Below are 115,343 nucleotides of genomic sequence, written 5' to 3'. Positions count from 1 at the left end.
AGTGCTTATATTTATTTATTTGAAGATAATTTTACGATTTTATGAAATGATCAAACAATTAGTTATCCATTATGAAAAATGATTTTAATCGTTTTAATTATTGGATCAAAAAACTTAATTGCCTTATTTTGAACTGCTTGTTATGAAAACTTAATGCAAGCGGATCAAAATAACCATATGCGTCGTTTAATTTTAATGATTTGTGATTTAATTTCTTATTCAGTTATTTTCTATTTAATTTCGCGCACAGTTGACCCAATTTTTGTTTTCCTAATTTTCCTAGGATATTCCATTATGAAGGGAAGTTTAATTTACGTATTCGTTAAGTTTCATTATCCCTGAATTCGGATTGGACGGCAAAAAGATAATATGCAATTAGTAAAATCAAGTAATATTGTTGTTTTAAAGAATATTGGTGAAACCTTATTAATTAATGGGGATGTTATTATTACCGCTTTATTATTAGGGTTACGGGTATCATCAACCTTATCGTTATATATGACAATCACTGTTGGGGTTCGAAGTATTATGATGATTTTAATTAATTCATTTCGTGAGTTTTTTGCCGCTTGAACCGCAAAAAATGGACGGATTGATTGAAATAGTTATCTTAAGTTTGAAACTTATGCCTTTATGATTGGCGGTTTTTTATTTGTTAACCAGTTTATTTTATCGCCATACTTTGTGACAACATTATATGCCCCACAAATTCTTGAACAAATTAACAACAGTGCAAAAACCTTAAATGCTTGAACGCCACAAGAAATTGCTATTTTTAAAAGTATTTTTTATCATCCAACATTTTCGTTATTAGTAGCTTTAAGTTCTGTTTTTATTGTCTTAGCAGAACCAGCTAATGTTTTAGTGTATGGTAAAGCAAATTATAAACAAACAGCAATTCCAACTTTTGTGATTGGGATCATTAATATTGTATTGTGTTTTTTTACAGCGTTAATTTTCCGATTTTTAGTAAATGATCTTTCCGCGGCGCTATATGGTATTGTAATTATTACGTGCTTTGTTAGTTTACTTCGCTTTTTATACTTATGATTTTATAATTGATTATTTTTAACATATAATAGTAATTTTAAAGGTGTTTTTCGTAATTGAATGATTTTATTAGTACCAATTGTAATTGCGATTTTAGTTAATTATTTATTTTTAACAAAAACATATAACCCAATGGAAATTTATAACGATCAGTTGCAACCAATATGAGGTTGACAAAAACTATTAAACATGTTCTTCGGATTAATCTTTGCTTCTTTATTTGTTATTATTGGAAATTCAATCTTATGAGCACCACGATCAGTACGAGGGATTTTCTTACGTTTACCAATTGTTCATAAGATTTGAACAAAATGGCAAGATAAAATGCGTAAAATTCGTCAACAAAAATATGAAGATGATTTTATTACTTTAACCGAACCAGAAATGCCATATCAAAAATTATGAGAGCGGGAAGAAGCTTTACATCAGAATACAAAGAAAATGAGTGAGGATGAACCACCAAAAGAAATTTATACCTTAAAAGGTTCATAAATATTTTAATCAAATAAAAAAATGTATATTTTATATACATTTTTTTATTTCAAGAAAAATAATTGTTATTTTTTAATATCACTTAAATAACCAGGGTGATATTTATTCCCATGAATAATCTTGGTAATGTTAAACAAAGCATTAATTGCTTCACCAAAGCCAGTTACCATATTATAGTACTTTCCTTCATAATAGGCATTATTTCCGGCTGCAAAAATATGTGGATGATTAGTTTGTCCACTTGGTTGAATGATAATTTTGCGCATTGGGGTTGTTTCTAAAGAAAATTGATTTAACATTGTTGGAGCTACTTTTGCCCCATATTGAACAATAAAATAATCAGCTGCTAATTCTAAAATTTCTTTACTGTTCTCATGTTCAAGGGTTAATGATTTAATTTGCTTATTTTGGACTTGAACATTTTTAACATGGTAAGGTTTTAGTTCTGTAATTTTATTTTGTTGTAGTTTTTGGACGTTGCTTTCTTTGGCACGATATAATTCGCGCCGGTGAATGATGGTGACATTGTTGGTAATCTTATCTTCAACTAGATGATTTGCTCAGTCAACAGCACTATCTCCACCACCTAAGACAATAACTTTTTTATTAGTTAAAGTCGTTAGTTTTTTAACAGCATATCACAAGTTATCATATTCTTGTGTTGCATCAAGGTGTTCTAATCGAATTGGGGTAAAAACACCATTACCACTAGTGATTAAAATTGTTTTAACACTAATAACTTCGTTATTTGTTAGAGTAACAGCAAAACCATCATTCGCTTCGTTAACTGTTAAAATGTTTGTTTTACCAAAATAGGTTATTTGTTTACTACTTTTTTCAGTTTGGCTGATTAGGTTCTCAATAAAAGTTTTTGTTTTAATTTCAGAAAAACCGGGCATATCATATAATAGTTTTTCGGGATATAACTCTCAAGGTTGTCCCCCAGGATTATCATTTCCTTCAATGATATAACCAGTTAATCCTAACATTCCCGCACAACTTCAAGCATATAACCCAACCGGACCAGCGCCAATAATTAAAATATCTTTCATTAGTTTATAACAACCTTTCTTTTTTTCTGTCCTTTAATTATTACATATTTTTGGGAAAGTATGGCACATTAATTAATTCCTAGATATAATTATTTATAGAAAGTGGGATATTATGAAAATAATGGTAAAAAATGAAGATGCAACAAAACAATTAGCTATTAAAATAGCGCCATTTTTACAACCTAATTTATGTTTATTATTAGAAGGGGAATTAGCGGCTGGTAAAACAACTTTTACAAAGTATTTATTAGCTGCGTTAGGGGTAACAGAACCGATTACTTCACCATCTTTTATTATTATGAATCAATATACAACCCCAAATAAAATTCTTGTTAATCATATGGATTGTTATCGTTTATTAGGTTTAGATCATATTGAAGAATGAGCAATGTATTTTGATTATTTTCCGAATAGTATTAATATTATTGAATGACCAAGTTTAATTAGTAAGGATATAACTGATCACTATGAAGTAATTAAAATTACTATTAATATTGAAAATAACGAAGAACGAGTTTTTACTATTAAAACTAACAATACGGCATTACGAGAGGCCTTAGGAAGAGGAGAATAAGATGTTAAATTTATTTATTGATACTAGTACTGATTTTTTAACTTTAATTTTAGCACGAGATGAGCAAGTGCTTGGTCAAGTTCATCAAAATAATGCTCGTCGTCATACTGAAGAAACATTACCAGCAATTAACAAGTTATTAGCGACATATAATTTGCAGTTAAAAGATGTCAATCATTTTTATTTAACAGTTGGACCAGGGAGTTATACTGGGATTCGAATTCCAATGACAATTGTTAAAACAATTAAAATAATTAATCCGGTTGTTAAAGTATTTGTTATTAATACTTTATTGTATCAAGCCGGACTCGATAATGTTGTTTCAATGTTAGATGCGCGTGGTGGGCAACGTTACTTTGCGGTAATTAGTAATGGTCAAGAAGTGATTCCTAGTCAAGTTATTGATTATGAAACTTGTTTAGAAATTAGTAAACAATTTCCCGGTTATCAATTTCGGTGTGATTTGCAAGACATTAATCCGGTGCAAAATTATCAACTGTTAAAAAACCATTTCGAATTGGTTGATGATATTTTTGTTCTAGAACCACGTTACATTAAGAAAGCATTAGGATAATGATAGTAATTAAACCAGTTAATAATACTGACGGGTTATTATTATTTTTATTAGAGCAAGAAAACTATCCGCAACATTATTACAAATATCGTAATTTAATTCAAATCCTTAATAATGTAAATTATCTTGTTTATAAGTTGGTTCTTAATAATAATTTAGTTGGGTATTTTATTTTAATGCATAGTGGTGATGATTTAGAAATTATTAAACTGACAGTTAAAAAAAGATATCAACACCAAGGGTGAGGTGATAAAATGCTAACTTATTTGTTAGAGCATTTTTATTTTAATAGTGTTTTTTTGGAGGTAAATGAACATAATTTAGCTGCCCAAAAGTTATATCTTAAGCATGGATTTCATATTGTGCGGACAATTCCCCAATATTATGGTAATGAAAATGGCTATTTAATGCGTTATGATAAATAACTTTTAAATATTTTATTGTATAATATATAAGGAAAAAATAAGGATTTAAGGAGAGCAAATATGGGAAGAGCATTTGAAGTTCGCAAACAATCAATGGCCGCAACAGCCGTAAAAAAAGCAGTGTTATATAACCGGATGGCCCGTGAAATCTATTTAGCAGTGCGTGAGGGTGGCGTTGATTCTAATGCTAATTTAGCATTACGTAATGCAATTGATAAAGCAAAAGCAAAACAAATTCCGCGTGATGTTATTGACCGGGCAATTAAAAAAGCAAGTGGTAATGATAATGAAAAGTACCAGGCAATTCGGTATGAAGGTTATGGTCCGGGAGGTAGTGCAATCATTATTGACACCTTAACAAATAATGTTAATCGGGCTGTTGCGGAAGTTCGTAATTGTTTTACAAAAACTGGTGGGAAGTTAGGAGTTAATGGGGCAGTAACACATTTATTTGATAATTTAGCAGTTTTTGCCTTTGAAGGAAAAACAGTTGAAGAAGTTTTTGAATTATTATTGTTAGCAAATTGTGATATTAATGATGTTGTTGCTGAAGATGGCCAAATTGTTGTGTATGCGCCAGCAACAGCATTTAATAGTGTTAAAACAACTTTAGATGACAGTGGCATTGAAACGTTTCAAATGGCAGAGATTACAATGTTACCCCATGAACGGATCACATTACAAGGCGAAGACGCTGAACGATTTGAAAAAATGTTAAATATGTTAGATGAAGTTGATGATGTTCAAGAAGTTTATCATAATGTTGTGATTGGATAAATTAAATTATTGCGAAGAAAAAAGAATTTGCCCCGGGGAAAACATTTGTAAAATCCGTGGTAATAGTGCATAATATAAATAAAGTAAAAAAGGAGTTTAGATAATAATGTCAAATTTTCTGGGTGGCAGTATGACAATGAATGTCATTTTAGTAGTAATTGTAGTTGCAGTTATTATTTTTGCAATTGTTTCGTCAATTATGGGGCGAAAAGCACAACGTCTTGAACGTGAAAAACGTAAAAAACAAGTTAAAGATAAAATTAAACAATATATTAAAGAAACTGACAACCGTAAAAACTTACGCTTAGAATATGAAAAAGTTATTGCTCGTAAGGGGAAAGAATTTAAATATCGTGATATTTTTGATGTTATTGTTGATATTTATGAAGCAAAAACTAATTCTTTTTTAGAACAAAAGGCTTTTGAAATTGAAGGGATTTCAAAAAAAATTAGTAAAAAACAATATGAAACAACTTGAACGGTTAATCAAGAAATTGATTTAGATGAAACAAAACATCGCATTGAAATTAGCGAAAAGAAAGTTAAGTTAACAAAAGAAGAAAAGAAAGCTGCTAAAATTACAGCAAAACAAGAATATGAAGCTCATCGTGCGGAAATGGTAAAAAAACGTGAAGAAGAGCGTAAACTACGAAAAGTAGGGCAACTACCTGCCGATGAACGCCCAAAACCGAAACCTGAGAAATTTGTCCCAAGAAAATAAGACCATGCTTATTTTCTTTATCTTTCAGAGGATAGGAACAAATAACAAAAGGGAAGTGCAACAAAATGGATTCAGTCGTAACATTAAAAAAAGAGGACTTTAAACGCTTTAAAAAGTGTTTAAAAATTGCGTGGACATTAGCATCACGGACTAATTTAAAAACAGTCCAACAGTGAGTAACAGAACAAAAAATTTCTGTCTTTTTTGATTTACAAGATAATATTAATAGTGCCAAAATTAATGATAGTGATTTTATTGGTAGTGATGATGAAACAACAGTTGGTTCAGGATTGTTTACCCCAAACTTATATGACTTAGCCTTAGAAACTTATTGACCAGCTGATAAAAATGAAAGTATTAGTGATGATGTGCGTTATTTTAGTGATGATGTTCAATCAACCGTTTCAGATACAATTGATTTTTATCCTGGTGAGACAATTGCTGATGGAAACGAAGTTGGGCAACGAGCACGGGAATACTTTATGCGTGATCATAACTATTTTAATTTAGAACACTATAGTAAGAAAATTGCTTTTGCTAAAACAACGGAAGTTTTAGCTAATCCAAACTATGATGTTTATTTTGAGCCTTCCTTTATTTATAATAATTGCATTACAAAGTGTGATATTTTAAAAAAACTACCTGATGGAACTTATCACTTAATTGAGGTTAAAGCTTCAACGGGTCGTAAATATGACAAAGATTTACAAATGTATGTTGATAAACCAGTGAAAGATGAATATGGTTATGATGTTGCTTACCAATATTATGTATTAACCGGGGTGGGATTAAAAATTAGTCAAGTTTCATTAATGTTATTGAATTCGGAATATTCTCGTGTTGGTGATATTAATGATGATGAATTGTTTATGTTTCAAGATTGATATAAGTTACCAACCAAAACTTTGCAACCAGTTAGCTTGTTAGAATTTTGCCAACAAATGTTAACGGGAGCTTTTGTTAAACGTGTTGCAAAAAACCGTTTAATTACCGATGATTTAGCATTAATTAAGAGTTATTTGGAAAAACCAGCTGCTGAAGTTTTGCCCTTATTTAGCCAAAAACAATGTTTTAATGCTAAAGGGGACCGCTATGGTTATTGTCAACATGCAACAACTTATTTACCAGAACACCATAGTGTTTTTGAATTAACCCGAGGGATGGAAAAGAAGACCTTATTAAAATACCAAGAACATATTGACTGTTTAAAAGATGTTATTTTACCATTTACTTTTCAACAATCATCGCGGCAAAAAAAACCAATTTGTTTTTCTATTAAACAACAGCGCCAAATTTTATCGGTACAGGATAATGCCCCGGTTATTGACCCAACGCAAATTGAACGGATTAATACCGTTTTAGCCCAATATCAATATCCGTTGTACATGTATGATTTTGAAACAATGAAAGCTGCGGTTCCCCGCTTTGATTATTCTTACTCGTATCAACAAATTCCATTTCAATATTCGGTCCATATAATTAAAGATCAGCAGTTTACCTACCATGACGAAACAACAATGGAACATTATGCCTTTTTAGCTGATGGTGAAGATGATCCACGCTTGCAACTAATTGAACATTTAGTAACTGATTTATTCCGCGCGGAAGTTGGGGTTTATGTTGCTTATTATAAAAGTTTTGAATGTAAAGTATTAGCAGAATTAATTAACTATTTAGCAATTTTAATTAGTAAAACAACCGATAAAACAATCATTGCAACTTATCAAACATGACAACAAAAATTGACCATTATTCGTAATAAAACAATTGACCTGATGAACTTTTTTCAAGATTTTATGATTTATAAAAAAGAGTTTTATGGATCAGCATCAATTAAAAAAACCCAACCAGCATTTGATAACCACTTTACTTATCAAGCGTTAAAGGTTCAAAAAGGGGATATGGCAAGTGAAATTTTTCGCCGTCGCGTTGAAAATAATATCCCAATGCCAATTTGAAAAACCTTTTTTCGAGCGGAAATGCTCAAATATTGTAATCGTGATACTTTAGCAATGGTTGTAATTTATCAACATATTGTTCATTTAATGGCAAATTTATCATTAGAAAAAGGAGGCAAACAAAATGCAAAAGTATAAAGTAATTTTTATGGGGACACCTGTTTTTGCAACAGCAGTTTTAACCGCATTAACAAAGTTAGCACCAAAAATTGAGTTAATTGGGATTGTAACCCAACCTGATCGGAAAATTGGGCGTAATCAAACGATTCAATTTTCACCAGTGAAAGAATTTGGCTTAGCGCATCAAATTCAGATTTTTCAGCCAGAAAAAATTAATGATCTTTATTCGGAATTAGAAGCATTACAACCAGATGTAATTGTTACTTGTGCTTATGGGCAGTTTATTCCTGAACGAATTTTAAAGTTGGCAAAAATTAATTGTATTAATGCCCATGGTTCATTATTACCAAAATTGCGGGGCGGCGCACCAATTCATAAAGCAATTATTTATGGTGAACAAGAAACAGGGATTACTTTAATGAAGATGATTAAGAAAATGGATGCTGGGGAAATGTATGTTCAAGAAGCTTTAACAATTACTGCTGATGAAACCGCTTCATCATTGCATGATCGGTTAATGATTTTAGCAGGAACAATGATTGAAAAACACTTATTAGATATTATTACTGGAAAGCGGTTAGGAACGCCCCAAGATGATAGTCAAGCAACATTTGCTTATAACATTACTCGTGATGAAGAAAAAATTAGTTGACATTTACCAAAACAAAATATTTATGATCAAATCCGAGGGTTATATGCGTGACCAATTGCTTATACAACTGTTGCGAATGTTATTTATAAAATTCATCAAGCTGTTATTGCAACAGAACCATTAGCAGAAAAAGATGCTGACTTAGTAGACGGGACAATTATTGCTGTCTTAAAAACCGGAATTAAAGTTAAAGTTGAAGATGGGTATTTAATAATTACTCGTTTACAACGAGAAGGCAAAAAAGTAACCGAAGCGAAAAATTATTATCATACTCCATCCCCAGAAATAATTTCAGGAAACATTTTGATTTAATAATGTATCGGTTAAAATCTCTAAAGTATTTGGTTACAACGGCGTTAACTACAGCACTGTTAGTAGCCGTTGCTGGTGTTTCACAATTTATTCGTCTTGGGTATGACAAGGGAATATTACAGTTAGCGGATGGATTATTTTTAGCTTTAATAACTTTAATTAAGGGGCCAATGTTATTAATTAGTGGTGTTTTATATGTAACAATTATTGATGTCATTACTGGTTTTCCGATTTTTATTCCAGCATCAATTGTGATTCGGGTGCTAATGTTTTTAATTACTTATTTTTTATCACGAGTATTAAGTCGTTATGGGGCAATTTTTCTTAGTAGTTTAATGTTATTTTGGTATGTTTTATACAGTTATTTAGTATCTAATTTTGATTCTGCCGTGGCTATTGGTGAATTAATTAATGATACAATTCAAGTTGCGGTATCAACAATCCTGGGAATCACGTTAACGATTGTCTTTGATCGCGTTAACCAACATAGTACTAATAAAATTTGAGATGATGAACAATTTTGACATTATAAAAAGAGTAACGAATAGGGTTACTCTTTTTTTGTTACAATGTTCGTGCTGATAAACTAATAATTTTTAAGGTTTCTTCAATTTTATCTTTTAGATAGTTTAAATAATAATAGTTAATAACAGAGTCGCGTAACACTTGCAAGCTGTCGCCGTAGTTTGTTTCTAGTTGTTTTTCACAGTAGGCGAAGATTCGATTATTTTCGTTCCGCATATCTAAGTTGACTTTAAAATGTTGACGGTATAGCTTGCGATATTCATTTAAAGCATTACTAATGCGGTTATGGATGAATTCAGTACTTTGATCAATTACTTTCATAATTTGATAAATTAACCCTTCATGTTGTTGTAACTTAACTTGTTTAGTGTTGAATGTTTTTAATTTTTTTAGTAAGGTATAAAGTCAGTCTTTTTTTGTATCAGAAATCTTTTCAACATTACTAACTAAATTTACTTCATTCATTAATTGATTGTAATATTTTGTAAAATCACTATCCATTAGTTTTCCTCTTTTCATCGTTATAAAAAATATTGATAATAATCGATTTATTTACCTTTTAATTTCTAACTTGCATATTATATAATATTTTCTTGGAAAATTCAAGAAAACAATTTGTCCCTTAGGGATTAGAAAATTCAGATTTATGATGAGAATTAATTGTGAAACAACTATCTTTTTTAAAATTATGTATAATATATATCAGAGAGATAACTTATCTTGGTGTAGGAAGGGTTCGACTTTAGAATGGATAAAAAATTAATTCGTAATTTTTCAATTATTGCCCATATTAATCATGGTAAATCAACCTTAGCTGATCGAATTTTGGAACTAACGGGAACTGTTGATAAACGAGAAATGCAAGAACAATTATTAGATTCAATGGATTTGGAACGTGAACGCGGGATTACCATTAAATTAAATTCCGTGCAATTAAAATACCATGCTCAAGATAAGCAAGAATATGTTTTTCATTTAATTGATACCCCGGGGCATGTTGATTTTACCTACGAGGTATCACGGAGTTTAGCTGCATGTGAGGGAGCGATTTTAGTCGTTGATGCTGCTCAAGGGATTGAAGCACAGACCCTAGCAAATGTTTATTTAGCAATTGATAATAATTTGGAAATTATTCCTGTCATTAATAAAATTGATTTACCATCAGCTGATCCGGAACGAGTAAAAGAAGAAATTGAAAAGTTAATTGGGATTCCAACCACTAATGCCCCATTAATTAGTGCTAAAACTGGTCTGAACATTGATCAAGTCTTAGAGGCAATTGTGCAATATATTCCAGCACCGTTAGATGCTGATGATAATAAACCTTTACAAGCGCTAATTTTTGATTCGCATTATGATAAATACCGCGGGGTAATGGTTTCGATTCGGATTAAACAAGGAACAGTCCATGTTGGTGATAAGATTAAATTAATGAATACAAAGGCCATTTATGAAGTAACAGAATTAGGGGTTAAAACTCCAAAAGAAGTTAAAAAGGATTTCTTAGTTGCTGGTGAGGTTGGTTGATTAGCAGCAAGTATTAAAATGGTCCGTGATGTCCGGGTAGGAGATACGATTACAACCGTGACAAACCCAGCAACTGAACCATTACCGGGGTATAAGAAAATGAATCCAATGGTTTTTTGTGGGTTATATCCAATTGATTTAGCAAAGTATAAAGATTTAAAAGAAGCATTAGAAAAGATTCAATTATCCGATGCATCATTAGTGTATGAACCAGAAACTTTGCAGGCATTAGGATTTGGTTTTCGGTGTGGGTTTTTAGGATTATTACATATGGATGTAATTCAAGAACGCCTAGAACGGGAATATAACTTAGAATTAATTGCAACAGCGCCATCAGTAATTTACCATGTTTATTTAACAAACAAAGAAATGATTACAATTGATAATCCAAGTGATTTACCATCAGTACAAAAAATTGACCGTATTGAAGAACCTTTTGTTAAAGCAACAATAATGACGCCTGACCAATATATTGGTCCATTAATGGAATTATGTCAACATAAATGGGGAACATATGTTAATCTAGAATATATTGATGATACGCGACGAATTCTCACATATGAAATGCCATTAAATGAAATTGTTTTTGATTTTTTTGATCGTTTAAAATCAATTAGTAAGGGTTATGCTTCCTTAGATTATGAGTTTATTGGTTATCGTCCGAATAAACTAGTAAAAATGGATATTTTATTAAATGGTGATATTATTGATGCTTTATCGATTATTGTTCACCGTGATTTTGCCTATGGTCGTGGAAAAGCGTTATGTGCTAAGTTAAAAGAAATTATTCCGCGACAAAACTTTGAAGTTCCCATTCAAGCGGCCATTAATCATAAGGTCATTGCTCGTGAAGATATTAAGGCAATGCGCAAAAATGTTTTAGCAAAATGTTATGGGGGCGATATTACCCGGAAAAAGAAATTATTAGAAAAACAAAAAGAAGGAAAAAAACGAATGAAAGCAATTGGGTCGGTTGAAGTACCGCAAGAAGCTTTTATGGCTGTTTTAAAATTAGATGATTAATTGCTGCTAACAGCAATTTTTGTTATAAATTATTCTTTTATTTTTTTTCTGTTATACTAATTAGTGATATAATAATGGATATAAAATAAGATAAATTCTTAAAGTAGCAGGTGATGATAATGACCAAAAAATATAATAACTTTTATCATAAGTTTCTTAGTTCATTTTTGTTAATGTTATTTTTTTATATTTTCTTCTTCTGAGGAGTTGGTATTATTTATCCTGTTAATCATTTTCTTTTTGATAATTTTATTTTTAACTTGGGATATATTGTTTTAATTTCGTTTATTTCTGTTTTTGTTGTGGGAATATTAACTCTGATTTCTAAATTCAACTGGAGTTAAGTAATTCAAACTACCATGAATTCGAATATTGTTGTATCAATTAATGAAATTAAATAGTTCCAACTTTAATTGTTCTAAATTTTTAAATTTTCGACCATTAATAAATTCAGTTTTAAAAGCTTTATAGGTTGTTTCAGCTACTGCGTTATCGTAAGGGCAACCTTTTGCACTTAATAATCTTTTAATATTAAATGTTAATAAAATTTCTTCAATAATTTTATTTTTAAATTCATTACCACGATCTGTATGAAACAACCTAATTTGATTTAGTGGTCATGTTATTTTATAAAATGCCTGCTGAACTAGTTCAGCAGTTTTATTTGTTCCAGCGCTATAGCCAATTACTTCACGGTTAAATAAATCAATTAGTAAGCAAATATAATGTCATTTTGAACCAACTTGAACATAGGTTAAATCGCTCACAATAACTTCATTTTGTCTTTTATTACTAAACTCACGATTTAGAATATTACTAATTTGATCATTATTTACAGGAGATTTATGATTGCGATATTTTAATTTAGTATATTTTGATACTAAATTATTTATTGCCATAATTCTTCTAATTTTTTGTCGAGATAAAATAATGTTCTTTCGTGCTAAAATAATTTTAATTTTTCTAGCACCATAAACTTTATAGCTTTCTTTAAATGCACTGATAACTTCATTTTCATAAATATTAATTTCAGTTTTAGTGTTCTTATTAATTTGATAATAATACTTTGATTTTGCTATTTTTAATATTTGACACATTTTCCTCACTGAATATTTGTCTTTATTGTTAGTAATTAATATTACTTTTTGCCGATTATCAGTGCTGCTTGCTTTAAAATATCATTTTCCATTCGTAATTGTTTGTTTTCTTTTCGCAACTGAATAAGTTCATTTTCTTCAACAGAGCGATTGTCTTTAGCTTTAAAAGAACCAGAATTCTCAATTTTTTTACTCATTGATAAAGAACTGCCTTTGAAATTTTATATTCGTTAACAATTTCAATATTACTTTTACCATTTTTATATAACATTACGATTTGTTTCTTGAATTCATCGGTGTACTGGTTTTTTGCCATTTTTATATTCCTGCTTTCCTAATAATTTTAGCTTATTTTTTACAGTCTACATAAATATGGTCCAAGTTATTGTAACCTATCCACATTTCAAAAAGCATAATTATTGAAAATAATGTTTGATTAGGAGCAAATGTAACAATAACTCCTGGTGTAACAATCGGGGAAAAAGGGGCAGGAAGTGTTGTTACTAAAAATGTCCCCAAAATGTTATTGTTGGTGGGATACCAGCTAGGATAATAAAAAAACTTTAAATATTTTTATATTTAAGTTTTTTTATTATTAGATTACAATATCTATATAATATCGTTGACATAATTTAAAATATTATAATTAATATTATTAGTTTTAAAATAAATAAGGTATAATTACTGTTAGAAGATAAATAATATATGTATGGTTGTGTTAAGCTTAAAAGATAGGTGAAAAAAATGAAGAAATTACGTGGAGCGTCATTAATTTTTCTAACAGTTGGAGGACTTTTTAGTGCGCTATTTTTTGGGTTATTACTTATTTTTAAAATTAAAATTAGTCCTAATCATTTTCTTTATGAACCAGCACAAATGTTGCTAGAAGATATTGCACGAGTTGTATTACAATTTTCAAATCAAACAGTGTATAATAATGTCCTTGCGAAGTCTGAAATGGTTGGTGGAATTTTAATAGGAATTTCTAGTTTTTTAGTATTAATGTATTTAATCCCAAATTATTTAACAAAAAATGGTCGTTATAAAGGGTTTGGTGTTATTCTTGCGTTAATTCTTGGTTTTGCAACATCTTTCTTTTTGATTCTTGCCGTTGTATTTGGTGTTCAGACACCTGATGGAAAAACAGGGTTAAATATTTTTAAATTAGGACTTAAAATTAATCCTGGTTTTGCATTATTGTTTATTGGTCCAGTATTTACTTTTATTGGTGGTATTTTAACAGCAGTTTATTATTCAAAAGCACGCAAAGCAAAACCATTAACAACAGATCAACAAAATCGTTTATCAGCAATTAATTTAACAACAGGCAAAATTGGGGCAAAAGGATTAACTCCACAAAAAGAAATGGTTAGTCAAGCCGAACTTAATCCGCGCGAGGATACAACGCCTAGTTTATCTAACAAGAATCCCGCTGCTACTGATTTAAAATCAAAGATGGCATTATTAAAAGCGAAAATGGCCCGTAATGCAATGTTAAATGAACAAGGAAAAGCTCATTTAGCAGAACCAACAGCAGAATATGATAATAGTCTTTGAAAAGATGAAAGTAAAACCTCTGATTCAACCCCAACAATTCGCGTTGGAAAAGAAGGCCAATATTTACGTACAATCAAAGAAGGGGTTGGGATTGTTGATGAATCACCAACAGGTGTTATGATTGAACAAGAAGGCAATTTTGTTAAAAAAGGAGACATTATTAAACACCACGATTATTCGGCTCCTATTTTCAGTGAAACAACTTCACCACCATCACAACAAAAGGGAACTGGACCAGGTTCAATAATTATTCCAAAATCAAAACAACATATGCCGTTAGATACACGAGAGTTAGAAGAACGAATTGGTTCAGTACCAAAAATTAGTGGTAAACAACGAGTTAATCCTAATGCACGTGTTGATAACTCATATGATGGCAAAGTTTTCCTTGGTGATATTGATAAAATTTGAAATGCTGGAAAAAAATATCGCGAAGATATTACAAAACAAACAGAAAAAGCAAAGCCAAAATCCGATACCAATCCAACTAATAACTTTGATGATTATGTTGATAATAATGATAATTCTGACGAACATGAAAATCATCATTAATTAAAGAACTAGTTTTATTATTTTATTAAGGGGAGGAACATTATGGCATTTCAGAAAGTGCTACCATATCAGGGTAATTTAATTAAATATGATTTAATTATTAAAGAGCAAAAAAATATTGTTTTAAATGTTAATAATGGCAAAATTAAAGTTTCAGCTCCTAGTCATGCTCATGACTGAGAAATTGAAGCTTTAATTTATAAAAATATTAAAAAAATTATTACTGTAATGGATGTCCATGATAATTATCGTAAAATTGTGATTAATCCTGATGGAACTGGTTATGTTTTTGTCTTTAATGAAAAGTATCCGTTACAGTTAACAACAGAAAATGTTCATACGAAAATTATTAATCGCCAATTATTTTTAATGAAAGATGCGGGCAGTTATGATGAAAATGTTAAAAAGTTACATCAATTTTTAAAACAAAAATTTGGTTATAAGTTTGAACAATTATTGGATAAATGAGCAACAACAATGGGTTTAACTTATAAAAACTTATCAGTGAAGGTAATGACTCGAAAATGAGGTGTTTGTTATCCCCAAACTGAAAAAATTGTTTTGAACACAAAACTAATTCATTTTGATCCAACAGTCTTAGAATATGTTATTGTGCATGAATTATCCCATTTAGTTCATCATAATCATTCGAAGCCATTTTGATATTATATTGAACGATATATGCCAAATTATCAGGAAAAAGTTGAAATTTTAAAAAAACCAGGAATTTAAAACTGGTTTTTCCTTTCTTAACTTACTATAATTGAATAAGGAGATGAAGAAATTATGCTTTATATTACGAACCAAAAAGATAATAAAAATATTAATGATTTTATTTTTAAACAATTAGAAATTACCCCAATTAAATTAATGGCAAAAGCAGCCGAGGGATTATTTAATCATGTTAATTTAACGGTTAATAACTTTTTAATTTTCAGTAATGGGGGCGATGGCCTTGCCTTGGCAAAATTAATTAGTGATTATGATGCTAGTAAAAAAGTCCACGTTTATATTTGTGCTTCTAAAGCGACTTTTGATGCTACAAAAACACCAGAAGTAGCACATTACTATGAGCAATTAAAGACTTTATCTAATGTAACAATTAGTTTTTTAAGTGATGATCTTGATAAGATATTGTTATGATCTGAATTTATTATTGATTGTATTTTTGGGATGGGTTATCATGGCAAAATGGCGCCAGAAATTAGTGAAATTATTAAGAAAATAAATCAAGTTCAAAAGTATGTTCTTGCTTGTGATATTCCTAGCGGGATTGATAATGATCGTGGTACAATTCCAACGATTGCAATTAAAGCAAATAAAACGGTTACTTTTTTTACTTATAAAACAGCATTTATTAATTATGATATTATTCCTTATTTGGGAGAAGTTGTGGTATGACAATTAGGTTTTCATCCGCAAGCTGTAAATGATATTTGTTCGCAATTAGTTAATAATAATTTGTTTTATAGTAATAGTGTGCAGTTACACTCACGACCACTAATTTCCCACAAGGGAACTTATGGCAATTTAATGATTTTTGCTTCAAGTTTAGAGTATTTAAATGCCGGAACATTAGTCGCAAATATGGCGTTAAATGCTGGGATTGGTTTAGTAATTTGAGCGGTTTCACCAGAAATATTAGGAAAAACCAATAATACGGCTCCGGAAATTACTTTTTGTGATTCTTCTGATCGTGGTCGGATTTTAGATTTATTAACAAATAAAGTTAATATTATTGCTTATGGAATGGGAAGAGGTAAAACAGAACGAACATATAATACTTTAAACTATATTTTAGATAATTATAAGGGATCGATTGTTGTTGATGCGGATGGAATTAATGTTCTAGATTTACCATTATTGCGTAAGTTACGTGGCCGTGGGGTTTTAACCCCCCATGTTTTAGAATTATCACGCTTAATTGACAAAAGTGCTGAAGAGATTTTACAAGACCGGGTAAATATTGCAAAAGAATTTGCTAATAAATATAAGATCATTGTTGTTTTAAAAGGTTATCAATCAATTATTACCGATGGTAATATTGTTTATATTAATGGAACTGGCAATCCTTATATGGCGGTTGCTGGGATGGGTGATACGTTAACCGGCTTAATTGCTAGTTTAATTGGGCAAAGTTATGAGTTATTTGAAGCCGCTATTATTGGAACTTATCTTCATGGTTTTGCGGGTGATGAAATTTCACAATATAAAAAACCAGTGTTACCAACAGATATTATTGAACAAATAGGTTATGTTTTAGCAGAATTAATTGATTCTAAAAATGATTATTATAATTCAGCAAAATAAAATGGGGTCTTTTTTCTTGGTGGTTAATTAAAATAATGGTATTATTACCTGATATAATTAATAAAACAAATTAGGGCAAAAATAAAATTCAATGGGGAGACATTATGCGTCAAATTTTAAAGAGTTATTTAAAATCATATTTTAAAAACTGAATTGAAGCCGCAGGCTTAATTCTTTTTGTAATTATTATTATTGCTACGATTGTGGGAATTTTATCAGGCGCATTACAATATAAACTAAAATATAATGATTTAACTCGAACTTCGCAAAAATGAGATTATTTTTTTGTTGGCGCTCCTAATGAGTATAATGATAACTTTATTGAAAATTATTATTTGCATAATGAATTTATTGATAAAAATAATCATAAAATTAAAGTAACGGGACCAAACGAAGAAGCAATTTTAGATGAAAATAGTATTTGATGAAAAACAATTGAAGCAACTTGTCAGGCAGTACCTAATCCGGCATTTGCAAAGACTTGTCGTCTTGTTCAGATTATGAATAAACTAGATGAAATTGAAACAAGTCGTGGCACGAAGACAAACATTGATGGTGTTAATCCCATTGCCTGATTATATTTTAAAAATTATAATTATAATTACAATAAAGAATTAGCGACAAGGTTATTAACTCAGACTATACCAGCAGCATATTCAGCGGGGGTTTTTGAAACAATATCAATTACGCAACAAACTTCCCCAAATTATAATTTTGCAATTACGGCTGCTGTTGTTCCAAATTTAACCAACACCGGGAAGGTTAATTTTAATCAATTAAAGTTATACCACGGACGCTTACCAACGGCGGATAATGAAGTTGTTATTAGTAGCTTATTTGCAGAACAAAATAAATTTAAAATCGGTGATATTATTAACATTATTCCAACCAAACCAGAATTTAGTTTAAAAATTGTTGGCATTGGGAATAAATTAGATAATTTTATTACAGTAACAAGTGGGGGTTTACGTCCGGCAAATAATAATGACATTCGCCAGTACGGAGTTTTATTTACAACTCCAGCAATGCTTAGCGCCTTAGCAGATGCTAATGCTAAAGGTGAATTAGGAATTAATAAATTTAGAACATGACAAAAAGTTTTAATCAAGTTAAATGATGCTAGTGCAATTTTGACTTTAAAAAATGATTTGCACCAAGCTTATATTAATCCAACAACAACATTAATTGCCTATGATGATGGTTATATTGCAACTCAAACACAAAACATTAATATTCAAATTATTCTATATAGTGCTGTTGGTAGCGTTTTATTATTTTTAGGTTTTATTTTTATTAACTATACTATGAAAAAGGAAATGAATAAGACTAGGCGTCAAATTGGAATTTTTAAATCATTTGGTTATCGCACAACAGAATTATCATGAGTCTTTTTAACAAAATTCTTTTTAACAATGTCCTTGGGGGTTGCATTAGGTTATTGTTTTAGTATCCCAATTCAGTTGTATGTTAATACCTTATATACTTCGGGGTTATTAATTCCGTTTGCCTTAATTTATGCACCATGACAATTTATGTTGATTTTGTTTTTGCTAATTCCAATCTTTTTTACCGGACTATTATTTTTATTTATTTATAGTTATCTTCGTAAACCAAGTTTAGTGTTAATTAACGGTGCTGGGAAGTTACATTTTAATTTTTTAGTAACGGGGATTAAACATATCTTTCGAAAAACTAGTTTTTTATTTCGAATTCAATTAGCATTTACTTTAAAAGGATTTTTTAAATGAATAGTAGTAATGTTTATTTTCTTTATTTTATCCTTATTATTTATTATTCAGTTTAATGCTTCTGATATTTTTAGTGATATTGTGCAATTATTCAGTAATGTTTATCAAAAAAATGTTGATCATCGTTTTCAATTTCCTAGTACATTAATGATGGCGAGTCAATATCAAACCCCAAGTGGGGAAGAAAAATTACAATTAGTTAATAATAACCATTTTCGGATGTTGCCAACCACAAATGTTGAAGTTGAGCAAGAAAAATCACTGGCAGCTTTTAGAACGCTTGCTGCTGAAATTCACAAAAATCCGCATGATGCTGCTAATTTAATGAAATTACTTGCTTATCAACCGATTTATAAGTCAGTTTATTTGGCTGATTTAACGCAAATTATTAATGATTTATCAACTAGTGGTGGGTTGCCACTACCAGATTGATTAAAAAACATTGTTAATTGAACGGGGATCATTGATCAAAGCCATGTTAAAACTGTTCTTACTTTTAATACGTTATATTATAACCCGCAAACTGAACTACCATTAGTTAATTTACCAGTAACACCAAGTATTAATGAAGCAGCAGTCATAAATGATGTTGTTTTAAAAGGAATTGAACCGCAAACTTGAGCTAAATTTTATCAAATGCAAGGAATTGATCAGCAAGTTGTTGCAAATTTATTAGCAACCCCTTTAAGACGGGTAGCAATTCCAGCTATAATTTCTGAAAAAATGGCACGGTTGAATAATTTACAAGTTGGTTCTTCATATGAATTTACCGTTAAAAATACTTCAACACCATATAATATTTCGATTGTAGTAAAAGGGATTATTAAAAATGATACAACTCGTCGTAATATTTTTGTTAATGCTGATGTTATTCGTTATTTTTTCCGTGATTTTCATGGACAACCAGTTCCAGACTTATATAATGGGGTAATTTCAAAAGAAATTATGGTGCATGATAAAATTAACCCAAAAGATTTATTAACGGGAAAACAAAATTATAAGATTACATTGCAAAACCTTACAATTAATATTTTTAACTATGATGTTACTGATAGTTTACAAAAGATTATGCAAACTGTAACTAGTGATGGCAGTGATATTAGTATTTTTACTGGTCCGAATAATGTTGAAATGATTGCGTTGCAAAAATTGTTAGCACAAGCGGGACTGGGACTCTTAAATGATTCCTTGTTAATTTTACAAATTTTAAATGGAATGATTATTTTTATTATTTTAGCAGTAATTACATCATCAGTCATTGACGAAGCAAGTCAAATTATTTTAACAATGCGAGCATTAGGATATAAACCACGGCAAGTAAACTTTATTATTATTGGTAATTATGTCCTTGGAGTTTTATTGATGTTGTTATTAGCATATGTTATTTCATTACTGGTGTGATACTTTGCAATCGATATTATTCTTCACCAATTTAAGTTTGTTATTAATTTACCATTAAATTGACAAACTCCAGTCAAGGTTGGAACTATTATTGGTGCCATTTTAGTACTATCGTGATCATTATCAATGTATTTGGTAAAAAAACGTAAACTAAATGAACTTACAGAATAAAATAGGTTATAATATAATTATAAAATTTCAGATTAAATCGTTGAATTAGGAGTAGTACTTTCTGACTTAAGACACAGAGAAGTTATGGTTGGTGAAAATAACTGCTTAGTTGATTAGGAATTCACCTAAGGAGAGCTGCTAATCCCAGCCGGATTATTATTTTGATAATAATTTCGTTAACTGTAATTAAGACTAATTTATTAGTAAAAAAGGATGGTACCGTAAGTTAATTACTCCTTGTTTATATTTTTTGATATAAGCAAGGTTTTTTCTTACTCAATAAATCATTCGGCAAGAAAGGAAAAGGCCATGGAGAAAGAATTAGAATTATTATTTACTCAAGCAACTAACAAAATTGCGGCAGCAACAACTATTGCTGAACTTGCGGCTTTACAATTGGAATATTTAGGAAAGAAATCAACTTTAAATGATCTTTTAAAAAAAATGAAAGATATTAGTCATGAAGAACGCTTAACTGTTGGAAAGCGAGCAAATGTTATTAAAACAACGTTAACGGAATTATGCCAAACAAAGAAAAGTGAATTAGAGAGCACAATGGCAATGGCAATGTTAGAACAAGAAAAAATTGATTTATCATTACCAGGGTATAATTTAACGTTAGCAACAAAACATCCGTTAAACCAAGTTATTGATGAAATTTCACAATTATTTCAAGAGTTAGGTTATGATATTGTTTTTGGAACAGAAGTTGAAGATGATGAATATAACTTTCAACGGTTAAATTTACCAATTGGCCATCCAGCGCGTGATATGCAAGATACCTTTTATATTACTAAAAATACGTTATTACGGACACATTGTACAAATATGACAGCGCGGGCAATTTCACAAATGAAAAGCAAAGATGAAATCATCGCGATTATTTCAACGGGGAACACTTATCGCCGTGATGATGATGATGCAACACATTCGCACCAATTTATGCAAGTGGATGGTTTTTTAATTGCTCCGCAAACTAGTTTTGCTAATTTGAAATGAACAATTCAGTATTTTTGTCAAAGAATGTTTGGTGAAGATACCAAAATTCGTTTACGGCCAAGTTTCTTTCCGTTTACGGAACCTTCAGTTGAAGTGGATGTTACTTGTGTTAATTGTCATGGCCAAGGTTGTTCAATTTGTAAACAAATAGGATGAATTGAAATTATGGGAGCTGGAATGATTAACCCACTTGTGTATCAGGCTTGTGGCCAAGATCCAGAATTAGCAGGATTTGCCTTTGGAATTGGAATTGAACGAATTGCAATGATTAAATATGGGATTGATGATATTCGCCGTTTTTACACGAATGATGTTTGCTTTTTAGAACAGTTTAAGAAATTTGATTAGGAGGTCCATGATGATTATTACAAGAAAATGATTAAATAAATATATTGATTTTGAAGATATTAGTAATGATGAGATTGTTGCAGCATTAAATAGTTTAGGGTTTGAGGTTGAACGTACCCATAATTTTGATCGTAATAGTAATGTTGTTTGTGGCCGAATTCAAGTTGTAAATGAAATTTCTGATACACATCTAAAATTTTGCTTAGTTGATACGGGTCAAGAATTAGTGGACCCAATTGTTTGTGGTGCTAAAAATCCAACTGAAAATGGTTATACTGTTGTGGCAAAATCAGGTGCTGTTTTAGCAAATGGTCTGAAAATTGAACCCCGCCAAATTAAAGGATATGCTTCTGAGGGAATGTTATGTTCCTTAAGTGAATTAGGAATTGCTGAGAAGTATTTAACAGTTCAAGAAAAAGATGAGATTATTTTAAGTTTTAATGAGAAAGAAGTTTCTTATGATATGATTGGCGCTGATGATGTCTTAGCAAAAATTGGTTTAACAGATTATTTGTTTGAAATTGATTTAACATTAAATCGTAGTGATTGCTTAAGCGCTTATGAATTAGCGCGGGAATTAGCTCGTTATTTTAAGTGGGAATTATATCCTTTAGAACTTGAGTCAACAGAAAATTTAAAAGAATATCAGAATCCGTTAAAAGTGGTGTTAGATTCAGTTGCTGTTCAATCAGCAATTAGTGTTAATGTCAAGTTAACAGCAGAGCAAACTCCATTAAAATTATCCGAACGAGTATGATTAAAAATTAATGAATATCAATCAAATAGCGCTGATCCATTAGGAGATCTAGCAATTAAAACAACGTTAGAAACAGGACAGCCATTATTAATTTATGATTTTGATAAAATTAAAGCAACATTAAAAATTACTGATAATTATGAAAATAAAACTTTTGCAATTAATAAAGGTGATTTAGTTGTTGTTGATGGTGATGAATTTGTGGAATTAATTGGGGTGCGGGTAAATCCAATGTATGCTGTAAGTGCTAAGACAAAAGAGATTACTGTTTTAGCACTACACTTGAATCATATTGTAATGCGTCAACAACAACGGAAAGTTGGGATTAGTAATATTAACTTACAACGTTATATTAAACCGCTTAGTTATGCAACAGTTGGTTTAGGATTGTCACGTTATTTATACTTATTAAAAATTAATGGTTTTTTAGAAGAATTATCTGTTTTAAATTTTATTAAAGAATATAAAAAAGCCGTTGAACCAATTAGCATTAGTTTAACTGAAATTAACCAGTTGATTGGTCATAATTTTCAGCTAGCAGATATTAAAATCTTATTAGAACCATTAGCATTTCGTTTACAAGAAACAGGGGGAAAATTGTTAGTAACGCCACCAGTAACAAGAACAGATATTTTTCAAAAAGCAGATTTAATTGAGGAAATTGCCCGCTTGTTTGGTTATGATCAAATTATCCCACAACCACCAATGCTTCCTAATTTAGCAAAAGCAAAGCGTCCAGATGAAAAAACAATGCGAAATTTTGAAACATTTTTATTAAATAATGGTTTTTATCAAGCAAAAACTTATGCCTTAGTTAGTGCGAAAGAAATTGAAAATTTTAACTTTTTTAATTATCAAAAACCGTATCATTTATTATCGTCATTATCACAAGAACATGAAGTAATGCGCTTAAGTTTAACAAACAGTTTATTAGAGAGTGTTGTTTATAATAATGCACGGAATAATAAAAATGTAAAATTATTTACCGTGGAAAAGATTTACGCAAATGATGGGGAAAGTTATTATCATGGGGCGTTTGTTAGCCAAACTGAAATTGTCCAAAATAAAGTAACTGGGGAAAAACTAACAAATTCATATTACTATATGAAAAGTTTATTAGAAGCTTATTTCGAAAGTGAACAAATTGATCTTAATGCGTTAACTTATCAAAAAGCACCAGCAAATAATGTTTATCATCCATATCAAACCAGTGAAATTTGATTAGGAAAACAATTGTTAGCAGTAATTGGGGTAATTCATCCAGTCTATAGTAAAGAACATGATTTAAAAGCACCAGTTTATTTTGGTGAAATTAACTTTGAAGTAATCTTTAATTATCCTGCTAAAAAAAGAACTTTTTTTACTAATCTTTATAAGTTTACGCCAAGTAGTCGTGATATCTCAATTTGAGTACCAAACGAATTAAGTTATCAAGATATTAAAAAAACAATTTTAACAGAAGTTAAAGATGTTGTCACAACAGAAGTGATTGATCAATATTTTGATGAAAAAGCAATGCCAAAACATCATGCTTTAACAATTAGTTTCACTTTTAATAATATGGCAAAACAATTAACAGAAGCAGATGTTAATCAACAATTTGATAAAATTAAGGCTAATTTAGCAAAACTAAAATTACAAATTCGTTAAAAAAATGAAATAGGTAAACCTATTTCATTTTTTTAACATATTCATGTCATTCATCAATTGCCAAGTAATAATCTTGATATTCTTCATTATGGGTAGGATGGTATTTAGCAATTAACATCCCAAATATTATATTAATTAACATTAAACGTGAAACATAACGAGGGTTATCAATATAAAAATTTAAAATTTCCGTATTTTCTAAAGTTAATTTTTGTAAATTAGCGGGTCCTTTATATTCTTTGTTGATTGTTAGTAAAATAATTTGAACATTTCGTTTTGATGCAATTTCGATTAAGAAATGATATTCAGCGTCTTGTAAACTTTTAGAAACTAAGATTAAGAGATCTTCTGATCCAAGCGTTTCAATGATTTGAATTGTTGCATAATAGTTTGATAAATAAGTTGAATTATATTTTAAAACATTTAAGTGGAGATTTAAGCTATCACAAATTAAACTATGACGGCTAATGCCCCAAATAATAATGCGGTTACTATTATGAATTGTATCAATAATTCGTTCTAACTGGTTCATTTTTAAATTGCGATAAGTTTCATCCAGAGCATAGGTGTGTAATTTATAAATATTATCAATAACATTATGTAAGGTTGTGTCATCTTTTTGAATATCAAATTCTTTAATATTATTATATTTTCCGGCAACTCACACTTTAAATTTACTATAATTTTCAAAACCTAATTTTTTAATTAATCGACTTAACGTTGATGTATTAATAAAAAGACTGTCCGCTAATTCGTTGATAGTTAACTCTAAAACACTTTTAATATCGTTATTTAACTTTTCAATTAATTGAATTTGCAATTCAGTTAACTGGTTCTCTTTGTCATATGTTATTATTTTCATTTTGGCTCCTCATTTTTACACATTTAGTATTTAAAAATAAATGTATAGTTATATTATAACAATAATTTTCCAAAAAAATTTTATTCATCAAATTAATTGTAGTAAAAAATCTGTTAAAATTAATAGTAAATGGGGGAAAATAATGATTTATACAGAAGCAGATTTGATCAAGCAACCAATAATTTCAATTGAAACACCGCTAATTATTGCTGATGAGGTACTAGCTTATTCACCAAATATTAAAGCGCTTAATGGTGTTGTTATTAAAGGAACACTTACTTATCATTCAAATTTAAATGCAATTAATGTTGTGGCAACAATTCAGGGTGAAATTATTGTGGAAGATGCACGAAGCTTAGAACATTTTAAGGTGCCAATTAATTTAAAATGAAACGATGAATATAGTTTTAAATTTTATAAAAAAAGTGATATTAATTATTTAAATGAACAAAACTTTGATATAATAAAATATGCGTGAGATGAAATAATTATGAATATTCCTATTAATTTATCAAAAAATAGTGATAAAATAATTAGTGGTGATTCAACTTGGCAAGTTTTTTCTGAAGAAGAATTTGCAGCATATCAGGCCACACAAGTGGATTCACGATGAGAACAATTACACGAAAAATTGGTTAAAACGACAAAGGAGGGGAAATAATGGCAGTACCATTTCGCAAAACATCCAAACAGGCAAAAAGAAAACGCCGTACTCATTTTAAATTAGTTGGGGCAACTTTAATAGCATGTAAAAACTGTGGGGCAACAATTAAGCCACACAGAGTTTGTCGTGAATGTGGATATTATAAGAATAAAGAAGTTGTTAGAGTTGATTAATTTAATATTTCATTAATCTGAGAATCTTGTTAAAGATTTTTTTTTTTTTTTTTAGTCAAACCAGGGGGATGAATTGGGGAACCTTAATAAAACTTGGCAGAAAATTAAAAGTTTTGATATTTAAAAAATGTTCTTTTTTGTAAAAAAATTACTAAAAGTGTTGCAAAGTGGGAAATAGTATCATATAATATGTAGGAAAGTGGGGGAGAATGGGATAAAATGGCATTATTAGGAACTTACAACCATACTTTAGATGATAAAGGAAGATTAACAATTCCTTCTAAAATGCGAGAGCAATTTAAAGATGAAAAAGTCTTTATATCTCTTGGTTTTGATGGTTGTATTGATGTTCGTAATGAAGAAGAATGATTGAAGTGAACCGAAAAAGTTGCTTCAACAGGACAGGCCACACCCGAAGGACGGGCATTGACGCGGAAAATTATGTCAATGTCTGATGAAACTACTTTCGATAATGCTGGACGAATTAAGATTTCGTCTATTTTACAAAATAAAGCAAGTATTACTAAAGATGTTGTTGTTATTGGAAATAACGATCACCTTGAGTTATGAGATCCGCAAGTTTGAGAAAATTATATTGACCAAGCACCAGGAATGGAAGAAGCGGCGAAGAACTTTGAGGAAAAAATTTAAGTTATGGAATTTAAACATCAAAGTGTTTTATTACAAGAAGCAATTATAGGGTTAAATATTATTCCCAACGGGATTTATGTTGATTGTACCCTAGGGCGAGCTGGCCATAGTCTTGAAATTTTAAAACATTTGGCCGCTGGAAAATTATATTGTTTTGAACAAGATGATGATGCAATTGTTGCTTCGCAACAAGTGCTACAACAAAGTAATTACCATAATTATGAAATTATTAAAAATAACTTTGTTAATTTAGCTGCTGAATTACAATTACGCCAAATTAAAATGATCAATGGAATTTTATATGACCTTGGTGTTTCATCCCCCCAGTTAGATGATGACAAACGGGGATTTAGTTATCGTTATGATAGTGTGTTAGATATGCGAATGAATCAACAACAAGCATTAACAGCTAAAACGGTTATTAATACTTATTCTGTTGCTGCGTTAGCAAAAGTTTTTCAAGAGTATGGTGAAGAACCATTTGCAAAAGTTATTGTTAAAAATATTGTTGTTGCTCGTGATGAACAACCAATTGAAACAACATTTCAATTAGTAGCAATTATTAAAAAAAGTTTACCGCAAAAAGTTCTAAAAAAAGCAAAACATCCAGCAAAACGTGTTTTTCAAGCGTTACGGATTGAAGTAAATCAAGAATTATCAGTTTTACAAGCATCGTTAGAACAAGCAGTTACAATGTTAGCGGTTAAAGGACGGTTAGTTGTTATTTCGTTTCATTCCTTAGAAGACCGGATTGTTAAAAAGTATTTTCAAACTCTAACACAAGATCCAAACTATGAAATTAATCAACAATTACCAACGGTATCACATTTTGAAAGTAATTACCGCATTATTACCAAAAAAGCAATTGTACCAGCGTTGGATGAACAAACACTTAATCCTCGCAGTACTAGTGCAAAGTTACGAATATTAGAACGGGTGAAATAATATTCGACTAAAAAAGATATTAAAAGGAGGTGAACGAAATGGACTATAAGTTAAAAGAAGTCTATGCTGTGTTAGAAATTAAAAATTATAGTTTTAGTTTTATGGTTGGTGTTTATAGTGAATCACAAATTAAAGTGCTTTATAAAAGACATCTTGAATATCGCTTTTCAGACAATGGCATCATTATTGATGAAAAAAATGTTGCAAAAGAATTAGCGAGTTTAATTAAAGATGCTAATCGCCAATTAGGAATTGAAATTGAACGGGTGGCAATTACTGTTCCGGCTAATAATATGACAATTAAAACTTCAACCAAAATGCTAAATTTAACACATGATCGTCTGATTACGAAAAATGATATTGATTCATTAATTACATTAGCAAAAGAAGTACCGTTATTAGATGATGAAACAGCGTTCTTTATTAGACCATATCGTTACATTCTTAATGAACAAAAAGCATTATCAGCGCCACCAATAGGGCAGGCGGCGTATAAAGTAAGTATTAAGGCAATTGTTTATGTAACAAAAAAACAAATTATTCAAAGTATTTTTGCTACTTTAAAATATGCCAAAGTAGAAATTATGGGTATCCTTCCAGAAGGGTTTAGTCTTGCGTGGAATCTTGCTTCGCCAGTTGATTTACAGAACGGGATTACAATTATTGATTGAGATTATGACAGTATTAAAGCTTACGTCTTTGTTCGTGAGACTTTATGTGACCAGATTATTATTCCGGGTGGAGTTAAAAAAATTATTAATCGGTTACGTCATATCTTAAATTGTGATAATAAGCAAGCACTAAAGTATTTATATAAAATCATTAATTTAAATAATAATAGTAAAGATAATTTAATTATTTATAGCAAATATGATCATCAACAACAAAAACAATTAAATTTTACCCATTATGATTTAAAACAAATTGTTAATCATGTTTTAAACGAAGAAATGGAAACATTAAATGAAAAATTGGCACATAGCTTAGGGCGCTATAATTATTCAATGGTTGTTATTGGTGAAATTTTACGAATTAGTGGGTTTAAAGAAACCTTATTAGCTTTAAATAAAGACCGCAACATTTCGGTTTATACTTCTCCAACTTTAGGAGCAAAAGAAACATGAACAACAGGATTATTAGGAAATATTTATTATCAACATTTAGCAAACAAAGTTAGTGCAACAAATGTTCAGTCAGTTGATCATCGCTATATTCGCTATTTAAATAATAATCCTGATAAAAAAGGACGAATGCTGCCACCTGATGGTAGTGGCCAACCAGCAATTCCTGGCGGGGCATCACAAGGGTTAGTGAATCTTAATCAACAACATTTTAATGGTTCACAACAATATCATCAAAAATATTACCAAAACATTAAATAAATAGTACAATATATATATAAAAAAATGGAGGAGTTAAGGTTATGGACAATTTTGATAATTATGAACAAGTTGCGTCAATAAAGGTCATTGGAATTGGTGGAGCTGGTAATAATGCTGTTAATAGGATGATTGAAGCTGGAGTCCAAGGAGTGGAATTTATTGTTGCGAATACTGATGCCCAAATTATTAGTGTTTCAAAATCAAAAAATAAAATCGTATTAGGAAAAGAAACATCAAAAGGACTTGGTGCTGGTGCAAATCCTGATGTTGGACGTCAAGCAGCGATTGAATCAGCAGAGGAAATCAAGGAAGCTCTAAAAGGAGCTGATATGGTTTTTGTTGCCGCTGGAATGGGTGGTGGAACCGGAACTGGAGCAGCTCCAATTATTGCAAAAATTGCAAAAGAGCAAGGCGCATTAACAGTCGGAATTATTACGACCCCATTTTCTTTTGAAGGACGTGCTCGTAACAGTTATGCGATTCAAGGAACGGAAGAATTACGCAAACATGTTGATTCATTAATTATTATTTCAAATGACCGTTTATTAGAAGTCATTGGGGGAGTGCCATTGAAAGATTCCTTCAAAGAGGCGGATAATATTTTGCGGCAAGGAGTACAAACAATTACTGATTTAATTGCGGTACCATCATTAATTAACTTAGACTTTGCCGATATTAAAACGGTAATGAAAAGCAAAGGTAATGCTTTATTCGGGATTGGAATTGGTTCTGGGAAAGACAAAGCAATTGAAGCTGCTAACAAGGCGATTATTTCACCATTATTAGAAGCTTCAATTCGTGGGGCAAAAGATGCAATTATTAATGTTACTGGTGGAAACACATTAACGTTAAACGATGCGAATGATGCTGTTGATATTGTTAAACAAGCAATTGGTGGGGAAGTTAATATTATTTTTGGAACAGCTGTTAATGAGCATTTAGATGATGAAATGATTGTAACAGTTATTGCAACAGGGTTTGATGAAGATGAAAATTTTCTAAACCCCGAAAATAATTATCGTGCTTCAATGGAAGAGTATGAAGAACTTGCACCAAAAGCAACCCCGCGTGGAGATGCTGATGAAGGCGAAGCGGATCAAGAAGTTGTGCGTAAGCGCCCAAGTTATTTTAATAGTTTACAAGAAAATGTTGGTCGTGAAACGGCAAATGCAAACCGTCGAATCAATGCGTGGAAAGAACATGTCAATGAAAATAATCGCTCAGCTGATAATGATAGTGATGATGACGATGATGATTTACCACCATTTGTTCGTCGTAGTTGATAATAATGAGTATTTTTAAGAAAAAACCCAAAAGTATTTACGATTCTCAGTCCCGCATTGATTTTAATGACACTGCTGTTGAATCAATTGTCCAAACTGACCACAAAGAAGAACAAACCGCTCCAGCATCAACTGTTCCTTTCCGAAAGGTTACTTTTGATGCGCCAGAACCAGCGCGAAACGTGACTAGTAGTGAAACTAGTTCAACGATGAGCACTGGTTTTGTTGCGGATAGTTATAATGACGCTCCAAAAATGGCGGACTTATTATTGAACAAAGGACAGTTAGTTGTTCATTTGGAAAAGTTATCAAAAGAAGAGCGTGTTCGTTTGTTAGATTTTATGACCGGGGTAATGTATGCATTTGATGGTGCTGTTCAAAAGTTAGAACATAAAACTTATCAATTTACGATTACAAAAGATGCTTAATAAGAACCAATTATTACAACATTACCAGCAAGATTATGATTTAGTTAATAAGATTAAAGGATGGTGTGTTCAAGCACAGCAAGGAAAAATTGTTGCAACGGATTTTTTGGATTTACGCCAGTTAGCGATTTTAACCGCTATTTTGCGCCAAGAAAAAATAACGGATTATACCATTCATGCGCCATTTGTTAATGGTTTTCGCAAGACGGTTAGTTTTAATAGCACCGAAGATAATACGATTGTGTTAGCAGCACCGCAGCCAACCCCCATGATTTTGCAACACCATGTTTTGCTGGGTTTTATTTTAAACCAGCTACAGTTAGATTTACGGGTAATTGGTGATTTATATGTCACGCCAACAATGATTTACTTGAGCGTTTTAACCAAAATTGCTCCTGTTTTTACCGATACTTCAATTGTAATTCAAAAGCACGTTTTAACGTGGCAAGAAGTAGCAGCTCCTGTTGTGCTTGATCATCAATTTACGATTTTTACGAAAACAGTTAAAAGTTTACGGTTAGATGCTGTTGTTAGTGCGATTTGTAATTTATCTCGTCAAAAAGCACAAGCTTATGTTCAAGCAGATAATGTTTATGTCAATTTTTCAGTGGTAAATAATAAGACTTTTCAAGTTGCTTGTGATATTATAATATCAATAAGGCGGTATGGTCGTTTTAAAATTAATGAAATTATTCCTAGCAAAAATCAACATTATCGAATTACAATTGCAAAATTTGCATAAAAAGTAGGGGAAATTATGGCAGAACAAGATAGAGACTTACGAACAGTTATTCGTGAACAGAATGAAATTATTGAAAAGTTAACATATGATAATCGCCAATTAGTACAACGGTTGCAAGAACTTCAACATTTAGAACATATTTCGTGATATAATATTGAAAAATCACGGGAAGCTTTTGAAGTTGCTAGTCATAATGCCGGTCGTATTATTATGAAAGCGGTTGATTTTTCATATGCGTTTAAAGATGAAATTGCTGTTTTATTAGAAGAAATTGACCGTCAACGACATAATCCACAAAATGTCTTAAAAGTAATTGATGAGTTTTTAGAACGAAATAAACGAATTTATGCCTTTTCGATTAATGATGGTGAACGGATTACCGAAATGATTAAGAAAGAAATTATTAACAAAATTAGATAAATAGTGTAAGATTTATTTATAAGAAAACAAACCACAATTATTTGGCCCTTTTATCGCAGCAAGATTAGGATGATGAGAGCTAATTATAAAACCCAAATAATTATCCCTTGTTTTTACAACTAAAAAAGCATTGTAAAAAAAGGTAAATATTGAACAAATATTTATAAAGTAAGATGGTACCGCGCCATATCGGCGCTCTTATAGTCTTACTTTTTTTATGACAGAAAGGAACGATTTTGATGAACTATAAAGATACCTTATTGACCCCAAATACTTTATTTGAAATGAAAGCAAATTTAACAGAAAAAGAACCAAAAATCCAATTGGAATGATTACGCAACAATGTTGTTGCCGCACGTTATCAACACAACCACGACCAACCACCGTTTATTTTACATGATGGCCCTCCTTATGCTAATGGCGACTTGCATGTTGGTCATGCGTTAAATAAAATTTTAAAAGATTTTATTGTTCGTTATTATAACCAAAAAGGTTGATACAGTCCGTGAATTTGTGGGTGAGATACTCATGGCTTGCCAATTGAAACAGCGGTTGTAAAAAGTGGGGTTGATCGAAAAACAACACCACCAGTTGTATTTCGCCAAATTTGTCGAAAATACGCCTTAGAACAAATTAATAAACAAATTGAACAATTTAGTCGTTTGGGGTTATTTAGTGACTTTACAAATCGTTATGTAACTTTAGATTTGAAATATGAATTAGAACAATTACGGTTGTTTGAAACAATGGTCCAAAAACAGTTGATTTATCGTCAGTTAAAACCAATTTATTGGTCGCCATCAAGTGAATCAGCTTTAGCAGAAGCTGAAATTGAATATGAAGAATTACCTGCTCCCTCAATTTATGTTGCTTTTGATGTTACAATAGGGAATAAACTAATTAGTCCGGGGACAAAAATTGTGATTTGAACAACAACGCCATGAACAATTCCAATGAACCAACTGTTAGCTGTTGGCGCAGAAATTGTTTATGTTGAAGTGTTAGTCCAGGGGGAAAAATATTTAGTTGCCAAAGCATTATTAGAAGACCTTCAAACAGTTATTGGGTGAGAAGATGTTCAAGTTCTCCAAGAAGTGCTGGGAACAGCCTTAGTGGGAATTATTACAAAACATCCGTTATATAATCGGGATAGTATCGTTGTGCTTGGTCATCATGTTACAACTGATGCTGGAGCCGGAATTGTTCATACGGCATCAGGGTTTGGTGAAGATGACTATCATATTGCGCGTGCTAATAATATTCCGATTTTTGCCCCATTAGATGATGAGGGAAAATACACCAAGGAAGTTGGTGATGAAACATTAATTGGTGTTTTTTATGAAAACGCCAATAAAATGATTGGGCAACGATTGGAACAAACTGGGGCGTTATTAAAATTAAAATTTATTAAGCATAAACATTTAATTGATTGACGAACAAAAAAACCGGTTATTTATCGGGCAACAGCACAATGATTTGTTTCAATTGAAAAAATGAAACCAGCATTGTTAGCGGAAATTAAAAAAGTGCAATGAAATCCCCAATGAGCAGTAAAGCGAATGGAAACAATGATTGAAAATCGCCAAGATTGATGTATTTCACGTCAACGGTTATGAGGAGTACCAATTATTGCTTTTTATGATGAGAATAATGTTCCCCAATTTAATTCGGAATTAATTGACCATGTTATTAAGCTCTTTCAAGAAGCAAAGACGACTGATATTTGGTTTGAATGGACAGCTGACCAATTGTTACCACCAGCTTATCAAAATCGCCACTGACGAAAAGAACAAGATATTATGGATGTATGGTTTGATAGTGGGGTTAGTAATTTAGCGGTGACAAAAGCGCACCAGTTACCGCATCCGGTGCATGTGTATTTAGAAGGAATTGACCAATTTCGGGGATGATTTAATTCTTCGTTAATTACTTCAGTTGTGGCAACGGGACAAGCACCATATCAAGTTGTTTTATCCCATGGTTTTGCTAATGATGAAAAGGGTCAAAAAATGAGTAAGTCGTTAGGAAATGTTATTTCGCCATTAGCAATTACTGATCAATATGGGGCTGATATTTTACGAATGTGAGTTGCCGCGGTGGATTATCGTGATGATGTTAAAATTGGACCAGATATTTTAAAACAAGTTGCCGAAGCGTATCGAAAAATCCGGAATACATTGAGATTTTTATTAGCTAATTTAATTGATTTTAACGCAGCAACTGACTTGCAAGATGATTTAGCTGAAGTTGATTGATATGTTTTACATTTAGCTCGTGAATTTCAACAAAAAGTTAATCGTGGTTATGAAGAGTTTAACTTTAATAATGTTTATATGTTAATTAATAATTTTGTCACAACAACATTATCGAAGTTTTACTTAGATTTTATTAAAGATATTTTATATATTGAAACAATGACCTCACCACGACGTCGAGCAGTTCAAACAACGTTATATTATTTATATCGTATTTTAAGTGATGCTTTAAAACCACTTATTCCGCATACAATTGAAGAAAGTCACAAATTTATTAAGTATCCACAGCAACAAAGTTCGGTTCATTTAGAAGAAAACTTTGTCTTTACGAAATCAATTAGTTTAGAGTTAGTGGCAAAATGAGAACAAGTTTTAAAATTACGTGATGATGTTAATAAAGAATTAGAATATCGTCGTGAACGCAAGGAAATTAAAAAATCGTTGGAATGTCAATTAACAATTGCTTTAAAGCCACCTTATGCTAAATTAGCAGCAATTGCTGATTTGCATCAAATCTTTATTGTTAGTGAAATTATTTTTACTACTAACCACAATAATTTAACAGAGTATGAAACAAGTTATATCACAGCGCAAGAAAAAGATGGTTTTAAATGCCAACGTTGTTGAATGATTTATGAACATTTAAATACTGAAAATAATGACATTTGTGATCGTTGTTTTAATGTTTTATTAGCAAAAAATGTGCGATAATAATAACAAATAAAAAGGAGTTAGAAAAAATGAGAGAACGTACAAAGCAATTTTGACGTGATGTCCATGAACATTTTAAAAGTCGAAATTATATTTGAAAATTTAAGCTCCAAGTTTGCTTACCAATTTTTATTGGTTTATTAATTTTAGATATTATTACGAAGCAATTGGCCTTTCATTTATTATCCCATGATCCTTATGCACCAGAAGTTAAGTTTCTTGATGGCTTTATTAATTTTAAGTTTGTTGTTAACAAAGGAATTGCTTTCGGAGCGAATGCTGATAATTTAGTGGCGACAATTATTGGGGCGGTCTTAATTACGATGTTAGCTTTTACTGTTTTTTTATATATTAATAATAAAACAGCAGCGATTGGTTTAATTATGATTACATGTGGTGGTGTTGGAAACTTAATCGATCGAATGTGAAACCAGGGGGGAGTTGTTGACTTTTTAGCGTGAATTCTCTTTCCACCGTATAGTATTTTTAATTTATCAGATACTTGAGTAACGTTTGGGGTTGTTGTTCTAGTGTTAGCAATTATCGTTGAAATTGTGCGTTTTTATCATAATCGTGCGCGAAGTAACCGGGAAGAAAGTAATACTATTAATGACTAAAATTACTTTTGTTTCAGCAGCAAGTGGTCGTATTGATAAGATTTTAGTTGCTCATTTTGCCACAACAGCAACGCCCTTATCACGAACAAAAATTCAGGAATTAATAACCCAAGACCAAGTGCAAGTTAATGACCAACTTGTTCACCAAAATTATACTGTCCAAATTGGTGATATAATGATGGTTACTTTACCAGAACCAGCAACAACAAAGTTAACACCAATGGCAATGCCATTAACGGTGTTGTATGAAGATGATGTAATATTGGTGATTGATAAACCAAATAATTTAGTTGTTCATCCAGCGCCAGGTCATTTGAATGATACGTTAGTTAATGCTTTAATGGCACGAAGTAAAGATTGATCAACTGTTAGTGGTGAACTACGACCAGGAATCGTTCACCGAATTGATCGACAAACGACGGGAACGTTAATTATTGCTAAAAATGATTTTATTCATCAACAATTACAAGAACAAATTCAAACAAAACAATTACAACGGCGTTATTTAGCATTAGTACATGGTAATATTGTTGAGAATCGAGCAAAGATTGATGCTCCAATTGGTCGTGATCCACAAGAACGAAAGAAAATGGTTGTTACGGCAAAAAATTCTAAAAAAGCAGTGACTAATATTCTTGTAATTGAGCGCTTTAATGATTATACTTATATAGAGTGTGAGTTAGAAACTGGTCGCACGCATCAAATTCGAGCGCATTTAAAGTATATTAATCATCCGGTTGTTAGTGACCCGTTATATGGAACGGTTGCTGATAAAAAGGAATCATTTGGACAATATTTGCATGCGTATCAGTTAACTTTTATGCATCCAATTACAAAACTTCCAATTACGGTATCAGCAGCATTACCATTGGAGTTTGAAAATAAATTAGCAGCATTACGCGCGAAAGGATAGGAAACAATGAGTTTTGATAAAGACAAGTTATCATTGGTTGATTATTTTCTTAAACAAGAAAAATACAATGTTTATAAAAATAAACCCCAAGGTAATAACAATGTTTATTTATATAAAGTTGATAGTAAAGAATTTCAAATCATTAAAATTATTGATGATTTTAGTGGTGAATTTAAAGATTATGTTATTGTTGATGAAGTTGTAAAAGATTTAAGAACTTTTTTAAATAAAAAATTTCAACGAGTAAAACTTTCTATTTTATCAATTATTTTAATTGAAAATCGCTCGCAGGTTTATAAAGAAGATAATGGTGATGTTGTTTTATTTGTTGATAGTCATAATTATCTTGATCGATTAAGCAATTATTATCCAAAAATTTCAATGTTAGAAGATAACAATGATGGTAATTCAATGGCGGAGATGTCACCAGAAGAAATCTTAGATGGGATGAAAGATCCAAATAGTAAATTAACAAAAAACTTAAAACAGTTAAGTGAAAAGTTAAGTGTTAATAATTTAGGTGTGACATGAGTTTTAGTTGCGTTATTATTAATTATTCCAATCGTTGGAATCTTTTTTGGGGCGCAAATTTTTAATACCAAAGATTTAAGTGAAAATGCAACTTCGCTTGTTTACGGAGGAATTACGCGTGATTTATTAATTTGAAATAATCAATGGTGAAGATTATGAACTTATATTTTATTTTCTTCTAATCCATTATTAGTTGTTTTAAACTTATTTATGATTTTTAGTGTTGCGCGTTATGCTGAAGCGTTATTAGGACGATGGCGGTTAATTATTATTTTAATCTTTGGTGTTCCGTTAGTGGGCTTATTTTTAGCAGCGGTGTTACCAAATTGAATCTTTGGGGGATCAACCATTTTATTAGCAATTTTATGGGGTAGTTTATTTAGTTATAATTATGGAAAAGATGATTTGGGAGCTTTAATTGCAAACCAACGGACATTAATTATTATTGTTTGATTGTTATTAATGCCATTATTTTTAGGTTATTCATATTATTTAATCAACCTAGTTGGTTTTTTTGCCGGTAGTGCCATTGGTTATTGTTTAGAATTTAATCGGACAAACCGGATAAATTGAACAATGTTATATCCTGTTTTGGTTGTTACAGCCATGATCACTGTTGTTGCTGTTACTTTAGCATGACAACGTTATGTTCCACCATATAATGGTGATGTCATTGATGCTTTAATGAGTTATTGACGAGCCGGGTTAGTAAGTAAGGGCAGCATAGAAGATATGCTGGGAAGTTATTATTTTTATCCAAAAAATCATTGACCAAACTTCTTGTTATCAAATCAACAACCAATGAAGGATGCCATTAACTTGTTTGGAATGGTTTTATGGCACCGTTAACAAGGAAGAAACGCTCTGATTACTTATCATGAGATGACTTTTTCTTGAGTGTGGCGCATGTTTGTGCGATGCGTAGTAAAGACCCGCATACGCAAGTTGGTAGTTGTGTTGTTAATCAAATTGGTCAAATTATTGCCACGGGTTATAATGGTTTACCCCGCGGTTTAAATGATGATGAATTTCCCTGAGCACGAGACGGAGAATATTTGGATACAAAATATCCTTATGTTGCGCATGCCGAATTAAATGCGATTTTAAGTGCTCGTACGAACTTAGAAAATTGTCGAATTTATACAACCTTATTTCCTTGTGCCGAATGTGCTAAAATTATCATTCAAGCAGGAATTAAGGAAATCATTTATGATGATGATAAATACGTTGGTAGTGATGATAACAAAGCAGCAAAACGAATGTTTGACCAAGCGCACGTTAGTTATCGTTCGTTACCAGTTATTAATGTCATTGTAACTCGGCAAACACAATAAATATCAAACCATTTTCTTATTAAATGTTAATTAGGAAGGTTGTTCATAATGAAAAAATATTTTACCGATTAAAAGTTATTTATTTATCGAATTATTGGCATTATGCTAATTTTTATTTTTTTAGTGTGTGATTTTATTTTAGTTTTAAAAACAAACAGTGGTATTTATGGCCAGTTACCATCATATGGGGAACGGTTAAGTCACTATTATGCTTATTTTACAACTCAATCAAATTATCTTGTTTTTGTTTATTTTGTTTTTTATTTATTTCAAAAGAAATTTAAAAACACCAAGCCTGATTTTATTATTCGCTTAATGGTGACAGTTTATATTACAATGACAATGCTAGTCTTTTGGTTTGGATTATTTGTGCAAGGTAATCTTGTTAAAAATATGAGTGTTTATGAATGAATTTCAACTTTTATTTTACACACAATTATTCCGGTGGCAATGCTTTTAAGTTATATTGTTACTGCTGGTGATACTTTTTTACAAATTTGAAACGCATCATGAAGCTAATTACTGATTAATTTGTTTATATCCGTTATTATACTTAATTTGTGTTTTAATTCGTGGTTATATTCGCCATGTTGACCAGCAACCAGATAATACCTTATTTCCATATTTCTTTTTAAATTTCTATGCTACAAATGGTTTTCCAATGTTGGCGGTTGGTACGGTGCTTATTTTTACGTTATGTACTTCGTTTCAATATTTTTTTTATTTGGATTAATAACTTATTTTATTTTCGTAAACAAATTAAAGAAAATAATATTACTAAAGTTGATGAAATTAAAATTATGTTGAACATTAAACAATATCGCCAATTAGATCATAAGGGAAAAATTGCGATGATTTTAGCAATTGTCGTTGGAATATTTAACATTATTTTTTCAATTCTATATTATGTTTTACGAAATGTTTGGTCAAAAATTTTAAATTATACTGATTGTGGTTGGGTTTTGTTCCATCGCCTTAGTCTGTTTTAATTGGATTTGAATTGCCGGGCCAATCTTTGATATTGTAATTGCGACCTTGTGTTTGAATAATCACAAGTATTCAAAAAGTGATTTAGATACTTATTTAGCAACCCATCATAAACCGCTGAAATTAAAAAGTAAAAGTATTCCTGATGAAATGCTTCGTTTAGCTGAAGATGAAAAATAATCCTTGGCAAGGATTATTTTGCTGTTAAGTTAAAATGGATTTTTAAAAAATGTTGATAATCACTAAGAGGTTTGGTTGCTTTGTATTTTTGTGCTAAAGCTTTAACTTTTTCATTTGCTCCCAACGGAAAAGCAAGATGATATTTTGTTTCAAGATTCTTAATGGCTGTTAAGAAGGCAGCACGGCTAAGAATAGCACTACAAGCAATTGCTAAAGTTTTTTCTTCTCCTTTGGTAATAAAAATGACATTATCTTTAATAACGGGGGTTATTTTTGACAAATATTCAAAATATTTAACAGCATTAACAAATTGATCAATAAAAATGGTTTTATTTGTTAATTGATAAGTTGCTAATAATTGGACTAAGGCTTGATTATGAGCTAAAGCTTTAATCACATGGGCATTTTGATATTGGGTATATCATTGATTATATTGGTTATTATCAATAACAATTGTAACAGCATGGACCAGTTTTTTAATAATTGGGGCTAATGTCATAATTTGCTCGGTTGTCATTTTCTTGCTATCTTTAATTGGCAAAGCTCTTAATTTATCAAAAGTTGCGGGCGGTAAATAACTAGCCGTAACAACGAGCGGACCAAAAACATCGCCAACACCAACCTCATCATTTCCAATAACATCTGTTTTAAAGTAAGATGTTGGTTGACAAGGGTTAATAATGCGGGTTGCTGGGATGATAAAAAATTTTGCGGCTTCTTTATCGGCATGATAACCTTGAAATAATACACTATTTGTTTTATAAATGGTAATTGTAATGCCATTTTTATTAAAAACATTAACCTTATTGGGGTCAGTATTATTGATTTTATAAATTTGATAAGTATTAATAATTTCTGTAATAATTTTTGGATCAACTTTTTTAAAACTAACATTGTTCATATGATTGTCCCCGTTATTTCTTTCTTTAATATTATATCGTTTTTTTGTTGAATTTGTTAAAATATTACTAAGTTAAGAAGAGGAGAGCATTAAGGATGATAAAGAATGTTGGGATTGATATTATTCAAAATAAACGAATTAAACCATCAGCAGAACTAAGCCAAAAATTATTGAGTGCAATTGAATTAAAAGAATATGAAACATTGTTTGATAAAGAACGTCAGCGTCAGTTTTTAGCTGGTCGTTGAGCAGCGAAAGAAGCATTAATTAAAGCCTTGGAAATAAAGTTAATTTTAAATGAAGTAACAATTAAGTTAAAAGATGATAATAAATTACATGTTGAAGGAATTACCTTAGAAGAAAATGACATTGTTCATGTTTCACTTAGTCATGAACGTGATTATAGTGTTGGAATTGCGATTTGGTCAACATATTAACAGTTTTTATAAAAACTTTTTTTTTTTTTTTTTGTAAACTGTAATATGAAGCGCAACAAATCAACTCAGAAAGGAGTTGATTTTTTAATGGAAAGAAAACATTATTTTATTTTGCGGTCCTTAGTAACTAAGTATGGAAAAGATAATGTTATTAATACTGTTAATAAGCTAGTAACTAATAATGTAAAAGAAAATGAATAAATTATCCGCGTAATTTATTAGCGGTAATTTATTCAATATTGTTTATTTTGAGCGTAGCGAACACGCGAAGCGTGCCGCGCAAGCTAAATTTCTAGGAGGAATTAAGTTATGACAGTCTGGTTAACATGAATATTTAGTATTGTTATTATTTTAGGAATTCTTGCTTGAATTAGTTTATCGATTTATCAAAAAATTCGTCAAATTCAAGGAAAGAAAAAAGATAAAAAACAAATTAAAAATAAGGAGGATAAAGAATAATGTTAGGTATGTATTTAACAACAGCTATTAATTTTCTAGCTGCAGATACTTCTACTATTTCAGGTGGAATGGATTCTATTTGAACTGGATTGGGTAATGCAATGATGAAAGTTAAAGATGCTGTTTATGCTGTATTACCACAATTAATGACTTTTTTAGGTGATGCATGAATTATTTTGATTCCATTTGGAATTTGAGTAATTATTAAAATATTAAATTTTTTTCGTGTTATGGTTAAAGGATTTTAATATTTATTATAATCGATCATATATCTTAGCTGTTTCTATGGCACACTAGCTTTGTTATTTGATTTATTAATTTTAATTTTATATTTTCTATTAACGTTGTTAATAGTTATTTTCAGTGTGCCAATTTTGTATTTTTGTTTTTTTATTACATTGTTTATTTAACAATACTAAGTTACATTAATACAACATTGGTTATTACAGTAACATAAATGTTTTAAAAAGGAGAATTATTGAAATATTTATAAAAAGAATTACAATATTTTAAAATGCCCGGGTTAGCGCCATATAAACCAAAATATGTTAAAGATATTTTATTAAAAATTAAAGCATTTTACGAAAAAGACCAAAATTATATACTATTGTGTCAAAAAGAAATTAACAGTATTGTTAAACAAATATCACAAATAAAGCAAATATGCGGAAATGATTTTACAAAGTGACCTAAATAATAGCGCACATGATATTTTAAAAATTGTATATGAACAATTAAAAAAAATCCAAAATAACGAATTAGAAAGTAAAATTACTAAATAGATTATGAAATTTATTAGTCCGTTATCTTGACTTGGTGGAAAAGCTAAACATTTTGATAAAATTAAAGTATTATTACCGGGTAAATTTTATAAATTTATAGATTTATTTTGTGGTGGTGCTTCAGTAGGTTTAAATATTTTAGATCAAAAATTATGTAGTAAAGTAGTTTTTAATGATTTGCATACTGGTTTAATTGAATTTTGACAATATGGCATTCATTCAATTCAATTAGATTATTTGGAAAAATTAGCATATCCTAATTCAAAAAGTATTAATGAATTGAAAGAAAAAATGTTTGATGATTATTGTTTAAATTTTGGTGAAGAATTTTTAATTAAGAACGCATTAACATTTAATGGTAAAGAATGAGGAACTTGAACAGATAAAAGATTACAACAAAATTTTAATGTTAATAAATTATTGAGAATTCAAAATGTTAGAAAACTATTAGTTGATCCTAAAAATAATATTGAGTTTTATAATTTGGACTATAAAAATATTATTAATAAATATTATATGGATAAAAATATTGTTTGATATTTAGATCCACCATATTTTTACAATAAAGGAAAAGTTTATAAACATTCAAAAATGAACTTTTATGAACTAAAAGATAATATTTTAAAGATTAAAGGTAAATGAATTTTAAGTATTGATAATTCTGAATTTATTAAAGACTTGTTTAAAGAATTTAATATTAATGAATTTCAATGAGTATATAGTTCTACTAATTGTCATAATAGAAAACCAAAACTTGGTCAAGAACTAATTATTACAAATTTTAAGGAGTGTGATTAATTATGACAGTTGTTAAAACATATTTTTATAATCATATTTCGAGTCCAAAAGGAATTGCTTTATGCACTTTATGTAACAAAATTTTAATTGATGAAGATATTGAAATATGTTTTTTAAATAATTGTGGTGATACTGATTTAAAATATCAAAAAGAATATTGTGATAATTGTCATTGAATTTTTCATCAAAAATTAAGAGAAAGGAAAAAAATAATGTTAGGAATTTGAATATTTTTTATTAAACGTAAATGTCAAATTTGTCATTCTATTTTGAATAAAAAATTTGTTGGTAGTTTATATTTTAAGTTAAATGTTTGTTCAATGAAATGTAATAGAAAGCGAGTTGATTTGAGTAATGTATCAGAAGCCAATCTATAAAAGTGGTTCTAATCCGGCATTGTGTAAATATAATATTATAAAAGTTATTGTTATACAATGATTTATTGGTTATAACGGTTTTCAATCTTTTCGCAGAATAATTGAAAGTAAATGGTTTGCCGGTATTGATACTAGTAAAAACGAGTTATATGTATGAAAGTAAGGTGTTTTTATGAGTTTTTATAAGAAGAATATTAACGTAGAAAATTATTTTATTCGAAGAGAATTTATAGTTTTTAGAACAGATAAAGCAAGTTTTATAAATTTACCTAATCATAATCGTCATATTGGTTTTTGACTAAGTAATAAGTTTATTTATCCGAGTGAAAAACATTCTGATCAAGCTGCTATTGGTTTGATTTATGATAATTCTTATCCTATTCTGAAATATAATGAAAATTTAAGACGTTATGTGTGAAAATATTTAACTGAAAGAGAATTAATTGATTTGTATAATCAATATAAACAAAATTATTTTACACAAATGAAAAAAGCATTATTCCCTTGGTTAACCCCAAAAAGTAAAAACAACTAAAAATAATTTAACAAATTGAACTGTTGAAAAAGAACAAGAATTGATTAATGATTTGAAAGATTTAAATTAAATTGTAAGTTATATTATTGGTTCTAATGCTCCTGAATTTTTATATGTTGTATCTTTTGTATTATTTATAGTTTTATTTTTTGGTATGTTTTTTAAAATCATTCAAAAAATGTGAAGTTTTTAAATTATGGCAAAATATTGAGAAAAATTAAAAGAGTTTTTTATTCATGTATTTTTATTTATTGATAAATCTAATGTTGAAAGTATTACAACTTGAACTTTGACTCAAAATGAATATTTAACTCTTATGATTGGCATTTGAATTGTTATTTTATTTTTAACTTGGTTTTTATTGTGAATGATTTTTAAAATAGTTGGGTATTTTAAGTAATGAAAAAGTTTATATTTTTCTTAAAAAATTATTGTTATATTAGCGGTTCAATGATTTTGTTTAGTTTAATTGATTTGTTATTTTGAATAATTTCATTAAATTATACTGGTTTAGTATTCTGATTATTGTTTGTTTTGCAATGTGTTTATTTTGTTTGGTGATTATGAAAAAATATTTTTTATCAGTTAAATGCGTTTAGGTTAGTTAATTTTGTTTGAGATAACCCTTTGTCAGTTATTATTGGTAAATTAGGAACAGGTAAAACATTACTTTTGACTTATTTGTCAGAAACAATGAAATTATTAACAGATAAAATTTATAGTAATTATCCATTAGAAGATGATAAAGTTAAAGTTTTAACATTTAAAAATTTAGACTTTACAGATAGAACAAAACCAGTTCCCCCAGATGATAGTTTAATTTTGTTTGATGAAAGTTTTTTATATATCGATGGTACAAGCCCTCATGATGAAAAAGTAACTCACCGTGGCAAAATTCCTTGAATTGTGTTAGCTAGACATTTTGGACACCGTGCTTTATTTCCAGCTTAACGTGAAGGTATGCTTTGGAATAATATTCGTCAATTAGCAAGTGGTATTATTATTCCTATTTCATTGAAAAAACCGATTGCTAAAAAAGGATTTAATTTTTTTAATCGTTTCTTTATTATGCGAATTGGCATTTTTCAAGATATTACTGATTATGAAATTTGAAAAACAAAATCAGTAGAACGAACAGCAGAAGGTAAACGAGCAAAACATAGATCTGATGTTGGATTAGGAATTCGGTTTTTCAAAATAATTATTCCATTAGAAATAGCCCAAAAATATGAAAGTAAATGATTATCATTTGTTCGTGATTTAAAAAATGATGATGTTCCTGTTACTAAAGAGTATTATTGAACCCAACTTAAAGATTTAACAATAAAAGAACGTTTAGAGTTATTAGACATTGATATTTTAAAGAAAAATTTAAAACCTAAAAAAGAAAAAAGGAAGTGATAAAAATGATTAATTTATTAGCTGAAAATAATAGTAATTGAGACAAGATTTTTAGTTTTATTTTTGATAGATTTTTGTTTATTTTTGATGTAATTTGAAATACTAAATTGCCAATGACGAATACAACGATTGTTTATTTTATAATCTTTTTTATGGTTATTAAATTATCAATTTATGCAATACATGGTACATCGACACAATATAATGAATTAGGTTCAACTGTTAAAAATAGTACATCAAAATTATATTCTGCAACAGCTCGTGGAGTTTCAGATACTAAACAAGGTATACAAAAACATGTTAAAAAACGTAAACAATTTAAAATTAATCGTAATAAACAACAATTATCAAGTTTAGCTAAACAAGCAAAAACGAGAGAACAAGGATACCGGAGAGTGAATAAATAATGATTAGATTAGTTTTATTAGTTGCAGCAATCGCTATTTTTGGTACAGGTTTTATAACAGTTATTATTAATCAATTAACATCAGCAAAAAATATTATTATGGATTTATACAATTCAGATACCTGGTTACTTTCGTTGTTTGGCAAAATGGCAATCTTATTTTCTCACCCGTTAATGCTTGCAATATCAAGTTTATATATTCTTGCTTTTATTGTTTCAAAAACATTGTATAGTTAGGAGTCATTAAATATGAAAAAGACAATATCTTTATTTTCAATATTTATTTTAGTTATTTTAAGTTTAGTGATTCCTTTTATCACTTTAACGGCTTTTAAACCATTAAATCAGCAAAATTATACTGTTAATCAACAAACAACGGGAATGAATGAAACTGATTTAATTAATACAATGTTTTTACGCAGTAGTTTTTTTGAAAATTGGTCAGAAACAAATTATTTTATTAATCCAACATTAAAAACATCACAATCATTAATTTATAATGATAAATGATATTTAGATTTTTTAAAAGATAGTTATTCTACTGGAATTTCATTCGATAAGCCTAGTGATGAGTTTATAGATTTATATAAAAATTGAGATACTTATGCTAAATAATATAACATTGATAAGTTTTATGATGTTGATAAAAAACAATTTTTAAAAGAATTAACTAATTTTTCTTATTTTTTTTCTAAGTATTTTAATACTGTTGAAGTTATTAATAAATTAGAAAAAAGTGTTGATAATTTACAAATTGTTAAGTTAATGTTTCAAAATTGAAGTTTAATTAATCAAGAAGAATTTTTAAATTTAGATCAAAAATGAGCTGTTGTTATTTTAGATGATGGTGAAGAAAATATTTGAAGAATTATTAAAATTGATATTATATGAGAAGGATATGCAACTAGATTAAAAGTTTTAAATAATTTAATATTGGCCAATCATTCTAAATATAAACCTAAATTTTATATGTGAAATCAAAATAATGAACCTGAGACACCAACAGCTGATAAAGATACTGGTAAAGTAATCTTTTATATTGACAATCAGTATCAAAATACGCGCTCTTTTTTATTAAAATATATTAATGCTATTGTGCAAGAAAATATTCGAGTTCAACAAGGGGGTAATCCAGATTATGATGATCCAAATTTAGGTAGTCAAAGAATAATTTTTGATTTTGAAATTATTAATAATTTAGATAAAACTAGTACTGGTATTATTTTAACTAAAAAATCAATTTATCGGATGATTTTAACGATTGATGAAAAGAAAAATATTATATATAGTTTTTTTAATCAAACATTTGAGGTGTGAAAATTTAGTCCAGCATTATATAGTACAATAACAAATATATTTTGGATGGGTTAAGATAAATTGGACAACAATAATGTAGAGTAAAAGATTATAATTAAGTTACAATGGAGGTGTAATTATATGGCAAAGAATCATTATACCGATGAATTTAAACAACAAATTGTTGGTCTTTATAAATCAGGCAAAACATCTGGCCAATTATCTAATGACTATCAAATTGGTAAATCCACTGTTTGAAAATGAGTGCATGAATTTAACAATTCAGGATCATTTAAAGCTAAAGACAATCGCTTTGTTGAAGAAAATGAACTTATTCAGTTGCGAAAAGAAAACAAACAATTACGAATGGAAAATGATATTTTAAAGCAAGCAGCACTGATAATCGGCAAAAAATAGTAATTATAAAAAATAACAAAGAAAAGTATAAAATTACTAATTTATGTAAAACACTAAAAGTTGCTAGATCAACATTTTATTATCAATTAAAATCAAATAAACTTAGTCAAGCCCAACATATTGATAATACTATTATCAGTATTTTCTTAAAAAGTAGAAAAAACTATGGTACAAGAAAAATTAAAGTTATGTTAGCACAACAAAATATTATATTGTCACGAATAAAAATTAGTCAAATAATGCAAAAATATAATTTAATTTCAAATTATACAAAAATTAAATATAAACATCATAATAACAAAGATATCACTTACAAATATAATAATTTGTTAAATCAAGATTTTGATAATTATAAATTACATGAAGTTGTTGTCAGTGATTTAACTTATGTTTGAATTAATAATCAATGATATTATGTATGTTTATTGATTGATTTGTTTAATCGTGAAATTATTAGCTATGATGTTAGTTCTCATAAAGATGCAAAATTAGTTGAAAGTACTTTTAACAAACTTAATTTTTCTTTAGAAAATATTAAAATATTTCATACTGACCAAGGAAGTGAATTTAACAATAGTACTATTTATAAACTTTTGACTAAGAACAATGTACAAAAATCTTATAGTAAACCTGGATATCCTTATGACAATGCAGTAGCTGAATCTACTTATAAAATTTTAAAAACTGAATTAGTCAAAAATAAAAAATTTAAAAGTATTGAAGAATTTAAATTAGAATTATTTGATTATGTTAATTGATATAATAATACTCGTATTCATAGCAAATTAAATTATTTATCACCAATCCAATATAAAAATCTTTACTCTATATAAAATTTGTCCAAAAAACCCTTGCCATTCCAATTGAAAAAATATTTAACATATGTTTTTTGTTATCTATTATTCATTAAAATTAATTAATTCAGTATTATATTTTTTGATTGATTTTGCCAGTTGTTCTAAAAAACCATCATATATTGGATACTTTTTTAATTTAATTGAATCATTAAAACAGCATCTTAATGCTGCTTCTAGAAAATCATTTGCATTCTCTATTAATGTATTATATTTAGTTAAATTGAATATCATTTTTATTGTCTCCTCTTTAAAAGCAAAAATTTATTAAATATATTTAATTTTTTTATGCTATTATTTAATTAATAGATTTGTTGCACTTGCATTTACAATTTACATTTTAATAAAAGGAGTGTATAATAAAAATGGATAAGTTTGTTTTGCAAAGGAGGGACCAGAAATGTATTATTCATTTGATGATATTATATTTAAAGATTATTTAGATAATTCGCTTCTACGAGAATGAATTCTTAATAATAGATATGCTGATGATGGTGTTTTTAAATTTTTCTTATGAATGTTTATTTTTGCGGCCTTTTTCTTGTTTACAATTCTTTCATCATGAACATTTCTTCATTATAAGAGTAAAAAGATTAGGGCCTCGCATGGGTTATTAAATTTTGGGGTAATAATTGGGGGAATTAGTGTTTTTTTCTTTAGCAGTATTATTTGAAATTTAGTGTTAGTTCCCGATTATTCAATTGATCCAAGTTATTATCGAACTTTGCTAACAGGGTATTCATACGTGCAGTTGACGATTGCGTTAGCAATGATTTTTAACAACCGGCGTTTAGTATCGATTCTATTATATGTTGTTTACGCTTCGCCGTTTATTATTATTGGTCCGGTTATTGTTAATAATTTAAATAATATCAATGTTCGTTATGATAAAGAGTTATTTGTTTTATTCACTTTCTTAGTAATTTTACTTTTTGTTGTTATTTTACAATTATGTGGTTTTTTAACACGTCAGGATGAAAAAAGTAATATTATTCGGTTTGTAACAATTTTAGTTTTATTTAGTTTACTTAATAATTCAACAAAAATATCGTTACCGTTTGTCTTTGATGATAATATTAAGATTCGTCAATTATTACAACAAATTTGATCAGTGGCAACCTTAATTGTTGATTTATTTGTTTGATTTGTTTTAATGCTTTATATTTGTCAGTTTTTTGCTAATAACAATGACGAAAGTTACCAAGAACGGGACTTAGATTTGATTGAAGTTTTAATGTTACAGCAACTTAATCGTAATTTAACCTTAAATAACCCTTCGAAAGAAGAGATTAATCCCAATAATTGGAAATTAAAAATGTTGAATTAAGAAATGATTGTTATTTTTGAATTACTTATTTACTACTGAAAAAATTATTAAATTTGAAAAACAAACAATTTTTAATTTAAATGATAATTTTATAAAATGAACAGCTAAAAAGGCTTTTTATCTTGGATAAAAAGCCTTTTTTATTTGCTTGATTAAAATAAAGTATGTTATAATTTTAGTGTTTGTATTCAATAAAAATTAATGGTATACAACACACATTTATGGATTCATTTGCCCAGTGCTATTTATTTTAATAAGATAGTGGTAAATGTTAGAAATAAATGGAAGTCTTAACGAAAAGGAGAATTTAATAGAAATATGGCAAAAGAATTAACAAGAGAAATGTTATGAGAATCTGGTGCGCAATTTGGGCACCAAACAAAAAGATGAAATCCGAAAATGAAACCATATATTTATGGGGAAAAAAATAAGATTCATATTATTGATTTGCAACAAACATTATGACGATTAGAAGATGTTAAAAAATTAATGACAACAATTGCAGCGCGTAAAGGAAAGATTTTATTTGTTGGAACAAAAAAACAAGCAAAATGAATTGTAAAAGACGCCGCAGAATGTTGTGAATGTTTTTATGTTAATCAACGTTGATTAGGCGGAACATTAACTAATTTAAAAACAATTCATTTACGAGTAAAACGTTTATGAAACATTGAACGTCAAGAAAAAAATGGTGAATTAAAATTATTACCAAAAAAAGAACAAATGTTAATTAAAAAAGAAAAAGAAAAATTGGGAAAATTCTTAGGTGGAATTAAAGGAATGAAAGAATTACCACAAGCATTATTTGTGGTGGATCCCAAAGAAGAACATATTGCTGTGCGTGAAGCACGAAAATTACGAATTCCAGTCATTGCAATTTGTGATACAAATGTTGACCCCGATCCAATTGATTATGTTATTCCAGCTAACGATGATACTTCGCGTTCAATCGCAATTATTACTCATCATATTGCTGATTTATATGGGGATGCAATGGGACTTAAAATGCCAGAACCACAATTTAAACCAAATGAATTTGTTCGTCGTGAAGGGGATGACAATCGTGGACCACGTGGTTGTCAATATGATAACCGTCGTTCATTTAACCGTAATAGTCCTGCGCGCGATCAACGTCCAGAAGGAACAGCTAGTGCAACGCGAGTTACCGCTGATCAAACAACTGAGAAAGTTGTTCCAGCAGTAATGGCAAATGAACAACCAGCACCAAAAGTAAAAGCTGAAAAAGTTACCCCCGTTGCTGCAACACCAAGTTTTGATTTAAATACAATTAAAGTTGTTGATAACGATTTGGAAAAAACATTAACAAAATTAAAAGTTGATGAATTAGAAACTTTAGGAAATCTATTTGGATTACCAAAAGGAAAAAAAGCCGAAATGGTTAGTGCCTTAGGTAAACATTTAACAATTATTGATAGCAAAATAGCAAAAAAATAACAAAAATTGAATTGTATTAACTGATTAGTTTCAATACAAGCAGCATTAAATTTGAAAGGAGAATCAGTATGGCAGTTACTGCACAATTAGTGAAAGAATTAAGAGAAAAAACTGGGGCCGGAATGTTAGACTGTAAAAAAGCATTAGAAGCCACAGATGGGAACATTGAGAAAGCAATTACTTGATTGCGCGAAAAAGGAATTACGAAGGCTGCAAAAAAATCAGACCGTGTTGCTGCGGAAGGATTAGTTGGTTTAGTAACAAAAGGAGATAAAACAGTTGTTTTTGAAGTTAATTCAGAAACCGATTTTGTTGGAATAAATAAACAATTTTTAGCCTTAATGGCAACTGTTGGAGAAACATTACTAAATAATGATCCAAAAACAGTTGGAGAAGCATTACAATTATCAGTTAATGGTGAATCATTAGAGACAGTTATTGTTCATGCAATTGCAACAATTGGTGAAAAAATTACGCTTCGTCGTTTTAAAACATTACATTTACAACAAGATCAATCGTTAGGAATTTATTTACATTCTAATCAACGAATTGTAACGGTGTTAGTTTTTACGGGGCAAATTGATGAAACAATTGGGAAACAATTGGCAATGCATGTGTCAGCAATGCGTCCCCAATTTATTTCACGAAATGATATTTCAGCCGATTTTTTAGTAAGTGAAAAAGCAATTTTAACAACTGAAGCAAAGAATGATCCTAAAAATGCTGGGAAACCAGATAATATTTTAGAAAAAATGGTTGAAGGGCGTTTAAATAAACAATTAGCCGAAATATCATTCCTTGATCAAACTTTTGTTGTTAATCCAGACCAAAAAGTTAGCGATGTTATTAAAGCAAATAATGTTAGCGTCGTTGATATGATTCGTTACGAAGTTGGTGAAGGAATTCAAAAAGAAGAAGTTGATTTTGCAACAGAAGTAATGGCACAGGTTCGTAAATAGAACTGTTTTGCCAGAAGGGAGGGCATAAAATGGATGCTCAAAAAGGAACAATAATTGCAATCGCAATGGCAGCATTTTTATTTGTTGCTGTTAGTTTGTCAGTTATTGGTTATTTAATTAGTTTTACAAAACGAGAATTTAAAGAACGTTTTGTAAATAAAAAGATTTTAATTATTTTATTTACTGTGTTAGGAATTAATTTACCAGTTGTTATTGTTGGCTTTTTATTAGAATTTGTGATTAAACCATCATTAAATGCACCAGTAATTGCTGTAATTGTAATTGCTTTTGTTTTAACAGTTGCGGTTGGAGTTTACATTTTCTTATTTTTACAAACAATTGCAATTGGGATTGATGAAAAAGAAATTGCTTTCTTAGGAGAACGGATTTTAATTCGTAAAATCAGTCGTGTTGAACGCAATGATAAAACAAATCAGTTAATTATTCATTATACTGAAGGAAGTCGCAGTAAGAAAAAAACTCGTTTTTCATTGGCAAGTCAAGCTGGACAATTTATGGTTAATAATGTTAGCTTATTAAACCAAGAAATTATGATGTTTGTGTCAGATAGTGAACAAGCAGCAGCTTCAAAACCAGCTGATGAGTCAACACCAAAAGAAGTAAAAGAAATAAAAAAAGATTAGTCAAGTTAATTGGAAATCTTTTTTTTTTTTTTTTTGCAAAATATTTATTGCTTTTTTAAAAAAATATGATATTCTTATCGGTATAAGGGAAAGAAATTAAGAAAGACATAAATGAAGTCAGTAGGATAAGAAAGCAGTTAAAGTATTATTAAAATTATTTAATAGTAAATTAACGTTCCTTTCCTCTTATGTATTACAATTTTTAATTGTAATAATTACTTTTGCTTTTATATAACCTACTTGAACAGAAAGGAAACAAAAAGAATGAAGACACTTCTAGCAATTTTAGGAGCATTCGGGTTAACAGCAACCGGAGCAACGACAGTAGTTGCATGTAACAAAGGAGATAGCAAAAAAGATACTTTAGGAGGATTAAAAGCATCAGATTTTGCTAAAGCCTTATTAGGAACTGCAGATAAAACTGCTTTAAATACTAAAGTAATCACAATTGTTGGTAATAAAGCATCAGATGGCGCTAAAAAGAAAGAAATCACTGACAATCTTAAATTATTTGGACACGCTTTTGTTGTTACTGATAAAGATGCTGCTTTTCCATTAGACAAAGGTAAGAAATTTACTTTAACAATTGAAAAAGCAACTGATGCGCAAATCAAAGAATTTTACAAAGCAGCAGAAAGCAAAGACATTAGTAATGACGATTTAGCATTAGCTAAAAAATTACAAGGATATATTTCAGGAACTAAATTTTCAAGTGAAATTACAATTGAAGATCAAGCAACAACAGTTGATATTTCAGGAGCAACACCACCATCAATTGGAGAACAGACAATTACAGTAACAGATCCAGCTGATGTTCAAGAAGCTGATTTATCTGCCCTTAACACTAATGCAGCGATTACAGGACCTGTTGCAACTGCAATTAAAGCAGTAGCAGGGGTACCTGTCGATGTTACAATAGGAACAGATTATGACATCACAAATGATGGAGTAGCAGGTAATTTTGCAACTGCAAAACCAGTTAAGTTTACAGTAACTGCTAAAGGTGATAAAATCTCAGGAACATTTGAATTTACAGTAGAAGTTGAAGCTACTACATCTTAGTAAATTTTAAACATCTTTTAATTAAACTAAAATAAAAAAACACTAATTAATTAGTGTTTTTTTATTTTTTTTGCGACCGAATATCAAATTAGGTACCTCCTAAACCGCTTAACGGGCGGTTTTTTATTTGCAATCGTACGATAAAATAAGGATTTTTTCAGGTATTTTAAAAGTTAGATACTATTTTTCATTGTTGTCAAATTTTAATCAGTTTGTTATCTTTATATTATTTATTTAATAAGATGACTGAATAAGATGACATTTTATTTAATTATTAATTTCCTTATTTTACGTAGCATATTTAAGGAGGTAAAAATGAAAATAAAATTATTTAAAAAAGTATATAAATCGTATTGGAATGGCAACACTTTTTAGGACACTTTTTATGTAGACTTCTGATTTCTAAATTCAACTGGAGTTAAGTAATTCAAACTACCATAAATTTGAATATTGTTGTATCAATTAATGAAATTAAATAGTTCCAACTTTAATTGTTCTAAATTTTTAAATTTTCGACCATTAATAAATTCAGTTTTAAAAGCTTTATAGGTTGTTTCAGCTACTGCGTTATCGTAAGGGCAACCTTTTGCACTTAATGATCTTTTAATATTAAATGTTAATAAAATTTCTTCAATAATTTTATTTTTAAATTCATTACCACGATCTGTATGAAACAACCTAATTTGATTTAGTGGTCGTGTTATTTTATAAAATGCCTGCTGAACTAGTTCAGCAGTTTTATTTGTTCCAGCGCTATAGCCAATTACTTCACGGTTAAATAAATCAATTAGTAAGCAAATATAATGTCATTTTGAACCAACTTGAACATAGGTTAAATCGCTCACAATAACTTCATTTTGTCTTTTATTACTAAACTCACGATTTAGAATATTACTAATTTGATCATTATTTACAGGAGATTTATGATTGCGATATTTTAATTTAGTATATTTTGATACTAAATTATTTATTGCCATAATTCTTCTAATTTTTTGTCGAGATAAAATAATGTTCTTTCTTGCTAAAATAATTTTAATTTTTCTAGCACCATAAACTTTATAGCTTTCTTTAAATGCACTGATAACTTCATTTTCATAAATATTAATTTCAGTTTTAGTGTTCTTATTAATTTGATAATAATACTTTGATTTTGCTATTTTTAATATTTGACACATTTTCCTCACTGAATATTTGTCTTTATTGTTAGTAATTAATATTACTTTTTGCCTATTATCAGTGCTGCTTGCTTTAAAATATCATTTTCCATTTCTAGTTGCTTATTTCGTTTTCTTAGTTCAATTAACTCATTTTCTTCTGGTGTTCTGTTATCTTTTGCTTTAAAAGAACCAGAATTCTCAAATTTTTTTACTCATTGATAAAGAACTGCCTTTGAAATTTTATATTCGTTAACAATTTCAATATTACTTTTACCATTTTTATATAACATTACGATTTGTTTCTTGAATTCATCGGTGTACTGGTTTTTTGCCATTTTTATATTCCTGCTTTCCTAATAATTTTAGCTTATTTTTTTACAGTCTACATAAATATGGTCCAAGTTATTGTAACCTATCCAATGACATTATATTTGCTTACTAATTGATTTATTTAACCGTGAAGTAATTGGCTATAGCGCTGGAACAAATAAAACTGCTGAACTAGTTCAGCAGGCATTTTATAAAATAACATGACCACTAAATCAAATTAGGTTGTTTCATACAGATTGTGGTAATGAATTTAAAAATAAAATTATTGAAGAAATTTTATTAACATTTAATATTAAAAGATCATTAAGTGCAAAAGGTTGCCCTTACGATAACGCAGTAGCTGAAACAACCTAAAAGCTTTTAAAACTGAATTTATTAATGGTCGAAAATTTAAAAATTTAGAACAATTAAAGTTGGAACTATTTAATTTCATTAATTGATACAACAATATTCGAATTCATGGTAGTTTGAATTACTTAACTCCAGTTGAATTTAGAAATCAGAAGTCTACATAAAAAGTGTCCTAAAAGTGTTGCCATTCCAAATTGATTTGTATAATCAATATAAACAAAATTATTTTAATCTTATGTATAAAGCATTATTCTGAAATAAACCTAAAAAAGTAAAAACAACTAAAAATAATTTAACAAATTGAACTGTTGAAGAAGAACAAGAATTGCTTAATGATTTGAAGGATTTAAATTAATGAGTTTATATGATTATTGAGTTCAATTTGTCAGTTACATAGTTGGTTCAAATGCCCCTGAATTTTTATATGTTATATCTTTTGTATTATTTATTACTTTATTTTTTGGTATGTTTTTTAAAATCATTCAAAAAATGTGAAGCTTTTAAATTATGACAAAAGATTGAGAAAAATTAAAAGAGTTTTTTATTCATGTATTTTTATTTATTGATAAATCTAACGTTGAAACTATTACAACTTGGACTTTGACACAGAATGAATATTTAACTTTGATGGTTGGTGTTTGAATTGTGATTTTGTTTTTAACTTGGTTTTTGTTATGAATGATTTTTAAAATAGTTGGGTATTTTAAGTAATGAAAAAGTTTATATTTTTCTTAAAAAATTATTGTTATATTAGTGGTTCAATGATTTTGTTTAGTTTAATTGATTTGTTATTTTGAATAATTTCATTAAATTATACTGGTTTAGTATTCTGATTATTGTTTGCTTTGCAATGTGTTTATTTTGTATGATGAGTTTGAAAAAACATATTTTATCAGTTAAATGCTTTTCGGTTAGTAAGTTTTGTTTGAGATAATCCGTTATCAGTTATTATTGGTAAATTAGGAACCGGAAAAACTTTACTTTTAACTTATTTATCACAAACTATGAAATTATTAACAGATAAAATTTATAGTAATTATCCGTTAGAAGATGATAAAGTTAAAGTTTTAACATTTAAAAATTTAGATTTTACCGATAGAACAAAACCAGTTCCCCCTGATGATAGTGTTATTTTATTTGATGAAAGTTATTTATATATTGATGGAACTAGTCCGCACGATGAGAAAAAAGTTCATAGTGGTAAAATTCCGTGAATTGTTTTAGCAAGACATTTTGGTAATCGTGCTTTGTTTACAGCTCAACGTGAGGGTATGATTTGAAATAATATCCGACAATTAGCAAGTAGTATTATTATTCCTATTTCATTGAAAAAACCAATTGCTAAAAAAGGATTTAATTTTTTTAATCGTTTCTTTATTATGCGAATTGGTATTTTTCAAGATATTACTGATTATGAAATTTGAAAAACAAAATCAGTAGAACGAACAGCAGAAGGTAAACGAGCAAAACATAAGTCGGATGTTGGGTTAGGAATTCGGTTTTTTAAGATAATTATTCCGTTAGAATTTGCACAGAAATATGATAGTCAATGATTAAAGTTTGTTCGTGATTTAAAAAATGATGAAATAGTTAATTATAAAGAATATTATTGGTCGGAAATTACTAAATTGAGTGTTAAAGAGCGCTTAGAATTGTTTGATATTGATATTTTGAAAAAGAATTTAAAACCTAAAAAAGAAAAAGGAAGTGGTAAAAATGATTAATTTATTATCAGAAAGTAGTAATTGAGATAAGATTTTTAGTTTTATTTTTGATGTATTTTTGTTTATTTTTGATGTATTTTTGTTTATTTTTGATGTAATTTGAAATACAAAATTACCAATGACAAATACAACGATTGCTTATTTTATTATCTTTTTTATGGTTGTTAAGTTATCTATTTATGCAATTCACGGCACAAGAACACAATATAACGAATTAGGGTCAACAGTACAAACGGGTGTATCAAGTATTTATTCTGCGACTGCTCGTGGAGTTTCAGATACTAAACAAGGTATGCAAAAACATATTAAAGATCGTAAACAGTTTAAAATTAATCGTAATAAACAACAATTATCAAATTTAGTAAAACAAGCAAAAACAAGAGAACAAGGATATCGGAGAGTGAATAAATAATGATTAGATTAGTTTTATTAGTTGCAGCAATCGCTATTTTTGGTACAGGTTTTATAACAGTTATTATAAATCAACTTACATCAGCAAAAAATATCATTATGGATTTATATAACTCAGATACTTTTTTACTTTCTTTGTTTGGCAAAATGGCAATTTTGTTTTCTCATCCTTTAATGTTAACTATATCAAGTTTATATATAGTTGGGTTTATTGTTTCAAAAACATTGTATAGTTAGGAGTTGAATTTATGAAAAATAAAATTTTAAAGTTTTTAAAAGAAAAATGATGAAAAATATTATTATATTTTTTGATAATTAGTTTAGGAATGTTTGTACCTTTTCTTTATATTGATATTAAAGAATTTAAATTGTTTTTGAGTAAATTTGGTTCAGTTTCTTCAATTATGTGTATTGGATATATAATTTTTTGAATTTTAACTGCTGCGGGAATTATTGATTTAATATTATGAATTAAGAAAAAAATTAATAAAGATGTAATTAAAGGTGGTAAAGAATAATGCGTAAGTCATTATCTTTATTTGCTATATCTATTTTAGGTATTTTAGGTTTAATTATTCCTTTTATTACTTTAACAGCATTTAAACCATTATATCAGCAAAATTATATTGTTAAGCAACAAACAACGGGAATGAATGAAACTGATTTTATTAATACAATGTTTTTACGCAGTAGTTTTTTTGAAAATTGGTCAGAAACAAATTACTTTATTAATCCAACTTTAAAAACATCACAATCATTAACTTATAATGATAAATGATATTTAGATTTTTTAAAGGATAGTTATTCAACGGGGATTTCATTTGATAAACCTAGTGATGAGTTTATGGATTTATATAAAAATTGAGATAGTTATGCTAAACAGTATAATATTGATAAATTTTATGATATTGATAAAAAACAATTTTTAAAAGAGCTAATTAATTTTTCTTATTCTTTTGCAAAGTATTTTAATACTGTGGAAGTTATTAATAAATTAGAAAAAGGTGTTGATAATTTACAACAAGTTAATTTAAAATTTAAAAATTGAAAGTTAATTAATAAAGAAGATATTAATATAAACCATGATAATAAAAATTATTTTGCAGTTGTTAGAATTATGAATGGTTGAAAAATTATAAAATGAAAAGGTGAATTAAGTTATGAAGACCGATTTTATTATTTTAAAAATATTTATCGTTGAGATGGTTTAAATGAACCTCAAATACCCGAAATTAATACAAATACAGGTGAAATATTAGATTGAAATGTTGAAAATCAAAATAAAGTTAAAGATTTTTTTAATAAGTATTTAGATACTATTGTCCAAGAAAATATGCGAGTTCAGCAAGGAGGAAATCCAAATTATGATGACCCAAATTTGGGTAGTCAAAGAATAATTTTTGATTTTGAAATTATTAATAATATGGAAAAATTAGATTGAAAACCTAGTATTATTTTAACTAGAAAATCAATTTACAGAATGATTTTAACGATTGATGAATATAAAAATATTGTTGCTGGTAGTTTAGAATTAACACATCTTAAACAATATTGGGATGGTAATAATACAAATAGTTATCGGTATACTGATGATTTAGGGTTTTTATTTTCTTTTATGAAAGAAAAAGATAATATCTTTAATTTTAGTGCTGAAACTTATAACTATAATCAAAGTAGTTCGCCCAATACTAACAAATATGTTTTTGAGCAGATGAAAGGTCAAATTAATATTAATAAGTTTTTAAAAGCATTTTTTGCACATGCTTTGGTGCCTGTATTTCAAAATCGTAGTAATTTTATTGAAAGTGGTTATATTGATAATTTACAATATGATACTGTTCTAATTAACTTTTTTGGTTTAAAATTAGTTAATTTTAGAGATGTTTTAATTGATGAAAAAAATACTAATAAAAATCAATTTGAAAAAATATTAAATAGTATGTTTACTGTTTCGCAAAACTTTTATAAAGATTATTTACGAACCATTTTTGATTTAGAAAATAATACTTATGTACAAGGATATAATAAGAAATATGGTTTGTTAGCTAATAATGGTTTTAAAATTTATCCTCGTTATTTTTATTTTTCTGATAAATATAATCAGTTAGATATTAAATTGTATTCAGCATTTAAAAATCGTTTTTATAACACTAACTATGGTAATGTATTTAATTATGATTTTTCAGTTGCAAATGATTATAATATTAATCAAAATGAGGGTTATATTTTTGAAGGTGTTTTAAAAGATAAATATGGTTTAAAATACAAGAAAATAGAAGAACAAAAAATTGGTTATAATGTCTTTGAATTACAAGCTCAAAAAGAAAATGATATGTATCGTTATTATGATTTTAATTTTGGTATTTATAACTGACAAGAAATAAATAATGGTGGATTGTTTCCTGATGGCCAATGATGACAAGCGCAATATGAAAGTTGTAGTTGATATAATTTAGCGTGTCATATTAGAAATGCAGCAATTTGAATTGTTAATAATATTCCTGGTGTAAAACAAGTTAATGAATTAGCAAGTGGAGTTGGTAAAATATTTCAAACAATATATAGTTTTTTTAATCAAACTGGATAGGTTACAATAACTTGGACCATATTTATGTAGACTGTAAAAAATAAGCTAAAATTATTAGGAAAGCAGGAATATAAAAATGGCAAAAAACCAGTACACCGATGAATTCAAGAAACAAATCGTAATGTTATATAAAAATGGTAAAAGTAATATTGAAATTGTTAACGAATATAAAATTTCAAAGGCAGTTCTTTATCAATGAGTAAAAAAATTTGAGAATTCTGGTTCTTTTAAAGCTAAAGACAATCGCTTTGTTGAAGAAAATGAACTTATTCAGTTGCGAAAAGAAAACAAACAATTACGAATGGAAAATGATATTTTAAAGCAAGCAGCACTGATAATCGGCAAAAAGTAATATTAATTACTAACAATAAAGACAAATATTCAGTGAGGAAAATGTGTCAAATATTAAAGATAGCAAAATCAAAGTATTATTATCAAATTAATAAGATCACTAAAACTGAAATTAATATTTATGAAAATGAAGTTATCAGTGCATTTAAAGAAAGCTATAAAGTTTATGGTGCTAGAAAAATTAAAATTATTTTAGCACGAAAGAACATTATTTTATCTCGACAAAAAATTAGAAGAATTATGGCAATAAATAATTTAGTATCAAAATATACTAAATTAAAATATCGCAATCATAAATCTCCTGTAAATAATGATCAAATTAGTAATATTCTAAATCGTGAGTTTAGTAATAAAAGACAAAATGAAGTTATTGTGAGCGATTTAACCTATGTTCAAGTTGGTTCAAAATGACATTATATTTGCTTACTAATTGATTTATTTAACCGTGAAGTAATTGGCTATAGCGCTGGAACAAATAAAACTGCTGAACTAGTTCAGCAGGCATTTTATAAAATAACATGACCACTAAATCAAATTAGGTTGTTTCATACAGATCGTGGTAATGAATTTAAAAATAAAATTATTGAAGAAATTTTATTAACATTTAAGATTAAAAGATCATTAAGTGCAAAAGGTTGCCCTTACGATAACGCAGTAGCTGAAACAACCTATAAAGCTTTTAAAACTGAATTTATTAATGGTCGAAAATTTAAAAATTTAGAACAATTAAAGTTGGAACTATTTAATTTCATTAATTGATACAACAATATTCGAATTCATGGTAGTTTGAATTACTTAACTCCAGTTGAATTTAGAAATCAGAAGTCTACATAAAAAGTGTCCTAAAAAGTGTTGCCATTCCAAACGTTTGAGGTATGAAAATTTAGTCCAGCATTATATAATACAATAACAAATATATTCCTATTAATTATATTTATGAAATTTGTACGGTTAATTTAAAAAGGAACTATATAGTTCCTTTTATTCTTTTCAATCTAATATTTCACCTGTATTTGTATTAATTTCGGGTATTTGAGGTTCATTTAAACCATCTCAACGATAAATATTTTTAAAATAATAAAATCGGTCTTCATAACTTAATTCACCTTTTCATTTTATAATTTTTCAACCATTCATAATTCTAACAACTGCAAAATAATTTTTATTATCATGGTTTATATTAATATCTTCTTTATTAATTAATTTTCAATTACTTCCAATTGGCGGTTGTTGTGGATTTCAAGGTTTTGGTTTATTACCCCCGTTTTCATTGTTATTTGGTTTTTCACAACTAATTAATGTTGTTGTACTTGTTGCTGTTAATCCGATTGTTCCTAAAATGCTAAGTCATTTTTTCATATTTTACTTCTCCTTTATATATTTTACTTCTCCTTTATTAAAATTACTTGAATGCTATAGTTGATTTTATCATATATCAATAATGTATTAAATAATTTTAATATTAAATTTATAAATTAATGAAAGGTATATAAATGTTATGTATAGTCATTTAAGTTTTATTGATAAGGTTAAATTGGAAAAATTATTATTATCCAAATTATTTTTAAAAAAGAATGGTGAAATAAATATTTCACAAATTGCTAAATGTTTGAACAGACATCGTAGTACTATTTTACGAGAAATTAAGCGTTTTAAAACTATTGATGAATATAGTGCTTATAAGTCAGATAAAATGTATTATGAGAAAAGAAAAAAGAATAATAAAAGATATAAGTTTACAGAAAAACAATTAAATTTTATTAATATAAGATTTAATGTTTATCGTGATTCTCCATCACAACTTATCCATCGTTATTTTTTAAAGTTTGGTATTAAATTTCCTGTTTGTGTTAAAACATTGTATAAATGAATTTATTTAGGTTTTTATGGTTTTTTAAAACAGAATTTACGTCATCATGGTAAAAAATATAAAACAAAAGGAAAATTTGATAATCGTGGTAAATTAACTAATTTTAAATCAATATGAGATATTGAAAATAAAAAAATTAATGCTGGTTGATTTGCAATGGATACAGTAGTTGGTAAAGACCATCAATCTAGTAATTTAGTTTTAGTAGAACAATTAAGTAAAAATTACTTTGTAATGAAATTAAAAAATCATACTGCTAATGAAGTTGTAGAAAAGTTTAAAGATATTGTTATAAGTAATAATTTAATTGGGAAAATTAAAGGAATAATAACCGATAGAGGAAAAGAATTTAGTAAATGAAGAGAATTAGAAATATTTGCTGAAACACAAGTTTATTTTTGCGATCCGGGTTCACCACAGCAAAAACCACTAATTGAATATATGAATTCTGAACTTAGAGAATGATATCCTAAGGGAACTGATTTTAATAATGTTAGTCAACAAAAAATAAATTGAGTAGTTAATGTTATAAATGATAAATTAAGGCCTATTTTAAATTGAAGAACATCAAAAGAGGTATTTTTAGAGAATTTTTAAATAAATTTATTACTTAACTTAATAAATTATTTTTTAGTATGGCTAAGTGTGCTTAAAATAAAGTAAAAATTATAAATATTTTAATTTTTGAAAATTTATAATTGATTTTTTATGATTTTTATTATATTATTTGATTAATAAGATTTGTTGCATTTCATTTTACATGATTCCTCAGTTAAAAGAAAAGATAGAAGGAACTGATGATATAATTTTTAAAAAACGAGATAAAACAAAATATTTTGTAAAAGAAATAAAAACTAGAAAAATTAAAACAGAATTTGGAATATTAATTTATAAGAGAAGAATTTATAAATATCTTTATAAGGGTAAGTGAAAATATGTTCCTCTTGTTGATAAACAATTTGGAGTTAAAAAATGGCAAAGAATAATTAATGATTTAAAACTAAAAATAACTGCTAAAATAGTAAAAAATAAAAGATATAGTGATATATTAGATATGTTTAATTGCAAATTACATTGTTCATCTGTTTCGCGTATTTTACGAAAAGCATTAATAAAAATAAAAGATAAAAAAATAGATTTGAAAAATTGTAAAAATTTATATATTAATTTAGATGATGCCTATGTAACTTTAAAAAATAAAAATAATAAATCTTATTTGCAAACTGTTAGAATAATTTCATTTAATACTGGAAAAGAAAATAATAAATTTTTAAATAAAAAATATTGTTATTTTTTTCTTAATAAGAAAACTCGGGGTGCAGAATTTAATGCGTTCTTTATTAAAAAACAAATTCAGAAATTTTTTAAAAATTATGAAAATATTAAATTAATTATTGGTGGGGATAGCGCTAAGTGAATTAAAAAAACTGCTAAAATTTTAGATGGTATGTTTATATTTGATAGATTTCATGCAATAAGAGAATTAAAGAATAATATATATTGTGGTAATCGTAGTAAAGAATCCTTTAAAAATTATTTATACGCAAAAGAATTATTTTTACAAGGAAAATACGACGAATTTATAACTTTTTTAAAATCATTACAGAATGAAAGAATTAAATTAAGATATTTTATTAATTTAAAAAATGGTATTTTAAATCAAAATAAAGAGTGAAATATTGGCGTATCTGCTGAAAGTGATGTTTCAAGAGTTGTAAAATCTTGTTTGGGATATGGGAATAAAACATTTTCATTTTCAACATTTAAAAATATTTTGGATTTAAAAATTATGAGATTTAATTTTAGTTAATTTAAAATAATTTAATTTTAGTTTTTAAACTATTTTTTAGTATGTTAAAATATGAAATTATTTTTTGTATTTTTATTTTTTTGTGTTATTATATTTTTATAAAAGAAAAAAGTTTCTTGTTTTTAAATAAATTAAATAATACCCGTTTATATGCAACACTCCCAATATTTATTTACTATAATATAAATGTAGTCAAACTACATTTTTCTTTTTTATGTGCTTTTTATTATCTTTCGGATAGGATACCTTTGCGAAAGGAGAAAAAGTAATATGTCAGAAAATAAAAATTATAAATCATTTGAAATTATGACAAGTTCATTAATACTTTCTAAACCAGTTTTAGATAAAAAGGGTAACCAGTGAATTGTGTTAAAAGTAGATAACTTAATTCATCCTTATGGAACTATTACAATTAATAAAAAATATATTACTTTGCAGTACAATAAAGACTATGCCTTTATTAATATTTTTTTAAATCAAATCTTTGTATATAAGGATAAAGATGGTCGAGCAAAAGGAACTATTGACTACAACAAATTAGCAATATATTTATCACAAATGGATAATAAAGTTAAGCTAATAAAAGCAGAGCGAAAACAAATTAGTAATGAAAATAAACAATTTTATGCTAAGCATAATAGTTTTAAAAATGATATAAGTTAATGAAGATATCTAGAAGATATCTTTTTATGTGCTTTTTCTTTGTTTTCGGATAGGATATTTCTATGAAAGTGAGGATTAAATATGAAATGATTATTATTGTTTATATCAAGCAGCACATTATTAACAACACCAACTTTGCCACTATCAACAACCAATTTAATTACTTTATATAGTACTATACGTGGTGCACCATTTTACCCAAATGTAAATATTAATCCCGGTGTAAACTTGGAAGTTTATAAGGGAACAAACTCATGATGAAAAACTTTAAGTGATAATAAAAACAAAGAATATATATTTGATTATTTATCTTATACTAAAGATAAACAGACATTTTTAAAATATTATAAATCAATTACTCTTGATTTTGATGCTCTTTCTAGTTCATCTGGCTTTAAACGAAGTCAAGATTATAATGGTCCTGTTACAATAAACCTTCAAAGTAGTGATTTTACTTACACATTTTTTAATTGGTCACAAAAAGGTGCTCAAAATCAGGCATCTAATAATGCTACTGTAGATATTACTTGATTATATAATAAATTATATTTTAATTTCAAAGTTAATTGTTGGATGTATCAGGGAGGCAATTCGTCATGAACTGATACTACTAGTAAATTACAAGTTTCTAAAATAATTTTAAATTCTAACCAGAATTTAAATGCAATAAAAAATAATTTAACTAATGCATTATCTAATACAATTAACTTAGTTAGTGATTATTCAGAAAGTTTAATTGATAAACGAAACATAATTGATCCAACTGGAAAAGGGAATGACGAAACTACATTGCTGAATTCTGCAATTTCAAAAGTATTGGGTAATGAATATAATGATTGAAAACAATACATTCAGCCATTTTCTTTTAGTGATGATACTAGAAAAGCAACAACGACTATAAAGTTTAATGATCCAGTTACTAGTCAGCAACAAGTTTGAACTTTTAATACCCCTATTAATATTACTTTATCACAGAATTATTGAGGTAAAAGTTTAAATGAACGAATGCATTTATTACCTGGACAAATTGTAAATCCTGATGATTCTACAAAAGGAATGATTATTGATACACCAGATATATTAGATCCTCCAGATCCAAGTAAAAACTATGGTGGAACTTTAAGATATCATACAACTGCAAGTATTGAATTTGATAGTTTATTAAATAATACGGAATGATTAGAAATTAATGGAACTAAAATTGATGTTTTAGATAACAAATTTAGTGCGACATTATTAGACAATCGTGTGTCAGGAGAAAAGAACAATACATATGATACTATTGCATATCACGATGATGGAAAATATAAAGCACAATATGAAATAAAAGTAGTTATTGAAACATTAGTTCCAGATTTAAAGTTAAAATGATATGCATGAGATCCTAACAAAAATCCAGAACAAAATATTTTAATAACACCTAACTTACCAGACGGCAAACCAAATCCAAAATATGACAAAGAAATTAATGTTGATACTGGAACAAAAACACAAATTATTTGAGTAAAAAATAAATCATCAGTTCCATTTGCATTAGATCCTTTAGACAAAAATGGAAATGTTATTGATCCAAATAAAAATCCTGAAGAATATGATTTAGGTTTTATTGCTGAGGGTGCTGTTGCTGGTAAAGGAGTAAATCAAACTTTTAATGATTTAAATATTTTATCAGTTTATCGTCAAGGAGTTCAAAATAATCTAGAGCCTTTTAATAATCCAAATGATAGACAAAAAAACGTCCAAATCACTTCTGACAGTGATACAAAATATTGATCTGATAGTGGAATTTGACATTATGTTGAAAATTTATCTGATAAATCTTCAGCTCAAAAATTTATGATTATTGGTGCTGATTATTCAAATCAATATCCACGATTCTTAGATATTTTGAATTGGAATGGCAACACTTTTTAGGACACTTTTTATGTAGACTTCTGATTTCTAAATTCAACTGGAGTTAAGTAATTCAAACTACCATGAATTCGAATATTGTTGTATCAATTAATGAAATTAAATAGTTCCAACTTTAATTGTTCTAAATTTTTAAATTTTCGACCATTAATAAATTCAGTTTTAAAAGCTTTATAGGTTGTTTCAGCTACTGCGTTATCGTAAGGGCAACCTTTTGCACTTAATGATCTTTTAATATTAAATGTTAATAAAATTTCTTCAATAATTTTATTTTTAAATTCATTACCACGATCTGTATGAAACAACCTAATTTGATTTAGTGGTCGTGTTATTTTATAAAATGCCTGCTGAACTAGTTCAGCAGTTTTATTTGTTCCAGCGCTATAGCCAATTACTTCACGGTTAAATAAATCAATTAGTAAGCAAATATAATGTCATTTTGAACCAACTTGAACATAGGTTAAATCGCTCACAATAACTTCATTTTGTCTTTTATTACTAAACTCACGATTTAGAATATTACTAATTTGATCATTATTTACAGGAGATTTATGATTGCGATATTTTAATTTAGTATATTTTGATACTAAATTATTTATTGCCATAATTCTTCTAATTTTTCGTCGAGATAAAATAATGTTCTTTCTTGCTAAAATAATTTTAATTTTTCTAGCACCATAAACTTTATAGCTTTCTTTAAATGCACTGATAACTTCATTTTCATAAATATTAATTTCAGTTTTAGTGTTCTTATTAATTTGATAATAATACTTTGATTTTGCTATCTTTAATATTTGACACATTTTCCTCACTGAATATTTGTCTTTATTGTTAGTAATTAATATTACTTTTTGCCGATTATCAGTGCTGCTTGCTTTAAAATATCATTTTCCATTCGTAATTGTTTGTTTTCTTTTCGCAACTGAATAAGTTCATTTTCTTCAACAGAGCGATTGTCTTTAGCTTTAAAAGAACCAGAATTCTCAAATTTTTTTACTCATTGATAAAGAACTGCCTTTGAAATTTTATATTCGTTAACAATTTCAATATTACTTTTACCATTTTTATATAACATTACGATTTGTTTCTTGAATTCATCGGTGTACTGGTTTTTTGCCATTTTTATATTCCTGCTTTCCTAATAATTTTAGCTTATTTTTTTACAGTCTACATAAATATGGTCCAAGTTATTGTAACCTATCCAATTTTTTGATTAAACTAAAAATAGAAAAACATTCACTAATGAGTGTTTTTTATGCTTTTGGTCAAAAAAATCTTTACAATCGTAGAATATCCACTAAAATTAATATAACAAGATGAAAAAAAGAAAAGGAGTATCAATATGTTGAAAAAAATTGGAATTCTAACATCTGGGGGCGATTCACAAGGAATGAATGCCGCAATTGCAGGAGTAATTAAAACGGCACACGCAAAAGGCTTAGAAACTTATATTATTCGGGATGGTTATTTAGGATTAGTCAATAATTGAATTGAACTTGTTGATAATAATTTTGCGGATAGTATTATGCGGTTAGGTGGAACTGTTATTGGTAGTGCGCGATTACCAGAGTTTAAAGAACCAGCGGTCCGAGAAAAAGCTGTTGCTAATTTAAAACAACAGGGGATTGAAGCATTAGTTGTTATTGGTGGGGATGGTAGTTATCAAGGTGCACAACGTTTAACAGAAATGGGAATTAACTGTATTGCTTTACCAGGTACGATTGATAATGATATTACTTCGTCAGATTACACAATTGGGTTTGATACGGCAATTAATATTGTCGTTGAAGCAATTGATCGTTTACGCGATACAATGCAATCACACAATCGTTGCGCAATTGTTGAAGTAATGGGTCATGCTTGTGGTGATATTGCATTATATGCTGGAATTGCCGGAGGCGCTGATTTAATTTCAATTAATGAAGCAGCTTTAACTGCTGATGAAATTGCCAATCGTGTTGTGGCATTACACCAAACACAAAAACGAAGTGTTGTAGTTGTTGTTAGTGAGATGATTTATCCTGATGTTCATGAATTAGCAAAATTAGTTGAAAAGAAAAGTGGTTATGTAACACGTGCCACAGTGTTAGGACATACCCAACGTGGTGGAATTCCAACGGCAATGGAACGTTATCGTGCTTTTCAAATGGCTCAATTTGCTGTTGAACAAATTATTGCTGGTCATGGGGGATTAGCAATTGGAAATCAAGGTGATCAAATTGTTGCTCGACCAATTATGGAAGCATTAAGTATCCCTCGTGCTTCGCGCAAAAAAATTTGAGCACAATTTGATGAATTAAATCAGAATATTTATCAAAAATCATAATTTTGCGATAAAATAAGGTGGTAAGATATTTTAGAAGGAGATTGTCAAAAGAATGGATAACTTTAATATTAATGAAAAAATGAAACGAACAAAGATTATAACAACAATCGGGCCAAGTACGCATTCAGCGGGGGCGATTGAAGAATTGTTCAAAGTGGGAATGAATACGATTCGGTTAAACTTTTCACATGGAGATCATGAAGAACAAGGGGCACGAATTGTTTGAGTAAAAGAAGTTAGTGCAAAAATTGGAAAACCAATTTCAGTTTTATTAGATACAAAGGGACCAGAAATTCGGGTTGGAATAATGAAAGATGGGAAGCAAGAAATTATTGCTGGTGCAACAGTAACAATTTATTCGTTGCCAAATGAATATCAAACTCGTGAGGGAACGGGAACTGAAATGACAGTTTCTTATGATATGTCCCAAGATTTAAAAGTTGGGGATGTTGTGTTAGTTGATGATGGGAAATTACAACTAAATGTGACAGCGGTAAAACCAGGATTAATTGAAACAAAAGCATTTAATCATCACATTGTTAAAACAAACAAAAGAATTAATTTACCGGGGGTTGATTTTACTTTACCGTTTTTAGCTGAAAAAGATATTAATGATATTAAATTTGGGGTTGAACAAGGGATTGATTATATTGCTGCTTCATTTGTTAATACAGCGGCAAATATCAACGAAATTCGAAAATTATTAAAAGAGTGTGATGCTGAGCATATTCAAATTATTGCTAAAATTGAATCACAAATTGGAATTAATAATATTGATGAAATTATTGCTGCAGCAGACGGAATTATGGTGGCACGGGGAGACTTAGGATTAGAGATTCCTTATTATGATGTTCCATATTGAGAAAAAATCATTATTCGTAAATGTCGAGAAGCAGGAAAAATTGTGATTGTGGCAACGCAAATGTTAGAAACAATGACGGAAAATCCTTCACCAACAAGAGCAGAAGTAACTGATGTTTACTTTGCAACAGAATTAGGGTCTGACGCAACAATGTTATCAGGCGAATCAGCAAATGGTGATTATCCCTTTATTACTGTTGGGACAATGGCGTTAATTAACAAACGTGCCGAACATGAATTTTATTCAAAATTATACTATGGTAAACAATTAGAAGATGCAACCCGCTCAACATCAGGACCACGGGCTGAAATTGCAAAAAAATTAGCAAATAAAGCTAAAGATGGTAAATATGAATATGCGGTGGTTGTTTCAAATACGGGGGAATTATTGAAAACAATTTCAAAATTCCGTCCTAATATTATAATTTTAGGGGTTACGCCAATTCCGGAGTTATATACGGCCTTTGGAGCCTGACATTCAATTTTTATGAACAAAGTTGATAATTATGATGATTTTAAAACTAACGATAAGGCAATTTGTGAAGTTGCAAAAAAATGAGGAGCAAAAATTGGTTCAACAATCTTATTTGCTCGTAATGAAGAAATTAAAGAAATTACAATTAAATAAATTAAACAAGTTGATCATGGTTTAACCACTCTTCTTTTCCCAGCAAGTTAAGGATGATGGAAGCTTAATAAAAGAACGGTTAAATTACTAGCAACAAATAAGTTTACGTTTAAGCACTTTTCGTTATTAAGTGTGAAAGGTAAATTAGGTTCTTGCCTAATTTAATTAGGATGGTACCGCGAAAAACTCGCTCCTAGTATTATTAATAAATAATATTGGAAGCGAGTTTTTCTTTTAGAAAGGAAGATATAAAATGATTAAAATTACTTTACCTGATGGTCAAGTTCGTGAACTATCAGCACCACAAACAATTCAAGCAGTCGCAACTAGTATTGCTCCGAGCTTAGGGAAAGCAGCATTAGGAGGAGTCTTTGCAAACAAAGTTTGTAGCTTAGATTATCTTATAACAACAGATGGAACATTAGAAATTATTACTGATAAATCACCATTAACATTATCAATTATTAATTATACAGCAAGCTTAATAACTGCAAAAGCAATTACTAATTTATACCCAACTGCCCAAATTGCTCAAATTGCTTACCAAGATGATACTTTTTTTGTGGATATTGATGTTAAACCACATCTAAAAGAAACTAATATTAGTGCTGTTGAAGCAGAAATGACAAAATTAATTAATGCTAATATCCCAATTAACCCTGTTTGTGGGTCAACAGCGGAAGCAAAAAAATGATATCAAAATAATGAATATTTATTAGCAACTATGGCTGAACAACCTGTCGATAACCAATCTGCTTATTTTGTTGCAGAACAATTATATCTTCCCAATAATTATCCAGTTATTTCTGCTAAAAATATTAAAGTTTTTAAATTATGAACATTAGCTGGAGCATATTGACAAGATGATGCAAAGAATAAGATGTTACAACGAATTACTGGTGGTGCACATTTTTCTCGTGAATTATTTGAACAATTAATGCTAACTTATCAAGAACGAAAAGAACGTGACCATCGGAAAATTGGGAAAGACCTTGAAATTTTTACATTTGACCAGTTAGTTGGACCAGGGTTACCAATTTGATTGCCAAATGGAATGGCCTTAAAAAAAGTGTTACAAGAATATATCCGTGATAAAGAATGAGAATATGATTTTATTGAAGTTGATACGCCGGTTATTGGGACAAGTGAAATGTATAAAATTTCTGGCCATTGAGATCATTATCAAGAAAATATGTTTGCGCCAATGGCACAAGATAATGAAATTAGTGTTTTACGACCAATGGCTTGCCCCCATCATATTGATGTTTATAATTACAAGCAACGCAGTTATCGTGACTTGCCACTTCGAATTGCCGAACATGCAATTTTACACCGTTATGAAACATCAGGAAGTTTAACAGGACTAGAACGGGTTCGCATGATGCAATTAACTGATTCTCATATTTTTCTTCGTCATGACCAGTTAAAAGAAGAATTTAAGCGTTGTTTTAAGTTAATTAGTGAAGTTTTAACAACTTTAAATATTACTGTTGATTATTACTCCTTATCATTACGCGACCCAGTTAATAAGAAAAAATATTATGATGATGATCAAATGTGAAATCATGCTGAACAAATGCTGCAAGAAGCGCTGGATGATTTAAAAATTCCATATGTGTCAATGGTTGGTGAAGCTGCTTTTTATGGACCAAAATTAGATGTTCAAATTAAAACTGCTTTAAACCATGAAATTACGGTTTCAACACTCCAATTTGATTTTTTATTACCGCAAAAATTTAAGTTAAGTTATATTGACTCAAATGGTGTAAAAGCAATGCCAGTAATGTTACATCGTGGTTTGATTGGAACTTATGAACGATTTATTGCAATTTTATTAGAACAAACAAAAGGGGTATTACCATTTTGATTAGCTCCAAAACAAATTGTTTTAATGCCAGTTAATAATGAACACCACTTAGGATATGCTGAAGAACTACATCAGCAATTTAAAAAACTAAAATTACGAACAAACATTGATGATCGTGATGAACGATTAAGTTATAAAATTCGAGAAGCACAAGTGGCAAAAATCCCATATCAAATTGTGATTGGGGATCAAGAACGTGATCAAAAATTAATTACATATCGTGCTTCTGGTCAAGAAGAACAAACAACGGTTAGTTTTGATGAGTTTATTGTTTTAGTTAACGACCAAATCATTAATAAAAAATAAGGAAAATATTTTTTAGGAACGAATTTTATTATTCGTTTTTTTTTTTTTTTTTGGGTTTAACTAGAAACTGTGATAAACTAAAAGTAGAAAAGCTTGGAATTAGCAACTATTTATTCAACAATAATATTGAAAATTTAATTTACAACAATAATTTTTACAGAGAGGAAACCAAATATAATGGATGTAAAACCAGTTATTATGTTGGCTTGTTCTGCCGGGATGAGTACATCAATTTTGGTGCAACGAATGGAAGAAACTGCAAAAAAGTTAAATTGTGATGTAACTGTTTTAGCAATTCCAACAATTGAAGCAATTCATCGTTGACAAGAAGCCAGCATCATATTGTTAGGACCGCAAGTTCGTTATGAATTAGATTGTTTTAAAAAAACAATTAAAGATCAAATTCCAGTTTTTATAATTGACCAAATGGATTATGGCATGGGTGATGGTGAAAAAGTTTTATCTTTTGCATTACAAAAATTGAATTTATAATTTGAGAAAGAAGGTGATTTAATCATGGAAGAATCAGTGACACCAAAACCGAATAAATTTACAACATGATTAAATAATAAATTTATTCCAACTGTTGGAAAAATTGGGAATCAAACGCACTTATCAATTATTCGGGATAGTTTTGCTTTAATTACTCCGTTATTAATTGTGGGAGCTTTGGCTGTATTTATTAATCAAATTATCTTAGGTTCAAGTGTTATTTCATTATCATATTGAATTGCTTACTGAAGTAAAATGTATGTCGGTTTTGATGGTGATAGCATTGTTTTCTTACCTAATGCGGTAAAAGCTCTTGATGCTTTAAAATCGGTTAATAGGGTAATTTGAAATGCTTCATTAATGGTTATGATCCTATATATTGTTTTTCTAATTGGTTATTTATTAGGAAAACGTCGTGGTCAAGATTCGGCAATAATGGCTGGAATTGTCTCATTTGCAACCTTTATTGTGGCAGGGGCCGGGATTGCTGGTTGAGAATTTACTCATAAATTTATGGGGGCAGAAGGATTGTTTTTTGGAATTATTATTGCATTCTTGAGCGCGGAATTATTTATTTTTTTTACAACGCAATAATCGTTTAACAATTAGAATGCCAAAAAACGTTCCCTCAGCGGTTGGTCATGCTTTTGCAAAATTATTACCAATGATTATTACGACTTTTTTGTTTGGGATTGTGTCGCAATTGTTAATTTGAGCACCAATTAATTACACTGTAGTTGACCAATTTAATGAATCATTTATTAAACAAGATAATTTTGTGGGGATTTATCGTAATACTGAGGGTGATATGTTTCAATTATTGAATAGAACCTTACAACCATTAACTGATGCTCAAATTGCATTAGTTAAAAAAATTGAATATTTAACAATGACTTTTGATCCAATGTGAGGACAATTTGGGCCGTTAAAAAACATTACAGCAAACCCAGATTATAGTGCTTTTAATTTAAATTTTAAAGCATTAACATTAGTTACTTTAATTTATAAATTTTTCACATATCCTTTTATGAACGCTGCTTCTAATCCTAATATTGGGTTAGGGTTCGCCTTATTATATGTTTTATTTGTTTCAATTTTTTGGTTCTTTGGTCTACATGGAACAAACATTATGAATGGGATTTTTGCTCCAGTTTGATTATATGCAGCAGCACAAAATTCAATTGCCTTTAAAGCAGGTCAAAACCTACCATTTATTTTTTCACAAGGATTTTTTGATGGATTTATCTTTTTAGGGGGATGAGGAATGTCCTTAGGGTTATTGCTTATTACTTTAATTATGGGCCGTAATAAACAAGCACGTACTATTTCAAAAAGTTCAATTGCCCTGGGAATCTTTAACATTAATGAACCAGTAACTTTTGCATATCCTTTAATTTTAAACCCTGTGATGGCAATTCCAGCAATTATTGGGCCATGTTTATTAGTAATTTGAACATGATTTTGAATTTCAACCGGCGTTGTACCTGGAGCAGCATTATTAATTCCATGAGTAGCACCAGCAGGAGTTGGAGCTTTCATTACAACGGGAAGTTGGAAAGGAATTATTTTAGCCCTCTCAAATTTAGTTTTAATGGCTGTGCTTTACATTCCGTTTATTTTAATTGCTAATAAAATTGCAAAAAATAATGATATTGCTGTGTTTCTTAATTATTTAGGTCGTCTTCAATTCTTGTTTACTGGTCGTAATTATGCAGAACCAAAAGCAAAAGAATTACGTCTTCGTCAACGTGATGAATTAAAACATAGTCCAAATCCACAAGATCGTCGTGTTTTAAAAGAACGTTATCACAATGAATGAAAAGCTTTAGATAATGAATTAGTAGTAAAATATCGTCAAGCACGAAGTGATAAAAAAAGCGAAAAACAATTAGCGAAAAAGAATCGCAAAATAAAAAAAGAATAACTGGAGGTGTCAACTAACGAATGGGAATTTGAAAAACAGCGGCAAATACAAATAATGCCGATCGAAAATATTATAATAATTTTGATGAAGTTCACCGTTTTTGTGAAGGACATTATACTTTTGATGTTTTTGAACCAATTGAACCGTTATTTCAAAAAATTGTGACATTATCGTTATTAACGATGAGTGAAAAACTGTCCTTAGATAACTTAAAACCAGATGTTGTTTTACATGATAAAGTTAGCGGGCAAAGTTATTTATGTAATGAATATGTTCTAAACGAAGTTTATAGTTTAAAAACAAAACTTAACGAAGATAATTATTGAACAATTTTTTGGTTTGAAAAAATCAAACCAAACCGAACTCGAATTACATATTTACAACGCGTTCAAAAAGACCAAACGATTGGGGGGCGGTTTGATTTTTAGGAAAACGAACTTTTTTAAAAAATATTCTGCAAAAAGGAGCACAAATTGCGCTTTATCTATCACAACAAAAATAAGACTATTAAAAAAAGATAATTGCGCTGATTTACTTTTTATGATAAGGTTAAAATAATATGAAAAAGGAACAATGGTGAAATGATGCAAGTTAATCTTTTTGAAATTGATTATTTACAATTATGTTTTTCGGATTTAGGTTCCGAATATCTTTTGGATTCTAACATTGCAGATATTATTTTATATCAACCTGAAATTCAAGTTGATAAATTAAGAGTTAATTATCATCACGTCAATTTGGATAAAGAATGAGATTCTTTTAAATTAAAAATTATTAATGTATCTGTTGCTGAGAATGTTAATAAAGCTTGTCAAAATTTAAATTTTAACGTAACAAATAAAATTAAAGTTCTTTGTAAGTTAAAACCACAAGGCAAAATGATTATCCGTTGTGTGGCAAGCATTAGTCAAGTTTTAGCATCAGCGCCAATTTCTTTTGACATTAATATTTTAAATCAACCTTATTAAAACTAATAATTATTACAAAATTTTCTAATTAATAAATCTGATGAAAATCACAAATATTATTTGTTTTTCAGAAACAAATAATATTTTTTAATTATGAAATCTGGTTGTAAAAACAACAATTATGATTCATATTTTTGAAATGAAGGGACTTATAAAATGAGTAAATTATTAACAACAACACCGAAACAAGATGGTTTTTATTGACCAGCTGAGACAAATAACCATTTGTGCACTTGAATGATGTGACCCCATATGAAAGATAGTTGACAAAAGGATGCTTTTCCGGCTCAAAAAATTTTCACTTTAATTGCAAAAATAATTAGTACTTATGAGCCAGTTGAAATGATTGTTAACGAGGAAAACTATTCTCGTGCTAAGAAAATGATGGGAAACGCAAATGTTAATTTATTAAAATTAAAATACTACGATAGTTGAGCACGAGATTTGGAGGCACTTTATTTAGTAAATGAAACTGGTGATCGTCGAGCGGTTAGTTTTCAGTTTAATGGCTGAGGAATGCAAAATAGCTTAGTATTAAAAGAACAGCAGTTTGTTTGAGATTATAAAGTGGACAATCAAGTTGCAATTGCAATGGCCCGAGCTAGTGGTCTTGATTACTATACTTGTCCGTTAGTATTAGAGGGTGGGAGTGTTCATACCGATGGTGAAGGAACATTATATACAACCGAAGAATGCTTGTTAAATTTAAATCGAAACCCTAAATTAACAAAAGAAGAAATTGAGGAATACTTAAAACAATATTTAAATGTTGAAAAAATTATTTGAATTCCGCGCGGGATGTATAGTGATGAGACAAGTGGTCATATTAATAATTTATTGCATGTTGTTGAACCAGGACATCTTTTATTAAATTGAACAGATAATAAAATTGATCCTCAATATGAACGTAGTTTAGAAGCGTTATTATTGTTAGAAAAAACAATTGATGCAAAAGGGCGCCCGCTAAAAATTACTAAGTTGCATCAACCAACACCGCTTTTTTAACAAAACGAGAAGCAAGTGAACGTGAAAATAGCATTCGTTTAAGACATCGAATTGCTGGTTTTCGTATGCCAGCGAGTTATCTTAACTTTCATCTTGTTAATAAGGCGTTAATTTTACCAATTTTTGGTGATCCGATTTGAGATTAAAATGCAATTACTGTTTTACAAAAATGTTTTCCATCCCGTGAAGTGATTCCGGTTTATGCCCGTGAAGTTCTTCTGGGCGGGGGAGGAATCCACTGTATTACCCAAACAGAATTTTTGTTTTAGGAAGATACTAATCAAAACAATTAATTATAAAAATTAACTTTATAATTCGAGAAAGGAGATAAGTTAATTATGGGGGCAGCAGTGGTAACAAAACCAAACAAATTTACAACATGATTAAATAGCAAATTCATTCCTAGTGTCGAAAAAATTGGGAATCAAACTCACTTATCGACAATTCGGGATAGTTTTGCTTTAATTACCCCGTTATTTATTGCGGGGGCTTTAGCAATCTTTATTGATCAAATTATCTTAGGGTCAAGTGCTATTTCATTATCTTATTGAATTGCTTATTGAAGTAAAATGTATGATGGTTTTGATGGTGATCATATTATTTTTTTACCAAGTGCTATGAAGACACTTGATGCTTTAAAATCTGTTAGTGGGGTTGTTTGAAATGCTTCATTAATGGTTATGACCTTGTATATTGTTTTTCTAATTGGTTATTTATTAGGAAAACGTCGTGGCCAAAATCCAGCAATAATGGCTGGAATTGTTTCGTTTGCAACTTTTATTGTGGCGGGAGCCGGGATTGCTGGTTGAGAATTTGCCCAAAAGTTTATGGGAGTAGATGGTTTGTTTTCTGGAATTATTATTGCTTTTTTGAGTGCGGAATTATTTATTTTGTTACAACGTAATAATCGCTTAGCAATTAGAATGCCAAAAAATGTTTCCCAGCGGTTGGCCATGCTTTTGCAAAATTATTGCCAATGATTATTACGACTTTTTTTGTTTGGAATTGTGTCGCAGTTATTAGTTTTTTCATCAATTGAATTTACTGTGGTTGACCAATTTAATCAACAATTTACTAAACAAGATAATTTTGTGGGAATTTATCGCAATACTGCGGGTGATATGTTTCAATTATTGAATGGAATTTTACAACCATTAACTGCGGTTCAAAGTACATTAGTTAAAAAAATTGAATATTTAACAATGACTTCTGATCCAATGTGAGGCGATTTTACTCTGTTGAATAAAACAACTGAACCAGAGTATAGTGCCTTTAATTTAAAATTTAAAGCATTAACATTAGTTACTTTAATTTATAAATTTTTTACATATCCTTTTATGAAAGCTGCTTCTAATCCCAATGTTGGGTTAGGATTTGCCTTAATTTATATTTTCTTTGCTTCAATTTTTTGGTTTTTTGGTTTACATGGAACAAACATTATGAATGGAATTTTCGGACCAATTTGATTATATGCAACTGTTCAAAATTCAATTGCTTTTAAAGCCGGTCAAGACCTTCCATTTATTTTTTCGCTAGGATTTTTTGATGCCTTCATCTTTTTAGGGGGATGAGGAATGTCCTTGGGGTTAATACTTATGACTTTAATTATGGGGCGTGATAAACAGACCCGAATTATTTCAAAAAATTTAATTGCTCCGGGAATTTTTAATATTGATGAACCAGTAACTTTTGCATATCCGTTATTTTTAAACCCTGTGATGGCAATTCCCGCCATTATTGGGTTATGTTTACTAGTAGTTTGAACATGGTTTTGAATGCAAATTGGTGTTGTGCCAGGAGCGGCATTATTAATTCCTTGAATGGCGTCGGTGGGAATTGGTGGTTTTCTGACAACGGGAAGTTGGAAGGGAATTATTTTAGCTCTCTCAAATTTAATTTTAATGGCTGTGCTTTACATTCCCTTTATTTTAATTGCTAATAAAATTGCAAAAAATAAGGGGACCGCTGTTCCGCTTAATTATTTGGGTCGGATTCAGTTCTTTTTTACTGGTCGGAATTATGCGGAACCAAAGACAAAAGAACTGCGTCTTCGTCAACGTGTTGAATTGAAAAATAGCTCAAATTTACAAGAGCGTCGCGGTTTAAAAGTTTACTATCGCAATGAATGAAAAACTTTACATAATGAATTAGTGACAAAGTATCGTCAAGCACGAAATGATAAAAAGAGGGCAAGACAAATAAAAAAGAAGAGTCAAAAAACAAAAAAACATAATTGGAAGAACCCAGGAACAAATGAAAATAGAGTTCTTTATAAGTTAAAATCACAAGATAGCAGCATTATCGACTGGATGATATAGTAACTGGCTTTTAAAATTTAGAGGAAAAAACATTATTTTTGCTTTACAATTTTTTTTTTTTTTTTGGTATTATATAATATTAAGGTGATAGTAAATGCAAATGCGAAAATTGAACAATTGTGTTAAAAATAAGAGTAAACATCTTCTGCAAAGAATTCTTACTTTTCTTTCTCATTTGTTCTTAAGTTTATTTTCTCCCCATCATTTTAAAACTTACTTAATTAATTGGATTTATCTTATTAATTAAGTAAGTTTTTTTATGTTTAAAAAAGGTAACAGAAAGTGAGAGTATTAGAATGAAAAGTAAAAGTCTTTTTAATTTAGATGATTGAAATGAGCAAGAAGTTAATGCTGTTTTAATGGAAGCTTTGCAATTTAAAAATAATATTAAAAAAGTAGATTATCAGCAAAGAAAAATTGTGGCAAACTTATTTTTTGAACCTTCAACGCGAACACATTATTCGTTTGATGTTGCTGCTCATAAATTAGGGTGCAAAACCTTAAATTTTAATGAGCAATTTAGTGCTACAAAAAAGGTGAAACATTATATGATACCATCAGAACTTTTGAAGCATTAGGGGTTGATGCCTTAGTAATCCGCCACCCAGAAAATAATTATTATGATGCTTTAATTGATAAAATTAAGATTCCAATTTTAAATGGCGGGGATGGCTCGGGAAATCATCCAACACAAAGCTTATTAGATTTGTTAACAATTAAAGAACAATTTGGTAATTTTGCTGGGTTAAATATTATTATTGTTGGTGATATTAAGTATTCTCGTGTTGCAAAAACTAATATTCAGATTATGCAAAAGTTAGGAATGAATGTTTATACGACAGGAATTAATGAATTGCAAATGCCAGGGGTTGTTAGTGTTGATTTTAAAGAGAATTTACCAAAAATGGATGCTGTAATGTTATTGCGTTATCAATTTGAACGTTTTGCTAATAATGAACAATACCATTTAGATTATTTACATAATTATAAATTAACGCCAGTTTTAGTTACAATAATGAAACTAACTGCAATTATTATGCATCCAGCGCCATTTAACCGTGGGATTGAAATTGATGATGATGTTGTTGAATGTAAACAGGCAAAAATATTTGATCAGATGGCAAATGGAGTTTTTGTGCGAATGGCCTTGTTGAATAATATTTTAAGTGCGAACTAAAATGATTTATACTTTTACTAATGCTAAGGTTTATTTACCAACTGGTTTTCAACAAACAAATATTACCATCCAAGATAATGCCATTATTCAAATTGGATCAGCAGTGCTAGGAACAGAAATTAAATTATCATCAACTTGTATTATTGTGCCAAGTTTTATTGATTTACATGCACATTTTCGTGAGTCTGGTCAAACAGAGAAGGAAGATTTAGTAAGTGGTGCCTTAAGCGGATTATATGGTGGTTATCAAACAGTTTGTGTAATGGCCAATACAAGTCCTGTTATTGATCATCCAACCGTTTTAGCACCATTATTAATGAAAGCAAAAAAATTGCAAATTAATATCCAATTCTTTAGCGCTATTACTAATAATTTAGCGGGGCAGAAAGCAGTTGATTTTGCTAGTTTCGGTGAAGATGTTATTGGTTTTAGTGATGATGGTATTTATCTGGCTAATCAAGTTTTACTACTAACAGCTTTAAAATATGGACAAACTAATAATAAATTAGTTTCGTTACATGTTGATAACTGTCAGGAATTATCAGCATCAACAACCGTTTTAAATCAAGCGGCGGCTGCAAGATTTAATTTAACTGGAGTTGATGAAAATTATGAGACCGGACCATTAAGGCGTGATTTAGCAATTGTTAATCAGTTGCAGTTACGATATCATTTATGTCATCTTTCAACCGCAAAAAGTGTCGCTTTAGTTCGCAAGAGTAAAGTAATTAATCCATTTTTAACTTGTGAAGTAACACCACATCATTTAACGTTATCAACAGATGATATCTTAATAAATGATGGTAATTATCTTATGAATCCACCTTTAAATCTAAAAAGTGATCAATTAAGTTTAATTGCCGCTTTAAATGATGGCACAATTGATGTGATTGCAACAGACCATGCTCCGCACCAAGCAAAAGAAAAAGAATTGTTTGTAACTAGTGCAATGGGGATTATTGGTTTACAATTAACTTTTCCGTTGTTATACACAAAATTAGTTTAACCGCAAAAAGTACCATTAGCAACAATTATTAATGCTTTAACAGTTAATCCCCAAAAGTTAATTCAACATCATGATGTCCAATTAAAGGTTAATAATCAAGCTAACTTTACAGTAATTGATTTGGCATTAACCCAAACGGTGACTAGCAAATTATTAAAATCAAAAGCAACAAATACGCCCTTTTTGGGGACGGCTTTAACCAGTTGACCAATTATGAATATTCATAATGGGATAATTCATCATTTAAATGAGGAAGGAGCATAATTTATGGGAAAACAAATAATTGAAACAACAACATTATTAGCCAATGAGCAGTTGGGACCTGATTTATGACTAGCAACTTTTAAAGCTCCACAACTTAGTAGAATTGCCCAGCCAGGCCAATTTATGTTAATCGAACCATCACGGCAGTTCTTTTTAAAGCGACCATTTAGTTTCTTTGATATTAATGTTAAAGCAGAAACCATTGCTGTTTATTATCAATACAAGGGGTTGGGAACCTGGTATATGGCAAATAAATGAACGGTTGGTTAAACAGTTCAAATTCAGGGTCCCCATGGACAGGGGTTTCAAATTCCAGAGCAAAGCAATAATTTGTTAATTATTGCGGGAGGAATTGGTATTGCGCCAATGAAAGCGTTAATTGATGATTTAATTAAAAAAGGTATTAAGTATACAGCAATTTTTGGGGGACGAACTAAAAATGCCTTAAATGTTTTATCTTTATTTCAAGATAATATTTCCTTTTTATTAAACACAGATGATAGGTCAATTGGATGCCAGCAAAACATTGTTATAGCATTAGAACAGTATTTACAAGAACACCAACCAGAAATGATTGTTGCGTGTGGGCCAGATGTTGTTTTAACAAAAATTAATCAAATTGCAAAACAAAAGCAAATTGCAACACAAATCTCTTATGAAAGTCATATGGCTTGTGGTGTTGGAGCTTGTATGGGTTGTTCAAAAACAATTGATGGGATTAATAAGAAAATTTGCACGGATGGGCCAATTATTATTGTTGAATATGAGAAGCAAGAAGGAGAAAGATAAAGATGTTAAAAACAGAGTTTTTAGGATATACCTTAAATGCCCCGTTAACAACTGCCAGTGGAACCTTTGGTTATGGTGAATGTTATCAAGATTTCTTTGCTGTTAATGAATTAGGAATGTTAACAACAAAGGGGATTACCTTAGAACCGCGATCAGGGAATGCGTCGCCACAGTTGGCAGAAGTGACGGGGGGAATTATTAATTCCATTGGTTTAGAAAATCCGGGGTTAAAGGAATTTCAGGCAAAAATTGTTCCAACTTTTCAAGCTTTTCAAATTCCAATTGTTGTTAATTTAAATGGAAAAACAATTGAAGAATATGAAACTTTGGCAAAAGCAATTAACAATATTTCTACCATTACTTTTGTTGAATTAAATATTTCTTGTTCAAATGTAAAAGAAGGGGGAATTTTATTTGGAACCGATCCAGTTATTACGCGAGAAATTGTCAAGCGGGTACGACGTGTCTTAACAAAAAAGAAATTGATTGTTAAATTATCACCATCGGTGACTGATATTAAGCAGTTTGCTCTGATTTGTCAAGAAGAGCACGCTGATGCAATTAGCTTAATTAATACAATTCCAGCAATGCAAATTGATCTTAAAACCAAAAAACCAACCTTAGGGAATATTATTGGTGGATTGAGTGGTCCTTGTATTAAACCAATTGCTGTTCGGATGGTTTATGAAGTTGCTAGTGTTGTTAATATTCCAATTATTGGGATGGGTGGTGTTAGTTCAACAAATGATGTCTTAGAATTTTTAATGGCTGGAGCTAGGGTGGTTGCGGTTGGAACTAGTTTGTTTACAAATCCTAATTTAGTAAGAGAGATTAAAACGGGATTATTAGAATATTGTCAGCACCATCAACTAAATAATATTAGTGAAATTATTGGAATTGCTCATCAAAAGGAGGAAAAAAATGAATAAGGTTTTTATTGCATGTGATTTTAATTCACGGGAACAATTAGAAGGTTTTTTAGCAAAATTTCCGCAACAACCATTAGCACTGAAGATCGGAATGGAATTAATTTATGCGGTTGGTTTTGAAATTATTTCTGATTTAAAAGAACAAGGGCATACGATTTTTTTAGATTTAAAATTGAATGATATTCCTGTGACAGTTGAAAAGGCGTTAACTGCTTTAAAACAATACCAAGTTGATTTTGTGACAATTCATTTAACAAGTGGGCAAAAAAACCTTGGAATTAGCGTATAACATTGTACAAGATACGAATATTAAATTATTGGGAGTAACAGTTTTAACTAGTTTAGATAACGTGGATATACAAGAAATGTTTTTATCTTCAACATTGACAACAAATAAGTTGGTTAAAAATTTAGCTAGAATGGCTGTTGATAATCATTTTTATGGTGTTATTTGTGCTCCATCAGAAGTAACCTTGATTAAACAATACTTTCCGAATTTAAAAACAGTAACTTCTAGTATTCAATTAACATTAAATCAAACTAATCAAAAACGGATTGCAACACCATTAGCAGCAAAGAGATTAGGGGTAGATTATTTAGTAGTTGGTCGTGCAATTAGAATGGCGTCTGACCCATTTGCAGTTTATCAAGAAATTTTAGCAATTTTTACAGAAGGAGCAGAAGGATAAAATGAAAAAAATTATTACTGAATTAGTTAATATTAAAGCAATTAATATTGATACAATTAAATTATATACATGAGCATCAGGCATTAAATCACCAGTTTATATTGATAATCGTTTAATTATGGGATATCCATAATTACGGTGAGCAATTATTCAAGAATTTGCCCATATTGTTCATTCCAAATTAGCAGGAATTAAAATTGAAAATATTTTTGGGACAGCAACGGCCGGGATTCCGCATGCTGCCTTATTAGGACATTTATTACAATTACCATTTGAATATGTTCGAGGTAGTAAAAAAGAGCATGGTAAACAAAATCAAATTGAGGGAGTTTATCAATCAGGACAACGCGTGATTGTGATTGAAGATTTAATTTCTACCGGTGGCTCTGTGATTGAAGTTGTCAAGACGTTACAACAAGCGGGATTGGAAGTTGTAGCTGTTATAGCAATTTTTAATTATCAATTAAAAATTGCTATAACAGCTTTTAACGAATTACAAATTCCATTATATACTTTAACCACTTTTGATGCTTTAGTAGCTAATACTGATATTTTAACAAGTGACCAACAAATAATGTTAAAACAGTTTCATGAACAATTAAATCAATAATAAAATCAGATTTAAATTCGTTTTTATTTAAAAAACAAATCCTTTTGTAATTTAATTATAATTTTTTTAAAAATATGTAATTAAAATCCTTTTTTGTTTTATCAAAAAGTACAATTTTAAAATAAATCCTTAAGGATAAAAAAGGCTTTATTATGGCAAAATTAATAAGGTACATATTAGTATATTTAATAACGAGGAAAAAAGTATCCTTGATTTACTCTTTTACTTATAGTAAAATTAAACTAATTATGAACACATTATTTACTTAAATAACTATAATTTAAAAGGCTCTAAAATTAGAATATTGAGGAGCAGTTCATATGGATTCTAAAATTACTTTTAACTATAATAAATTATGTGATAAGTGTAAGACTAACTTTCAAAAGATTATGTTATCGATTAAAGAAAAAACCTGAGCTTATTAAAACAATGCAATTCTATCAAATTATTGTTAATGATGAAGTAACTACTTATCAAAATATGATTCCGTTTGCTTTGATTAAACATAATAGAGAATTATATGGTTTTTTTTCTGCAAAATAATATTCGATATTTATCTTCAGAAGCAAAGGAATTACTAAAACAAGGACAAATTATTTTACCATTATATATTTTAGAAACACAACTTCAATATAACACAGTTAATGTTTATCGGGATGCACCTTCCCGAGATATTGTCCAACAACCAAACAGATTAATTGTTGATAATAGTCATGCCTCCAGTGAAGAACAATTAACTTCTACAATTGAAAATTTAAAAGACAATCAACATCAAATTGTACAAGGATTAAGAAAAACATTTGTAATGTTGGATCACCGCAATAAAAAACTAATAAAAATTTTTGTAATATTAGGTGTTGTTTTATTACTGTTTTTTGTTGCTGTTGGTATTGGGGGATGACAATTATATTTATATTTGCATCAAAGAACACAAGTAGTTCTTTATGATTTAGGCGCAATTACAAGAATTAAAAGTCCTGAGATGATTAATGTAAAAAATATTTACAAAGTTGAAGAAAACGAGATTAAAGATAGTTTAATCAGATAATAAGGGTGCTGTTTTTTCACCGGTTAATTTAGTAACAAGTGCAGTTAAAATTTGAGTAATGATTAAAGCAAGGCCTAATAGTAAGTTTTTAATTAATAACACTAATTATTTAGCAGTAACATTACCAATGTTAGGTGAAAAAAAATCAAGTATTGTTGAAATTAAAACTCTGGTTGGACCAGAATTATTGTCTGTCCCAAATCCTGAGAGAGTATCAATAGATGATATTCATAATGTTTATAATTCCGTTATTGAACAAGTAGTTAAAACAATTAGTAATAAAGCACAATTAAATGTTGATTATTATTATCATATTTATGGTGATGAAAATAAGGGCTCATATCAACAGGTTAATTTGACTAAAGGTAGTGTCAATATTTGGATTGTTATTACAGCACAAGCAACAAGCAAATTAATTATGGGGTATACTAATTTAATTAAGGTTACTTTACAAAATCATAAAGAATTTAAAATGTTTAATGATTTGAAAAAATTGCTTTTTGCTGGGGATGGTTTTTTGTATGTTCTTGGTGAGGTTGATGGAGGGAGTGTTATTTATCAGGTGGATTTGAGGAATGGTTATAGGTCTTTGTGAGTAAATGTTATAGGAGGAACAATGAGAAGCAAAGAGCTATTTTTGGTGAACGATATCTTGTACTATCTATTTATTTTGGATGATGACAGTATTATTTACCCGATATATTTGCATAATGCTAGAAAAGGTACACAGTTTATCTTTAGTGGGTAAATAAGGAATATAGTGTCTGTTGCTGCTTGGAATGGTTTTTATGCTGTTGTTAACAAAGATAGTAATAGGGGAGTTTATCGGGTGGATTTGAAGAATCATAGAATAAAAGAACAAGACTTACTACTTTTAGTTAAGTTGAAAAGAGGGCTATCTGAATTGATGTTTGCTGGGGATGGTTTTTTGTATGGCTGTTATGATGTGTCAGATGTTTTAAAAATAGTAATTTAATTGAGTAAAAAATAAGTAAATTTAGATACTTTTACAACAAAAATAATAATTATCTTGACTAAATTATAAAAAAAACATATAATAATCCTTGGAAAATGTTAAAGTAGCTAATGCTCACCTATGCCCTTTAGTGTGGTTAATAGGTTTTACAAGATTAAATTAGATTTATAACGATTAATAATTAATTGTTTAAGATATAATTCTTGTTAATTAAAGCGCTACTTTTGAGCGTTTTTTTAATTAATTACAATGGAGGGATTGGATGAATCAACCTACTAAAAACAATAAAAATATTGATCAAGTGAATTATGATATTAGAGCACGAGAAGTTTTAATTATTATGGATGATGGTAGCAGAATTGGACCATTAGGACGTAATGAAGCAATTCGTTTTGCGGAAGAAAGAGGCTTTGATTTATTACTAGTATCAGCGGTTTCAAATCCACCAGTAGCAAAGCTAGTTGATTATGGAAAATATAAATATGAACAAAAAAAGAAAGAAAAAGAAAACAAGAAAAATCAACATGTAACTGAAAATAAAGAAATGCGGTTACGTACTGGAATTGGCGATCATGATTTAGAATTTAAAGCAAAAAAAGTTCGTGAATTTTTAATGGATGGTAATCGTGTTAAAATTTCATTAAAGTTTCGTGGTCGTGAAGTTGCTCGCCCTGAATTTGGGAAAGAAACATTAGATAAATTCTTTAGTTATATTGAAGATTTAGCAAAAGTGGAAAAAGAACCCCAATTAAATGGTTTGTTTTTAGATATGTATGTCGTACCGAAAAAATAATTAATTAAATTAACTATTAAGATAAAAGAAGGAGGGAAAATTATGCCAAAAATGAAAACAAAAAAATCGTTAACAAAACGAGTAAAAGTGACTGGAACGGGAAAATGAAAAATTGCTCATGCTTATACTTCACACTTAGCTCAAAATAAATCAACAAAGCAAAAACGCCACCTACGTAAAGCGGGAGTAATGGATTATACAGATCAAAGTAGACTAAAACAATTACTACAAGATTAATTTAGACAAGAAGGGAGTATTGAAACATGGCAAGAGTTAAAGGCGGACCAACAACAAGAAAACGTCGTAAAAAAATTATTAAACAAGCAAAAGGATATTTTGGAACAAAATCAACCCATTACAAAAAAGCAAAAGAACAAGTAATGAAATCATTGGCATATGCTTTTCGTGATCGGAAACAACGTAAAAGAGATTTTCGCTCATTATGAATTCAAAGAATTAATGCCGCTGTGCGTGAACATGATATGTCATATTCGCAATTTATGAATGGATTAAATAAAGCTAATATTGAAGTGAATCGTAAGATGTTATCAGAATTAGCAATTCATAATCCAAGTGAATTTAAAATGTTAGTGGATGAATCAAAAAAAGCGTTAAAAAATTAACAAAACTATTTTATTAAAAGTAGTTTTTTTATTTTTAGAATTTAGACCGAATATCAAATTAGGTACCTCCTAAACCGCCTGTTAAGCGGTTTAGGAGGTACCTAAATAATATTCGAACGAAATTTAATCTTAGTTGCTAATTAAGGCAATTAAGCATAAAATATTAATATAATCTAAGGGGAAAAACAAGAAATGGCAACAAAGTTATCATTAAAAGAACAAGTTGAAATTTTACCATCAAAACCAGGATGTTATTTATTTTTTAATAATTATAACCAAGTGTTATATGTTGGAAAAGCAAAAAATTTACGAAGTCGGGTTAGTTCGTACTTTAATAAAGTTTATAATTATAAAACAACTCGTTTGGTCCAAGAAATTACGCGACTAGAAACAATTATTACAAAAACAGAAAAAGAAGCTTTAATTTTAGAACATAATTTAATAAAACAATATAAACCAAAATATAATATTTTATTAAATGATGATAAGCATTATCCATATATTGTTATTACTAAAGAAGAAGATCCCCAATATTTATATGTTCGTAATATTCATAAAAAATATGCCCGTTATTATGGCCCGTTTCCCGAAGGAAGCCATGCTCGTGAAATTATTAAAGTTTTAGAACGATTATATCCATTACGACGTTGTAAAGGAAATCTTGGTAAACCGTGTTTATATTATCATATTAACCAATGCTCTGGTGCTTGTTTTAAGCCAGTTCCAAAAGAATACTATGCAGCAATGATTAAAAAAGTTTATGCTTTTTTTAAAGGAAATTTTAATGAAACAAAAGAACTTTTAGAAAAACGAATGTTACAAGCAGCAAATAATTTGCAATTTGAAGAGGCTCAAAAGTTAAAATTATTAATTCGTAATTTAGATTGAACTTTATCGTCACAAACAGTTGAAATGTTAAATCAAAATGAAAATTTAGATGTAATTAGTTTATATCAAACTGATCATAATTTAGTGTTAACAACTTTGTTTTATCGTGCTGGAAAACTAAGTTATAAGGATTATGAATATTATCAAGTAACAGTTGAAGATGATTATCAAGAGTTATATCGGTTGTATTTGCAAAATATTTATCAGAAAAATATTTTGCCGACTAAGATTATTGTTAATGAAGCAATTGCTTTACCAGAATTAAATTTATTATTTGATAATCGTGTTTTTCATTCCCAAACCCGAGCGGAAAAAACAATTATGCGGCTAGCAACCGACAACAGTTATGAGTCTTACCTGCAATCACAATCAACAGCTCAGCGCCAACTAAATAATGTTGAAGTTTTACAAGAATTACAAAATCTTTTACATTTAAATGAATTACCCTATTTAATTGAAATGATTGATATTGCAAATATTAATGATGAATTTGTCACTGGTGGGGTGATTGTTTATAAAAATGGTCGCCCATCACGGAATGATTATCGCAAATATAATCTTGTTATTATTGAACAAGATGATGCTCATCGGATTGCTGCGGTTGTTGCACGACGTTATCAAAAAGCTATTGAAACTGACCAGCCATTACCAAATTTAATTATCATGGATGGGGGAATTCAACAGGTTAATGCTTGTTTAAATGAATTAACAAAATTAAATTTAACAATTCCTGTTATTGGATTAGTTAAAAATGATCAACATAAAACTGATCATCTTCTTAATTTAACAAAAGAAAAGGTTTACCTTAATAAAAGTAGTCGCTTATTTTTATTTTTAACAAAAATCCAAGATGATGTTCATCATTTTGCAATTAGTAGTTTTCGTCGTCGACAAACAAAAGCATTAACAACAAGCATTTTAGAGACAGTTCCAGGATTGGGATCACAACGAATTAAAGCTTTAAATCTTCATTTTGATAGTATTGGGGCAATGCAAAAAGCAAATCCTGATGAATTACATCAAGTTTTACGTAGTTGAAAACTTGCCGAAAATCTACGAAAGTTTTTGGAAAATTTTGATAAATAATATTTTTTGTTATAATTAAAATGGACAAAGTTAAATAGTAAAAAGGAGTAAAGAATATTATGCATAGAGTTCAACGAAAAGACTTATTATTGGAATATCTCTGCCAAAAACCTTTCCACGAAATGAATCATGTTCTTGAATATGTTTCAAAATTTAATATTTCTGCCACAACAGCCCGTCGTGATTTAAAAGAACTTGAAAATGAAGGTATCATCACAATGTCTTATGGTGGAATTAACTTTTTAGGGGTTCATAATAAGTCGTGTAGTATTGATCGTGCAAGTAGTATTAATTTTGATAAAAAAATGATTATTGTTGCCAAAAAGATTTTAATTTCTCAGCAAATACAATTGATGAAACAGGGGCAGTTTATAAAAGTAATGAAGAAGAAGCCCAGGTTGAATTAGCAGCATTAGCACGAGTACAAACAAAAATTCTGTTAGCAGATAGTACTAAATTTGATAAGGTGGGATTTTTTAAGTTTTATGAAACAAAAGATGTTTCATATTTAGTAACAGATAAACCAGAAGTTGCTAAACAATATAATTTAAATGTTAGTATTATTTAGAACTTTGCCTTCGGGCAAAGTTTTTTCTTTGCAATGAAAAAGGCGTTACAACTGGTAATTTTGTGCTTGAAAGGAGGTTAAAATGGAATTAAATAATGTCCAACATGTATGTAACCAAATTGAAAAGTTTGAATTTGAAGAATTATTCACCGTTCTAGCAAAAATTGAAGCAGTTGTAAAGGATCGAACAGACGGCGTCGACTAGGAAAATATTTTTCATAAACTCTCAAATTTTTTTCATTCCAAGTTTATTATAATCACAATTGAAAGTTGAGGAATTAAAACATGGAATGATCAGGTGGGGAACATGCAATTGAGAACTAATATTCTTGAGAAGTTAGAAGAAATTATTAATCGTAATGATGATACTGTTAATGGTATCATTGCACAAACTATTTTAAATTTTGCTAAATTACCAAACGAAACTTTTATTATTAATGACGTTGCAGAAACATCATATACAAGTGTCTTATCGGTAATAAAGTTTTGTAAAATGCTAGGTTTTACTGGTTGAAAAGAATTTTATATTTTCTTTCGTTATGAATTAGATAATTTTAAAAAACTTAATCAATAAAACACAATTAAGGATTTAGTGGCAAATCACACTGTTATGATGACAAAACTATTAAATGAAAATTTAGCATCAATTCTAGAATTAAAAACAATGCTAAAAACAACTAATAAAATTTATTTAATTGGTGAGCACACAGATTTAGACTTATTAATTAATTTTTATCATCAATTATTAGGACTTGGGTTTGATACAAGTATGACGACCCATGATTTTATTGCAAAAAGGTTTTTAGAGAAACTAACAAAAGATGATCTTGTTATTTGGATCATTGTTGATACTAACCAAACTTATTTATTTAATGTTTTAAAACATAGTGATAAACCATTACCTTGTGATAATATTAAATTTATCTTAAAAGAGAACTCACCGATTTTAGAGACAAATTTGACAACAAGAGCGCCAATCATTATTATTTATTTATTATCTTTAATGCAATATTAACAATGCTTAATTAAAAAAATACCCAGACTATTAATCTGAGTATTTTTTATTATTTTTTATTATGATCAGTATCTCAATCTTCTAAAACCATGTGTTTGATAAAACGTTGCATTCATAGGTTAGGATTTGCTCCAGTTTCTAAATTACCAATTTCACCAGTTTCAAAACCGACATAATTACCATTTTTAACATAAACATAAGTTGGTGTTCCGTTTAATCCTAATGATTCAGCGGTAATACTTTTATCAATTTCACCATTAATTTTATGGGCATTACGTTCTTGCGTTACGATTCAGTTCGCATTTTTTTTTGCTCATTTTTGTTGCCAAATACCGTTAAAATCTTTGATATCACTAGTAACAATTAAACGTGTTTTTTTAATTTTTGCTTGTTCTTCAGCGCTAACGGGGTAACTATTTAAGGCATATTGGGCACCATATTTTCCTGCTAAATAATCATTAAATTTTTGATTCCCGTGCCCATTAGTATATAAATCAGCGATTGTCGTGTCATTGGTATTTTCACAGTGACTACAATTTTGTGCTGATACCATAAAAATAAAATTTTCCTTGTTATTGACTTCATCCATGAATTGGGTGTAATATGCCATATTTTTATCAGAACAAGCAATTACAGTCGTTGCTGTGGTTGATACAATTGTTAGGGCTGCCATTGTGCTTAGCAGTTTTCTCATTTTTATTCCTCCTAAGAATTACTTATAATTAATGTTGTCTATTTATAACTATACATTTTTTTTTTGATTTTAACAGAAAATATTAAATATTTTGTTGGATTACTGGTAGAAAATTAAAGGAAAAGGATATAATATATATAATGTATAAAATAACAGAACAAGTTATAAAAGGGGTGTAAAACTGATGATGGATACGGCTACCGCTCTTGCTGTATTGTTACCAATAATGATTATTTTGTTAATTTTTTCCAGTTTCTTTTCTGCATCAGAAACAGCGATTACTTCAATTAATGTAATTCGCTTGAAACAAATGGCGAAAAATAAGGTTAGCAAACGCAAGAACAAAACCACGAATAAAAATATTCGTAAAGCAAAACGCGTTTATAAATTAGTGAAAGATTATGATCGAACTTTAGCAACCATCTTAATTGCAAACACATTAATTAATACTGCTTTAGCAACGATTGGAACCCTGTTTTTTGCAACCTTAATTAGCAATACCGAAACAGCAACTTGAGTTTCTACGATTGTGATTGGTTTTACGGTATTAATTTTTGGTGAATTAGTACCAAAAACAATTGCGAAAACCTTTCCTGAAAAGTTTTCGATTTTTTCAGCTTACATTTTATGAATTTGAAAAATTTTATTTTATCCATTTACATGGGTGTTAATCTTACGAAAACAAAAAGATGGTGTTTCAACAACAGAGAATGAATTATTAGAGTTAATTTCAACAATTGAATCAGAAGGGGTTTTAGAAAAAAATGAAAAGGAGTTAATTGAATCAGCAATTACCTTTGATGAAAAGACGATTGGTTCAATTATGCGACCAAAAGAAAAAGTTAAAGCAATTTATAGTAATACAACATGACGAGAACTACAACGTTTCTATAAAGAAGAACGTTTTACAAGAATGCCAGTTTTAACTCCAGACACAGAAAAAGTAATTGGAATCTTAAACATTAAAGATGTTTTTATTGCTGTAATTGATCATCAAGAAGTTGAAATTAAAGAGTTAGTTTCAGAACCAATCTTTTTCTCCCGTTATTTAAAATTAGACGATGCTTTAGAATTATTTCAACAAGAACAGTTACATATGGCAATTGTCAGTACTAATGATGATAGTAATGATTTTCTTGGCGTTGTTACAATGGAAGATATTTTAGAAGAACTTGTTGGCGAAATATATGATGAAGATGATGAAACTGGGCAAGTAAAAGAAATTGGTCATCATATGTTTTGAATTCATGGGAGTACCGCAGTTAAGAAGGTTTTTCAAAAATACTTGCATTTAGCAGCGCCACCAGCAAGCGTTGGACAAACACTATACCAATGATTTACTCAGCAAACGGGGTATGATTTAACAAAACCAAAGAACGATATTAAAGAATTTGTTTATAATAATTATGCTTTTCGGGTAAATGATGAGAAAAAAGGAAAATTAACAGCAAAAAATATTGTTTTTGAAATTGAAATTTTAACCAACAATAATCCAATTCATGATTTAGAAAATTAAATGTTCTGTGCTATTAATAGCACAGAACATTTTTTAATATTTGTTAAATGTTTAACATTATTTTAATCTATGTTAAGATAATAAAAAGGAACAAATTTAGGACAAAAATGATAAGGAGAAGAAACTTATGTCAAACAAAATAGGCTTAGAAGGAGAATTGTGTCGGGGAAGGTTGTTTCGGTACCTTGGTTATATTAATAAAGCTTTTTCACAACAAATTGAAAATGAGTTACAAAAACATGGTTTTGATGATTTTCAAATCTCAAATATTTGATTATTAATTTTAATTGAACGATTTCCAAACTATACGATGAATGAATTAGCACAAGTTGTTAATCAATCACGTGCTAATATTAGTATTATTTCAAAAAAATTAGTGCATAAGGGTTATGTTATTAAAGTGCATCCAGAAAATAATAAGAAAGTAATTTATTTAGCACCAACAGAAAAGTGGTTCACATTAAAACCAATTGTTTTTATGCTGGTTGATGAATTAGATCAAAAAATTGAGCAAACATTATCTGAACTAAATTATGAAAAGTTATTAGCTGATTTAGAAAAAATTGTAACGTTTTTTAAAAATGAAATAAAACCATTTAGTAAATAAATGTTAAATATTTAACAAATTTGTAAAAATATCTTGTAATTTTTTTTTAAAATTCGTATAATAATTTTGTTAAGTGTTTAACAATCATTAAACAAAAGGAGTAAATTATGAGTAAAAATAGTGATAATACAAATTTATCCAATATTCAAGGGAAACAAGAATTGGTTAAGGGGAACAAGAAAAAAACAAATCCAATGGGGTTTTTTAAATTATTATCAATTTATTATAAACAATTTTGATTACGGTGATTATGTTTAATTATTTTTGTTATTATCACCTGTGGGATTACAGTGGCGTTACCAAAGTTAACAAATATTGTTATGACACAATTAACAAGTGGAATGTTAGCACGATCAAGCATTAATGATCCTTCAATGCCATGGGGAACATTATTATATTGAGCAATTGGGTTTGCAGCAACATTTATTGTTTCTGGCTTTTTCTTGTATTTGCAAAGTTTAGTTGGGGGTTCAATTTCTCGAAAAATTGAAATTGATATTCGAATTAAGGTTCTAAATAAATTAGTTGATTTAGATATGAATTATTATCATGATAAAAAAATGGGAGATATTTTGACAAAGTTGATTTCTGATACCCAAATTTTAGGTGATCAAGCGTTTCAAGTACCACAAAACTTTTTAAATGCCTTCTTTACTTTTATTGGAAGTATTGCAATTATGTTTACTTTGGATAACCGGGTATTACAATATCAAGATGGTCCAAATGGTATTGTCCCAGTTGTTGATGCTAATGGAAACCTTGTTTATATGGATGGAACAGCAACGGTTGCTGAGTTAGCAGGAATTATTTTAGGTGTTTCGTTTGGGATTTTATTATTAACTTCGTTTGGTTTTACCTTTATTCGTCGTTTAATGTATAAACAACGAAAAGTTGTTTCTGATGTGAATGGTGATGTTAATGATCGGATTAATGCCATTCGTTTAATTAAAGCAACAGGAACTAATGAATATGAAAAAGATCGTTTTAATGATATTCATAAAGAATATTATAAAGTAAGTATGCGTGCGATTAAGGTTCAATCACTTATTATTGCTTTTGTTGTAACAACATTAACTAGTATGAATACGATTGCCTTAATTGTTGGAATTGTTTTTGTTAATGATAATCGATTAGATCCAACGGTAATGTTATCAATTACAATGAGTATTAATTCGTTAATTTTTCCAATTATTCAAGTGGTTCGTTTATTAGCTAATTTAGCGACAGCTTCAACTTCAGCAACACGGGTGGCAGAAATCTTTGACCAAGTTCCGAAGATTAATATTAATCCAACAACAGCACCATTAACAGACATTAATGGTGATATTGTCTTTGATAAAGTTTGGTTTAAATATGATGTTGAAGGTGAAGATGAACCATATATTTTAGAAAACTTTAGTTTTCATTTTAAACAAGGAAAAAGTTATGCTTTTGTTGGTGAAACTGGGGTTGGAAAATCAACAATTTCAAAATTATTATTACGTTATTATGACCCATCAAAAGGGGAAATTTATGTTAATAATAATCAAAATTTAAAAACAATTAATTTAAAATCATATTTAGATCATGTCGGTTATGTTGAACAAGAACCACAAATTCTTTATGGAACATTTTATGATAATATTCGCTATGGAACTTTTGCTGCCACTGATGCTGAATGTGAATCCGCAGCAAAAAAAGCGGAATTATATGATTTTATTACTGAACTACCAGAAGGATTTGCAACAGTCTTAGGAGAACGGGGATTTATTTTGTCTGGTGGACAAAAACAACGGTTAGTAATTGCCCGCATGTTCTTACGTAATCCAGAAATTTTAATCTTAGATGAAGCAACAAGTGCGTTAGATAATATTGTTGAAAAAGAAATTCAAGGTGAATTAGATAAACTAATGGCTGGGCGAACAACAATTATTATTGCCCATCGTTTGAGTACAATTAAGAATGTTGATCAAATTTTAGTATTAGAAAAAGGGAGCGGAGTTGTTCAAAGTGGAACCTTTGATGAATTAAAAAAAGTTGAAGGCCGTTTCAAACGATTATATGAAGCTGGTTTAATGACATAAAATTAATAAATAATATTTGAACAGGATAAGAATCCTGTTCAAATATTATTAAAAAGGTTTTTTAAAAATATGATATGATTAAGAGGACAAATGGGGGCTATGCTAGATGAAAAAAGCAAGACAGCAATTTGATGAAATGAAAATCTTTATTGAATATAAAACTTTGGCACAAAATAATTTACCAACAATAATGGCAGACCTTCCCGCACAAAAAATTGGATATTATAATAATGAAGTTAATGAATATCATCGAAATATTAATCCAACGGAAATTAAACCACAACAATTTAAATGGTTAAAAAATATTGTTTTGACCCTTGTCAATCCTTTTAATTTATTATTAATTTTTATTTTTGGATTTCAATTAGGTACTTTTTTTGTAAAAAATATGAATGATAGTTTAGCATTAGCTAGTGCTATTATTATTGCAATTATGATGACTTTAAGTGCAACAATTTCTTTAGCTTAAGATTATAAAGCTTTTCGTACAACAAAAGAACTACAGCAGTTAGTGAAAAAAACTTCAATGGTAATTCGAGAAGGGGAATTAAACTTAACAACAGTAAATGAAACAATGTTACCAAGTTTAGTTGCAAAGGCGCAAAAAGTTGAATCAAAAGCATTGATTCCAGGTGATTTAATTTATCTTTCAACGGGAGATATTGTTCCTAGTGATGTGCGAATTATTTATACTAAAAATTTATCCGTTAACCAAGCTGTGTTAAATGGTGAGGGAGAACCAATTTATAAAACAATTATTGCTAATGCTGGTTCACAACAAATTTTTGATTTATCAAATTTATGTTTCATGGGTATCAACATTGTTGCTGGAAGCGCAATTGCAGTTGTGCTAAAGACAGGTGCTAATACTTATTTAGGAATGCTTAATGCCCAATTAGAAAATGTTGAATCAGAAAATAGTTTTAACTTTGGAATTAAGAAAATTACTAAATTAATTATTTTAATTATGGTACCAATTGTTTTAGTCTTAAATGGAATTCGAACAGGGCAATGATTAGAAGCTTTAATTTTAGCTTTTTCAGTTGCGGTCGGGTTAACCCCTGAATCATTACCAGTGATTGTTGCGGCAAATTTAACACGGGGAAATAAAAATTTAGCAAAAGAAAAAGTTGTTATTAAACAGCTTGATGCTGTTCAAAATTTAGGTGCAATTGATGTTTTATGTACCGATAAGACGGGAACTTTAACTGAAGATAAAATTGAATTACAAAATTATTATAATATTAACAAAATCAATGATCTAAAGGTTTTATCGTATGGTTATTTAAATAGTTATTTCCAATTAGGAATGAAAAATCAAATTGATGAAGCTATTATTGGGTATCGAAAAGTTAATTATACCAAGGAATTAGCATCAAATTATCAGTTGTTGGATGAATTGCCATTTGATTTTATCCGTCGTCGTGTTTCGGTTTTATTAGCAACAGCATCAAAAGCAGAACAAATAATTGTTACGAAAGGTGCCGCCGAAGAAATGTTAGATCTTTGCCGCCAATATGAAGTTAATCAAAAAATTTTGCCACTTGATAAAACAGCAAAATTAAAAATTATTGAAAACTTGTTACTATTAAATCAACAAGGGGTTCGTTTAATTGCTGTGGCTTATAAACCAATTAACAAGAATCAGATAAGTTTGGAAGATGAAAATAACTTAATTTTTCTTGGTTTTTTATCATTTACTGATGTTATTAAAAAAGATGTGCAAGGAACCTTAAAATTAATTAATAAATATGGTGTTACAATGAAAATTTTAACAGGGGATGCATCACAAACCACATTAGCTGTTTGTGATAAAATTAATTTAAAATCACGCGGTGTTTTAGTTGGTGAAGAAGTTGAAAATATGACGCGTGACCAATTGATAATTGCTGTTGAAAACTATGATATTTTTGCAAAATTAACGCCATTACAAAAAGCACGGATTATTGAAGCGTTACAAAGTAATAATCATAAAGTTGGATATATGGGTGATGGTATTAATGATGCTTTGGCATTACGGAAAAGTGATGTTGCAATTTCTGTTAATAATGCCACTGATATTGCCAAAGAAGCATCAGATATCATTTTATTAGAAAAGTCATTATTAGTATTAGAACAAGGAATTATTGAAGGTCGTAGCATTTTTGCTAATATTATTAAATATTTAAAAGTAACAGTTGCTGCTAATTTTGGATTAATGTTAAGTCTATTAATTGCGTCAGCATGATTATCATTTGCACCAATGGAACCAATTCAGATTTTATTTCAAAATTTATTGTTTGATTTTTCACAAGTTGCTGTTGTTTTTGATAATGTCAATGCTGAATATATTAAAAAACCACGAAGTTGAGATACAAAAGGAATTTTATCTTTTACCTTGTGAAATGGTCCGTCAGTTACCTTAATGAGTGTTTTAAACTTTATTGTGATGGGAATTATCTTAACATCAGTAGCTCTAATATGAAGTGTTGATCCAAACCAAGGGAATAATGCCCAATTAATTTCGCAGTTTCAAACAACAATGTTTACTGAAGGAGCTTTATTACAAATGCTAATGATTTTCTTTATGCGTACTGATAAATTAGCATTTTGAAAAGACCGCCCACCATTGCAGTTAGTCTTACCAATTTTATTTATTTTAATGGTTGTTTTTGCTTTACCATACATTCCTCATGTGCACATGTGATTACAATTATCACCGCCACCACCAATATGATATGCCTTTTTAGGGGGTGGAGTTCTCTTGTTTGGACTCTTAAGTGTTGTTTTAAAAGCGGGCTATCGTAAAGTTTATTATTGTTGATTATAATTTTAAACAGGAAAACACCACTTTTTTGGTTAAAAATAACTAGAAAAAGAGGTGTTTTTTATGTGGTATCCATTTGTAAAACAAGAATAAAGTGATGACTGTGGTTATGCTTGTTTAGCAATGTTAATTGAGTACTATCATCAACAAAAATTAACGATTGGGGAAGTAAAACATCATTTTCAAAATTATCAAGGAGCTTTAAGTGTTTATAGTTTAAGTCAAATTGCAAATGAATATAATTTGGTGTTAACTGCTTTTGAAATTAGTAAACAAAAATTATCAACATTAACCTTTGAACAACCTTTAATTGCCTATGTTTTAAATGAAACTGGTTATTATCATTATGTTGTTATTTATCAACGGCGTGGAAATCGTTTTTTTGTTGCTGATCCCAGTGCTGAGAAGGGGCATTGAGTTTTAATTGATGATTTTATGATAAAATTTCAAGCAGTAATTATTTTTACTAAAAAAAGAAAAAAGTTTACTTATAAAACAAAAACTTTTTATTTAACTTTTCTTTTTTTTAAAAGAGCAAATTAGTTTTTTGTTGTGAACTATTTTTCTTAGTGTTATAGTAAATTTTTTAATATTATTTGGGAAAAGTTTTATTAAAGTTTATTTTGATCGGTTAACAACAACTTTTCATCAAGAAGTTTTAATTTTCTTTGCAATTTTCCTAATCATTTATTGTTTTTGAGTTCTTTTCAGTTATTTTTTTCAAAAAATTCTTGTGTATTTTCAACAAAAAATAACAAAAAGAATGCTAACAACATTTGTTAATAATTTAGCACACCTTTCTATTGTTGAATTTGAACGATTTATTACTAGTGAATGGTTAAAACGGCAAGCAGATGTTATTATTTTAGAAACTTTTTTAGGAACAACTTTTCCGCAACTTTTATTTAGTTTTTTAATGTTAATTATTGGAGTTATTTTCCTCCTTAATTTAAATGGCTTAATTTTGGCAATTGTTTTATTAGAAAATGTCATTATTTTTTTCCTATCTTTTTTGTTTTTACAAATTAACAAGTTTTGATACCAACGTTGATATCAACAAGGATTGGAATTTGAAAATACTACATTAGAATTGTATCAAAGTCTTAAATTTCAAAAAAGCCGGCATTTGGAAGGTTATTTGAATTACCAATGGACCAAAAAACTTACTACTTTTTTGATGGAAACTTATGGTTTTGAAAAAAATAATATTATTCAAAAGTTAATTTTAAATTTTATTTCACAGCTTGCTACTTTTTTAATTTTCTATTTGGCAGTTAATTTTATCACAAAACAGACTTTAACAATTGGTAATTTAATGTTTTATAGTGTTTTAACTAGTTTTATTAATGATTTTACAACACAATTATCAGGATTAATTGTTGAGAAAGGGAAATTAGAAAAAGCTTTTCAACAAACAGTATTTTTATTGTTTCTAGAACAACACGAACAAAGGCAGTCAGATTTGCCATCTATCAAATCTTTTACCGTTACAAATTTAAGTTATCTTCTTAATGATAATTTTATTTTAAAAAAGATAACAATAGTCTTACCAAAACATTGTTTTATTAAAGGGCGTAGTGGTTCGGGTAAAACAACTTTGCTAGAAATCTTAGCAAAATTATGACCGATTTCAAGTGGGGAAGTAATCCTTAATGATCAATTTGATTTAGCAATGCTTAGTGAAGAAGTAATTCGAACAAAAATATTATTGTTTCATCAAGATGATTTTTTATTTGCTGGTAGTGTCTATGATAATATTATTAATTTTAAACAGGATTGTGACTATCAAGTTCTAACATTACCAGCTGTAAAGCAATTATTAACTCACAATCGCTTAAGTCTTGAGCAACTAGTTTGCAACAATGGTGAAAACTTATCAAAAGGACAACGCCAAATTATTTTATTTTTAAATCTTTTGTTGCAATCTTGTGATGTTTATCTCATTGATGAAGTTTTAAGTAATGTTGATTATGAAAGCAAAATGCTTTTATTAAACTTACTATTTACTTTGAAATCTGAGCAAATGATTATTTATGCTGGGCATGATCCTCTTGTTGAACAATTTTTTGTAAATGTCATTGATTTAACCAAACTTAATTTAATGGCGGTTAAAAATGAATAAGAAAGGTATTATTTTAATGTTAACTTGTTGTTGTTTCTTAATTTCTTTTTTTGTTTTGCTTGCTTATTATCCCCTTCAATTATATTATGAGGGTTATTTAACAATTTTAAAAAATAGTACGGAAGAATTAAATTATGTTTTTGTTCCAAAAGAGATATCACGTGTTGGGAAGAAAATTAGGGAAGTTAAATTAGAATATTTTGTCCAAAATTATTGACAAGCACTGGTTGTACAGATTAAATGAGAGAATAACTATTATTTAATTTTAAATCAAACTGATCTTACTGTTGATTTTTGATATTTACCGGCTAAAATTTATTTTGGTCAGCAAACAACATTAGATTATTTACTGAAGATAATCATTTAATTTGTTATAATAAAACAAGAAAGTGTTAGGTGTCAAGGTGTGGTAATGAAAGATGATTTTGCGATTTATAATGAAACAAAATTTGATATTAAACCATATCAAGTTGATTTTATGGCAATTTTTCAGAAAATTAAAGCAATATTAAATATTATTGATCCATTGGAATTATCATTGCTTATTGTTGATGCAAAAGAACAATTAACATTAAATCAAAAATATCGTCAAAAGAATTATGTGGCAGATGTTATTACATTTGCTCTAGAAGAAGAAAACAGTGTTGATTTACTGCAATTAACAGGATTACGCAGTTTGGGGGATATTTTTATTTGTTATGAAAAAGCGTTGGAACAAGCACAAACATATAATCATTCAGTGCGGCGTGAATTTGCTTTTTTATTTACCCACGGGATGTTACATATTTTGGGTTATGATCATCGAACACCAACGGAAGAAGAAATAATGTTTAATTTACAACGAAAAGTCCTAAATGATTTACAAATTCATCGAATTCCAATAGAATAAGAAGAGAAGAGGAAAGGGATAGACACAATGGCAAAAGGATCACCAACAAAGAAAAAGATTTTTTTTAAACTACGAAACAAGTTTTCAAATGCTTTTCGTGGAATTTATACAGCAATTAAAGAAGAATCAAGTTTAATTATTCATATTATTGTATCATTAGTTGTAATTGGACTAGGAATTTGACTACAAAAAATGGTTCCGCATGAGTTTGGCTATGTACAATGAGCAATTTTGTTATTAACAATTGGAATTGTGATTGGGTTTGAATTAATTAATACGATGGTTGAAAACTTTGTTGATTTATTATCATTTGAATATAATATTAAAGCTAAAAAAATTAAAGATATTTGTGCCGCGGCAACCTTAATTAATTCAATTTTGGCAATTGCAATTGGACTATTAATTATGTTACCGCCACTAGTTGATGTTATTAAATTATATTTAAAGATTAATTAAAAGGAGTTAGAAGAATGGCAAATTATTTTGAAAAATTAAAATTATTAAGTGCAAACGCATATGCTCCATATTCTAATTTTCATGTTAGTGCAATTTGTGTCTTAAAAGATGGAACAGAAGTGAGTGGTGTTAATATTGAAAATGCCGCTTATTCGGTGACAATGTGTGCGGAACGAACATGTTTGGCACAAGTTTATACTTTAGGTTATCAAAAAGCAGACATTATTAAACTGTTTTTATATACTGATAGTAATCAAAAAGGGTCACCATGTGGGATGTGCCGACAATTCTTATGAGAATTAGTTGGTCATGATGTGCCACTTGAAATTTATAATCAAAAGGGTGAATCATATGTTGTAACAATTGCTGATTTATTACCATATGGGTTTACGAAAGTGGATTTACAATAAGATTATGGCGAAAAAACATAATGAAGAATTAGATTTATATGATTTAGCCCACGGCCATGAATTAATTACTGACCATAGTTATCGCATTGTTGATAATGAACATTTAAAAGATTATATGAGTAATAATGCCCTTTATATTAAATTATTTTATACTTTTCATGATAAGCGGATTTTATTAATGCATCATACGTGGTGAAAGAAAACTAATAATGATTTAGAAGCATATTGTAAAAAATATATTACTGATTTAACGAAACGATTACGAATTGAGGAAATGGTATTAACACCAGCTGAACTAGAACAAAAATGAGATTTACAAGAATATGACATTCCTGGCTATGAAGATGTTCTTTTAAAAGCAGTTGCAATTCGGCCGTGAGTAAAAAATGATAATAATAAAAAATGAGTAGTGGTAGTGCATGGTCTTAATTCGCATAAGTTTCGTGCTATCTTTTTTGGTTTAATTTATTTGCGACTGGGTTATAATGTTCTTGTTTTTGACCAACGAAATCATGGAGAATCCACAGCGAAAATAACAACAATGGGATATTATGAAAAATATGATTTAGCAGCAGTTGTTAATTTTTTACAAACAATAATTGATCCAAAACTTAAAGAACTTAACTTTCATGGGTGATCAATGGGAACCTTTGTAATTATGGAATATTTAAAGTTAGCATTTGCTAAAAACAAATTAATTAATAGTGCGATTTTAGATTCAACAATTAGTAATTTAAATGCCTTGTATCGTTATTATATGTTAAAGATTAAAGTAAATTATTATGAGCACTATTACGCTATTCGGTGCTATACGATTGATACCCGCGGTTATGATCCTGAACAAATTAATCCTGGTGAAAATTTAGATCAGTTGGCAAAATTACCGGTTTTATATTTGTTAAATAGAAAAGATCATGCAACTCCTTATGTAATGGGACGCGAAGCTTATCAAAATAAACGAAGATATGAACGTAAAAAAATTAGTAATCGAGTTGTTTTTAACTGTGATCATGTGCGGGGAATTTATTATAATCCGCCACAATATTTAGCAGCGATAACAGCATTTATTACTAATGCAAAACGAAAATAGTGATAAATAACTAATATGTTATTTATCACTATTTTCGTTTTTTGTTTGCTTTTTTATTTCTCATTTTTTGTTTAATGTTTTGATAAATTGTTTTATATCATAAGGTGCGATTTTGATGCTTATTAAATACCCGATACATTCCATTGTTGAAACTTTGCAAGAGAACATGGAAAGTAGTAAAGACAACTGTAAAAACAAAGATAATAAAGAAAGTGGCTTGAACTTTTGTTAACCCAGCAATGAGGGGATTATCAATATTCAAAAAAGGATAGGGATAAGCTCAAAATGTATCACCATCACGGTTTCAAGCGGCAGCACGAATTAAAACATACATTAAATAAAAGATTGGATAGCTTAAACTAATTCATCAATCTTTTGTTAAAAATTCTTTTTTTCAGCTAAGACGACGATCACCAAATGATAATAAGGTATAAACAAAAAACAAGATGGGCATAATAAAGTGGGTGACAACCGTACAACTAATTTGGGCTTTAGTGTACTCAGCAATAGTTACTTGCCCATTCTTATACCCAATAATAATTCCAATTCAAAAAATAAAGAATATTAATAAGTTTCAATTTAAAATGCTTAATTTAAAGTTTGTTGAAAAAAATCAACTTTTTTGTTCACGATGATGGTTAAAAATTGCTAACATTAATCAAACAATCGTAATGATATTAACCTGAACTGAATAAAAACTTAATAATATATCATAATTTTGTAAACTAGAGCGATAAGAATTTTTATCGACATATCAGAACTCTTTGAAAATATCAGCATAAAAACCATAAGCTAAAAAAGTAAAGGCTAAAATGGCAATTATTAATTTATAATATCAAAGATAATCTTTATATCAAATTCGATAAGTTCAACGTTTCATAGTTCCTCCTTGATAATCTTTTAAATATTATCATAAGAATACTTTGATAAAAAGATAATTTTTATGATTTTATATTCTTTGTTAAACTAAAATAAAAAAAATTTCCAAATTATGGCGGTGTTATTTTATTTTTTATTGTTAATTATGCCTTATTAAATATGCGAGTTGGCCAAATTAAAGATATTTTGTTTCGAGAAGAGACAGGTTGGAGCGAAGATGGCATCCGTTTTTCAGAAAAAAATAAAATTACACAGTTTAATAATGGTGATATTGTTTTGCCAAGTGAGAATGGTATTTTATCTCAAATAGATTTAAATTCAAAAATATTGAAACGAAAAAGCGATAGTTTTTTTAACAGCAATTATTAAATTACAAAATGACGTTTTTTGAGGACAAAGGTACGATACAGTTTATCAATATAAATATGTCTGAGATGACTGGAAGGAGAGAGGTACTATTTTTAAAGATTCAGACTATGATTATGGTAATTATTCAACATTAACATTTTTACAAGATGGAACAGTGTTAGCAACTTGGGGTAAAAATATTTATCATTTATCTTCGACAGGGACAAAAGTTGGATTTATTAATGGCAAATATTTTGCTAATGATATCCAAAATGTTATTCAATTATCAAACGGAAAAATTTGAGTACAAACTGATGAAATTATTTATGAGCTTGATTTAAGAGATTTTTAATATTAAAAGTAATCCGTGAATTAAACCTAGTACAATTAGTGCAATAACACCACTACAAGATGGAACTGTTTTTAATTGCGGGGGTTCCTTTAACGGGGAGTAGCAGAGCAAAATATGATATGTATGTGCTGAACGCCCAAGGAAGTATTCAAAATTATTTTACAGATTATGATAAACCCTTTATTGAAGATAGTACGATAACTTCGTTAATTCAAGTGCAAGATGGCACACTATTAGCGTTAGCAACCGGTGAAAAATGAAGAATATATCAATTAAATACGGAATAGTTTAAAAATATTCGCTTTATTGAAATGCTTTGTTATAATTTTAGTAAAGTTAGGAATAAGGTGAATATATATGGCAAATAAAATTAAAATTGAAAAAATGCAATCATTGATTGCTCGTGATTTAACACTTATTATGCAACGTGAAATTCGTGATGAAATTTTAAATACTTTGTCAGTTAATGCGGTTAAATTATCAAATGATTTAGGGCATGCCAAAGTTTACTATTCTTCATTATTGACAAAACCAGAATTAGAACTTACTAATGTCGTACAAGAATATAAAAATGAGATTCGTAGTAAATTAGCACATAAATTGGAAATTTATCGTTGTCCAGATTTAGAATTTATTTATGATCATTCATTAGATAATGCAAATAATATTGAAACAATTTTGCAGAAACTAAAATAAAGCAAAAAATTATAAGGTTTTTTATATTAAAAATTATTATTTTGATAATAAAGATATAAAATATTTTCTAATAAGGCGGCAATTGTCATTGGTCCAACTCCACCCGGGACAGGGGTTATCATTTTAACTTTTGGAAGAACATTTTCAAAATCAACATCGCCACATAGTTTATTGTCTTGGTCTCGATTAATACCAACGTCAATAATAATGGCATTTTCTTTTATTATTTCAGAAGTTATTATTTTTGGTTGTCCAACAGCAACAATTAAAATATCAGCTTGTTTTGTAAAAAAACTTAGATTTTTTGTTTGCGAGTGACAAACCGTAACAGTGGCTGAAGCGTTTATTAATAAGTTAGCAAGTGGTTTACCAACAATATTACTGCGGCCAATAACAACAACATGTTGTCCCGCCAATTCAATTTGATAATGTTTTAATAGTAACATAATTCCTTTTGGTGTCCCGGGTAATAATTGATAATGACCAAGCATTAGATTACCCAATATTTTGGGGGTAAAACCATCAACATCTTTTTTTATTGTAATACTATTAATAATTTTTTCACTATTGATATGGCGGGGCAAAGGAAGTTGTACAATAATAGCGTCAATGGTTGAATCATGATTTAATTGATTAATAATATTAAGAAGTTCTGCTTCTGTTATTGTTTCTGGATGTGTTAGGACATTACAAATAATTCCTACTTTTTCACAGGTAATTTTTTTATTTTTAATGTAAGTACTACTTGCTTTATTATCACCAATTTGAATAATTGTTAAATTAGGAACACGATGGTTCTTTTTTTTAATTTCGTTAACTTCTGTTGTAACTTTTGCTTTAATTAAGTCACTAACCATTTTTCCATCAATTATTTTGGTCTTATCCATTAAGGTTTCCCTCTTTTCTATGCTAAAATGTTTTTATATAAGTATTGTATCTGAAAGGACCATAAAAATAAATGCAAAATACAATCATTTTTTAAAGTGCACTAGGGAATAATAATTCAATTTATGCTGATGCTATTATGATTAGAAAAATTGTCTTTGTGGATGAACAACAAGTTCCTTTAGTAGAAGAAGTTGATCAGTATGATCAAACTGCTGATCATCTTGTTGGATATCATAACAACGAGCCAGTGTGTTGTGCGCCTATTTTGCAACAAAACGGGAAGTGGTTTTTAGGACGGATTGCTGTTCTTAAAAGTTATCGTCATCAGCAGGTGGGAATTTTATTATTACAAACCTTATTAAAATATGTTAAAACCAAGCATCAACCTGTTGCTGTCTATTTATTTGCGCAAAAGCAAGTTGTTGGGTTTTATGCAAAATTAGGTTTTATTAAAAATGGGGAAAGCTTTATTGATGCAAATATTGTGCACTTTCCAATGGTTTATTATTATAATAACAATTAAAAGGAGTTGAAAAAATGGAAAAAATCATAACAATTGGGGCGAAAATTAATTTAACAGCCGATAATTTAATTAAATATGGGGATTACATTGCGAAAGTAAAAGCTTTTAATTTTAACCATTTACCAAAAAAGGCAAAGTTTATTTTAGTAACGGCAATTAATCCAACCAAAGCAGGAGAAGGAAAAACAACTTGTTCAATTGGGATTGCAGATATGTTAAATCATTTAGGCTATCAAACAACCTTAGCACTACGAGAACCATCATTGGGTCCAGTTTTTGGGTTAAAAGGATCAGCGACTGGTGGTGGAGAATGTGTGATGCAACCAGAGAACGAAATTAATTTACATTATACTGGTGATTTTCATGCGATTACAACAGCAAATAATATGGTTAGTGCCATTATTGATAATATCCTTTATTGGGGTAATGCTTTACAAATTGATCCTGCAAGAGTGGTTTGACAACGTTGTTTAGATGTTAATGATCGTGCGTTACGAAGTGTTGAAATTAAAATTAACGATAAAATTCAACGAAATGAGCATTTTCAAATTACAGCTGCTAGTGAAATTATGGCTATTTTAGGATTGAGTAAGGATTTTAATGATTTACGTCGTCGTTTAGATCAAGCAATCGTTGCTTATAATTATGAAAATAAACCAGTTTATTTACACCAGTTACAAATTACAGGTTCATTATTAGCGCTGTTAAAAGATGCTTTATTGCCAAATTTAGTTCAAACAAAATATGGAACACCATTGTTGGTTCATTGCGGTCCTTTCGCAAATATTTCCCATGGTGCAAATTCTTTAATTGCAACTGATTTAGCCTTAAAATTAAGTGATTATGTTGTTAGTGAAGTTGGGTTTGGCAGTGATTTAGGGTTTGAAAAATTTAATGATATTATTAACTTAAAAGAAGAATATACTCCTGATTGTACAGTATTAGTGGCAACAATTCGAGCTTTAAAATTACACGGTGGTGCTGATGAAACAAAATTGGCATCAGTTGATTTTGCTAGTTTGCAAAAGGGGTTAGCTCATTTAGAACATCATATTAAAATTATTCAAAATTATCATTTAAACTTTGTTGTTTGTTTAAACCAATTTGCAACAGATAGTCCAGAAGAAATTACATTAGTAACAAATTGATTAGCAGAACAAAAAATCCCGTTTGGAATTAATAACACTTATCATCTTGGAATTAAAGATAATCCAATGTTAGTTGAAACAATTATTAAACAAACAACACAACCACAGCAATATCAATTATTATTTAATCCGCTCACAACTTCATTATCAGACAAAATTAAAATTATTTGTGAAAAAATCTATCAAACAACGAAAGTTACTTTTAGTTCTGCTGCAAAAGAAAAAATTGCTTTTTATGAACAAGATAATAAATATAAAGATTGGCCAGTTTGTATGGCTAAAAATCATCAAACAATTTTTGGTAATAAAGATCCTAATGATAATCACATTACTATTCGTGATCTTAAAATTAATTCTGGAGCAGAATATTTTATTGCCTATTTAGCTGATATTATTACAATGCCGGGATTAAATAAAAATCCCAATGCCCTTGGGATTGATGTTGTTGATGATCAGATTATAAATATTAAATAATTTTTGTTATAATTATATTGAATTAAAAATAGGGGCGAATTTAATGCAGAAAAAAGCAAAATTTTTAGAATTAAATAGTATTGTTAGCAAGCAACTTAATTTAGCAAGTAATATTCGTAAAAAAATGCATGAAATTTTTACTACTTATAAAAAAAGTTTTCAAAAAATAGGTTATCAAGTCATTGCCCTTGGTGAATACGGTTTTAAAACTTTAACCAAATACGATAAACTTGAATTGGAATTAGCGGTTGTAAAATATGCTCCTAAAAGTAGTAATGGATTACGAGAACGGATGTTCCAAGCTGTTCTTGGTGAAATACGAAAAAACGTTAAAAAGGGGACAGTTATTAAAGATACCCAAAATGAGGGGTACTTAGAATATCAAATAAATGATGAAGTAAATCTTATTGTTCGTATTATTCCTTTTTGTTATAAAAAGAATGCTGAAGGCGAATTAACATATATTTTTTGACGGAATGGAATTGAAAAAAGTGATAATGTAATTCAAGTAGTACAAGGTTTTAATAAAGCTAACAAAATTTCAAATAATTTATTGCGAATATTAATGAAAATGATTAAGTATGTTCTCAAAACTGATTTTACTTATTATTATATTTTATATACGTTAACATTACGATGATTTTATGAGTATTTTGTAAAAAAATATGATAATTATTTACAAAAAATTGATGCAAGTAAAAGAATTGAAAAAGAAGACTTACTAAAGTATCGGAATATTAATTTTCAAAAAAATTGATTTTTAAATAATATTGATGGTGAAGAATTAATTTTTTATATTTTAGAACGTTATTGGAAAACAGAAACCTACTATTTCCGTGAATTTGAATTTATTGAAGAAGAAATTTTTGAATCAATTTCACGTTATAGTTGGTATACCAATAATTGTTTTTTAACACCATATGATTATTATGTGGACTTTAAAATTTATAATATTAAAGAATTTAATGATTTGAATTATGTTCAAGGAGAATTAAAACACGCTGATTTTTCGCGAATTCAATATGATTATTGTCGTAATCATGATTTAGGAATTTATGTAACACCAGTTAAAATTAGTGGTGTTGTTGGTTTTATTGCTTATGCAATTAATTTCAAGAAAAAAGCAACAACATTATTTAAAAAATTAGATCCAGCAAAACGGAAAGATGCAATGAGTGTTAATCAACGTGAAATTATGGAAGAGTTAAATTTAATTGCTCATAAGTGGTTAACAACATATCGCAAAAAATTAACTTATGTTAAAGTTTATTTTGATAAAAAATATCCAATTATTTCTTCATCAAACTATTATATGCGGTTACAAGCAATTATGACTTCGGTTGATAGTTTAAAAAATGATGATTATATTGCTGGAAATGATAATTAAACCCGTTGTTTTCCTTACCTAATTAATCGGTTTTTATGGATATTTTTTTCGTAAAAAGGAGTAAAAATAATGTATAATATATAAGTATAATAGTATACAACAGTCACTTAGAGATTGTTTCTTATAAGGATTGGAATGGCAACACTTTTTAGGACACTTTTTATGTAGACTTCTGATTTCTAAATTCAACTGGAGTTAAGTAATTCAAACTACCATGAATTCGAATATTGTTGTATCAATTAATGAAATTAAATAGTTCCAACTTTAATTGTTCTAAATTTTTAAATTTTCGACCATTAATAAATTCAGTTTTAAAAGCTTTATAGGTTGTTTCAGCTACTGCGTTATCGTAAGGGCAACCTTTTGCACTTAATGATCTTTTAATATTAAATGTTAATAAAATTTCTTCAATAATTTTATTTTTAAATTCATTACCACGATCTGTATGAAACAACCTAATTTGATTTAGTGGTCATGTTATTTTATAAAATGCCTGCTGAACTAGTTCAGCAGTTTTATTTGTTCCAGCGCTATAGCCAATTACTTCACGGTTAAATAAATCAATTAGTAAGCAAATATAATGTCATTTTGAACCAACTTGAACATAGGTTAAATCGCTCACAATAACTTCATTTTGTCTTTTATTACTAATTTGATCATTATTTACAGGAGATTTATGATTGCGATATTTTAATTTAGTATATTTTGATACTAAATTATTTATTGCCATAATTCTTCTAATTTTTTGTCGAGATAAAATAATGTTCTTTTTTGCTAAAATAATTTTAATTTTTCTAGCATCATAAACTTTATAGTTTTCTTTAAATGCATTGATAACTTCATTTTCATAAATATTAATTTCAGTTTTAGTGATCTTATTAATTTGATAATAATACTTTGATTTTGCTATTTTTAATATTTGACACATTTTCCTCACTGAATATTTGTCTTTATTGTTAGTAATTAATATTACTTTTTGCCGATTATCAGTGCTGCTTGCTTTAAAATATCATTTTCCATTTCTAGTTGCTTATTTCGTTTTCTTAGTTCAATTAACTCATTTTCTTCTGGTGTTCTGTTATCTTTTGCTTTAAAAGAACCATAATTCTCAAATTTTTTTACTCATTGATAAAGAACTGCCTTTGAAATTTTATATTCGTTAACAATTTCAATATTACTTTTACCATTTTTATATAACATTACGATTTGTTTCTTGAATTCATCGGTGTACTGGTTTTTTGCCATTTTTATATTCCTGCTTTCCTAATAATTTTAGCTTATTTTTTTACAGTCTACATAAATATGGTCCAAGTTATTGTAACCTATCCAGATTAAAAAAATATATTTATACGGGGTGAAAAAAGTGTCAGTTTTAGGAAGCAATAATTGCAGTCAGTTCTATGATAATGTAATCCGGGAATTATCATTGATTGTAAATAATGAAAAAATTATTTCACATGATAATCCTGTTTTAGCATTAGATATTATATTATATTATGAAAAGTGCAAAGTATAGTGCAGGGCAAAAAGATGAAATTTTGAAACAAATGATTCTTGAACGAACAAAAACATTAGAATTTAAAGTTACTGCGTTAATTAAAGAATATGCGCAAGTTTATCAAAAAATTTATCAAAAACCATTAGATTTACAATATGCTTATATTTCAATTTTGAAAAAAGTAAAATATTTTGTGCAAGAACGTTATGGTGAACGTTTATTCATTATTCGCATTTTTTATTGTCGATACTTAGAACAAGGACAATGACTTGAATTGGTTGATGGAATTATTGCAGAATCACAACGAAGAATGCAAGCTGTTTTTTTACTAAAAAGGAGCAGTAAGGTAATAATAACTAAAATCGATATATTAATATTTTAATATATCGATTTTTATTTGTATAATTAACATAATTAACAAGAAGATAAGAAAGCAAGGTGAATTTGATGGCAAAAATTATATTAGTTATTACAGGAAGTGTTGCCGCTTATAAAGGACTTGCTTTATATGAGACATTAAGAAAAGACCATCATGTTGAATTAATTTTAACTCAGGGAGCCTTAAAGTTTTTAAAAGTAGTTCCTCCGATGGTTAAAACAGATATTTTTACGCAACACTATTATGATAAAAAAGATCCATCAGAGCACATTACAATTGCGGCTGAAACTGATTTATTTATTGCCTATCCGGCGACCCAAAATTTTATTGCTCAAATAACTCATGGTTTTACCGATAGTTTGGGAAGTCTAGTTTATAGTGTTGTACAAAGTCATAAAATGGTTTTTCCAGCAATGAATAGTGGGATGTATTTTTCTGCAGCTAATTTACGTAATTTAATACAATTAACAAATGATGGTGTTCAGGTTTATGAACCGCGGTCGGGAATGTTAGCATGTAATACAACAGGAATTGGCCGGGCTTGAGAATGAGAAGATGTTTTAACTGAAATCAACCATTTTTTACATTGAAAAGAACTACGACAAGATAAAAAAGTGATGCTTAATTTTGGCCGCACAAGAACATTCCTTGATGATATTCGTTATCTTACTAATAATTCAAGTGGTAAAATGGGTGATGCTTTACATACTGTTTTAACTTGAACAAAGTGTGCTCTAACAACAGTTGTTGGTGATTGTGATGTCCCAATTTATTAGGATCATCAGAAGGTAAATACCAATCAGGAGATGTTAACAACAATGTTAGAACAGTATTCACAACAAGATGTTGTTATTGCTTGTGCCGTTTTAAATGATTATCAAGTTGTTAAACCGATTATTGGAAAAATTAGTAAGTGAGAACATCCCCAACTTGATGTAACATTAACTTCAAACATTGATGTTTTATCTGAATTAGGGAAATTAAAACAACACCAAATTTTAGTTGGTTTTAGTGTTCAAAATGATTTTGATTTAGCTTATGGCCAGCAAAAACTAGTTGAAAAAATTTAGATTTAATTGTTATTAATCAAATTAAAGCGATGGGATCTAATCAAAATGAAGTTATTTTATTAACCGAGAATATGCATTGGCAAATTCCTAACCAAAGTAAAATTATTGTTGCTCAAGCAATTTTAACAGCAATTAATGAAATTATAGAAGAGAGAGATAAATAACAATGAAATTATTAGTAGATATTGGTAACACAGCAATTAAATTTGCAATTCTTAATCCCGCCCAAGAAATTACATCTTTTTTAGCAATTTCTAGTCGGGAATTAATTGTAGAAAATAATTTTCGCCAAAAAATAATAACAGCCTTAGATAAAATAAAGTTAACTTTAGCAAATTTAACATTATTATGTTTATCATCAGTTCGACCAATGTGAGATGATTTATTTTATCAATTAGCCCTTGATTTACAAATTCCGTTTTACCAAGTTAAAAAAAATTTAACAATTGAACGATTAGCAATTGACATTCTTAATCCACGGAATCTTGGGGCTGATTTAATTGTTGGGTCATATGCAACATTAGAATTATATTCAGCACAAGATGTTATTTTAGTTAATATGGGAACAGCTACCACAATTTCATTATTGAAACAAGGAACCTTATTGGGAACAATTATTATGCCTGGATTAGAAGCTGCTGCTGAAGCACTATTTAATCGAGCACAGTTATTACAAACATTTGATTATTCTTATGAAAATGCAACTTTAGGAAAAAATACTAAACAAGCAATCAATATTGGATTAGTTAATGGTCACTTATTAACTGTAAAGGCTTTTGTTGACAAACTTACAACTCAAGCAACTGCTCCACAAGTGGTGCTAACAGGGGGCAATGCAAGTTATATTAAAGATTTAGTTCCTTATCAATATGATAAAAGTCTTCTTTTTAAAGGGTTAGTAGCGATTTTACAAGATAATAAATTAATATAAAAAAATAGGACATCTGTCCTATTTTTTTATATTTTTGAGATATTTTAATAATTTAAAGTCCATTTAGGTATTTATACATTTTATTGCTCGTTCCTTTATTTTAAATAAAATAAAGATTACCTAACATGTCCAATTTTTTATTTGATTTACTTATTTGTCTACTTAAGACAAATTAATAATAGCATAGATTTCAAAAATTACAATAATTTTGGATAAAATTTCTTGCTTTTTTTCTT

The 115,343-nt window shown here is 28.8% G+C and carries 122 protein-coding genes and 12 pseudogenes (1 of these 134 cut by a window edge); 121 read left to right on the top strand and 13 right to left on the bottom strand.

Annotation, left to right across the window (positions count from 1 at the left end; all coding sequences use genetic code 4):
• Positions 1 to 1,542: the 3' portion of a transporter gene (locus tag ACOBWH_RS06135; protein WP_424526099.1), read on the top strand. The gene continues 327 nt to the left of window position 1, outside the view; only the last 1,542 of its 1,869 coding nucleotides appear in the window; the start codon falls outside the window, past its left edge; it ends in the stop codon at positions 1,540 to 1,542.
• Positions 1,543 to 1,607: 65 nt separating this feature from the next.
• Here the strand turns inward: ACOBWH_RS06135 and ACOBWH_RS06130 are convergent, their stop codons facing one another.
• On the bottom strand, positions 1,608 to 2,594 hold the full coding sequence (locus tag ACOBWH_RS06130) for an NAD(P)/FAD-dependent oxidoreductase (protein WP_424526097.1): 987 nt from the start codon (positions 2,592 to 2,594) through the stop codon (positions 1,608 to 1,610).
• Positions 2,595 to 2,706: 112 nt separating this feature from the next.
• Here ACOBWH_RS06130 and tsaE point away from each other — a divergent pair, with 112 nt between their 5' ends.
• From tsaE to ACOBWH_RS06090, 8 genes are all read left to right on the top strand, one after another.
• Complete coding sequence (tsaE, locus tag ACOBWH_RS06125; RefSeq protein ID WP_424526095.1) at positions 2,707 to 3,168, top strand: tRNA (adenosine(37)-N6)-threonylcarbamoyltransferase complex ATPase subunit type 1 TsaE; 462 nt, start codon at positions 2,707 to 2,709, stop codon at positions 3,166 to 3,168.
• A 1-nt stretch (position 3,169) separates the two neighbouring features.
• Positions 3,170 to 3,742, top strand: a complete 573-nt coding sequence (tsaB, locus tag ACOBWH_RS06120; RefSeq protein WP_424526093.1) for a tRNA (adenosine(37)-N6)-threonylcarbamoyltransferase complex dimerization subunit type 1 TsaB — start codon at positions 3,170 to 3,172, stop codon at positions 3,740 to 3,742.
• The gene (locus ACOBWH_RS06115; protein WP_424526091.1) at positions 3,742 to 4,167 is read left to right on the top strand and encodes a GNAT family N-acetyltransferase; all 426 of its coding nucleotides are present in this window, start codon (positions 3,742 to 3,744) and stop codon (positions 4,165 to 4,167) included. Before tsaB ends, ACOBWH_RS06115 begins: the two co-directional genes overlap by 1 nt.
• A gap of 60 nt (positions 4,168 to 4,227) precedes the next feature.
• Positions 4,228 to 4,944 (top strand): YebC/PmpR family DNA-binding transcriptional regulator, encoded by a 717-nt coding sequence (locus ACOBWH_RS06110; RefSeq protein WP_424526089.1) that lies wholly within the window; start codon positions 4,228 to 4,230, stop codon positions 4,942 to 4,944.
• A 106-nt stretch (positions 4,945 to 5,050) separates the two neighbouring features.
• Positions 5,051 to 5,665, top strand: a complete 615-nt coding sequence (locus ACOBWH_RS06105) for a hypothetical protein (RefSeq protein WP_070406951.1) — start codon at positions 5,051 to 5,053, stop codon at positions 5,663 to 5,665.
• A gap of 65 nt (positions 5,666 to 5,730) precedes the next feature.
• The gene (locus ACOBWH_RS06100; protein ID WP_424526087.1) at positions 5,731 to 7,761 is read left to right on the top strand and encodes a DUF2779 domain-containing protein; all 2,031 of its coding nucleotides are present in this window, start codon (positions 5,731 to 5,733) and stop codon (positions 7,759 to 7,761) included.
• The gene (gene fmt / locus ACOBWH_RS06095) at positions 7,748 to 8,707 is read left to right on the top strand and encodes a methionyl-tRNA formyltransferase (protein ID WP_424526085.1); all 960 of its coding nucleotides are present in this window, start codon (positions 7,748 to 7,750) and stop codon (positions 8,705 to 8,707) included. Before ACOBWH_RS06100 ends, fmt begins: the two co-directional genes overlap by 14 nt.
• Positions 8,708 to 8,709: 2 nt before the next feature.
• Positions 8,710 to 9,255, top strand: a complete 546-nt coding sequence (locus ACOBWH_RS06090) for a hypothetical protein (protein ID WP_424526083.1) — start codon at positions 8,710 to 8,712, stop codon at positions 9,253 to 9,255.
• Positions 9,256 to 9,271: 16 nt separating this feature from the next.
• Here ACOBWH_RS06090 and ACOBWH_RS06085 read toward each other — a convergent pair whose 3' ends face one another.
• Entirely contained in the window at positions 9,272 to 9,733 is a 462-nt protein-coding gene (locus tag ACOBWH_RS06085) for a hypothetical protein (RefSeq protein WP_424526081.1), read from the bottom strand.
• A gap of 246 nt (positions 9,734 to 9,979) precedes the next feature.
• Here ACOBWH_RS06085 and lepA point away from each other — a divergent pair, with 246 nt between their 5' ends.
• Positions 9,980 to 11,782, top strand: a complete 1,803-nt coding sequence (gene lepA, locus ACOBWH_RS06080) for a translation elongation factor 4 (RefSeq protein WP_424526079.1) — start codon at positions 9,980 to 9,982, stop codon at positions 11,780 to 11,782.
• A gap of 311 nt (positions 11,783 to 12,093) precedes the next feature.
• Here lepA and ACOBWH_RS06075 read toward each other — a convergent pair.
• Positions 12,094 to 13,195 (bottom strand): annotated as a pseudogene (locus ACOBWH_RS06075) (IS3 family transposase).
• Between the two features lie 428 nt (positions 13,196 to 13,623).
• On the opposite strand from ACOBWH_RS06075, the gene ACOBWH_RS06070 reads away from it, so the two are divergent.
• From ACOBWH_RS06070 to pheT, 6 genes are all read left to right on the top strand, one after another.
• Positions 13,624 to 14,988, top strand: a complete 1,365-nt coding sequence (locus tag ACOBWH_RS06070; RefSeq protein WP_424526077.1) for an MFS transporter — start codon at positions 13,624 to 13,626, stop codon at positions 14,986 to 14,988.
• A 42-nt stretch (positions 14,989 to 15,030) separates the two neighbouring features.
• Complete coding sequence (locus tag ACOBWH_RS06065; RefSeq protein ID WP_424526075.1) at positions 15,031 to 15,720, top strand: M48 family metallopeptidase; 690 nt, start codon at positions 15,031 to 15,033, stop codon at positions 15,718 to 15,720.
• A 54-nt stretch (positions 15,721 to 15,774) separates the two neighbouring features.
• On the top strand, positions 15,775 to 17,298 hold the full coding sequence (locus tag ACOBWH_RS06060; protein WP_424526073.1) for an NAD(P)H-hydrate dehydratase: 1,524 nt from the start codon (positions 15,775 to 15,777) through the stop codon (positions 17,296 to 17,298).
• A 104-nt stretch (positions 17,299 to 17,402) separates the two neighbouring features.
• Positions 17,403 to 20,618 carry an FtsX-like permease family protein gene (locus ACOBWH_RS06055; protein WP_424526071.1) on the top strand — a complete coding sequence of 1,072 codons (3,216 nt, stop codon included), beginning with the start codon at positions 17,403 to 17,405 and terminating at the stop codon, positions 20,616 to 20,618.
• A gap of 309 nt (positions 20,619 to 20,927) precedes the next feature.
• Entirely contained in the window at positions 20,928 to 21,965 is a 1,038-nt protein-coding gene (pheS, locus tag ACOBWH_RS06050) for a phenylalanine--tRNA ligase subunit alpha (RefSeq protein ID WP_424526069.1), read from the top strand.
• 7 nt (positions 21,966 to 21,972) lie between these two features.
• On the top strand, positions 21,973 to 24,372 hold the full coding sequence (gene pheT / locus ACOBWH_RS06045; RefSeq protein WP_424526067.1) for a phenylalanine--tRNA ligase subunit beta: 2,400 nt from the start codon (positions 21,973 to 21,975) through the stop codon (positions 24,370 to 24,372).
• A 19-nt stretch (positions 24,373 to 24,391) separates the two neighbouring features.
• On the opposite strand, the gene ACOBWH_RS06040 is transcribed toward pheT, so the two are convergent.
• Positions 24,392 to 25,234 carry a MurR/RpiR family transcriptional regulator gene (locus ACOBWH_RS06040; RefSeq protein WP_424526065.1) on the bottom strand — a complete coding sequence of 281 codons (843 nt, stop codon included), beginning with the start codon at positions 25,232 to 25,234 and terminating at the stop codon, positions 24,392 to 24,394.
• A gap of 142 nt (positions 25,235 to 25,376) precedes the next feature.
• Between ACOBWH_RS06040 and ACOBWH_RS06035 the strand changes: the two genes are divergently transcribed.
• The 17 genes from ACOBWH_RS06035 to ACOBWH_RS05955 all read left to right on the top strand — a co-directional run bounded on the left by ACOBWH_RS06035 (position 25,377) and on the right by ACOBWH_RS05955 (position 39,450).
• Complete coding sequence (locus tag ACOBWH_RS06035) at positions 25,377 to 25,895, top strand: YceD family protein (protein ID WP_424526063.1); 519 nt, start codon at positions 25,377 to 25,379, stop codon at positions 25,893 to 25,895.
• On the top strand, positions 25,895 to 26,071 hold the full coding sequence (rpmF, locus tag ACOBWH_RS06030) for a 50S ribosomal protein L32 (RefSeq protein ID WP_040093245.1): 177 nt from the start codon (positions 25,895 to 25,897) through the stop codon (positions 26,069 to 26,071). The genes ACOBWH_RS06035 and rpmF overlap by 1 nt, the downstream gene beginning before the upstream one ends.
• A gap of 219 nt (positions 26,072 to 26,290) precedes the next feature.
• Positions 26,291 to 26,722, top strand: a complete 432-nt coding sequence (gene mraZ, locus ACOBWH_RS06025; RefSeq protein ID WP_070406927.1) for a division/cell wall cluster transcriptional repressor MraZ — start codon at positions 26,291 to 26,293, stop codon at positions 26,720 to 26,722.
• A 3-nt stretch (positions 26,723 to 26,725) separates the two neighbouring features.
• Positions 26,726 to 27,667 carry a 16S rRNA (cytosine(1402)-N(4))-methyltransferase RsmH gene (gene rsmH / locus ACOBWH_RS06020; RefSeq protein WP_424526061.1) on the top strand — a complete coding sequence of 314 codons (942 nt, stop codon included), beginning with the start codon at positions 26,726 to 26,728 and terminating at the stop codon, positions 27,665 to 27,667.
• A gap of 38 nt (positions 27,668 to 27,705) precedes the next feature.
• Positions 27,706 to 29,049, top strand: coding sequence for a cell division protein FtsA (locus ACOBWH_RS06015; protein WP_424526059.1), 1,344 nt, complete (start codon positions 27,706 to 27,708; stop codon positions 29,047 to 29,049).
• A gap of 41 nt (positions 29,050 to 29,090) precedes the next feature.
• Positions 29,091 to 30,335: a cell division protein FtsZ gene (gene ftsZ / locus ACOBWH_RS06010; protein WP_424526057.1), complete on the top strand. Its 1,245-nt coding sequence runs from the start codon at positions 29,091 to 29,093 to the stop codon at positions 30,333 to 30,335.
• Positions 30,336 to 30,337: 2 nt separating this feature from the next.
• A complete protein-coding gene (locus ACOBWH_RS06005) occupies positions 30,338 to 30,760 on the top strand; it encodes a cell division protein SepF (RefSeq protein WP_424526055.1) in 423 nt (140 codons plus the stop codon).
• Positions 30,753 to 31,502 carry a hypothetical protein gene (locus ACOBWH_RS06000; RefSeq protein ID WP_424526053.1) on the top strand — a complete coding sequence of 250 codons (750 nt, stop codon included), beginning with the start codon at positions 30,753 to 30,755 and terminating at the stop codon, positions 31,500 to 31,502. Before ACOBWH_RS06005 ends, ACOBWH_RS06000 begins: the two co-directional genes overlap by 8 nt.
• A gap of 15 nt (positions 31,503 to 31,517) precedes the next feature.
• Positions 31,518 to 31,922, top strand: a complete 405-nt coding sequence (locus ACOBWH_RS05995; RefSeq protein WP_424526051.1) for a hypothetical protein — start codon at positions 31,518 to 31,520, stop codon at positions 31,920 to 31,922.
• A 239-nt stretch (positions 31,923 to 32,161) separates the two neighbouring features.
• The gene (ileS, locus tag ACOBWH_RS05990) at positions 32,162 to 34,888 is read left to right on the top strand and encodes an isoleucine--tRNA ligase (RefSeq protein ID WP_424526049.1); all 2,727 of its coding nucleotides are present in this window, start codon (positions 32,162 to 32,164) and stop codon (positions 34,886 to 34,888) included.
• 29 nt (positions 34,889 to 34,917) lie between these two features.
• Positions 34,918 to 35,505 (top strand): signal peptidase II, encoded by a 588-nt coding sequence (lspA, locus tag ACOBWH_RS05985; protein WP_424526047.1) that lies wholly within the window; start codon positions 34,918 to 34,920, stop codon positions 35,503 to 35,505.
• Complete coding sequence (locus tag ACOBWH_RS05980) at positions 35,498 to 36,418, top strand: RluA family pseudouridine synthase (protein WP_424526045.1); 921 nt, start codon at positions 35,498 to 35,500, stop codon at positions 36,416 to 36,418. The genes lspA and ACOBWH_RS05980 overlap by 8 nt, the downstream gene beginning before the upstream one ends.
• 6 nt (positions 36,419 to 36,424) lie before the next feature.
• Positions 36,425 to 37,798 carry a rhomboid family intramembrane serine protease gene (locus ACOBWH_RS05975; RefSeq protein WP_424526043.1) on the top strand — a complete coding sequence of 458 codons (1,374 nt, stop codon included), beginning with the start codon at positions 36,425 to 36,427 and terminating at the stop codon, positions 37,796 to 37,798.
• Complete coding sequence (locus tag ACOBWH_RS05970) at positions 37,786 to 38,283, top strand: deoxycytidylate deaminase (protein ID WP_424526041.1); 498 nt, start codon at positions 37,786 to 37,788, stop codon at positions 38,281 to 38,283. Before ACOBWH_RS05975 ends, ACOBWH_RS05970 begins: the two co-directional genes overlap by 13 nt.
• A 123-nt stretch (positions 38,284 to 38,406) precedes the next feature.
• Entirely contained in the window at positions 38,407 to 38,802 is a 396-nt protein-coding gene (locus ACOBWH_RS05965) for a hypothetical protein (RefSeq protein WP_424526039.1), read from the top strand.
• A 122-nt stretch (positions 38,803 to 38,924) separates the two neighbouring features.
• Complete coding sequence (locus tag ACOBWH_RS05960; RefSeq protein ID WP_424526037.1) at positions 38,925 to 39,272, top strand: hypothetical protein; 348 nt, start codon at positions 38,925 to 38,927, stop codon at positions 39,270 to 39,272.
• Between the two features lie 52 nt (positions 39,273 to 39,324).
• The gene (locus ACOBWH_RS05955) at positions 39,325 to 39,450 is read left to right on the top strand and encodes a hypothetical protein (protein ID WP_424526035.1); all 126 of its coding nucleotides are present in this window, start codon (positions 39,325 to 39,327) and stop codon (positions 39,448 to 39,450) included.
• Positions 39,451 to 39,463: 13 nt separating this feature from the next.
• On the opposite strand, the gene rnhC is transcribed toward ACOBWH_RS05955, so the two are convergent.
• Positions 39,464 to 40,351, bottom strand: a complete 888-nt coding sequence (rnhC, locus tag ACOBWH_RS05950) for a ribonuclease HIII (RefSeq protein WP_424526033.1) — start codon at positions 40,349 to 40,351, stop codon at positions 39,464 to 39,466.
• A 95-nt stretch (positions 40,352 to 40,446) separates the two neighbouring features.
• Here rnhC and ACOBWH_RS05945 point away from each other — a divergent pair, with 95 nt between their 5' ends.
• The 14 genes and pseudogenes from ACOBWH_RS05945 (at position 40,447) to ACOBWH_RS05880 (ending at position 48,092) form a co-directional block, all read left to right on the top strand.
• The gene (locus ACOBWH_RS05945) at positions 40,447 to 40,788 is read left to right on the top strand and encodes a holo-ACP synthase (RefSeq protein WP_070406913.1); all 342 of its coding nucleotides are present in this window, start codon (positions 40,447 to 40,449) and stop codon (positions 40,786 to 40,788) included.
• 309 nt (positions 40,789 to 41,097) lie between these two features.
• Positions 41,098 to 41,247 (top strand): hypothetical protein, encoded by a 150-nt coding sequence (locus ACOBWH_RS05940; RefSeq protein ID WP_424526031.1) that lies wholly within the window; start codon positions 41,098 to 41,100, stop codon positions 41,245 to 41,247.
• Positions 41,247 to 41,495, top strand: a complete 249-nt coding sequence (locus tag ACOBWH_RS05935) for a hypothetical protein (protein WP_424526029.1) — start codon at positions 41,247 to 41,249, stop codon at positions 41,493 to 41,495. Before ACOBWH_RS05940 ends, ACOBWH_RS05935 begins: the two co-directional genes overlap by 1 nt.
• A gap of 537 nt (positions 41,496 to 42,032) precedes the next feature.
• Entirely contained in the window at positions 42,033 to 42,827 is a 795-nt protein-coding gene (locus tag ACOBWH_RS05930) for a DNA adenine methylase (RefSeq protein ID WP_424526027.1), read from the top strand.
• 2 nt (positions 42,828 to 42,829) lie between these two features.
• Positions 42,830 to 43,204 carry a hypothetical protein gene (locus tag ACOBWH_RS05925; RefSeq protein ID WP_424526025.1) on the top strand — a complete coding sequence of 125 codons (375 nt, stop codon included), beginning with the start codon at positions 42,830 to 42,832 and terminating at the stop codon, positions 43,202 to 43,204.
• Positions 43,205 to 43,376: 172 nt separating this feature from the next.
• A pseudogene (locus ACOBWH_RS05920) lies at positions 43,377 to 43,809 on the top strand (DUF3627 domain-containing protein).
• A 126-nt stretch (positions 43,810 to 43,935) separates the two neighbouring features.
• Positions 43,936 to 44,139, top strand: coding sequence for a DUF2649 family protein (locus ACOBWH_RS05915; protein WP_424526023.1), 204 nt, complete (start codon positions 43,936 to 43,938; stop codon positions 44,137 to 44,139).
• Entirely contained in the window at positions 44,139 to 44,690 is a 552-nt protein-coding gene (locus ACOBWH_RS05910) for a hypothetical protein (RefSeq protein WP_424526021.1), read from the top strand. Before ACOBWH_RS05915 ends, ACOBWH_RS05910 begins: the two co-directional genes overlap by 1 nt.
• Before the next feature lie 9 nt (positions 44,691 to 44,699).
• Positions 44,700 to 45,143: a hypothetical protein gene (locus ACOBWH_RS05905; protein WP_424526019.1), complete on the top strand. Its 444-nt coding sequence runs from the start codon at positions 44,700 to 44,702 to the stop codon at positions 45,141 to 45,143.
• Positions 45,144 to 45,145: 2 nt separating this feature from the next.
• Positions 45,146 to 45,547 (top strand): hypothetical protein, encoded by a 402-nt coding sequence (locus ACOBWH_RS05900; protein WP_424526017.1) that lies wholly within the window; start codon positions 45,146 to 45,148, stop codon positions 45,545 to 45,547.
• The gene (locus ACOBWH_RS05895) at positions 45,547 to 45,783 is read left to right on the top strand and encodes a hypothetical protein (protein WP_424526015.1); all 237 of its coding nucleotides are present in this window, start codon (positions 45,547 to 45,549) and stop codon (positions 45,781 to 45,783) included. The genes ACOBWH_RS05900 and ACOBWH_RS05895 overlap by 1 nt, the downstream gene beginning before the upstream one ends.
• 12 nt (positions 45,784 to 45,795) lie before the next feature.
• Positions 45,796 to 46,830, top strand: a pseudogene (locus ACOBWH_RS05890) (spiroplasma phage ORF1-like family protein); the annotation flags it as partial.
• Between the two features lie 153 nt (positions 46,831 to 46,983).
• A complete protein-coding gene (locus ACOBWH_RS05885; RefSeq protein WP_424526013.1) occupies positions 46,984 to 47,259 on the top strand; it encodes a transposase in 276 nt (91 codons plus the stop codon).
• Entirely contained in the window at positions 47,202 to 48,092 is an 891-nt protein-coding gene (locus ACOBWH_RS05880; protein WP_424527427.1) for an IS3 family transposase, read from the top strand. The genes ACOBWH_RS05885 and ACOBWH_RS05880 overlap by 58 nt, the downstream gene beginning before the upstream one ends.
• 66 nt (positions 48,093 to 48,158) lie before the next feature.
• Here ACOBWH_RS05880 and ACOBWH_RS05875 read toward each other — a convergent pair whose 3' ends face one another.
• Positions 48,159 to 48,347 carry a hypothetical protein gene (locus ACOBWH_RS05875; RefSeq protein ID WP_424526011.1) on the bottom strand — a complete coding sequence of 63 codons (189 nt, stop codon included), beginning with the start codon at positions 48,345 to 48,347 and terminating at the stop codon, positions 48,159 to 48,161.
• 166 nt (positions 48,348 to 48,513) lie between these two features.
• Here ACOBWH_RS05875 and ACOBWH_RS05870 point away from each other — a divergent pair, with 166 nt between their 5' ends.
• From ACOBWH_RS05870 to ACOBWH_RS05850, 5 genes are all read left to right on the top strand, one after another.
• Positions 48,514 to 49,440 (top strand): hypothetical protein, encoded by a 927-nt coding sequence (locus tag ACOBWH_RS05870; RefSeq protein WP_424526009.1) that lies wholly within the window; start codon positions 48,514 to 48,516, stop codon positions 49,438 to 49,440.
• 318 nt (positions 49,441 to 49,758) lie between these two features.
• Complete coding sequence (gene rpsB, locus ACOBWH_RS05865; RefSeq protein WP_424526007.1) at positions 49,759 to 50,895, top strand: 30S ribosomal protein S2; 1,137 nt, start codon at positions 49,759 to 49,761, stop codon at positions 50,893 to 50,895.
• 68 nt (positions 50,896 to 50,963) lie between these two features.
• A complete protein-coding gene (gene tsf, locus ACOBWH_RS05860) occupies positions 50,964 to 51,854 on the top strand; it encodes a translation elongation factor Ts (protein WP_424526005.1) in 891 nt (296 codons plus the stop codon).
• A gap of 29 nt (positions 51,855 to 51,883) precedes the next feature.
• On the top strand, positions 51,884 to 52,498 hold the full coding sequence (locus tag ACOBWH_RS05855; RefSeq protein WP_424526003.1) for a hypothetical protein: 615 nt from the start codon (positions 51,884 to 51,886) through the stop codon (positions 52,496 to 52,498).
• Positions 52,499 to 52,762: 264 nt separating this feature from the next.
• On the top strand, positions 52,763 to 53,560 hold the full coding sequence (locus ACOBWH_RS05850; protein WP_424526001.1) for a spiralin lipoprotein: 798 nt from the start codon (positions 52,763 to 52,765) through the stop codon (positions 53,558 to 53,560).
• Between the two features lie 383 nt (positions 53,561 to 53,943).
• Here ACOBWH_RS05850 and ACOBWH_RS05845 read toward each other — a convergent pair.
• Positions 53,944 to 55,052, bottom strand: a protein-coding gene (locus tag ACOBWH_RS05845; protein WP_424525999.1) for an IS3 family transposase whose coding sequence is annotated in 2 segments (ribosomal slippage) — positions 53,944 to 54,812 and positions 54,812 to 55,052 — 1,110 coding nt in all. Because the reading frame shifts where the segments join, the coding sequence is not laid out codon by codon here.
• Between the two features lie 82 nt (positions 55,053 to 55,134).
• Between ACOBWH_RS05845 and ACOBWH_RS05840 the strand changes: the two are divergent.
• The 10 genes and pseudogenes from ACOBWH_RS05840 to ACOBWH_RS05795 form a co-directional block, all read left to right on the top strand.
• Positions 55,135 to 55,562: pseudogene (locus ACOBWH_RS05840) on the top strand (transposase); the annotation flags it as partial.
• A gap of 29 nt (positions 55,563 to 55,591) precedes the next feature.
• Positions 55,592 to 55,753 (top strand): annotated as a pseudogene (locus tag ACOBWH_RS05835) (DUF3627 domain-containing protein); the annotation flags it as partial.
• Positions 55,754 to 55,905: 152 nt separating this feature from the next.
• Complete coding sequence (locus ACOBWH_RS05830; protein WP_424525997.1) at positions 55,906 to 56,109, top strand: DUF2649 family protein; 204 nt, start codon at positions 55,906 to 55,908, stop codon at positions 56,107 to 56,109.
• Positions 56,109 to 57,122, top strand: coding sequence for a hypothetical protein (locus ACOBWH_RS05825; protein ID WP_424525995.1), 1,014 nt, complete (start codon positions 56,109 to 56,111; stop codon positions 57,120 to 57,122). Before ACOBWH_RS05830 ends, ACOBWH_RS05825 begins: the two co-directional genes overlap by 1 nt.
• Positions 57,115 to 57,534: a hypothetical protein gene (locus tag ACOBWH_RS05820; RefSeq protein WP_424525993.1), complete on the top strand. Its 420-nt coding sequence runs from the start codon at positions 57,115 to 57,117 to the stop codon at positions 57,532 to 57,534. The genes ACOBWH_RS05825 and ACOBWH_RS05820 overlap by 8 nt, the downstream gene beginning before the upstream one ends.
• Positions 57,534 to 57,770, top strand: a complete 237-nt coding sequence (locus ACOBWH_RS05815) for a hypothetical protein (protein ID WP_004027616.1) — start codon at positions 57,534 to 57,536, stop codon at positions 57,768 to 57,770. Before ACOBWH_RS05820 ends, ACOBWH_RS05815 begins: the two co-directional genes overlap by 1 nt.
• 11 nt (positions 57,771 to 57,781) lie before the next feature.
• On the top strand, positions 57,782 to 58,051 hold the full coding sequence (locus ACOBWH_RS05810; protein ID WP_424525991.1) for a hypothetical protein: 270 nt from the start codon (positions 57,782 to 57,784) through the stop codon (positions 58,049 to 58,051).
• Positions 58,051 to 60,120: a spiroplasma phage ORF1-like family protein gene (locus ACOBWH_RS05805; protein ID WP_424525989.1), complete on the top strand. Its 2,070-nt coding sequence runs from the start codon at positions 58,051 to 58,053 to the stop codon at positions 60,118 to 60,120. Before ACOBWH_RS05810 ends, ACOBWH_RS05805 begins: the two co-directional genes overlap by 1 nt.
• A 76-nt stretch (positions 60,121 to 60,196) precedes the next feature.
• Positions 60,197 to 61,305, top strand: a protein-coding gene (locus ACOBWH_RS05800; protein ID WP_424525987.1) for an IS3 family transposase whose coding sequence is annotated in 2 segments (ribosomal slippage) — positions 60,197 to 60,437 and positions 60,437 to 61,305 — 1,110 coding nt in all. Because the reading frame shifts where the segments join, the coding sequence is not laid out codon by codon here.
• Between the two features lie 27 nt (positions 61,306 to 61,332).
• Positions 61,333 to 61,431 (top strand): annotated as a pseudogene (locus tag ACOBWH_RS05795) (spiroplasma phage ORF1-like family protein); the annotation flags it as partial.
• A gap of 21 nt (positions 61,432 to 61,452) precedes the next feature.
• Here the strand turns inward: ACOBWH_RS05795 and ACOBWH_RS05790 are convergent.
• Positions 61,453 to 61,830, bottom strand: a complete 378-nt coding sequence (locus ACOBWH_RS05790; RefSeq protein ID WP_424525985.1) for a lipoprotein — start codon at positions 61,828 to 61,830, stop codon at positions 61,453 to 61,455.
• A gap of 139 nt (positions 61,831 to 61,969) precedes the next feature.
• Between ACOBWH_RS05790 and ACOBWH_RS05785 the strand changes: the two genes are divergently transcribed.
• The 4 genes and pseudogenes from ACOBWH_RS05785 to ACOBWH_RS05770 form a co-directional block, all read left to right on the top strand.
• Positions 61,970 to 62,938 carry an IS30 family transposase gene (locus ACOBWH_RS05785; RefSeq protein ID WP_424525983.1) on the top strand — a complete coding sequence of 323 codons (969 nt, stop codon included), beginning with the start codon at positions 61,970 to 61,972 and terminating at the stop codon, positions 62,936 to 62,938.
• Positions 62,939 to 63,101: 163 nt separating this feature from the next.
• On the top strand, positions 63,102 to 64,151 hold the full coding sequence (locus tag ACOBWH_RS05780; RefSeq protein WP_424525981.1) for an Mbov_0401 family ICE element transposase-like protein: 1,050 nt from the start codon (positions 63,102 to 63,104) through the stop codon (positions 64,149 to 64,151).
• Between the two features lie 270 nt (positions 64,152 to 64,421).
• On the top strand, positions 64,422 to 64,814 hold the full coding sequence (locus ACOBWH_RS05775) for a hypothetical protein (RefSeq protein ID WP_424525979.1): 393 nt from the start codon (positions 64,422 to 64,424) through the stop codon (positions 64,812 to 64,814).
• Between the two features lie 81 nt (positions 64,815 to 64,895).
• Positions 64,896 to 66,707, top strand: a pseudogene (locus tag ACOBWH_RS05770) (Mbov_0399 family ICE element protein); the annotation flags it as partial.
• 29 nt (positions 66,708 to 66,736) lie between these two features.
• Here ACOBWH_RS05770 and ACOBWH_RS05765 read toward each other — a convergent pair.
• Positions 66,737 to 67,845 (bottom strand): IS3 family transposase gene (locus ACOBWH_RS05765; protein WP_424525977.1). Its coding sequence is split into 2 segments (ribosomal slippage): positions 66,737 to 67,605 and positions 67,605 to 67,845, totalling 1,110 coding nucleotides; the frame shifts between segments, so codons are not numbered across the junction.
• Between the two features lie 222 nt (positions 67,846 to 68,067).
• Here ACOBWH_RS05765 and pfkA point away from each other — a divergent pair.
• From pfkA to ACOBWH_RS05600, 33 genes and pseudogenes are all read left to right on the top strand, one after another.
• On the top strand, positions 68,068 to 69,051 hold the full coding sequence (gene pfkA, locus ACOBWH_RS05760) for a 6-phosphofructokinase (RefSeq protein WP_424525975.1): 984 nt from the start codon (positions 68,068 to 68,070) through the stop codon (positions 69,049 to 69,051).
• Positions 69,052 to 69,103: 52 nt separating this feature from the next.
• On the top strand, positions 69,104 to 70,540 hold the full coding sequence (gene pyk / locus ACOBWH_RS05755; RefSeq protein ID WP_424525973.1) for a pyruvate kinase: 1,437 nt from the start codon (positions 69,104 to 69,106) through the stop codon (positions 70,538 to 70,540).
• Between the two features lie 253 nt (positions 70,541 to 70,793).
• Positions 70,794 to 72,713, top strand: a complete 1,920-nt coding sequence (gene thrS / locus ACOBWH_RS05750) for a threonine--tRNA ligase (protein ID WP_424525971.1) — start codon at positions 70,794 to 70,796, stop codon at positions 72,711 to 72,713.
• 177 nt (positions 72,714 to 72,890) lie between these two features.
• Positions 72,891 to 73,205, top strand: coding sequence for a PTS sugar transporter subunit IIB (locus ACOBWH_RS05745; protein WP_424525969.1), 315 nt, complete (start codon positions 72,891 to 72,893; stop codon positions 73,203 to 73,205).
• 24 nt (positions 73,206 to 73,229) lie between these two features.
• A complete protein-coding gene (locus ACOBWH_RS05740) occupies positions 73,230 to 73,799 on the top strand; it encodes a hypothetical protein (RefSeq protein ID WP_424525967.1) in 570 nt (189 codons plus the stop codon).
• 16 nt (positions 73,800 to 73,815) lie between these two features.
• Positions 73,816 to 75,129 carry a PTS transporter subunit EIIC gene (locus ACOBWH_RS05735; protein WP_424525965.1) on the top strand — a complete coding sequence of 438 codons (1,314 nt, stop codon included), beginning with the start codon at positions 73,816 to 73,818 and terminating at the stop codon, positions 75,127 to 75,129.
• Between the two features lie 20 nt (positions 75,130 to 75,149).
• Positions 75,150 to 75,557, top strand: coding sequence for a hypothetical protein (locus ACOBWH_RS05730; RefSeq protein WP_424525963.1), 408 nt, complete (start codon positions 75,150 to 75,152; stop codon positions 75,555 to 75,557).
• Between the two features lie 153 nt (positions 75,558 to 75,710).
• Positions 75,711 to 76,097, top strand: a complete 387-nt coding sequence (locus ACOBWH_RS05725; protein WP_424525962.1) for a hypothetical protein — start codon at positions 75,711 to 75,713, stop codon at positions 76,095 to 76,097.
• A 156-nt stretch (positions 76,098 to 76,253) separates the two neighbouring features.
• Positions 76,254 to 77,371, top strand: a pseudogene (aguA, locus tag ACOBWH_RS05720) (agmatine deiminase).
• A gap of 69 nt (positions 77,372 to 77,440) precedes the next feature.
• Positions 77,441 to 79,420: a PTS sugar transporter subunit IIC gene (locus ACOBWH_RS05715; protein ID WP_424525960.1), complete on the top strand. Its 1,980-nt coding sequence runs from the start codon at positions 77,441 to 77,443 to the stop codon at positions 79,418 to 79,420.
• 296 nt (positions 79,421 to 79,716) lie between these two features.
• Positions 79,717 to 80,084: pseudogene (locus ACOBWH_RS05710) on the top strand (aspartate carbamoyltransferase); the annotation flags it as partial.
• Positions 80,085 to 80,126: 42 nt separating this feature from the next.
• A complete protein-coding gene (locus ACOBWH_RS05705) occupies positions 80,127 to 80,597 on the top strand; it encodes a hypothetical protein (protein ID WP_424527425.1) in 471 nt (156 codons plus the stop codon).
• Positions 80,587 to 81,603 carry an amidohydrolase family protein gene (locus ACOBWH_RS05700; RefSeq protein ID WP_424525958.1) on the top strand — a complete coding sequence of 339 codons (1,017 nt, stop codon included), beginning with the start codon at positions 80,587 to 80,589 and terminating at the stop codon, positions 81,601 to 81,603. Before ACOBWH_RS05705 ends, ACOBWH_RS05700 begins: the two co-directional genes overlap by 11 nt.
• A 120-nt stretch (positions 81,604 to 81,723) precedes the next feature.
• Positions 81,724 to 81,867: a hypothetical protein gene (locus ACOBWH_RS05695; protein ID WP_424525956.1), complete on the top strand. Its 144-nt coding sequence runs from the start codon at positions 81,724 to 81,726 to the stop codon at positions 81,865 to 81,867.
• Between the two features lie 3 nt (positions 81,868 to 81,870).
• Positions 81,871 to 82,137 (top strand): hypothetical protein, encoded by a 267-nt coding sequence (locus ACOBWH_RS05690; RefSeq protein ID WP_424525954.1) that lies wholly within the window; start codon positions 81,871 to 81,873, stop codon positions 82,135 to 82,137.
• A gap of 96 nt (positions 82,138 to 82,233) precedes the next feature.
• On the top strand, positions 82,234 to 82,656 hold the full coding sequence (locus ACOBWH_RS05685; RefSeq protein ID WP_424525952.1) for a hypothetical protein: 423 nt from the start codon (positions 82,234 to 82,236) through the stop codon (positions 82,654 to 82,656).
• Between the two features lie 2 nt (positions 82,657 to 82,658).
• The gene (locus tag ACOBWH_RS05680; protein ID WP_424525950.1) at positions 82,659 to 83,585 is read left to right on the top strand and encodes a dihydroorotate dehydrogenase; all 927 of its coding nucleotides are present in this window, start codon (positions 82,659 to 82,661) and stop codon (positions 83,583 to 83,585) included.
• Complete coding sequence (locus ACOBWH_RS05675) at positions 83,578 to 83,874, top strand: orotidine 5'-phosphate decarboxylase / HUMPS family protein (protein ID WP_424525948.1); 297 nt, start codon at positions 83,578 to 83,580, stop codon at positions 83,872 to 83,874. The genes ACOBWH_RS05680 and ACOBWH_RS05675 overlap by 8 nt, the downstream gene beginning before the upstream one ends.
• Positions 83,858 to 84,274 carry an orotidine 5'-phosphate decarboxylase / HUMPS family protein gene (locus ACOBWH_RS05670; protein ID WP_424525946.1) on the top strand — a complete coding sequence of 139 codons (417 nt, stop codon included), beginning with the start codon at positions 83,858 to 83,860 and terminating at the stop codon, positions 84,272 to 84,274. Before ACOBWH_RS05675 ends, ACOBWH_RS05670 begins: the two co-directional genes overlap by 17 nt.
• A gap of 1 nt (position 84,275) precedes the next feature.
• Positions 84,276 to 84,407 carry a hypothetical protein gene (locus ACOBWH_RS05665; RefSeq protein WP_424525944.1) on the top strand — a complete coding sequence of 44 codons (132 nt, stop codon included), beginning with the start codon at positions 84,276 to 84,278 and terminating at the stop codon, positions 84,405 to 84,407.
• Entirely contained in the window at positions 84,408 to 84,884 is a 477-nt protein-coding gene (locus tag ACOBWH_RS05660) for an orotate phosphoribosyltransferase (RefSeq protein ID WP_424527423.1), read from the top strand. It begins immediately after the preceding gene.
• A 520-nt stretch (positions 84,885 to 85,404) separates the two neighbouring features.
• Positions 85,405 to 85,932, top strand: coding sequence for a hypothetical protein (locus tag ACOBWH_RS05655; protein ID WP_424525942.1), 528 nt, complete (start codon positions 85,405 to 85,407; stop codon positions 85,930 to 85,932).
• 58 nt (positions 85,933 to 85,990) lie between these two features.
• A complete protein-coding gene (locus ACOBWH_RS05650) occupies positions 85,991 to 86,680 on the top strand; it encodes a hypothetical protein (protein WP_424525940.1) in 690 nt (229 codons plus the stop codon).
• Positions 86,681 to 86,692: 12 nt separating this feature from the next.
• Positions 86,693 to 86,908, top strand: a complete 216-nt coding sequence (locus ACOBWH_RS05645; protein WP_424525938.1) for a hypothetical protein — start codon at positions 86,693 to 86,695, stop codon at positions 86,906 to 86,908.
• Between the two features lie 262 nt (positions 86,909 to 87,170).
• Positions 87,171 to 87,701 carry a translation initiation factor IF-3 gene (infC, locus tag ACOBWH_RS05640; RefSeq protein WP_070406892.1) on the top strand — a complete coding sequence of 177 codons (531 nt, stop codon included), beginning with the start codon at positions 87,171 to 87,173 and terminating at the stop codon, positions 87,699 to 87,701.
• A 42-nt stretch (positions 87,702 to 87,743) separates the two neighbouring features.
• Positions 87,744 to 87,938: a 50S ribosomal protein L35 gene (gene rpmI / locus ACOBWH_RS05635; RefSeq protein WP_424525936.1), complete on the top strand. Its 195-nt coding sequence runs from the start codon at positions 87,744 to 87,746 to the stop codon at positions 87,936 to 87,938.
• Positions 87,939 to 87,964: 26 nt separating this feature from the next.
• Complete coding sequence (gene rplT, locus ACOBWH_RS05630) at positions 87,965 to 88,324, top strand: 50S ribosomal protein L20 (protein WP_070406890.1); 360 nt, start codon at positions 87,965 to 87,967, stop codon at positions 88,322 to 88,324.
• A gap of 192 nt (positions 88,325 to 88,516) precedes the next feature.
• Positions 88,517 to 90,298, top strand: coding sequence for an excinuclease ABC subunit UvrC (gene uvrC, locus ACOBWH_RS05625; RefSeq protein WP_424525934.1), 1,782 nt, complete (start codon positions 88,517 to 88,519; stop codon positions 90,296 to 90,298).
• Positions 90,299 to 90,357: 59 nt separating this feature from the next.
• Positions 90,358 to 90,705, top strand: a complete 348-nt coding sequence (locus ACOBWH_RS05620) for a DeoR family transcriptional regulator (protein ID WP_424525932.1) — start codon at positions 90,358 to 90,360, stop codon at positions 90,703 to 90,705.
• Positions 90,648 to 90,866 (top strand): hypothetical protein, encoded by a 219-nt coding sequence (locus tag ACOBWH_RS05615; protein WP_424527421.1) that lies wholly within the window; start codon positions 90,648 to 90,650, stop codon positions 90,864 to 90,866. Before ACOBWH_RS05620 ends, ACOBWH_RS05615 begins: the two co-directional genes overlap by 58 nt.
• 82 nt (positions 90,867 to 90,948) lie before the next feature.
• Positions 90,949 to 91,071, top strand: a complete 123-nt coding sequence (locus ACOBWH_RS05610) for a hypothetical protein (protein WP_257784772.1) — start codon at positions 90,949 to 90,951, stop codon at positions 91,069 to 91,071.
• Positions 91,072 to 91,179: 108 nt separating this feature from the next.
• Complete coding sequence (locus ACOBWH_RS05605) at positions 91,180 to 91,440, top strand: hypothetical protein (RefSeq protein ID WP_424525930.1); 261 nt, start codon at positions 91,180 to 91,182, stop codon at positions 91,438 to 91,440.
• 39 nt (positions 91,441 to 91,479) lie between these two features.
• A complete protein-coding gene (locus tag ACOBWH_RS05600) occupies positions 91,480 to 91,881 on the top strand; it encodes a hypothetical protein (RefSeq protein ID WP_424525928.1) in 402 nt (133 codons plus the stop codon).
• A gap of 49 nt (positions 91,882 to 91,930) precedes the next feature.
• Here ACOBWH_RS05600 and ACOBWH_RS05595 read toward each other — a convergent pair whose 3' ends face one another.
• Positions 91,931 to 92,575, bottom strand: coding sequence for a hypothetical protein (locus ACOBWH_RS05595; RefSeq protein WP_424525926.1), 645 nt, complete (start codon positions 92,573 to 92,575; stop codon positions 91,931 to 91,933).
• Between the two features lie 184 nt (positions 92,576 to 92,759).
• Between ACOBWH_RS05595 and ACOBWH_RS05590 the strand changes: the two genes are divergently transcribed.
• The 11 genes and pseudogenes from ACOBWH_RS05590 to ACOBWH_RS05540 all read left to right on the top strand — a co-directional run bounded on the left by ACOBWH_RS05590 (position 92,760) and on the right by ACOBWH_RS05540 (position 104,534).
• A complete protein-coding gene (locus ACOBWH_RS05590) occupies positions 92,760 to 94,091 on the top strand; it encodes a hemolysin family protein (protein WP_424525924.1) in 1,332 nt (443 codons plus the stop codon).
• A 127-nt stretch (positions 94,092 to 94,218) separates the two neighbouring features.
• Positions 94,219 to 94,698: a MarR family winged helix-turn-helix transcriptional regulator gene (locus ACOBWH_RS05585; RefSeq protein WP_424525922.1), complete on the top strand. Its 480-nt coding sequence runs from the start codon at positions 94,219 to 94,221 to the stop codon at positions 94,696 to 94,698.
• Between the two features lie 107 nt (positions 94,699 to 94,805).
• A complete protein-coding gene (locus ACOBWH_RS05580; RefSeq protein WP_424525920.1) occupies positions 94,806 to 96,761 on the top strand; it encodes an ABC transporter ATP-binding protein in 1,956 nt (651 codons plus the stop codon).
• Positions 96,762 to 96,867: 106 nt separating this feature from the next.
• Positions 96,868 to 97,230: a hypothetical protein gene (locus ACOBWH_RS05575; protein ID WP_424525918.1), complete on the top strand. Its 363-nt coding sequence runs from the start codon at positions 96,868 to 96,870 to the stop codon at positions 97,228 to 97,230.
• Between the two features lie 18 nt (positions 97,231 to 97,248).
• Positions 97,249 to 99,570, top strand: a pseudogene (mgtA, locus tag ACOBWH_RS05570) (magnesium-translocating P-type ATPase); the annotation flags it as partial.
• A 120-nt stretch (positions 99,571 to 99,690) separates the two neighbouring features.
• Positions 99,691 to 101,689: pseudogene (locus tag ACOBWH_RS05565) on the top strand (ATP-binding cassette domain-containing protein).
• The gene (locus tag ACOBWH_RS05560) at positions 101,682 to 102,056 is read left to right on the top strand and encodes a hypothetical protein (RefSeq protein ID WP_424525916.1); all 375 of its coding nucleotides are present in this window, start codon (positions 101,682 to 101,684) and stop codon (positions 102,054 to 102,056) included. Before ACOBWH_RS05565 ends, ACOBWH_RS05560 begins: the two are co-directional and overlap by 8 nt.
• Positions 102,057 to 102,101: 45 nt before the next feature.
• Positions 102,102 to 102,578: an rRNA maturation RNase YbeY gene (gene ybeY / locus ACOBWH_RS05555; protein WP_424525914.1), complete on the top strand. Its 477-nt coding sequence runs from the start codon at positions 102,102 to 102,104 to the stop codon at positions 102,576 to 102,578.
• Positions 102,579 to 102,605: 27 nt separating this feature from the next.
• The gene (locus tag ACOBWH_RS05550; protein ID WP_424525912.1) at positions 102,606 to 103,034 is read left to right on the top strand and encodes a diacylglycerol kinase family protein; all 429 of its coding nucleotides are present in this window, start codon (positions 102,606 to 102,608) and stop codon (positions 103,032 to 103,034) included.
• Between the two features lie 14 nt (positions 103,035 to 103,048).
• Positions 103,049 to 103,444, top strand: a complete 396-nt coding sequence (gene cdd, locus ACOBWH_RS05545) for a cytidine deaminase (protein WP_424525910.1) — start codon at positions 103,049 to 103,051, stop codon at positions 103,442 to 103,444.
• 4 nt (positions 103,445 to 103,448) lie between these two features.
• Positions 103,449 to 104,534, top strand: a complete 1,086-nt coding sequence (locus ACOBWH_RS05540; RefSeq protein WP_424525908.1) for an alpha/beta hydrolase — start codon at positions 103,449 to 103,451, stop codon at positions 104,532 to 104,534.
• Positions 104,535 to 104,562: 28 nt separating this feature from the next.
• On the opposite strand, the gene ACOBWH_RS05535 is transcribed toward ACOBWH_RS05540, so the two are convergent.
• Positions 104,563 to 105,414 carry a hypothetical protein gene (locus ACOBWH_RS05535; RefSeq protein ID WP_424525906.1) on the bottom strand — a complete coding sequence of 284 codons (852 nt, stop codon included), beginning with the start codon at positions 105,412 to 105,414 and terminating at the stop codon, positions 104,563 to 104,565.
• A gap of 158 nt (positions 105,415 to 105,572) precedes the next feature.
• Between ACOBWH_RS05535 and ACOBWH_RS05530 the strand changes: the two genes are divergently transcribed.
• From ACOBWH_RS05530 to rbfA, 4 genes are all read left to right on the top strand, one after another.
• Positions 105,573 to 105,782 carry a hypothetical protein gene (locus ACOBWH_RS05530; protein ID WP_424525904.1) on the top strand — a complete coding sequence of 70 codons (210 nt, stop codon included), beginning with the start codon at positions 105,573 to 105,575 and terminating at the stop codon, positions 105,780 to 105,782.
• Between the two features lie 154 nt (positions 105,783 to 105,936).
• Positions 105,937 to 106,113, top strand: coding sequence for a hypothetical protein (locus ACOBWH_RS05525; RefSeq protein WP_424525902.1), 177 nt, complete (start codon positions 105,937 to 105,939; stop codon positions 106,111 to 106,113).
• 59 nt (positions 106,114 to 106,172) lie between these two features.
• A complete protein-coding gene (locus ACOBWH_RS05520) occupies positions 106,173 to 106,400 on the top strand; it encodes a hypothetical protein (protein ID WP_424525900.1) in 228 nt (75 codons plus the stop codon).
• 70 nt (positions 106,401 to 106,470) lie between these two features.
• Positions 106,471 to 106,809: a 30S ribosome-binding factor RbfA gene (rbfA, locus tag ACOBWH_RS05515; protein ID WP_070406873.1), complete on the top strand. Its 339-nt coding sequence runs from the start codon at positions 106,471 to 106,473 to the stop codon at positions 106,807 to 106,809.
• Between the two features lie 26 nt (positions 106,810 to 106,835).
• On the opposite strand, the gene ACOBWH_RS05510 is transcribed toward rbfA, so the two are convergent.
• Complete coding sequence (locus ACOBWH_RS05510) at positions 106,836 to 107,696, bottom strand: bifunctional 5,10-methylenetetrahydrofolate dehydrogenase/5,10-methenyltetrahydrofolate cyclohydrolase (RefSeq protein WP_424525898.1); 861 nt, start codon at positions 107,694 to 107,696, stop codon at positions 106,836 to 106,838.
• 137 nt (positions 107,697 to 107,833) lie between these two features.
• Between ACOBWH_RS05510 and ACOBWH_RS05505 the strand changes: the two genes are divergently transcribed.
• The 3 genes from ACOBWH_RS05505 to ACOBWH_RS05495 are packed head-to-tail and all read left to right on the top strand — an operon-like array spanning position 107,834 to position 111,229.
• Entirely contained in the window at positions 107,834 to 108,220 is a 387-nt protein-coding gene (locus tag ACOBWH_RS05505; protein WP_424525896.1) for a GNAT family N-acetyltransferase, read from the top strand.
• 14 nt (positions 108,221 to 108,234) lie between these two features.
• Positions 108,235 to 109,842, top strand: a complete 1,608-nt coding sequence (locus ACOBWH_RS05500) for a formate--tetrahydrofolate ligase (RefSeq protein ID WP_424525894.1) — start codon at positions 108,235 to 108,237, stop codon at positions 109,840 to 109,842.
• Positions 109,843 to 109,885: 43 nt separating this feature from the next.
• Entirely contained in the window at positions 109,886 to 111,229 is a 1,344-nt protein-coding gene (locus ACOBWH_RS05495; protein WP_424525892.1) for a hypothetical protein, read from the top strand.
• Positions 111,230 to 111,389: 160 nt separating this feature from the next.
• Here ACOBWH_RS05495 and ACOBWH_RS05490 read toward each other — a convergent pair.
• Positions 111,390 to 112,474 (bottom strand): IS3 family transposase gene (locus tag ACOBWH_RS05490; protein WP_424525890.1). Its coding sequence is split into 2 segments (ribosomal slippage): positions 111,390 to 112,234 and positions 112,234 to 112,474, totalling 1,086 coding nucleotides; the frame shifts between segments, so codons are not numbered across the junction.
• A 251-nt stretch (positions 112,475 to 112,725) separates the two neighbouring features.
• Between ACOBWH_RS05490 and ACOBWH_RS05485 the strand changes: the two genes are divergently transcribed.
• The 4 genes and pseudogenes from ACOBWH_RS05485 to ACOBWH_RS05470 all read left to right on the top strand — a co-directional run bounded on the left by ACOBWH_RS05485 (position 112,726) and on the right by ACOBWH_RS05470 (position 115,107).
• Positions 112,726 to 113,109, top strand: coding sequence for a hypothetical protein (locus tag ACOBWH_RS05485; RefSeq protein ID WP_424525888.1), 384 nt, complete (start codon positions 112,726 to 112,728; stop codon positions 113,107 to 113,109).
• 65 nt (positions 113,110 to 113,174) lie between these two features.
• Positions 113,175 to 114,176 (top strand): annotated as a pseudogene (coaBC, locus tag ACOBWH_RS05480) (bifunctional phosphopantothenoylcysteine decarboxylase/phosphopantothenate--cysteine ligase CoaBC).
• Between the two features lie 29 nt (positions 114,177 to 114,205).
• The gene (locus tag ACOBWH_RS05475; protein ID WP_424525886.1) at positions 114,206 to 114,340 is read left to right on the top strand and encodes a hypothetical protein; all 135 of its coding nucleotides are present in this window, start codon (positions 114,206 to 114,208) and stop codon (positions 114,338 to 114,340) included.
• A 2-nt stretch (positions 114,341 to 114,342) separates the two neighbouring features.
• A complete protein-coding gene (locus ACOBWH_RS05470) occupies positions 114,343 to 115,107 on the top strand; it encodes a type III pantothenate kinase (RefSeq protein WP_424525884.1) in 765 nt (254 codons plus the stop codon).
• The last annotated feature ends 236 nt before the right edge of the window (positions 115,108 to 115,343 follow it).

It is taken from the genome of Spiroplasma endosymbiont of Glossina fuscipes fuscipes (assembly GCF_049669535.1).
Classification (GTDB): Bacteria; Bacillota_I; Bacilli_A; order Mycoplasmatales; family Mycoplasmataceae; genus Spiroplasma.
This window is presented reverse-complemented; position numbering and strand designations above follow the sequence as displayed.